Annotated in this window: 102 protein-coding genes and 5 tRNA genes (2 of these 107 running past the window's edge); 44 read left to right on the top strand and 63 right to left on the bottom strand. The window is 54.5% G+C overall.

The features are described from left to right. The 3 genes in view from map to AUQ42_RS13740 are tightly spaced (at most 38 nt apart) and all read left to right on the top strand, a layout consistent with a single transcriptional unit that may run on beyond the window. Positions 1 to 14, top strand: partial view of a type I methionyl aminopeptidase gene (map, locus tag AUQ42_RS13750; RefSeq protein WP_068519639.1) — the final stretch only. 793 nt of this gene lie to the left of the window's left edge; the window shows 14 of its 807 coding nt (coding positions 794-807); its start codon lies beyond the left edge, outside the window; the stop codon is at positions 12 to 14. Between the two features lie 26 nt (positions 15 to 40). After that, on the top strand, positions 41 to 904 hold the full coding sequence (gene radC, locus AUQ42_RS13745) for a DNA repair protein RadC (RefSeq protein WP_082817868.1): 864 nt from the start codon (positions 41 to 43) through the stop codon (positions 902 to 904). Between the two features lie 38 nt (positions 905 to 942). Beyond that, on the top strand, positions 943 to 1,335 hold the full coding sequence (locus AUQ42_RS13740) for a VOC family protein (RefSeq protein ID WP_068519638.1): 393 nt from the start codon (positions 943 to 945) through the stop codon (positions 1,333 to 1,335). A gap of 117 nt (positions 1,336 to 1,452) precedes the next feature. Here the strand turns inward: AUQ42_RS13740 and AUQ42_RS13735 are convergent, their stop codons facing one another. The 5 genes from AUQ42_RS13735 to AUQ42_RS15680 form a co-directional block, all read right to left on the bottom strand. Continuing rightward, positions 1,453 to 2,316, bottom strand: coding sequence for a MipA/OmpV family protein (locus AUQ42_RS13735; RefSeq protein WP_231856770.1), 864 nt, complete (start codon positions 2,314 to 2,316; stop codon positions 1,453 to 1,455). A 321-nt stretch (positions 2,317 to 2,637) separates the two neighbouring features. Beyond that, on the bottom strand, positions 2,638 to 4,095 hold the full coding sequence (locus tag AUQ42_RS13730; RefSeq protein ID WP_068519637.1) for a trypsin-like peptidase domain-containing protein: 1,458 nt from the start codon (positions 4,093 to 4,095) through the stop codon (positions 2,638 to 2,640). Positions 4,096 to 4,234: 139 nt separating this feature from the next. Beyond that, on the bottom strand, positions 4,235 to 7,054 hold the full coding sequence (locus AUQ42_RS13725; RefSeq protein ID WP_068519636.1) for a TonB-dependent receptor: 2,820 nt from the start codon (positions 7,052 to 7,054) through the stop codon (positions 4,235 to 4,237). A gap of 227 nt (positions 7,055 to 7,281) precedes the next feature. Continuing rightward, the gene (locus tag AUQ42_RS13720) at positions 7,282 to 8,448 is read right to left on the bottom strand and encodes a FecR domain-containing protein (protein ID WP_197460853.1); all 1,167 of its coding nucleotides are present in this window, start codon (positions 8,446 to 8,448) and stop codon (positions 7,282 to 7,284) included. A gap of 9 nt (positions 8,449 to 8,457) precedes the next feature. Next, positions 8,458 to 9,378 (bottom strand): RNA polymerase sigma factor, encoded by a 921-nt coding sequence (locus AUQ42_RS15680; RefSeq protein WP_082817866.1) that lies wholly within the window; start codon positions 9,376 to 9,378, stop codon positions 8,458 to 8,460. Positions 9,379 to 9,458: 80 nt separating this feature from the next. Between AUQ42_RS15680 and AUQ42_RS13710 the strand changes: the two genes are divergently transcribed. The 5 genes from AUQ42_RS13710 (at position 9,459) to AUQ42_RS13690 (ending at position 15,018) form a co-directional block, all read left to right on the top strand. Next, positions 9,459 to 11,093, top strand: a complete 1,635-nt coding sequence (locus tag AUQ42_RS13710; RefSeq protein WP_068519633.1) for a peptide ABC transporter substrate-binding protein — start codon at positions 9,459 to 9,461, stop codon at positions 11,091 to 11,093. A gap of 81 nt (positions 11,094 to 11,174) precedes the next feature. Continuing rightward, the gene (gene oppB, locus AUQ42_RS13705; RefSeq protein ID WP_068519632.1) at positions 11,175 to 12,098 is read left to right on the top strand and encodes an oligopeptide ABC transporter permease OppB; all 924 of its coding nucleotides are present in this window, start codon (positions 11,175 to 11,177) and stop codon (positions 12,096 to 12,098) included. Next, positions 12,098 to 13,006 carry an ABC transporter permease subunit gene (locus AUQ42_RS13700; protein ID WP_101245792.1) on the top strand — a complete coding sequence of 303 codons (909 nt, stop codon included), beginning with the start codon at positions 12,098 to 12,100 and terminating at the stop codon, positions 13,004 to 13,006. Before oppB ends, AUQ42_RS13700 begins: the two co-directional genes overlap by 1 nt. Before the next feature lie 21 nt (positions 13,007 to 13,027). Then, entirely contained in the window at positions 13,028 to 14,002 is a 975-nt protein-coding gene (locus tag AUQ42_RS13695) for an ABC transporter ATP-binding protein (protein WP_068519631.1), read from the top strand. Beyond that, positions 13,999 to 15,018 (top strand): ABC transporter ATP-binding protein, encoded by a 1,020-nt coding sequence (locus tag AUQ42_RS13690; RefSeq protein WP_068519630.1) that lies wholly within the window; start codon positions 13,999 to 14,001, stop codon positions 15,016 to 15,018. Before AUQ42_RS13695 ends, AUQ42_RS13690 begins: the two co-directional genes overlap by 4 nt. 82 nt (positions 15,019 to 15,100) lie before the next feature. Here the strand turns inward: AUQ42_RS13690 and AUQ42_RS13685 are convergent, their stop codons facing one another. After that, entirely contained in the window at positions 15,101 to 16,855 is a 1,755-nt protein-coding gene (locus tag AUQ42_RS13685; protein WP_068519629.1) for an HD domain-containing phosphohydrolase, read from the bottom strand. A 291-nt stretch (positions 16,856 to 17,146) separates the two neighbouring features. Between AUQ42_RS13685 and purB the strand changes: the two genes are divergently transcribed. After that, positions 17,147 to 18,457, top strand: a complete 1,311-nt coding sequence (purB, locus tag AUQ42_RS13680; protein ID WP_068519628.1) for an adenylosuccinate lyase — start codon at positions 17,147 to 17,149, stop codon at positions 18,455 to 18,457. A 53-nt stretch (positions 18,458 to 18,510) separates the two neighbouring features. Here the strand turns inward: purB and AUQ42_RS13675 are convergent, their stop codons facing one another. Next, positions 18,511 to 19,419: a LysR substrate-binding domain-containing protein gene (locus tag AUQ42_RS13675; RefSeq protein WP_068519627.1), complete on the bottom strand. Its 909-nt coding sequence runs from the start codon at positions 19,417 to 19,419 to the stop codon at positions 18,511 to 18,513. A 69-nt stretch (positions 19,420 to 19,488) separates the two neighbouring features. On the opposite strand from AUQ42_RS13675, the gene AUQ42_RS13670 reads away from it, so the two are divergent. Next, on the top strand, positions 19,489 to 20,475 hold the full coding sequence (locus tag AUQ42_RS13670) for a DMT family transporter (protein WP_231856769.1): 987 nt from the start codon (positions 19,489 to 19,491) through the stop codon (positions 20,473 to 20,475). A gap of 98 nt (positions 20,476 to 20,573) precedes the next feature. Here the strand turns inward: AUQ42_RS13670 and AUQ42_RS13665 are convergent, their stop codons facing one another. The 3 genes from AUQ42_RS13665 to AUQ42_RS13655 form a co-directional block, all read right to left on the bottom strand. After that, positions 20,574 to 21,281 carry a hypothetical protein gene (locus AUQ42_RS13665; RefSeq protein WP_068519625.1) on the bottom strand — a complete coding sequence of 236 codons (708 nt, stop codon included), beginning with the start codon at positions 21,279 to 21,281 and terminating at the stop codon, positions 20,574 to 20,576. A 123-nt stretch (positions 21,282 to 21,404) separates the two neighbouring features. Beyond that, entirely contained in the window at positions 21,405 to 22,082 is a 678-nt protein-coding gene (locus AUQ42_RS13660) for a response regulator transcription factor (protein ID WP_068519624.1), read from the bottom strand. A 163-nt stretch (positions 22,083 to 22,245) separates the two neighbouring features. Then, entirely contained in the window at positions 22,246 to 22,563 is a 318-nt protein-coding gene (locus AUQ42_RS13655) for a DUF1476 domain-containing protein (protein ID WP_068519623.1), read from the bottom strand. A gap of 156 nt (positions 22,564 to 22,719) precedes the next feature. Here AUQ42_RS13655 and AUQ42_RS13650 point away from each other — a divergent pair, with 156 nt between their 5' ends. From AUQ42_RS13650 to purL, 5 genes are all read left to right on the top strand, one after another. Continuing rightward, entirely contained in the window at positions 22,720 to 23,499 is a 780-nt protein-coding gene (locus AUQ42_RS13650; RefSeq protein ID WP_068519622.1) for an NRDE family protein, read from the top strand. A 222-nt stretch (positions 23,500 to 23,721) separates the two neighbouring features. Continuing rightward, positions 23,722 to 24,486, top strand: a complete 765-nt coding sequence (purC, locus tag AUQ42_RS13645; RefSeq protein ID WP_068519621.1) for a phosphoribosylaminoimidazolesuccinocarboxamide synthase — start codon at positions 23,722 to 23,724, stop codon at positions 24,484 to 24,486. A 122-nt stretch (positions 24,487 to 24,608) separates the two neighbouring features. Beyond that, complete coding sequence (gene purS, locus AUQ42_RS13640; RefSeq protein WP_008891731.1) at positions 24,609 to 24,848, top strand: phosphoribosylformylglycinamidine synthase subunit PurS; 240 nt, start codon at positions 24,609 to 24,611, stop codon at positions 24,846 to 24,848. Positions 24,849 to 24,929: 81 nt separating this feature from the next. Further along, positions 24,930 to 25,619, top strand: coding sequence for a phosphoribosylformylglycinamidine synthase subunit PurQ (gene purQ / locus AUQ42_RS13635; RefSeq protein ID WP_068519620.1), 690 nt, complete (start codon positions 24,930 to 24,932; stop codon positions 25,617 to 25,619). Further along, a complete protein-coding gene (gene purL, locus AUQ42_RS13630) occupies positions 25,613 to 27,826 on the top strand; it encodes a phosphoribosylformylglycinamidine synthase subunit PurL (protein WP_369813530.1) in 2,214 nt (737 codons plus the stop codon). Before purQ ends, purL begins: the two co-directional genes overlap by 7 nt. Positions 27,827 to 27,903: 77 nt before the next feature. Here purL and AUQ42_RS13625 read toward each other — a convergent pair whose 3' ends face one another. Next, complete coding sequence (locus AUQ42_RS13625; protein WP_068519618.1) at positions 27,904 to 29,079, bottom strand: Mrp/NBP35 family ATP-binding protein; 1,176 nt, start codon at positions 29,077 to 29,079, stop codon at positions 27,904 to 27,906. Positions 29,080 to 29,481: 402 nt separating this feature from the next. Between AUQ42_RS13625 and hflK the strand changes: the two genes are divergently transcribed. The 4 genes from hflK (at position 29,482) to AUQ42_RS13605 (ending at position 33,483) form a co-directional block, all read left to right on the top strand. Further along, entirely contained in the window at positions 29,482 to 30,609 is a 1,128-nt protein-coding gene (gene hflK / locus AUQ42_RS13620; RefSeq protein WP_068519617.1) for an FtsH protease activity modulator HflK, read from the top strand. Beyond that, on the top strand, positions 30,609 to 31,481 hold the full coding sequence (gene hflC, locus AUQ42_RS13615) for a protease modulator HflC (RefSeq protein WP_068519616.1): 873 nt from the start codon (positions 30,609 to 30,611) through the stop codon (positions 31,479 to 31,481). The genes hflK and hflC overlap by 1 nt, the downstream gene beginning before the upstream one ends. Positions 31,482 to 31,598: 117 nt before the next feature. Next, complete coding sequence (locus tag AUQ42_RS13610) at positions 31,599 to 31,790, top strand: DUF2065 domain-containing protein (protein WP_068519615.1); 192 nt, start codon at positions 31,599 to 31,601, stop codon at positions 31,788 to 31,790. A 199-nt stretch (positions 31,791 to 31,989) separates the two neighbouring features. Continuing rightward, positions 31,990 to 33,483, top strand: a complete 1,494-nt coding sequence (locus AUQ42_RS13605; RefSeq protein ID WP_068519614.1) for a DegQ family serine endoprotease — start codon at positions 31,990 to 31,992, stop codon at positions 33,481 to 33,483. Between the two features lie 77 nt (positions 33,484 to 33,560). Here the strand turns inward: AUQ42_RS13605 and serB are convergent, their stop codons facing one another. Next, positions 33,561 to 34,451: a phosphoserine phosphatase SerB gene (serB, locus tag AUQ42_RS13600; protein ID WP_068519613.1), complete on the bottom strand. Its 891-nt coding sequence runs from the start codon at positions 34,449 to 34,451 to the stop codon at positions 33,561 to 33,563. A 210-nt stretch (positions 34,452 to 34,661) separates the two neighbouring features. On the opposite strand from serB, the gene miaA reads away from it, so the two are divergent. The 4 genes from miaA to ilvC all read left to right on the top strand — a co-directional run bounded on the left by miaA (position 34,662) and on the right by ilvC (position 39,307). Beyond that, on the top strand, positions 34,662 to 35,630 hold the full coding sequence (gene miaA, locus AUQ42_RS13595) for a tRNA (adenosine(37)-N6)-dimethylallyltransferase MiaA (protein WP_068519612.1): 969 nt from the start codon (positions 34,662 to 34,664) through the stop codon (positions 35,628 to 35,630). Positions 35,631 to 35,782: 152 nt separating this feature from the next. Further along, positions 35,783 to 37,546 (top strand): acetolactate synthase 3 large subunit, encoded by a 1,764-nt coding sequence (locus tag AUQ42_RS13590; RefSeq protein ID WP_068519611.1) that lies wholly within the window; start codon positions 35,783 to 35,785, stop codon positions 37,544 to 37,546. 114 nt (positions 37,547 to 37,660) lie between these two features. Then, positions 37,661 to 38,170: an acetolactate synthase small subunit gene (gene ilvN, locus AUQ42_RS13585; RefSeq protein ID WP_369813528.1), complete on the top strand. Its 510-nt coding sequence runs from the start codon at positions 37,661 to 37,663 to the stop codon at positions 38,168 to 38,170. A 117-nt stretch (positions 38,171 to 38,287) separates the two neighbouring features. After that, a complete protein-coding gene (gene ilvC / locus AUQ42_RS13580) occupies positions 38,288 to 39,307 on the top strand; it encodes a ketol-acid reductoisomerase (RefSeq protein ID WP_068519609.1) in 1,020 nt (339 codons plus the stop codon). An 86-nt stretch (positions 39,308 to 39,393) separates the two neighbouring features. Here the strand turns inward: ilvC and AUQ42_RS13575 are convergent, their stop codons facing one another. Further along, the gene (locus AUQ42_RS13575; protein WP_068519608.1) at positions 39,394 to 40,587 is read right to left on the bottom strand and encodes an MFS transporter; all 1,194 of its coding nucleotides are present in this window, start codon (positions 40,585 to 40,587) and stop codon (positions 39,394 to 39,396) included. A gap of 228 nt (positions 40,588 to 40,815) precedes the next feature. On the opposite strand from AUQ42_RS13575, the gene AUQ42_RS13570 reads away from it, so the two are divergent. Then, the gene (locus tag AUQ42_RS13570) at positions 40,816 to 41,724 is read left to right on the top strand and encodes a pseudouridine-5'-phosphate glycosidase (protein ID WP_068519607.1); all 909 of its coding nucleotides are present in this window, start codon (positions 40,816 to 40,818) and stop codon (positions 41,722 to 41,724) included. Between the two features lie 64 nt (positions 41,725 to 41,788). Here the strand turns inward: AUQ42_RS13570 and AUQ42_RS13565 are convergent, their stop codons facing one another. Next, the gene (locus tag AUQ42_RS13565; RefSeq protein ID WP_082817865.1) at positions 41,789 to 42,454 is read right to left on the bottom strand and encodes a pyridoxamine 5'-phosphate oxidase family protein; all 666 of its coding nucleotides are present in this window, start codon (positions 42,452 to 42,454) and stop codon (positions 41,789 to 41,791) included. A 119-nt stretch (positions 42,455 to 42,573) separates the two neighbouring features. On the opposite strand from AUQ42_RS13565, the gene AUQ42_RS13560 reads away from it, so the two are divergent. After that, positions 42,574 to 44,094 (top strand): PLP-dependent aminotransferase family protein, encoded by a 1,521-nt coding sequence (locus tag AUQ42_RS13560; RefSeq protein ID WP_068519606.1) that lies wholly within the window; start codon positions 42,574 to 42,576, stop codon positions 44,092 to 44,094. Positions 44,095 to 44,210: 116 nt separating this feature from the next. Next, a complete protein-coding gene (locus AUQ42_RS13555) occupies positions 44,211 to 45,695 on the top strand; it encodes a deoxyribodipyrimidine photo-lyase (protein WP_068519605.1) in 1,485 nt (494 codons plus the stop codon). A 37-nt stretch (positions 45,696 to 45,732) separates the two neighbouring features. Here AUQ42_RS13555 and AUQ42_RS13550 read toward each other — a convergent pair whose 3' ends face one another. Beyond that, positions 45,733 to 47,280: a CYTH and CHAD domain-containing protein gene (locus AUQ42_RS13550; protein WP_068519604.1), complete on the bottom strand. Its 1,548-nt coding sequence runs from the start codon at positions 47,278 to 47,280 to the stop codon at positions 45,733 to 45,735. Between the two features lie 468 nt (positions 47,281 to 47,748). Here AUQ42_RS13550 and AUQ42_RS13545 point away from each other — a divergent pair, with 468 nt between their 5' ends. After that, on the top strand, positions 47,749 to 48,765 hold the full coding sequence (locus tag AUQ42_RS13545) for a hypothetical protein (RefSeq protein WP_068519603.1): 1,017 nt from the start codon (positions 47,749 to 47,751) through the stop codon (positions 48,763 to 48,765). A gap of 57 nt (positions 48,766 to 48,822) precedes the next feature. Here AUQ42_RS13545 and AUQ42_RS13540 read toward each other — a convergent pair. From AUQ42_RS13540 to infA, 5 genes are all read right to left on the bottom strand, one after another. Further along, positions 48,823 to 48,898 (bottom strand) — tRNA-Phe (locus AUQ42_RS13540). Between the two features lie 105 nt (positions 48,899 to 49,003). Further along, positions 49,004 to 49,204: a DNA gyrase inhibitor YacG gene (locus tag AUQ42_RS13535; RefSeq protein ID WP_068519602.1), complete on the bottom strand. Its 201-nt coding sequence runs from the start codon at positions 49,202 to 49,204 to the stop codon at positions 49,004 to 49,006. Position 49,205: 1 nt separating this feature from the next. After that, positions 49,206 to 50,606: a ribonuclease E/G gene (locus tag AUQ42_RS13530; protein ID WP_068519601.1), complete on the bottom strand. Its 1,401-nt coding sequence runs from the start codon at positions 50,604 to 50,606 to the stop codon at positions 49,206 to 49,208. Between the two features lie 2 nt (positions 50,607 to 50,608). Further along, positions 50,609 to 51,190 (bottom strand): nucleoside triphosphate pyrophosphatase, encoded by a 582-nt coding sequence (locus AUQ42_RS13525; protein ID WP_068519600.1) that lies wholly within the window; start codon positions 51,188 to 51,190, stop codon positions 50,609 to 50,611. Between the two features lie 146 nt (positions 51,191 to 51,336). Next, positions 51,337 to 51,555, bottom strand: coding sequence for a translation initiation factor IF-1 (gene infA / locus AUQ42_RS13520; protein ID WP_007092059.1), 219 nt, complete (start codon positions 51,553 to 51,555; stop codon positions 51,337 to 51,339). A 274-nt stretch (positions 51,556 to 51,829) separates the two neighbouring features. Here infA and AUQ42_RS13515 point away from each other — a divergent pair, with 274 nt between their 5' ends. Next, complete coding sequence (locus AUQ42_RS13515; protein ID WP_068519599.1) at positions 51,830 to 52,321, top strand: GNAT family N-acetyltransferase; 492 nt, start codon at positions 51,830 to 51,832, stop codon at positions 52,319 to 52,321. A gap of 5 nt (positions 52,322 to 52,326) precedes the next feature. Here AUQ42_RS13515 and AUQ42_RS13510 read toward each other — a convergent pair whose 3' ends face one another. The 7 genes from AUQ42_RS13510 to AUQ42_RS15935 all read right to left on the bottom strand — a co-directional run bounded on the left by AUQ42_RS13510 (position 52,327) and on the right by AUQ42_RS15935 (position 57,577). Beyond that, positions 52,327 to 52,773, bottom strand: coding sequence for an arsenate reductase ArsC (locus AUQ42_RS13510; protein WP_068519598.1), 447 nt, complete (start codon positions 52,771 to 52,773; stop codon positions 52,327 to 52,329). A gap of 6 nt (positions 52,774 to 52,779) precedes the next feature. Next, positions 52,780 to 53,256, bottom strand: a complete 477-nt coding sequence (locus AUQ42_RS13505) for a UPF0262 family protein (protein ID WP_068519597.1) — start codon at positions 53,254 to 53,256, stop codon at positions 52,780 to 52,782. Positions 53,257 to 53,299: 43 nt separating this feature from the next. Continuing rightward, positions 53,300 to 54,595, bottom strand: a complete 1,296-nt coding sequence (hisD, locus tag AUQ42_RS13500; protein ID WP_068519596.1) for a histidinol dehydrogenase — start codon at positions 54,593 to 54,595, stop codon at positions 53,300 to 53,302. Next, complete coding sequence (gene hisG, locus AUQ42_RS13495; protein ID WP_068519595.1) at positions 54,585 to 55,244, bottom strand: ATP phosphoribosyltransferase; 660 nt, start codon at positions 55,242 to 55,244, stop codon at positions 54,585 to 54,587. Before hisG ends, hisD begins: the two co-directional genes overlap by 11 nt. Before the next feature lie 61 nt (positions 55,245 to 55,305). Further along, the gene (murA, locus tag AUQ42_RS13490) at positions 55,306 to 56,598 is read right to left on the bottom strand and encodes a UDP-N-acetylglucosamine 1-carboxyvinyltransferase (RefSeq protein ID WP_068519594.1); all 1,293 of its coding nucleotides are present in this window, start codon (positions 56,596 to 56,598) and stop codon (positions 55,306 to 55,308) included. An 82-nt stretch (positions 56,599 to 56,680) separates the two neighbouring features. Next, complete coding sequence (dcd, locus tag AUQ42_RS13485; RefSeq protein ID WP_062956196.1) at positions 56,681 to 57,235, bottom strand: dCTP deaminase; 555 nt, start codon at positions 57,233 to 57,235, stop codon at positions 56,681 to 56,683. A 180-nt stretch (positions 57,236 to 57,415) separates the two neighbouring features. After that, positions 57,416 to 57,577 carry a hypothetical protein gene (locus tag AUQ42_RS15935; protein WP_197460852.1) on the bottom strand — a complete coding sequence of 54 codons (162 nt, stop codon included), beginning with the start codon at positions 57,575 to 57,577 and terminating at the stop codon, positions 57,416 to 57,418. A gap of 200 nt (positions 57,578 to 57,777) precedes the next feature. Between AUQ42_RS15935 and AUQ42_RS13480 the strand changes: the two genes are divergently transcribed. Both AUQ42_RS13480 and AUQ42_RS13475 read left to right on the top strand, forming a co-directional pair. After that, positions 57,778 to 57,852: transfer RNA gene (locus tag AUQ42_RS13480), tRNA-Thr, on the top strand. 29 nt (positions 57,853 to 57,881) lie between these two features. Next, a tRNA-Thr gene (locus AUQ42_RS13475) sits at positions 57,882 to 57,956 on the top strand. Between the two features lie 130 nt (positions 57,957 to 58,086). Here the strand turns inward: AUQ42_RS13475 and AUQ42_RS13470 are convergent. Both AUQ42_RS13470 and AUQ42_RS13465 read right to left on the bottom strand, forming a co-directional pair. Beyond that, complete coding sequence (locus AUQ42_RS13470; protein ID WP_068519593.1) at positions 58,087 to 59,370, bottom strand: oligosaccharide flippase family protein; 1,284 nt, start codon at positions 59,368 to 59,370, stop codon at positions 58,087 to 58,089. A 6-nt stretch (positions 59,371 to 59,376) separates the two neighbouring features. Then, entirely contained in the window at positions 59,377 to 60,408 is a 1,032-nt protein-coding gene (locus AUQ42_RS13465; protein ID WP_068519592.1) for an NAD-dependent epimerase, read from the bottom strand. Between the two features lie 255 nt (positions 60,409 to 60,663). Here AUQ42_RS13465 and AUQ42_RS13460 point away from each other — a divergent pair, with 255 nt between their 5' ends. Together AUQ42_RS13460 and AUQ42_RS13455 are read left to right on the top strand one after the other, a co-directional pair. Beyond that, the gene (locus AUQ42_RS13460; protein WP_231856768.1) at positions 60,664 to 61,362 is read left to right on the top strand and encodes a putative metalloprotease CJM1_0395 family protein; all 699 of its coding nucleotides are present in this window, start codon (positions 60,664 to 60,666) and stop codon (positions 61,360 to 61,362) included. A gap of 287 nt (positions 61,363 to 61,649) precedes the next feature. Continuing rightward, positions 61,650 to 62,303, top strand: a complete 654-nt coding sequence (locus AUQ42_RS13455; RefSeq protein WP_068519590.1) for a response regulator transcription factor — start codon at positions 61,650 to 61,652, stop codon at positions 62,301 to 62,303. 102 nt (positions 62,304 to 62,405) lie between these two features. Here AUQ42_RS13455 and AUQ42_RS13450 read toward each other — a convergent pair whose 3' ends face one another. The 8 genes from AUQ42_RS13450 to AUQ42_RS13415 all read right to left on the bottom strand — a co-directional run bounded on the left by AUQ42_RS13450 (position 62,406) and on the right by AUQ42_RS13415 (position 71,640). Continuing rightward, positions 62,406 to 64,361 carry a response regulator gene (locus AUQ42_RS13450; RefSeq protein WP_068519589.1) on the bottom strand — a complete coding sequence of 652 codons (1,956 nt, stop codon included), beginning with the start codon at positions 64,359 to 64,361 and terminating at the stop codon, positions 62,406 to 62,408. Positions 64,362 to 64,450: 89 nt separating this feature from the next. Further along, positions 64,451 to 65,449, bottom strand: coding sequence for an MDR family oxidoreductase (locus AUQ42_RS13445; protein WP_068519588.1), 999 nt, complete (start codon positions 65,447 to 65,449; stop codon positions 64,451 to 64,453). A 105-nt stretch (positions 65,450 to 65,554) separates the two neighbouring features. Next, positions 65,555 to 65,941, bottom strand: a complete 387-nt coding sequence (locus AUQ42_RS13440) for a YkvA family protein (protein WP_231856767.1) — start codon at positions 65,939 to 65,941, stop codon at positions 65,555 to 65,557. Positions 65,942 to 65,979: 38 nt separating this feature from the next. Beyond that, the gene (gene asnB, locus AUQ42_RS13435) at positions 65,980 to 67,740 is read right to left on the bottom strand and encodes an asparagine synthase (glutamine-hydrolyzing) (RefSeq protein ID WP_068519587.1); all 1,761 of its coding nucleotides are present in this window, start codon (positions 67,738 to 67,740) and stop codon (positions 65,980 to 65,982) included. Between the two features lie 3 nt (positions 67,741 to 67,743). Further along, entirely contained in the window at positions 67,744 to 68,790 is a 1,047-nt protein-coding gene (locus AUQ42_RS13430) for a glycosyltransferase (protein WP_068519586.1), read from the bottom strand. Between the two features lie 92 nt (positions 68,791 to 68,882). Further along, a complete protein-coding gene (locus tag AUQ42_RS13425) occupies positions 68,883 to 69,644 on the bottom strand; it encodes a glycosyltransferase family 2 protein (protein WP_068519585.1) in 762 nt (253 codons plus the stop codon). Then, positions 69,637 to 70,608 (bottom strand): glycosyltransferase family 9 protein, encoded by a 972-nt coding sequence (locus AUQ42_RS13420; protein ID WP_068519584.1) that lies wholly within the window; start codon positions 70,606 to 70,608, stop codon positions 69,637 to 69,639. The genes AUQ42_RS13425 and AUQ42_RS13420 overlap by 8 nt, the downstream gene beginning before the upstream one ends. Before the next feature lie 3 nt (positions 70,609 to 70,611). Next, the gene (locus tag AUQ42_RS13415) at positions 70,612 to 71,640 is read right to left on the bottom strand and encodes a glycosyltransferase family 1 protein (protein ID WP_231856766.1); all 1,029 of its coding nucleotides are present in this window, start codon (positions 71,638 to 71,640) and stop codon (positions 70,612 to 70,614) included. 161 nt (positions 71,641 to 71,801) lie between these two features. Between AUQ42_RS13415 and AUQ42_RS13410 the strand changes: the two genes are divergently transcribed. Both AUQ42_RS13410 and AUQ42_RS13405 read left to right on the top strand, forming a co-directional pair. Then, complete coding sequence (locus AUQ42_RS13410; RefSeq protein WP_068519582.1) at positions 71,802 to 72,716, top strand: folate-binding protein YgfZ; 915 nt, start codon at positions 71,802 to 71,804, stop codon at positions 72,714 to 72,716. A gap of 126 nt (positions 72,717 to 72,842) precedes the next feature. Further along, complete coding sequence (locus AUQ42_RS13405; RefSeq protein ID WP_156480887.1) at positions 72,843 to 73,520, top strand: hypothetical protein; 678 nt, start codon at positions 72,843 to 72,845, stop codon at positions 73,518 to 73,520. A gap of 47 nt (positions 73,521 to 73,567) precedes the next feature. On the opposite strand, the gene ppdK is transcribed toward AUQ42_RS13405, so the two are convergent. The 5 genes from ppdK to AUQ42_RS13375 form a co-directional block, all read right to left on the bottom strand. Next, entirely contained in the window at positions 73,568 to 76,234 is a 2,667-nt protein-coding gene (gene ppdK / locus AUQ42_RS13400) for a pyruvate, phosphate dikinase (RefSeq protein WP_068519580.1), read from the bottom strand. A gap of 75 nt (positions 76,235 to 76,309) precedes the next feature. Beyond that, on the bottom strand, positions 76,310 to 78,373 hold the full coding sequence (glyS, locus tag AUQ42_RS13395) for a glycine--tRNA ligase subunit beta (protein WP_068519579.1): 2,064 nt from the start codon (positions 78,371 to 78,373) through the stop codon (positions 76,310 to 76,312). Between the two features lie 3 nt (positions 78,374 to 78,376). Beyond that, on the bottom strand, positions 78,377 to 79,267 hold the full coding sequence (locus AUQ42_RS13390; protein ID WP_068519578.1) for a glycine--tRNA ligase subunit alpha: 891 nt from the start codon (positions 79,265 to 79,267) through the stop codon (positions 78,377 to 78,379). Positions 79,268 to 79,816: 549 nt separating this feature from the next. Further along, positions 79,817 to 80,602 (bottom strand): tRNA1(Val) (adenine(37)-N6)-methyltransferase, encoded by a 786-nt coding sequence (locus AUQ42_RS13380; protein ID WP_068519576.1) that lies wholly within the window; start codon positions 80,600 to 80,602, stop codon positions 79,817 to 79,819. Between the two features lie 24 nt (positions 80,603 to 80,626). Next, positions 80,627 to 80,887, bottom strand: coding sequence for a DUF2007 domain-containing protein (locus tag AUQ42_RS13375; RefSeq protein ID WP_068519575.1), 261 nt, complete (start codon positions 80,885 to 80,887; stop codon positions 80,627 to 80,629). A gap of 282 nt (positions 80,888 to 81,169) precedes the next feature. Between AUQ42_RS13375 and AUQ42_RS13370 the strand changes: the two genes are divergently transcribed. From AUQ42_RS13370 to AUQ42_RS13345, 6 genes are all read left to right on the top strand, one after another. Further along, positions 81,170 to 82,180, top strand: coding sequence for a polyprenyl synthetase family protein (locus AUQ42_RS13370; protein ID WP_068519574.1), 1,011 nt, complete (start codon positions 81,170 to 81,172; stop codon positions 82,178 to 82,180). A 99-nt stretch (positions 82,181 to 82,279) separates the two neighbouring features. Continuing rightward, positions 82,280 to 82,356: transfer RNA gene (locus tag AUQ42_RS13365), tRNA-Pro, on the top strand. A gap of 221 nt (positions 82,357 to 82,577) precedes the next feature. After that, a tRNA-Pro gene (locus AUQ42_RS13360) sits at positions 82,578 to 82,654 on the top strand. Between the two features lie 599 nt (positions 82,655 to 83,253). After that, the gene (locus AUQ42_RS13355) at positions 83,254 to 84,315 is read left to right on the top strand and encodes a TRAP transporter substrate-binding protein (protein WP_068519573.1); all 1,062 of its coding nucleotides are present in this window, start codon (positions 83,254 to 83,256) and stop codon (positions 84,313 to 84,315) included. Positions 84,316 to 84,427: 112 nt separating this feature from the next. Then, positions 84,428 to 85,012 (top strand): TRAP transporter small permease subunit, encoded by a 585-nt coding sequence (locus tag AUQ42_RS13350; RefSeq protein WP_068519572.1) that lies wholly within the window; start codon positions 84,428 to 84,430, stop codon positions 85,010 to 85,012. A gap of 22 nt (positions 85,013 to 85,034) precedes the next feature. Beyond that, positions 85,035 to 86,426: a TRAP transporter large permease subunit gene (locus AUQ42_RS13345; RefSeq protein ID WP_068519571.1), complete on the top strand. Its 1,392-nt coding sequence runs from the start codon at positions 85,035 to 85,037 to the stop codon at positions 86,424 to 86,426. Between the two features lie 151 nt (positions 86,427 to 86,577). Here AUQ42_RS13345 and AUQ42_RS13340 read toward each other — a convergent pair whose 3' ends face one another. After that, positions 86,578 to 87,714 carry a DUF2336 domain-containing protein gene (locus AUQ42_RS13340; protein WP_068519570.1) on the bottom strand — a complete coding sequence of 379 codons (1,137 nt, stop codon included), beginning with the start codon at positions 87,712 to 87,714 and terminating at the stop codon, positions 86,578 to 86,580. A gap of 433 nt (positions 87,715 to 88,147) precedes the next feature. Here AUQ42_RS13340 and AUQ42_RS13335 point away from each other — a divergent pair, with 433 nt between their 5' ends. Beyond that, positions 88,148 to 88,546, top strand: coding sequence for a c-type cytochrome (locus tag AUQ42_RS13335; protein ID WP_082817864.1), 399 nt, complete (start codon positions 88,148 to 88,150; stop codon positions 88,544 to 88,546). 101 nt (positions 88,547 to 88,647) lie between these two features. Here the strand turns inward: AUQ42_RS13335 and AUQ42_RS13330 are convergent, their stop codons facing one another. Continuing rightward, entirely contained in the window at positions 88,648 to 89,388 is a 741-nt protein-coding gene (locus AUQ42_RS13330) for a hypothetical protein (protein WP_068519569.1), read from the bottom strand. A 189-nt stretch (positions 89,389 to 89,577) separates the two neighbouring features. After that, positions 89,578 to 90,450: an SUMF1/EgtB/PvdO family nonheme iron enzyme gene (locus tag AUQ42_RS13325; protein ID WP_068519568.1), complete on the bottom strand. Its 873-nt coding sequence runs from the start codon at positions 90,448 to 90,450 to the stop codon at positions 89,578 to 89,580. A 329-nt stretch (positions 90,451 to 90,779) separates the two neighbouring features. Between AUQ42_RS13325 and AUQ42_RS15675 the strand changes: the two genes are divergently transcribed. Next, complete coding sequence (locus AUQ42_RS15675; protein WP_101245747.1) at positions 90,780 to 91,100, top strand: hypothetical protein; 321 nt, start codon at positions 90,780 to 90,782, stop codon at positions 91,098 to 91,100. Positions 91,101 to 91,193: 93 nt separating this feature from the next. Here the strand turns inward: AUQ42_RS15675 and AUQ42_RS13315 are convergent, their stop codons facing one another. The 6 genes from AUQ42_RS13315 to AUQ42_RS13290 all read right to left on the bottom strand — a co-directional run bounded on the left by AUQ42_RS13315 (position 91,194) and on the right by AUQ42_RS13290 (position 98,734). Further along, the gene (locus tag AUQ42_RS13315; RefSeq protein WP_068519566.1) at positions 91,194 to 91,622 is read right to left on the bottom strand and encodes a universal stress protein; all 429 of its coding nucleotides are present in this window, start codon (positions 91,620 to 91,622) and stop codon (positions 91,194 to 91,196) included. 14 nt (positions 91,623 to 91,636) lie between these two features. Then, positions 91,637 to 94,240: a TRAP transporter permease gene (locus AUQ42_RS13310; protein ID WP_068519565.1), complete on the bottom strand. Its 2,604-nt coding sequence runs from the start codon at positions 94,238 to 94,240 to the stop codon at positions 91,637 to 91,639. Between the two features lie 196 nt (positions 94,241 to 94,436). Beyond that, positions 94,437 to 95,414 carry a TAXI family TRAP transporter solute-binding subunit gene (locus AUQ42_RS13305; protein ID WP_068519564.1) on the bottom strand — a complete coding sequence of 326 codons (978 nt, stop codon included), beginning with the start codon at positions 95,412 to 95,414 and terminating at the stop codon, positions 94,437 to 94,439. A gap of 204 nt (positions 95,415 to 95,618) precedes the next feature. Further along, the gene (locus AUQ42_RS13300) at positions 95,619 to 96,452 is read right to left on the bottom strand and encodes a 3-keto-5-aminohexanoate cleavage protein (RefSeq protein ID WP_231856765.1); all 834 of its coding nucleotides are present in this window, start codon (positions 96,450 to 96,452) and stop codon (positions 95,619 to 95,621) included. Next, positions 96,449 to 97,825, bottom strand: coding sequence for an aspartate aminotransferase family protein (locus AUQ42_RS13295; RefSeq protein WP_068519563.1), 1,377 nt, complete (start codon positions 97,823 to 97,825; stop codon positions 96,449 to 96,451). The genes AUQ42_RS13300 and AUQ42_RS13295 overlap by 4 nt, the downstream gene beginning before the upstream one ends. A gap of 33 nt (positions 97,826 to 97,858) precedes the next feature. After that, positions 97,859 to 98,734, bottom strand: a complete 876-nt coding sequence (locus AUQ42_RS13290) for a MurR/RpiR family transcriptional regulator (RefSeq protein WP_068519562.1) — start codon at positions 98,732 to 98,734, stop codon at positions 97,859 to 97,861. 278 nt (positions 98,735 to 99,012) lie between these two features. Here AUQ42_RS13290 and AUQ42_RS13285 point away from each other — a divergent pair, with 278 nt between their 5' ends. Continuing rightward, a complete protein-coding gene (locus AUQ42_RS13285) occupies positions 99,013 to 100,107 on the top strand; it encodes a response regulator (protein WP_068519561.1) in 1,095 nt (364 codons plus the stop codon). A gap of 28 nt (positions 100,108 to 100,135) precedes the next feature. On the opposite strand, the gene AUQ42_RS13280 is transcribed toward AUQ42_RS13285, so the two are convergent. Together AUQ42_RS13280 and AUQ42_RS13275 are read right to left on the bottom strand one after the other, a co-directional pair. Beyond that, positions 100,136 to 101,941, bottom strand: a complete 1,806-nt coding sequence (locus AUQ42_RS13280) for an asparagine synthetase B (RefSeq protein ID WP_255355906.1) — start codon at positions 101,939 to 101,941, stop codon at positions 100,136 to 100,138. 59 nt (positions 101,942 to 102,000) lie between these two features. After that, on the bottom strand, positions 102,001 to 102,312 hold the full coding sequence (locus tag AUQ42_RS13275) for a ribbon-helix-helix domain-containing protein (protein ID WP_082817862.1): 312 nt from the start codon (positions 102,310 to 102,312) through the stop codon (positions 102,001 to 102,003). Between the two features lie 75 nt (positions 102,313 to 102,387). On the opposite strand from AUQ42_RS13275, the gene AUQ42_RS13270 reads away from it, so the two are divergent. Next, complete coding sequence (locus AUQ42_RS13270; RefSeq protein WP_068519559.1) at positions 102,388 to 103,173, top strand: phosphodiesterase; 786 nt, start codon at positions 102,388 to 102,390, stop codon at positions 103,171 to 103,173. Here AUQ42_RS13270 and queG read toward each other — a convergent pair whose 3' ends face one another. The 10 genes from queG to AUQ42_RS13220 all read right to left on the bottom strand — a co-directional run. Continuing rightward, positions 103,174 to 104,328 carry a tRNA epoxyqueuosine(34) reductase QueG gene (gene queG / locus AUQ42_RS13265; protein WP_068519558.1) on the bottom strand — a complete coding sequence of 385 codons (1,155 nt, stop codon included), beginning with the start codon at positions 104,326 to 104,328 and terminating at the stop codon, positions 103,174 to 103,176. It abuts the gene before it with no gap. A 117-nt stretch (positions 104,329 to 104,445) separates the two neighbouring features. Continuing rightward, on the bottom strand, positions 104,446 to 106,959 hold the full coding sequence (locus AUQ42_RS13260) for a TonB-dependent siderophore receptor (protein WP_082817876.1): 2,514 nt from the start codon (positions 106,957 to 106,959) through the stop codon (positions 104,446 to 104,448). 164 nt (positions 106,960 to 107,123) lie between these two features. After that, a complete protein-coding gene (locus tag AUQ42_RS13255; RefSeq protein ID WP_068519557.1) occupies positions 107,124 to 108,182 on the bottom strand; it encodes a FecR domain-containing protein in 1,059 nt (352 codons plus the stop codon). Positions 108,183 to 108,276: 94 nt separating this feature from the next. After that, the gene (locus tag AUQ42_RS13250) at positions 108,277 to 108,801 is read right to left on the bottom strand and encodes an RNA polymerase sigma factor (RefSeq protein WP_068519556.1); all 525 of its coding nucleotides are present in this window, start codon (positions 108,799 to 108,801) and stop codon (positions 108,277 to 108,279) included. A 212-nt stretch (positions 108,802 to 109,013) separates the two neighbouring features. Next, positions 109,014 to 109,481, bottom strand: a complete 468-nt coding sequence (queF, locus tag AUQ42_RS13245; protein ID WP_068519555.1) for a preQ(1) synthase — start codon at positions 109,479 to 109,481, stop codon at positions 109,014 to 109,016. A 10-nt stretch (positions 109,482 to 109,491) separates the two neighbouring features. After that, positions 109,492 to 110,634, bottom strand: a complete 1,143-nt coding sequence (gene tgt, locus AUQ42_RS13240; protein WP_068519554.1) for a tRNA guanosine(34) transglycosylase Tgt — start codon at positions 110,632 to 110,634, stop codon at positions 109,492 to 109,494. Positions 110,635 to 110,640: 6 nt separating this feature from the next. Next, on the bottom strand, positions 110,641 to 111,693 hold the full coding sequence (gene queA / locus AUQ42_RS13235) for a tRNA preQ1(34) S-adenosylmethionine ribosyltransferase-isomerase QueA (RefSeq protein WP_068519553.1): 1,053 nt from the start codon (positions 111,691 to 111,693) through the stop codon (positions 110,641 to 110,643). Positions 111,694 to 111,784: 91 nt separating this feature from the next. Beyond that, positions 111,785 to 112,330, bottom strand: coding sequence for a VUT family protein (locus AUQ42_RS13230; protein WP_068519726.1), 546 nt, complete (start codon positions 112,328 to 112,330; stop codon positions 111,785 to 111,787). A gap of 233 nt (positions 112,331 to 112,563) precedes the next feature. After that, the gene (locus AUQ42_RS13225; protein WP_068519552.1) at positions 112,564 to 114,090 is read right to left on the bottom strand and encodes an inorganic phosphate transporter; all 1,527 of its coding nucleotides are present in this window, start codon (positions 114,088 to 114,090) and stop codon (positions 112,564 to 112,566) included. 171 nt (positions 114,091 to 114,261) lie between these two features. Then, positions 114,262 to 115,343 carry the final stretch of an AsmA family protein gene (locus AUQ42_RS13220; RefSeq protein ID WP_068519551.1) on the bottom strand. Its footprint extends 2,521 nt past the window's final position, so the window shows 1,082 of its 3,603 coding nt (coding positions 2,522-3,603); its start codon lies beyond the right edge, outside the window; it ends in the stop codon at positions 114,262 to 114,264.

The following is a 115,343-nucleotide window of genomic DNA, read 5'->3' as shown; positions in this document are numbered from 1 at the left end:
CTGCGGCAGAATAAACAAGGGCCAAACGGGGGAAGCAGAATTGAGCGAAACCGAAGATCGCAAACCTGCTTCTGCCCCGAATATCCCCACCCCATCTGAAATTGATGACGGCACGCGGGTCTTTTTTGATCAGACCCGCGATCATCTGGCATCGGGTAGCGCCACCCCCCCGGTCGATGCAGGCATCGCACCCAAAGCAGATGATAAAGCATCAAAATCGGCCAAGCCTGCAAAACCCCATTATCACGGGCACCGCCAACGCCTGCGTGAACGTTTTATCAAGGGGGGCGCCGATGCATTGGCCGATTACGAGCTTCTGGAATTGATGCTGTGCATGGCGATGCCGCGCGGGGACGTCAAACCATTGGCAAAGGCACTGATTGCGCAATTCGGAAGCTTTGCCAATGTCCTTGCCGCCCGCCCCGAAGATTTGCAAACCGCCAAGGGACTGGGCGATGCCGGGATCGCGGCCATCAAAATTGCCGAAGCCGGCGCGCGACATCTTTCGCGTGAACGTGCCATGGAATTGCCGGTGATTGCGAGCTGGGAACAGCTGATCGAATATTGCCGGGTCCGGATCGGGCATCTCAAGACCGAAGAACTGCATTTGCTGTTTCTTGATCGCAAGAACCGCCTGATTGCCGATGAATGTCATCAGCGCGGCACGGTCGATCACACCCCGGTCTATCCGCGCGAGGTGATAAAACGCGCACTGGAACTGCATGCATCGGCGATCATTCTGGTCCATAACCACCCAAGCGGCGATGCCACACCGTCAAAGGGGGATATCGATATGACCCGCAAGATCATTGATGCCGCCAAGGCGATGGAAATCATCGTGCATGACCATATCATCATCAGTCATGCCGGATATAATTCCTTCAAGACGCTTGGCCTGATATAGACCGCATCTGGTCACCCATCGCATAACGAGAATTCATCATGCCCCATATCGGTTTGTGCGCGCTTATTGTGCGCGACTATGACGACGCCATTGCCTTTTATACCGACAAGGTCGGGTTTGATCTGATTGAAGATACGGATATGGGGGACGGGAAACGCTGGGTCATCGTTGCCCCGAAGGGTGCGACTGAAACTCGTATATTGCTGGCCCGGGCATCCGGTGCGGATCAGGAAAATGCGATCGGCAACCAGACAGGTGGCCGGGTGGGCTTTTTCCTCAATACCGATGATTTTGCGCGCGACCACGCACGCATGACAAAGGCCGGCGTGCGGTTTCTTGAAGCCCCGCGACACGAGCCATATGGCACAGTCGCGGTGTTTGAGGATCTGTATGGCAACAAATGGGATTTGCTTGAGCTGGCTTTGCAATAATCGAAAAAATTGTGGGCCGGTCAAAAACAGCGGGGAAACCGGCCCACCCCGATCACCATCACTGGCACCGGAAAGTTTTGGGGTAAAGATGGATCAGATCATTTCGAATTGCCGACCCTAGAAGGTATAAACCAGCACCAGTCCGGCACTGATGACATAGTCATCTTCGATGATTGAGCTGTCGGTATATTCATCGGGCAGAAAGCGCACATCACTTGTCCCGATCACGGCAAAGCTTTCGGTCACCGGATAGATCACGCTGAAATCAAGATGGGGGACAAAGGCCGCATCCGGCGCATAGAAGCCCCGGTCACTGCGCGCTTCACTGCGTTTTACGCCAACATTATAATCAACCAGTTCTTCGCTTTGCCATGTGACGCCACCGCCGATATTGAAATTGAACTTGTCCCAATTGGTCGGGATGTAATAGCCGACATCAACTTCATGTCCGCCATAAGCATCATTCACATCGGTCAGGTAGCTTGCCTTCACTTCCCCCCGCCACAGACGCAATGATCCGCCAAGTCCGGCTTCGAATGCCATGTCACGGTCTTCAAGCCCCTTGAGATACGGGGAATCATCGGGATCGAACGGCTCCATACGCAAATTGCCGAGCAAAGACACGCTGCCAAATTTGTTTTCCCAGACCTTTGCATTGATTCCATCAATGCCGACATGCAGGCGTTCGGCATCATAGGCCAGCATAGGCAATCCGGTCAGATCCGTGTTGTCTGCACCGCGATAGGGATTGGAACTGACCCGGCCAAGCACGCCAATTTGCCAGTCGCCGCCCAGCCATGGTTTCAGAGCATCTTCGGTCTGGGGATTTACCTGTTCGCGGATAATTTCCTTTTGCCCCGGCGTTGCCGATTGGGCGTAGGCATCGCTGCTCAGGGCCATGATGATTGCAGTTGTGGAGATCACAAGACCGCCCAGCACCATCATGCATCCCAATCGCCGCGTCCAAAAATACGAGACCATATGTCTAAACATCCCCTTGTGTGGTTGATGTCGCGACTTTGCCCGAATGTGAAAAGCACGGCGTCCGGTTTTATAGCCTTGTACGTACAAACCATCCATCAGAGGTACGAATGCGCATTCATACGCCTCTAACACCTGATCAGATGGCATTTTTCCGCAACAGGCACCTGGCGTTCCACCGGTCATTTTCTTGAAGACCGGATTGACGGATGATTGGCGATTGCGCCCCCACCCGGGATACCGGGAATGGTGCGCCCCGGGTATCTGTCACAAAAAAACGGGACAGCATTTCTGCTGTCCCGCTGTGATGAGGCGGCTTTGTCAGTATGCTTCCAGATCGACCATCTCAAGCACGTCCATCATACGCACGCGATCCTCGCCCTTGCGCAGATAGCGGACTAGAACATATTGCTGATCTTCGTCGAGGGCGCGTTGCATGACGGTTTCGAAATCTTCGGGGGTTTTCATGGCGACGTCATTGACCTGTGTAATGAAGTCCCCCTTGGAAAAGCCTGCACGCGAGGCCTGGCTCATGGTTTCCATGCGGTCTACGACAAGCCCCGTCGTTCCCACCGGAAGTTCAAGTTTTTTCCAAGCTTTTTCATTGGCCGGAACAAGGTCCATGCCCATAACTTCCTTGCGCCCGTCATCTTTGTCCTTGCTGCCAAGCCCCATTTTTTCGCGTTCCTGTGCCCGGCGGCGGGATTTGGCTTCGTCCATGTCATCAGGGATCAGGGTAAAGCTGCGATAACCGTCATTGCGCCAGACAGTGACCGTGGCTTCGCCCTTGACCATTGCGGCCTGCATACGGAAATTCATGCGCGATTGAACGGTTTCACCATTGACCGCGACGATCACGTCACCGGCACGAATACCGGCCTTATAGGCAGGTTCGTCGTCAGGCGCCCGTGATACCAGCATGCCTTCGTCCCGTTCCATTCCAAGCAGCTTTCCCATGCCTTTTTTGACTTCGCTATAGGCGATACCAAACCAGCTGCGTTTGATTTCGCCATCTGCCACCAGCAAGCTGATAATGCCCTGCGCATGCTCGGACTGAATTGAAAATGCCAGCCCCTCATTGCCACCGGACCGGGTATAAAGCGCGGAATTGACGCCGATCACCTTGCCATCCATCGACAAAAGTGGTCCGCCTGAATTGCCCTTGTTAACGGCGGTATCGGTCTGGATATAGGGGTTATATTGCCCCTTGGTGAGTTCGCGCTGCTTGCCCGAAATCACCCCGGTGGTCAGGCTTTGATCAAACCCGTACGGATATCCGACCGCAAAGACCGGGTCCCCGACGGCTGCGGCGTGGGAACTTCCCCATTTCAACGGCTCTATATCATCGGGCATATCAACCCTGAGAACGGCGAGATCGGTCAGGAAATCCTTACCAACCAACGTTGCCGGAAGACGGCGGTCGTCAGTCAGGATCACGATGAACCGCACCCCGTCGCGCACCACATGTTCGTTGGTGACAATCAGGCCGTCATGGGAAATGAAGAAGCCGGTCCCGGTTGCCTTGTTGCGGCGTTTCTTTTCCCAGTCATGTTCGGGTTCGTTCGGGTCTTCCTTTTCTTCGTCGTCATTATCGTCCTTGCGACGTTCATCGGGCGGCAGCCAGAAATCTTCGCCATTTTCCTTTTTCTCGCGTTCTTCGGCGACGATTTCGTTATAGCTTTTCTTGACGACATTGATGCGAACAACCCCCATCGTTATGCCCTTATAGATATCGGAAAGGGCAAGGTCGCCGGTCGAGGCAAAGGATACTGAGGGCATACCAATTCCTGGCAGCGCCAATAAACCTGACACCATACCAATGGCGATCAGACGGGATATCGAAACTCTCATTGCGGGTTTTCCCTTGAAACAAAGAAAGGCACGCCAGCAAAGTGCCGGCGCGCCGATTGTGGAAAATTCAATAGGTGTAAGTCAGGCCAAGCCAGAAAGCCCGGCCCTTGCGATAGGGGGTTGATGCAGAAAGCGTGTGACCACCACCACGATTGAGCACATTGTCAATCGAGGCATTTAGCGTCAGGACGCGGTTGTCTTCGCGGATGACGTCATAATCGAGCGACATATCAAGATCGAAACGGGCCTTGTTATAGCCGTCTTCATAAATGTCATAAGTCTCGCCATTGATGGTGATGTCGGACCCGCTATCGGTGATGGTGTCATATCCCGTGGTGTAGCGGCCAACCAGTCCAGTGCGCAGGGTATCGTCGAGATAGCTGGAATACAGGCTGACATTAACGAAGATCGGCTCATCGAGATTGCCCGTCAGAACACCGAGATCCATGGTCGGAATCACGTTGCCATTGTAATAGGCACCCTCGGTCTCGTCGCTGGTGGCGTAGTAGGTATTGTTGGATGTCTGACGTTCGGAATACTGGCCATTGATGCTAAAGGCGTGCTGACCACCCCACGGGTCGGTTCCGATTTTTTTGCTCCATTCCACCGAGTAGGAAGAATAGGAACTCGATCCTTCGTTCGACAGGGTATAGGTCGAAAGACTGCTGTCTGTGGAATCGCGCGAGAACTGTTCACGTCCTTTGCGTTCGACCCATTTCAGGCGGGTGTTTCCGCCCAGGAACGGCAAAGGGAACGTTACCGCCGCCATACGTTCATCCGTAAACGGGGTTTTAAGGTCAGATCCCTTGAAGTTGTATTTGTTGCCCGATGACAGATACGACCAGTCGTCGGAATAGATGATATCGGCGCCGCTGGTCGTTCCGGTACGGTTTTCCACTGTTGTGCTTGGCGTGGCGTCCCGCAATGCGTAACTTAGCATGTTGGCCGCGTAATACCGGTTCCAGCCCGCTGTGAAACTGACATCCCAGTCGGTGTAATACGTGGCGTTAAAACGCGGTGCCAGATTGGTATTGCCCAGAAACGTTTCACGTTCCAGCCGCAAGCCCGGACGAACTTCGACTTCACCGAACGGAACGTTGTCAAAATTCATGCCATATTCGGCATAAAGGGCCGCCGTGGAAAAACTTGCCGTTCCGGAAAAGGCATCATAATGGACGCGTCGTCTTGATACCTGGTCGCCGTCATCACAGGCGGGATCATCGGCATCGGCACAGACAATCGCGGAATTTACCGAGGTCGAATAATAATAATAGACATCTTCGGGACGACGACGGTTGGCACGGATCGAATGAAGATCCGCCCCCACCAGAATGTCGCCATTTCCAAGATTGCCGGTAAGATCCGCCGTATAGCCAAGATCCTGTTCCGTCTGGGTCAGATCGCCATACCAACCGTCATAACAGTTCGTTGCATCACACAGGTTTTCATAGGCCGATCCGGCAACACCGGACCGGATTTGCCGACGCACATTGCTTTCGGATTCACGGGCATTTTCCGATGTATTGAACGACAGACGGGTATCGAGTTTCAGATTGGACAGGCCATAGCCATCATATTCAATCGGCATTTCCAACCCGACATAGGTGCTAAGCCCGTCGCCGGTAATGTCCATCTTGCTGTTATAGTTTTCAGCCGCTTCCCATTCCTGGCTATAAGGGGCATAGACAAGCTGGGTTGTCAGTTTGATGCCGTCATTGCCTTTGAACTGTAGCTTGCCCAGCACATTGTCAGCAGTACTTTCGGTCGAGACTTCCCGACCATAATAATCATCGCCGGCATATTTTGTGGCTTCTGCGGTTTTGCGTCCGGCCGAAACCACAACACCCCACTGGTCGGCAACCGGGCCGCTGGCCGACGTCCCGTACATAAGCTTGGTGAAACGGGGTTCGCGTGCAGTCGCATCAGGCGTTTCGTCTGATTTCAGGTGGTATTCGGTCCAGTTTGAACCCGTACGGCTGATATTGGCGGAAAATGTCGGCCTGTCGCTTGGATCCATGACTTCGTAATTAATTACGCCGCCCTGGAACCCGCCATATTTTGCCGACACGTTGCTGTCGATAATTTCTGCCTGTTTGAGGATGGAGGCATCGACATAAACACTTTGCGGATGCAACCCGTACAGGTCATCGGCATTGATCGAGTTTTTATCATCATCAGGCAGGTTGCTTTCGCCATTATAGCTTGTATCCGTACCGCCCAGCGAATTGATGCCAACACCGTCAAGCCGGATATTGTTCTGATCAATTGCCCCGCCCGATATGCTTAATGTCTGCGGACGAAGGTCCTGTTCGGCGGTTGCGCTGGCACCGTCTTCGTCGCGCTGCCCCTGAACGACATATTGCACATTCGGATTGGCACGAAACACCATGTTCGGATCGTTATTGCCCTGAACAAATCCCTTGATCAGCTGTTCGCCGTAAACGGTTGATCCGCTGTCTGCTCCGCTGCCAAGTGCGATACCGGGCGATTGACTGCCCTGGACAACGATCGGCGCGGTTGTCGTGCCGCCTGTCGACTGCGCGTCAACGCGTTTGAGGATCACGATCTGCCCATCCGTCAGCGAAAAGGTCAGGTCGGTTCCGTCAAACAATGTCTGAAGGGCTGATTGCAGATCAAAGCGCCCGGAAATGGCATTGCCGTCCTGTGCCAGATTGACATCGGCAACTGCGGAATAGGCCGTACCTGTCAGTTCGGATACCCGTTCAAGGGCCTGCATCAACGGAAGTGACGGAATATCAAACTGGAATGTCGGGGCGGGTTGATCCTGTCGGGCGACCGGGGATGCCTGATCTGTTTGCGGTGTCGGGCCGGTTTGTGCATGGGCCGGAATGCCAAAACAACTGACCAGAAGTGTTGCATATGCCAAGCGTAATTTCAGACTTCGGGCGGTGCTGTGCCCTGCCCCGGAGCAAATTGTTGCCGGGGTTAAAAGCCCGTTCTTCATGATCATCTGACGGCATCCAAAAACGTTATTGCGTATCACTCGCAAATATGGACGCAGGCCAAATGACAAACCGGACAGAATTTATTTCATTTTAAAGTCGGAAAAACAGACGGGTGTCTAAACAGGGCGCAAATGCACCGAACCGGGGATCACCCCCGGTTGGTCAGCAGGACATACCCGAATGGCAAATCATAGCGGTTCAGTCCGAGCGACTGCACCAAAAGCCCGATGGACTGTTCGCCATCCACAAGATTGAACCGCCCACGGACATCAAGACCGGCAATCGACGGATCAATCAGCAAATTGACCCCGCTTTGACGCCGGATGGCCGCAGCAACATCCCCCAGCGATTTGGGTGAAAAGACCCGCCAGCCTTTTGCAACATTGTCAATTTGTGCTTCGGTCACATCACGGCGCACAAATTTACCCGATGGATCAACGACAAGCCCCTGCCCGGCTGTAAGGGTCACTTCGCTATGCTGGCCGGTTTGACGTTCGCGGACTCTGACGATGCCTTCTGCAACGCCGACTTCATTGCTGTCCTGATCGCTGATGACGATGAAGCGGGTTCCGACAACCGTCACATCGCTGATGCCGGTATGAACGACCAAGGGGCGCGCCGTGTCATGTGCGGCCTTGATGGTCACGGCCCCTTCTTCGAGATCAATCCGTCTTTCGGAATTGGTCAGTGACCAGGTCAAAGCCGTGCCGGGTGCGAGGGTAAGTTGGCTGCCATCGGGCAGGGTTTCATCGACAATGTCACGGGTTGCCACCAATTGCTGACCGTTTGGCGCGGGCTCAAAAACTTCCACCCCGACCACAGCCAGCACAACCACACAACACGCAGCGGCAAGCATACCGATCAACCCGCCGGCGCGACGGCGCCCCAACGGGCGCTCAGAGGTTTGTGACAGTGGGCGTGATTTGCGATAGGGATGGCGCAAGCCCCGATGCGGGCCGGAAGCATCCGCCGACCTGTCACCATTCGGGGCAGAGATCAAACCGGACTGATCTGCATCCCCCGCTGTTGCGGAGGCGAATTCCGCCTCCATCCGCGACAAAACATCATTGAAGCCGTCATCGGCCATAAAGGCGCTGACTTTGTCTGCGGCCTTCTGATGCGCCGGGCTTTGGGTGCACCAGTCCTGATAGGCCGCATATACAGGCGACGCCCGATCATCAATGCCGGCCTTGGCGTGCCAGGCGATGGCCTGATCGATCAGTTCATCAGATGGCTGTACCGCCGTGATCTGGTCACGGTCCGGCTGATCACCGATACTGGTGTCCTGATCCTGAAATTGTGGTTTATCGTTCACAACCATCGCCTAGTCGAAGTTTTTCAGGATATCGCGGCACGCGGTCAAAGCCCGGTAAAGGTGCTTTTCGATCGCGGATTGTGACAGGCCTGTCACCGATGCGATTTCATCATGGCTCTTACCATGCAACTTCCGCAAGATGAAGACTTCACGTGATCGCGGACTCAGACTTTTTAGCGCCTGTTCAAAGGCATCAAGACGCTGACGATGATAGATGATCTGTTCTGGCGATGGTGTGTCTGACGCCGCCCATTCGATCGGATTGGTTTCTTGCTGGCTGTCCACAACATGCCCCGCCACCTTGCGCCGGCGCATCCGGTCACGCACCAGATTGATCACGATGGTGCGCAAATATGCCGGTCCGTCTTCAACCGATTGCACCGATGCGCCAGCCACGCGAACAAAGGCATCCTGAACGATGTCGTGTGCTTCCTCGACATCCCCGATTTTTCGGGCAGCAAGGCGCAACAGGCTTTCGCGCTCCTGTTCAAAATCAGCAAGCAGACTGTTTCGGAAACCTGTGGGTGAAAGCATGAATAAGCAATGACTGGGAGGGCTGCATGGGCGAGTAGCCAGCAAATACACCAATCGCGCCCAATTGCAAATAGTTATTAATAACAAATGCAAGATTACCGCATCACGCAATGACACGAATTGCCCGCCAAAGAGCCGATTCGACCATCCCTGATCATGACCAAGCCCTTGAATGTGAAGTATTTCACACCAAAATCCACAACCCTGGGCACAAAAAACAGCCGGGAACACACCAATAAACAGGTTTCCGGCCAATCGAACCAATCTGGAAATTGGACCGCACAAAATTGGGCATAATTTGCTCCTCACGCAAAAAATCACCTGCATTTCCGTAAAAATGCGCAAATTTCGACCAATTGCGTCAATAAAGTGAAATCTGACTTGCAGTTGACGCATGGCAGCCTCAGTATTTTTGCGTACGTACTTTCAGGGAGTACGTACGCAACAAATCATAATTGTTGAGGGAGACATCACACATGTCAGAAAACACGAAGACTGCAAAAGGTCTCGTGAACGGATTGCTGAAATCCTCACGTGCCTTTGTCCTTGGGACAGCCTTGATTGCGGGCTCCATGACCATGCTGTCGAGTACCCATGCCCAGGCCGAAAAAATCCTGCGCATCGGCAATGACGGCGAACCCCAGTCGATGGATCCGCATTTCATTTCCACCGTTCAGACCAGCCGTATCTCCGATGATATGTCGCTTGGCCTTCTGACCTATGGCCCGGATGGACAGCCGGTCGCCGGTGCAGCAGAAAGCTGGACGGTTTCAGAAGACGGCATGACCTATACGTTCAAAATCCGTGACCATAACTGGTCGGATGGAACGCCGGTCACCGCACAGGATTTCATTGCCGGCTGGGAACGCCTTCTTGATCCGGAACTGGGTGCGGAATACGCATCCCTTCTTTACATCATCGAAGGTGCCGAGGCGGTCAATACCGGCAAAGAGGGTGCCAAACTTGGCGTAAAGGCGATTGACGATCACACCCTTGAAGTCAAACTGACGGCACCTGCCCCCTATTTCCTGGCACAGCTTACCCACCAGACCGCATTTGCCATCCCCCGTCATGTCGTTGAAAAATACGGCAAAGACTGGGTGAAGCCCGAACATATCGTGGTCAATGGCCCGTATAAACTGGTCGAGTGGCTGCCGAACGTTCACACCAAACTGGTCAAGAACAAAGAATTCTATGATGCTGCCAATGTTCCGATCGACGAGGTGATCTATTACACCTATGAAGATCGCACCGCGATGCAGAACCGTTTCCGCGCCGATGAACTTGACGTTGCGCGCGACATCGCATCCGAACAGATTTCGTGGCTGCGTGACAATCTGGCAGACAGCCTGCGCATCGCGCCTTATGCCGGTATCTATTATTATGCGATACGCACTGATAAGGACAAATTCAAGGATGTCCGCGTGCGCAAGGCGCTTTCACTGGCGATCAACCGCGAAGCCATCACCGATGCAGTCCTGAAGACCGGTGAACTTCCGGCCTATTCCTTTGTTCCGCCGGGAACCGGCAACTACACGGAACCGGCCTATGTTTCGTGGAAAGACCTGCCCTATGCCGAAAAACTTGCCGAAGCCAAAAAGCTGATGGCAGAGGCCGGTTACGGTCCGGACAACCCACTTAAGTTCACCCTGCGTTACAACACATCGGAAAACCACAAGCGTATCGCGATTGCCGCACAGAACATGTGGAAACAGATCGGTGTCGAAGCCGAACTGTTCAATTCCGAAGGCAAAATCCATTATGCCGATTTGAAAGTTGGTGACTTTGAAGTCGCCCGCGCTGGCTGGATTGCCGATTACAACGATGCACAGAACTTCCTGTTCCTGGCAGAAGAACGCACCGGGCCGCTGAACTATTCCGCATTCGACAACCCGCGTTACAACGAATTGATGCTGGCGGCCGAAAAGGAAGGCGACCTCAAAAAGCGTTCCGATCTGATGCATCAGGCCGAAGCCATCATGATGGAAGCACAACCTTACATCCCCATTTACTACTATGTCTCGAAACAGCTTGTCTCGCCAAAGATCAAGGGCTGGATCGATAACGCCCCGGATCGCCACCTGACCCGCTGGCTCGACATTGCCGAGTAAATCCTGACTTCGTGTCGCAGGCTGCGTGGTGTTCCTCCCGCCCGCAGCCTGTGGCCACCCCGACGGGGATGAGAGAGAATTATGTTATCTTACGCCATTCGGCGCCTGTTGATCGCGATCCCGACATTGTTCATCGTGATCACGGTGGCCTTTTTCATGATGCGTATTGCACCGGGCGGCCCGTTCGATCAGGAACGCGCATTGCCACCCGAAATCGAAAAGAACATCAAGGCGGCCTATGATCTTGATAAGCCGCTCATCGAACAATACGCGATCTATATCGGAAAGCTGTTTCAGGGCGACTTTGGCCCATCGATCAAAATCCGCGACTTCAGCGTTGCCGAACTGATCATGGCCGGTGCGCCGGCATCCATGCAGCTTGGACTGAGTGCAATTGCCATCGCCCTTGTCTTCGGGGTCGGTTTTGGCACCTATGCCGCCCTTCGGCAAAACAGTGCGGTTGATTTTGCGGTGATGGGCGTTGCCATGATCGGCATTGCCATTCCGAACTTTGTGATGGCACCGCTTTTGTCACTGGTGTTCGGGCTGTATCTTTCGATCCTGCCGACGGCGGGATGGGGCGATGGTGAAATCCAGTACAAGATTTTGCCGATCATTGCCCTTGCCCTGCCCCAGATTGCCTATATCGCGCGTCTGACCCGCGGCTCCATGGTCGAGGTTCTGCATTCCAACTATATCCGCACCGCGCGCGCCAAGGGTTTGCGTGAAACCCTTGTCGTCAATCGTCATGCGATCAAAGGCGCACTTTTGCCTGTTGTGTCCTATCTGGGTCCGGCAACCGCGGCTGTGATGACCGGATCGGTGGTGATCGAGAGCATCTTTGGCGTGCCCGGTATCGGCACCTATTTCATCAAGGCGGCACTTAACCGTGACTACCCGCTGGTGATGGGTGTGGTCATTGTCTATGCGGTGATGATCATCATGCTGAATTTCCTGGTCGATATGGTTTACGGCCTTCTTGATCCAAAATTGAAGTCACGCTGATGATGAATAAATCTGAAAAGACAGCAATGCTCGAAGCAGCAGGCGCGCCCGCGGAAATCGAAGGCCGCAGCCTGTGGCGGGATGCGCGTATCCGCCTGTTTCGCAACAAGGCGGCTGTGGGGTCGATGATCATTCTGGGGATCATTACCCTGTTGGCGATTTTTGCCCCGCTTCTTAGTCCCTATGCCTATGACCAGATCGACTGGGGCTATATCCAGGAAGGCCCGAACTGGGAAAACGGCCATATCTTTGGCACCGACGGCAACGGGCGCGATCTGTTTATCCGTGTTCTGTATGGTGCGCGGGTTTCACTGGCGGTCGGCCTGCTTGCGACATCGGTGTCGCTGGCCATTGGGGTGACCTATGGCGCGGTTGCCGGGTATTTCGGTGGCAAGGTCGACAACATCATGATGCGCTTTGTCGATGTGCTTTATTCCCTGCCCTTCATGTTCTTTGTCATCATGTTGATGGTGGTGTTTGGCCGAAACATCTTCCTGATCTTTGTCGCCCTTGGTGCGGTTGAATGGCTGACCATGGCGCGTATTGTCCGCGGTCAGACCTTATCCCTGCGCCGTCGCGAATTTATCGAGGCTGCCCACGCCACGGGTGTTTCGAACTTCAAGATCATTTTCCGGCACATCATCCCCAACGTTCTGGGGCCGGTCATTGTCTATATGACCCTGACCATCCCGCAGGTCATCCTGACCGAAAGCTTCCTGTCCTTCCTTGGACTGGGCGTGCAGGAACCGCTGACCAGCTGGGGGGTTCTGATTTCCGAAGGGGCCAAAGTGATTGAAGCATCGACCTGGATGCTGATCTATCCGGCCCTGTTCCTGGCACTCACCCTTTTCTGTTTCAACTTCATCGGTGACGGTCTGCGCGATGCGCTTGATCCGAAAGACAGATAAGGGACGGCAAGGACACATATCATGACAACAAATCATATTCTGACAGTCGAAAACCTTACCGCCCGTTTCCAGACCCCGGACGGGGAAGTCGCAGCCGTCAATAACGTCAACTTCCATCTTGATCCGGGCGAAACACTTGGCGTAGTTGGGGAATCCGGTTCGGGAAAAACCCAGATTTTCATGTCGATCATGGGGCTTCTGGCCAAGAATGGCACATCGAGCGGGTCGGTTCGCTATAAGGACAGTGAAATCCTGAACCTGCCTGCACGCGAACTTAACAAGATCCGCGGTGTTTCGATGTCGATGATCTTTCAGGATCCGATGACGTCACTGAACCCGTATCTGAAAATCTCCAAACAGATGACCGAAGTACTGGTCGAACATCGCGGCATGTCCGAAGCCGAGGCCCTTAAACGTGCAATCGCGATGCTTGATCGTGTTGGCATCCCAGGTGCGGCCCAGCGTGTTCATATGTATCCGCATGAATTTTCCGGCGGCATGCGCCAGCGCGTGATGATTGCCATGGCGCTTTTGTGCGATCCGGAAGTTCTGATTGCCGATGAACCGACCACCGCCCTTGATGTGACGGTACAGGCACAGATTCTGGATCTGTTGCGCGACCTGCAAAAGGACTTCAACACCGCCACGGTCATGATCACCCATGATCTTGGTGTGGTGGCCGGCCTGTGTGACCGGGTGATGGTGATGTATGGCGGGCGCGTGGTCGAAACCGGATCTGTCCGCGACATCTATTACGACAGTCATCATCCCTATACCGAAGGGCTTCTGAAATCAATGCCGCGCATCGATCACGCCAATGAAGAAAGCCTGTTTGCCATTCCGGGTCAGCCGCCCAACCTGCAAAACCTGCCGACAGGGTGCGCCTATCAGGAACGCTGTGGCTATGTCATGGATCGGTGCTGTGCCGAACGCCCGGTTCTTAAGGTGTTTGATCAGGGCCGTGCCAGTGCCTGCTTCCGGGAGGATGGACAATGACCGCAATCACCGCGCACAAACCCAAAAAAGCAACCAGTCCGATCCTGTCCGTTCGCGATCTCAAGGTGCATTTTTCCGTACCGGGCAAGGGACTTTTTGCCCCAGACCGCAAGCTTCGCGCCGTGGACGGGGTGAATTTCGACCTTTATCCCGGCGAGACACTTGGCGTTGTCGGAGAGTCCGGCTGTGGCAAATCGACCCTTGGCCGGGCGATCCTGCAACTGATCCCGCCATCAAGCGGACAGGTCGCCTGGCTTGGCAAAGATATTGTCGGCGCCCCGCACCGTGAAATGCAGCCGCTGCGCCGTGATCTTCAGATCATTTTCCAAGATCCGCTGGCCAGCCTTAATCCCCGCATGACGATTGGCGAAATCATTGCCGAGCCGCTGGTGACCCACAAACCCGAACTGGGCAAGGATGAAATCAAGGCCCGGGTCAAACGCATGATGGCGCGTGTGGGATTGCTCCCGCAGATGATCAACCGTTATCCGCATGAATTTTCGGGTGGTCAGTGCCAGCGTATCGGGATTGCGCGTGCGATGATCCTTGAACCGAAACTGATTGTCTGTGACGAACCGGTTTCGGCACTCGATGTGTCCATTCAGGCCCAGATCGTCAATCTGTTGCAGGAATTGCAGCGTGAGTTTGACCTGTCGCTGATTTTCATCAGCCATGATCTGTCGATCGTGCGCCATATCTGCCACCGCATTATGGTGCTGTATCTAGGCAATGTCATGGAACTGGCAGATCGTGACAGCATCTATGCCGCGTCAAGGCACCCCTATACCAAGGCGCTGATTTCAGCCGTGCCGATCCCCGATCCGGAGATTGAACGCAACAAGGAACGCATCGTTCTGACCGGTGATCTGCCAAGTCCGCTGTCACCGCCATCGGGCTGTGTTTTCAGAACCCGGTGTCCGTATGCACAGGACAAATGCGCAACCGCATCACCAACACTTGACCGGGTTTCCGAAACCCAGGAAGTCGCCTGTCATTTCCATGACAGCATCTCATAAGAAGCCCCCAATAATTGCACCCTGAACTTGCCGGACCGTCCCTGTGGCGGTCCGTTTTTTTTATCGGTGCAAGGACGGGCTGCTATTTGGAAAGGATGAATTGTTCGATATCGACTTCGTCGCACTGCTCGGACCGCAGATATTTGCGGCCGTAATCCAGATATGTCCCGCTGACCAGAAACAATTCAAACAGATCATTGTCGATCTGGCCCTTGTCACGCATATCGGCAAGGATCGCGATACATTCAGACAGAAGTTTGGGCCGTTTATAGGGACGGTCGACCGCGGTCAGTGCCTCGAAGATATCGGCGATCACCATCACTTTTTCGAGGATCCCCATATCATCACCGGTAAGGCCGCGCGGGTATCCCGAACCGTCCATTTTTTCGTGATGGTTGCCCGCAATCGCCGGAATGCGTTGCAATTCGCGCGGATAGGGCAACTGGGCAAGCATATCCTGTGTGATCACCACATGATCATTGATCACCTGGCGTTCTTCGGATGTCAGCGTCCCGTGCGGGACCGAAAGATTGTAAAGTTCCCCGCGGTTGAAGCCCTGATAGATGTGATCTTCGCGATCCATCAAAAGATTTTCCGGGCCCGGTTCGCGCAAGGTTACAAGTTCGGTATCGCTTAGCCGTTCATTTTCCGCCCATGACAGACCCAATGTCCGGTCGAAGTGGCGGGTCCATTTTTGTTCTGCGATGTCATGCAAGGCATAGATGGCATCCGTATCGATTTCCGCATCACCGATATTGGCATCGGCCACCAGCGCAAACTGTGCTTCCAGTTCGCTGACCCGTGCGTTGAAATCGGCCTCGCATACACCGGCATCCTCACCGGCAAGCTGGCGTTTGAGCATGTCGATTTCCGCATCACGTCTAAGGACTTCGAACCGGGTACGGATTTCGTGAATGCGGTTATGGATGGTTTCAAGCTTGGTGGCCTTTTCAATCACGTGATCGGGCGTAACGATCTTGCCGCAATCATGAAGCCAGGCGGCAAGATCAAGCTCATACCATTCCATATCGGTCAGATAGAAATTGGAAAACGGTCCGCGTTTGTCATCAACAGCGGCCTGTGCCAGCATGCGCGCAATCACCGGCACGCGCGAACAATGATCGGCCGTGTGCGGGGATTTGGCATCGATGGCATGGCCCAGTACGTGGACAAAGCTTTCCATCAGGTCACGCTGGGCGACCAAAAGACGGCTGTTTTCAATGGCCACCGCCGCCTGACTGGCAAGGGCGTTGATGATGGGTTCGATCGCCGGATCAAAGGCAATGACATTGCCCTTATCATCGCGCGCATTGATCAGCTGCAAAACGCCAATGACCGTGCCACGGGTGTTTTTCAACGGCACCGTCAGGAAGGATTTTGACCGATAACCGGTTTTGGCATCAAAGGCACGCGTTCCCGAAAAATCGAAACCCTTGGCGCAATAGGCATCTTCGATATTGATCGCCTTGCCGCTTAGCGCGACATAGGTTGCGATATTGCGGTAATTCGGACGGCCCTCGTCATCATAAAGCGGCAATGGCGGAAACGGCTTTTCAGCTTCGCGGCCGCTGACGAAAAAGGTAGCGAGCGTGTCATTGACCAGAATACGGAAATGCAGTTCGCTTTCTTCGCGGTTTACAAGATACAGCGATCCGCCATCGGCATTGGTAAATTCGCGCGCTGCCATCAGGATTTTCTGATTAAGCTCTTCGCGCCCCTGTTCGGCGGAAAGTGCGATCCCCAGATCCACGAGCCTGGCAAGATGGTTCTCGTCGGTCATCTGGCTGCCGGTCGGTTCTTTCTGGTGACTCTTGGCCCCGTCGGCTTCACGCGCCATTAATTTCCCGCCCACTCAACAATCGGATTGTCAGGCTGAATGCACTGACAGCGTTTCGATCAACACTGCATATATTATCTAAGTTGCTATATTTCTAACAGAAGACAAGTTTTTGGGCGGTAAAAATGCGTTCACATCCCTGCCATACCGTCTGCAGGGTTGCCAATTGCCCCGGAATGGACTATCCGACCCGGTGAAAGCGTGCCGGCCTTATGATCGTGCAACTGATCACGCATTCCGATCATTCACATCATGCCCCGGCGCCCAACCATTATGCCCGGAGGCGACCGCATGATCCCCCGTTATTCCCGTCCGCAGATGACAGCCATCTGGGAACCGGCGAACAAATTCCGTATCTGGTTCGAAATCGAAGCTCACGCTGCTGACAAACTGGCTGAACTGGGTGTTATCCCGGCTGAATCCGCCAAGCTTGTCTGGGAAAAAGGCGACAAGCCCTATACCCAGGACCGCATTGATCGCATCGACACCGTCGAAGCCGAAGTCAAACATGACGTGATCGCGTTCCTGACCGAACTGGCCGAACAGGTTGGTGAAGAAGCCCGTTTTGTCCATCAGGGCATGACCAGCTCGGACGTTCTGGATACCTGCTTTAACGTGCAGCTTGCCCAGGCAACCGACATTCTTCTTGAAGATATGGACAAGCTTCTGGCCGCCCTTAAAAAGCGCGCCTATGAAACCAAGGATGTCCCCTGCATGGGCCGTTCGCACGGCATCCACGCAGAGCCGGTGACCTTTGGTCTCAAGCTTGCGACTTTCTATGCGGAATTCAAACGTAACCGTGATCGTCTGGTCGCGGCACGTGACGAAATCGCCACCTGTGCAATTTCCGGCGCGGTTGGCACATTTGCCAATATCGATCCTAGCGTCGAAGAACATGTCGCAGCCAAACTTGGCCTGAAACCGGAACCGGTTTCGACCCAGGTGATCCCGCGTGACCGTCATGCCGCCTATTTCGCAGCCCTTGGTGTTATCGCATCCTCGATCGAACATCTGGCAACCGAAATTCGCCATCTTCAGCGTACCGAAGTGCGCGAAGCCGAAGAATTCTTCTCCAAGGGGCAGAAAGGCTCCTCGGCGATGCCGCACAAGCGTAATCCGGTCCTGACCGAAAACCTGACCGGTCTTGCCCGTCTGGTGCGTTCGATGGCAATCCCGGCGATGGAAAACGTTGCCCTGTGGCACGAGCGCGACATTTCGCACAGCTCGGTCGAACGTAACATCGGCCCGGATGCGACCGTAACGCTTGATTTCGCACTGATGCGTTTGACCAACGTTGTTGAAAATCTGGTGATCTATCCGGAACGCATGGACGAGATCCTTAATCAGATGGGTGGTCTGGTCTTCTCGCAGCGCGTGCTGCTGACCCTGACCCAGCATGGTGTTTCGCGTGAAGATTCTTACCGCATTGTTCAGCGCAACGCGATGAAGGTCTGGAACCGCGAAGGCGATCTTCTGTCGCTTCTGAAAACCGACGAAGACGTCACCGCACGTATTCCGATGGACAAGCTCGAAGCGCTGTTTGACCTTGGTTACCACACCAAACATGTCGACACGATCTTTGCCCGCGTGTTTGCTGACTAACGGCAACCTGGTTCAGATATCAAAGCCCCGGTCACTGGCCGGGGCTTTTTTCGTTAGAGCCGCTGGCTTGAGACAAGATCGCGGGCTTCTTCAAGCAGCCAGTCGCGAAACAGCCTGACCTGACTGCGCAATTCCCGCTTTTTGGGATGCACCAGGTAATAGCCCAGCGGTACAGTCAGAACATGTTCGGGAAAAAGGTGAACAAGCTTGCCTTCGCTGACGTCTTCTTCGGCCAGAAGCGGATTGCTGATCACCACCCCCTGATTATGAATGGCGGCCTCGATTACCATGGCGGTCTGATCAATATCGATATGCTTCAGTGCCCGGGTCTGATCGGGATCAATTCCGGCAAAGGTCGCAAGCCAGTCTGCCCACCAGTGATGTTTGGTATCATTGATCAGGGTCGCGCGCACAAGATCCCCCGGCGTTTCAAGGCCGAGTTCATCACGATATGACGGCGCGCAATAAACAGCAGCCTGCCCGCGATACAGCAACACCGCCTCAAGACTGTCGTCATTGCCATCAAAGTAGCGAACCGCAATATCAAGGCCATCCTGATCGAAGTTCGGCTTTTCTTCGGTCGATCCGACATGAAGGGCCGTGGTCGGATGCATGATCAGGAACCGGGCCATTCGCGATGAAAACCACTTGGCGGCAAAGCTTGGCGGCATGGCGAAATGCACGGAATGATCCTGCCGTCGGCGCAATTGCGCACTGGCATCGGAAATCTGCTGCAAGGCCGGACCGATACGGGCGGCATAGGCCAACCCGTCTACGGTCGGGTAGACCTGTCGCACCGAACGAGTGAACAGTTCAACGCCAAGCCATTCTTCGAGTTTGCGGATCTGCTGTCCGACCGCACCGGGCGTGACATTAAGTTCATCCGCAGCCAGCGAAAAGCTTTGCAGACGTAATGCAGCCTCGAAAGCCGGAAGCGTTTTCAGGGGCGGATATGGCGACATAATGCATTTTTTCTATATCATAATCCAGATAGCATGATTTGTAAGATACACGGTAAATAAGTAATTGTCGTGGAAACTTCGCAATTCGAGTTTTCCGACATGAAGAAGAATGCCTATATCGTTTTCGGATTTCTCGCCCTTGTCTGGGGGCTGACCTATCTGTTTAACAAAACCGCCAGCCACTATGTCAGCCCGATGCATATTGTGATGGTTCGGGTGACCATGGGCTTTGTGCCGTTATTCCTGATTGCGTTGTTGCGCCGAAAACTTGCCTGGCGGCACCTGCGACATACCCATCATTTCGTTGTGATGTCGCTTCTGGCAGCATCGGTTTATTATTACGCCTTTGCCAAGGGCATCGCGATCCTGCCATCAAGCATCGCCGGAATCCTGGCCGGGGCAATTCCGTTCTTCACCTTTATCGCCGCCCTGCTGTTCCTGAAGGGAGAGCCGATCAATCTGCGTTCTGTCGGGGGATTGTTGCTTGGCTTTGCGGGGATTGCCGCCATTGCGCGCCCGTGGGAAGGCAGTGCCGGGGCAATTGATCCGGCCGGGGTCGGCTATATCGCATTCGGGTCTGCCTGTGTCGGGCTGTCCTTTGTTTATGCGCGCAAATTCATAAGCCCGCTTGGCATTTCCCCGATTGCGCTTTGCACCTATCAGCTTGGCCTGTCGTCGGCCACCCTGCTTGTAGTGGGTGATCTTGACGGGATTGATGCGATCTTTGTCAGTCCGCTGGCAACGGCCGGGCTGTTTATCGGGCTTGGCCTGTTTGGCACCGGCATTGCCTATATGTGCTATTACTATGTTGTCGAAAAACTCGGCGCGATCAAAGCAGCCAGCTCGACCTATATCCCGCCTGTCATCGGTCTTGCGACCGGGACCCTGATCCTTGGTGAAACGGTTACCGCGACCGATCTGGTTGCCACTTCGGTAATTCTGGTCGGGGTCATCATCATGCAATCGGGCAGAACGCCCGCCCCCATCGCGTCCACCACCCCTGCGATACCCCCATCACCAGATGTCCGGGCCCACAACCGGCCCGAACCAGCCTGAGAGCTCCCTGTTCTCAGAAACTGCGCCCGCGTGTCCCCGGGGGCGCTTTTTTTTTGCGGCCATGTGATGCTTGCCCCAAAAAAACGGGCAGACAACAGCTATGCCGCAAGCTTCATTGCCGCATCGACAAAGGCTGAAATCAGCGGATGGGACTCGCCGCGCAATCCGGATCGTTCGGGCTGGAACGCTGTTCCGATAAAGAATGGATGATCAACGATTTCGACAGCACGCGGGTCCCCGTCCCGATCCCAGGCCGAAACGCGCATCGAACGGCCTTCAAGCAACCCGACATGGTCACGGTTAAAACCATAACTGCAACGATAGGTTTCCGTGATCCGGTCTTGGCCATAACGGGACTGGATCAGGCTGTCTTTGAGCAGATCAATTCCGCCGTCCTGATCAATCAATGCACAGACCAGCGGGGCAATAATCGGAAGTTCGGCGTCGGGATCGATTTCGGCATTTGCGGCATTCCCGAAACCAAGCTCGTTACGGACATATTCAAGAACCGCATGTTGATAACCGCCACATGTACCAAGAAACGGCACCTTGTTCCGGCGGGCATACCCGATGGCGGCAAGGGCACCGTCAAAGCTTTGATACGGGCTTGCAGGCACACACCAGATACCCTGATAACGGCCAAGCTGTGATGCAATATTTTCCGGATCAATCGATGCGGTCGCAATCCAGTCATGGTGAACCGATATGCCCGCGCGATTGCCCGCGATTTCAAGCGCCTTCGGGATCGCCTGATGGGCAGTGACATCGGGATTGAAATCGCCGATCAATGCAATTTTGACAGTCATGAATTTTTCCTCGTTTCAGGTGACATTACGAGGGAACGCAAACCGGTTTTCGCAACAAAAAACGGCCCGTGAAATCACGAGCCGGGATTTGCGCCACAAACTGAGCTGCCTTTGACGAAGATACTACAAACTTCCAGTGCGCGCCATATCTTCGAGCGCCATTTTCACCGCCTGTGCCCGGTTGGACACATTGAGTTTGCGATAGATGTTTTTGAGATGGTATTTGACCGTGATCTCGCGCAGGTCGAGATGACGGGCAATATCCTTGTTCGGGCGCCCTTCGGACAGCAGTGCCAGGACTTCGCGTTCACGCGGTGTCAAACGGCCAAAGTCGCCATCACTTCCGAAACCGCCGGCCAGACGACCATCCCCGTCGCCACCACCGATCGTGCCGTCGCTCAGATCATTCAGAATCGACGATGGCAGGTATTTTTCCCCGGCCAGAACAAGCTGAACCGCATTTGCCAGGGCCTGCCCGCGCAGGGTTTTGGGAATGAAACCATGTGCCCCGGCCTCGATGGCGTTGCGCACATCTTCACTGCGATAGGCACCCGACAGCAGAACCACAAAGGTCGATGGCGCGACTTTTTCAAGTGCACGTTTCAACCCTTCCAGACCGTTCATGCCGGGCATACGCAGGTCAAGCAACACAAGATCGAATGAATTGTTTTCGTCAATCAAATCCAGCGCCGGTTCCAAAGCACCGGCCTCAGCGACTTCGCAATCGTCGAAATACTGCTGAAACAGAAGTGATATCGCCTCACGAACCAGATCGTGATCGTCCGCCAAAAGGATACGCAAAGCCTTTGCCCTTCTTCTACCTGATTAGCACCCTTACGCCCCTGGTGCATGATATCACACCAAAAGGTTGCACCCACTCGTCTTTTATTACAAGACGCAGGATACGAGACCGCCTAGTGGTTTGCAAACTAGAAGTTTTTGGCAAAGGCCCGCATCCTGACCGTCAGGTCAGGACTTCTGCGCGCGCAACCGGACGTAGTTCTTCGAGTTTGGCATTGAGTTCAGAGGCCGTGATATCGACATTTTTGCGCCCGAAGTCCGCCAGAAGCATTGCAACAACGCCATTGTCACGCGGGTTGGCAACCACTTCGCCCACGACCTTGACGGCATAATCCTGACTTTCCTGGGCGGACATGCCCATCTGTTCGCCGGCCCAGGCGATCAGCATTTTATAAAGATGTGTCTCGACACGAAAATCCTGTTCCAGATCAAAACTGTACTTTGCTTCGAAACCACGTTCACGATCATTAAAGCTGTTCATATCGAGCCCTCCTTGGATGTTGCACCGGCTTTCACACTGGGTGTGTTGCGCCCGTCCTCTGAATTAATATTTGAGAATAAGCGGGGTATTTTTCACCCCTTTGTTCGACACTTTTGAATTTGACAAATCATCTTTCATCGCGCTTTGATCTGGCTCATGTGCACAGTCATTATTTTACGCCGCCCCGACCATGACTGGCCGGTGATCATCGGCGCCAATCGCGACGAAATGAACAATCGCCCGTGGAAATCCCCGGCACGTCACTGGGATGATCGTCCCGATGTTGTGGCCGGGCTGGATGAAACGGCCGGTGGCACCTGGCTTGGTGTCAATGAAGATGGCGTTGTCGCGGCCGTTCTGAACCGGTTTGGCACCCTTGGCCCGGCCGAGGACAAACGATCCCGCGGGGAATTGCCGCTTGAGGCCCTTGATCATGCCGATGCCATTGATGCGGCACAGGCGCTGGCGGCCCTTGATGGCGATGCCTATCGCCCGTTCAACATGGTTATTGCCGATAACCGGGATGCCTATTGGCTGGCCAATCGCGGGACAGGAAAAATCGAAATTACCGACATTCCCGAAGGATTGTCGATTTTGACGGCCCATGACCTGAACGATACGGCAAACAGTGCGCGCACACGCCGCAATCTGCCACGGTTTCGTGCGGCCCCGGCACCGAACCCGGAAGCCGATGACTGGTTTGCCTGGCAGGCCTTACTGGCCGATACCGGTATCGAGGCCCCCGATCCCGATCATCATGACATCCGGTCCGATGCCATGCTGGTGCGCAGCAATATGGGATTTGAGACGGTTTGTTCGTCCCTGATCGGTTTGCCGGCGATTCCCACAAGCGAACATGAACTGCCACGTCGTCCGGTCTGGTTATTTGCCGACGGGCAGCCTGACACCACACCGTTCCATCCGGTAAACCTTTAGGCCCCTATCAGGCATAAAACCGAACTTTGCCAGATGTTTGCAGTGCAAAACAGACCGTCCCGGGATGGATGCCCGGACGGTTGCAAATTTTGATTATCAAGTTTGCGTAAATAGAGCTTAAGCGACAATTGAGTTTCTCGCCCAGCACTGCTATACGGGGGGCGCGAATTTCAGGGTGCCTGCGCAGTTGCCGTGCGGGCCTAGATGTGAAAGATCCCGCCAATGTCCAGAAAGCAGCCCATCTACGAGGGTAAAGCCAAGGTTCTTTACGAAGGTACTGAGCCCGGTACGATCATTCAGTATTTCAAGGATGACGCCACTGCGTTTAACGCTCAGAAGCGCGGCACGATTGCCGGCAAGGGCGTCCTGAACAACATGATCACCGAATTCGTCATGACCCGTCTGGCGGAAATCGGCATTCCGACCCATTTCATTCGCCGTCTGAACATGCGCGAACAGCTTTGCAAGAAATGCGAAATTGTTCCGATCGAAGTGGTGGTCCGCAACATCGTTGCCGGTTCCATGGCAAAGCGTCTTGGCCTTGAAGAAGGCGAACGTCTGCCCCGCCCGATCGTCGAGTTCTATTACAAGGACGACGCGCTTGGTGATCCGCTGGTTTCTGACGAGCATATCCTTGCTCTGGGCTGGGCAAGCCCCGAAGAGCTTGAGGAAATCGTTGGCATGACCCTGCGTGTGAATGATTACCTTTGTGGTTTGATGCGCGGCATCGGTCTGAAACTGGTCGATTTCAAACTTGAATTCGGTCGTGTTTGGGAAGGCGATTTTGCGCAGCTGGTGCTGGCTGATGAATTCAGCCCCGACAACTGCCGCCTGTGGGACGCCATCACCAACGAAAAGATGGACAAGGACCGCTTCCGTCGCGATCTCGGCGGCGTCGAAGAGGCCTATCAGGAAGTCGCGCGCCGTCTTGGTGTGCTCCCTGAGTCCGCCGAAATAGAGTCGCTGAACAAAGACGCGACCAAATAACACCCCAAGGCCGCGCTCGCGCGGCCTTTTCTTATGGCTGACCGGCGGCGAATGCCGGACAGCGTTCTGTTTGCAAACAAAGTCGCGCGAGCCCCGCGCCTGCGAACTTAAAGGAGCTTCTCGTGAAAGCACGTGTTCATGTCACCCTGAAGAACGGTGTTCTTGACCCGCAGGGCAAAGCCGTTCACCACGCCCTTCAGGGTCTGGGTTTTGATGGCGTCAATGACGTCCGCCAGGGCAAATTCATCGAACTCGAACTGGATGGCACCGATGCCGCCAAGGCCGAAGCCGAGGTCAAGGAAATGTGCGAGAAGCTTCTCGCCAATACCGTGATCGAAGACTACAGCATCGAGCTGGCCTAACCGCCTGGACGGGGCTTTGCCGATGCGGGGCCTTTGTCTTTCGCGATCACGTAACGGACATTAATCGAGAGACGGTATTTCATGAAATCCGCTGTCATCCTCTTCCCCGGTATCAACCGGGAGAATGACGCCATTGCAGCACTTGAGCAGGCCACCGGCACCAAACCGATCGTAGTCTGGCATGGCGAAACCGAACTGCCAAAGACCGACATCATCATGGTTCCGGGTGGTTTTTCCTATGGCGACTATCTGCGTTGCGGCGCCATGGCTGCCAAATCCCCGATCATGCGCGCTGTTGCTGATCGCGCCAAAGCCGGTGTGACCATTCTTGGTGTTTGTAACGGTTTCCAGATCCTGACAGAAGCAGGCCTGCTGCCCGGTGCGCTGATGCGCAATGCCAGCCTGAAATTCATCTGCAAGAACACGCATCTGAAAATCGAAAACGCCGATACCCGCTTTACCAACCAGTACAAGGCTGGCGAGGTTGTCGACTATCCGGTTGCCCATCATGACGGCAATTTCTTTGCCGATAGCGAAACGCTTGACCGCCTTGAAGGCGAAGGTCGCGTGATCCTGCGCTATTGCGATGCGGATGGTGTTGTCGATCCCAAGACCAACCTTAATGGTTCCCAGCGCAACATTGCCGGTATCATCAACGAGGCCGGCAACGTTCTTGGCATGATGCCGCATCCGGAAAATGCGATTGATCCGCTCCATGGTGGCACTGATGGCCGCAATCTGTTCAAAAGCTTGGTGGAGGCAGCATCGTGAGTGCACTTGATTTCAACACCCCGATCACGCCGGAACTGGTCAAGGAACACGGCCTGAACGAGGAAGAATACAAACTCGTTCTCGAAATCATGGGTCGCGAACCCAACATCAACGAACTTGGCATTTTCTCGGTCATGTGGTCGGAGCATTGCTCCTACAAGTCGTCGAAAAAATGGCTAAAAACCCTTCCGACCAAGGCTGACTGGGTCATTCAGGGTCCGGGTGAAAATGCCGGTGTGATTGACATCGGTGATGGTCAGGCTGCTGTCTTCAAGATGGAAAGCCACAACCACCCGTCCTTTATCGAACCCTATCAGGGTGCAGCAACCGGCGTTGGCGGCATCATGCGTGACGTCTTCACCATGGGCGCACGTCCGATTGCAAACCTTAATGCCCTTCGCTTTGGCGAGGCCGACCATCCGAAAACCCGCCATCTTCTGAGCGGCGTTGTCGAAGGGATCGGCGGTTATGGCAACTGCATGGGCGTTCCGACCATCGGTGGGGAAACCAACTTCCACGCATCCTATAACGGCAACATCCTGGTCAATGCCATGACCGTGGGTCTGGCCGATGCGGACAATATTTTCTATTCGGCGGCGGCCGGTATCGGCAACCCGGTTGTCTATGTCGGTTCGAAAACCGGTCGTGACGGCATCCATGGTGCGACCATGGCATCGGCCGAATTCGATGATGACAGCGAAGAAAAGCGTCCTACCGTTCAGGTCGGCGATCCGTTCACCGAGAAGCTTCTGCTTGAAGCCTGCCTTGAACTGATGGCAACCGACATGATCGTCGCCATTCAGGATATGGGTGCGGCCGGTCTGACCTCGTCCTCGTTCGAAATGGCGTCCAAGGGTGGCGTTGGTGTCGAACTGTGGCTTGATAAGGTTCCGATGCGCGAAGAAGGCATGACGCCCTATGAGCTGATGCTGTCAGAGTCGCAGGAACGCATGTTGATGGTTCTGAAACCCGGTTGCGAAGAAGCTGCCAAGGCGATCTTTGACAAATGGGAACTCGACTTTGCCGTCATCGGTGTTCTGACCGATACCAAACGCATGGTTCTGAAATGGCATGGTGACGTTGCCGGTGATCTTCCGATTGATCCGCTGGCCGAAGCATCGCCGGAATATGATCGTCCGTGGGAACCGACCCCGAAACAGGATCGCATTGATCCCGACAGCATTTCAGCAAAAGTCAGCCATATCGACGCGCTCAAGACCCTGATCGCATCGCCCGATCTGGCATCGCGTCGCTGGATCTGGGAACAGTATGACCATCTGGTCATGGGCAACACCATTGTTCGCCCGGGTGGCGATGCCGGTGTGGTGCGCGTTGACGGCACCAACAAGGGCATTGCAGCCACCACCGATTGCACCCCGCGCTATGTCATGGCCGATCCGGTCGAAGGCGGCAAACAGGCCGTTGCCGAAGCATATCGCAACCTGGTTGCGACCGGTGCCAAGCCGCTTGCCATCACGGACAATATGAACTTCGGCAACCCGGAACGCCCGCGCATCATGGGTCAGTTCGTTGGCGCATGCCAGGGTATTGGCGAAGCCTGTATCGCACTGGAATTCCCGGTCGTTTCGGGTAACGTGTCGCTTTACAACGAAACCAACGGCGTTGGCATCATGCCGACCCCGGCAATTGGTGGCGTTGGTGTGATTTCCGATCTGGGTCACCATGCAACGATTGGCATCAAGCGCGATGACAGTGCATTGATCATGATCGGTGCGGCCACCGGTGAACTTGGCCAGTCGCTGTATCTCAAGACCATCGAAGGTCGCGAAGAAGGTGCACCGCCGCCGGTTGATCTGAACGCTGAAAAGCGTGCCGGTACGCTGGTCCGTGAACTGATCGAACTTGGCCTGGTGCGGACCTGCCACGATATCGCCGATGGCGGTTTGCTGGTCACGGTTGCCGAGATGTGCCTTGCCGGCAATATCGGTGCTGAACTGCATCTTCCGGAAGTTGGCAGCGAAGTCGCATGGCTGTTTGGTGAAGACCAGGGCCGTTACGTGATCGCAACCCGCGACCCGGACAAAGTCCTGAATGCGGCAAGCAGCTCGAACGTTGCAGCAGTGATCATTGGTCAGGCAGGCGGCGATTCTGTCACCATCGATGGTGGCGACAAAGTAACGCTGGCCGAACTGCGCGAACTGAACGAAGGCTGGATGCCGTCCTTCATGGCCGAAGCCGTTCAGTAAGCAAACCCGATTTCAAAACAAACCCCCGTCAGAGCAATCTGGCGGGGTTTTGTATTTTCAGGCGTTTAAACAGCTGGTTACTTGAAGCTGATCTTGGGGAACAGGCCCTTTTTCTTGGGTGCCTCAGCCGGGCCGACGCGTTCTTCGATCGCGGTTGCAATCTTTTGGGCGATTGCGCCATAGGCCTTGGCATGTTCGCCATCGGCCTCGGTCTGGACAATCGGTTTGCCTTCATCCGCACCCAGACGGATTTTAAGATCCAGCGGGATTTCACCCAGGAACGGGACACCCAGTTCATTGGCAGCCTTGCGTGCGCCGCCATGATCGAAGACATGATCGACATGGCCGCATTCCGGGCATTTGTAATAGGACATGTTTTCGATCAGGCCGAAGACCGGCACATTGACCTTGCGGAACATGTTCAAGCCCTTTTTGGCGTCCAGAAGGGCAATGTCCTGCGGGGTTGAAACGATGACAGCACCGGTCACCGGCACACGCTGTGCCATGGAAAGCTGAATGTCACCGGTGCCCGGGGGCATGTCGACCACCAGCACATCAATATCGCCCCAGTCGGTATCGCGCAGAAGCTGTTCAAGCGCACCCATTGCCATCGGTCCACGCCAGATTACCGGTTGTTCTTCATCAACCATGAATCCGATCGACATGATCCGGATGCCAAAGGCCGATGGCGGGATCATTTTGCCCTGATGTTCGGATGACGGGGTCGGCTTGGCAGCACGAAGCCCCATCATGCGCGGCAGGCTGGGTCCATAAATATCGGCATCAAGCAGTCCGACCTTGAGCCCCTTGGCCACCAGCGACAGCGCCAGATTGACCGACGTGGTCGATTTGCCAACCCCGCCCTTGCCCGATGCGACGGTGACGATGCTGCGCACGGTTGGCAGTTCAAGCGGCTTCTGACCGGCCCCTTGCGGGCGCTGTCCGGGTTGGGCCGGGCGCGCAGCCGCTGGTTGTTGTGGCGCGGACTGACTTGCAGCCGCCGGTCGTTCCGCCGTCAAGGCGACACGGGCAGTTGTGACCCCGTTCACAGCAGCCACGGCCTTTTCGGCGGCCTGACGCAAATCTTCGAGTGCCGGACCACGCTTTGGATCGACCGCGATCATTACATTGACGACTTCATTATTGATATCAATGCCTTGCACCATATCCTTGGCTGTGATTGATTTGCCGTCGACCGGGTCGATGACGCTGTCGAGTGCGGCGACAATCTGTTCACGGTTGAGCGAAGTCATATTGCGGTCTCCAAATTTTGGCTTAAGTCCGTGATCACACAGAACTTGCAGGCGCGTAACATTGTTTTGCAAGGCAAGCTGTCATATAAGGCCTAAGGGCATGCTCCGTCCAACAAGATTTCGTGAGTTTGCTATGGTCTGCAATCGGTTGCACCACCAAATGGCATATGATCAACATGTTGCCGGACTGGTGGTAACGGACTGATCGCCCGAACTTTGACCGGTTTTACCGGCCATGATCGTGCGAAATGTCAATCGGGCCAAATCACGGCTGTCACGTGGTCTGGATCCACGCCAGAATGGCACACTGGATCTTGTTGGACGGAGCATGCGTTGGGGGTAACGTCCCCAAGCTCGGTAAACAAAGATAAACACCGAACGGCAAGAAGAGGAAAACACTCGATGCCTTGGAATTCACAAGGGGGCGGCGGCCCCTGGGGTGGCGGCGGAAATAACGGCGGCGGCCAGAATCCGTGGGGACAGCGTCCCCAGGGTGGCGGCGGCGGCGGAAATACGCCCCCTGATTTTGATGAAATGATTCGTAAAGGCCAGGAACGCCTGAAACGGCTGTTCCCCGGTGGTGGCGGTTACAAGGGCTTTGTCCTGATCGGTATCGCAGTCATCGGGTTGTGGCTTTTGACCGGCTTCTATCGTGTGCAGCCGGGCGAACAGGGTGTGACACTTCTGTTTGGCAAATGGGTCGGCACCACGGGCCCTGGTCTGAACTACTTCCTGCCCGCCCCGATCGGCGAAGTCATCAAGCCGAATGTCGAACGCACCAACCAGATCGAGGTTGGCTATCGCGGTGCAGGCACGGTGGCATCGAACGGTTCGCGTGACGTTCCGGAAGAAAGCCTGATGCTGACCGGTGATCAGAACATCATCGACATTGATTATGTTGTTCAGTGGCGCATCAGCGACGCGGGCGCATATCTGTTCAATGTTCGCGATCCGGAAAACACCATCAAGCTGGCATCCGAAAGTGCGATGCGTGAAGTGATCGGGAAAACCAATCTGGAAGAGGCCCTGACTGTTGGCCGTGTCCGGGTTGAGGAACAGACCCGTACCCTGCTTCAGAAAATCATGGACGGTTATGATTCCGGTATCTTCATTGCAGAAGTGAAGATGCAGAAAGTGGATCCGCCGCGTGATGTTATCGATGCGTTCAACGACGTGCAGCGTGCCCGTCAGGACCGTGACCGTTCCCAGAACGAGGCACTGGCCTATCGCAATGACATCATCCCGCGTGCAAAGGGTGAAGCTGAACGTCAGGTTCTTCAGGCGCGTGCCTACAAGGACCGCGTGACCAAGGAAGCAGAAGGTGAAGCGGAACGCTTTACCTCGGTCTATAATTCCTATCTGACCGCGCAGGACGTGACCACACGTCGCCTGTATCTTGAAACCATGCAGGACATCCTGAACAAATCCGAAAAGATCATTCTTGATCAGAAAGGCGATGGAAACGGCGTTGTCCCGTATCTGCCGCTGCCGGAAGTTCAGAAACGTGCGAATGCAGGAGGCAACAACTAATGGCAAGTCCTAAACTTATTGCCGCTGGCGTCGTCCTTGTAATTGCCGCTGTGGTTGGTTCGATGTGTGTCTTTACGGTTCGTCAGGACCAGCAGGCACTTGTTCTTCAGTTCGGTAATCCGGTTCATGCGGTTTCCGAGCCGGGCCTGCATTTCAAACTGCCGATCCAGAACGTCGAATATTACGAGCGTCGTATTCTTGAACTCGATCCGCCGGTACAGCAGGTTCTTCTGTCGGACCAGAAGCGTGTCAATGTTGACAGCTTTGCCCGCTGGAGAATTATCGATCCCCTGACCTTCCGTCAGCGTGCTACCAACTCTGCCAACTTTGTGCAGCTGTTTGGTCAGCGTCTGAACTCGGTCATCCGTGGTGAACTTGCGCAGGCCCCGCTTGTTGCAATGCTGTCGGACAACCGTGCACAGATCATGGAAAAGATCCAGGCGACCCTGGTTGATCCGGCCAAGGAATTCGGTGTCGAACTGATTGATGTTCGTATCGGTCGTACCGACCTTCCGCAGGAAACCTCGCAGGCGGTATATAACCGTATGCGTTCTTCGCGTATCGCCGAAGCCGCACAGCTTCGCGCAGAGGGTGAAGAGCTCAAGGCGAAAATCCAGGCAGAAGCCGATCGTGAACGTATTGGCATCATCGCCGAAGCCAACCGCCAGGCAGAAGTCCTGCGGGGTGAAGGTGATGCACAGCGGAACGTTATTTTGGGTAAAGCTTACGGCCAGGATGCGAAATTCTTCGAATTCTACCGTTCGCTGGAAGCCTACAAAACGGCGCTTTCGAATGGCTCGACCATGGTGCTTTCACCAGACAGCGAGTTTTTCCAATACTTTAATCAGTCGGCTCCAAGCACAAGCCGCTAGACAAAACACTAGGGCGACCTGATACTGGCATCAGGTCGCCCTTTTTGTTTTCATAATCAAGTCCTGCTGGCGCATTGCGTAAGGCAGGCTTTAAAAACCGCCGGAACGTCCACGCCCATGAAGGAACTTGCTACTGCCATACTTCTGGCCATCGCGCTGGAGGGCATGTTTTATTCGCTGTTTCCCGGCGGCGCGAAAAGGGTGCTGGAACTGGTTCAGGAAATCCCTGAGTCACAATTGCGCATCGGTGGACTGATTGCAGCGGTCGTTGCCATTGGCGCAATCTGGGCGGTACGTGTTTGGCTCTAGGCCCCGAAAACCGCCAGATATGACAGGAACGTCACGACTTTGTGCCGAGAATTCCTTGATTTTTCCAAGAGCCGCCCAAATTCTGCCAAAGTCGGGGTTAATTTGGTTACTTAAGCGACGGGTAAAATAAACGCCCCATCGCGCGCTGCAAAACAGAATTACAAATACCGTGAACGCGGCAACGAACAGGATCAGACACATGCTAAAAGCATTTTACAACCCGGTGCGGTCGAAGGTTAGCGCTGCACTGGTGATTGTTCTCCTTGGCGTGACCAGTGTTTCGCATATCGCGAATGCCCGCCCCGCTCCTGAGAGTTTCGCAGACTTGGCCGAAAAGCTTCTGCCGAGTGTCGTGAATATATCTACCAGCCAGATGGTCGCTGAACGCCAGGGACCGGATTTCCAGTTCCCTCCCGGTTCGCCGTTCGAAGACCTTTTCCGTGACTTCATGGATCGCAATGGCCAGGGCGGCCAAGGTGGTCAGGCCCCGCAAAAGCGCCGCGCAACGGCACTTGGTTCGGGCTTTATCATCTCGGCTGACGGTTACATTGTGACCAACAATCACGTTATTGATGGTGCCGATGAAATCAGCGTCCGTCTTCATGATGGTGAAACCCTTGATGCCGAACTGATCGGTCGCGATCCGAAAACCGACGTCGCCCTTTTGAAAGTCGAACCGAAGGATGACCTGCCATTTGTAAAATGGGGGGACTCGGACGCGTCGCGTATCGGTGACTGGGCAATGGCGATCGGGAACCCGTTCGGTCTTGGCGGCACGGTAACGGCCGGCATCATCTCCGCCCGTAACCGCGACATCAACCAGGGTCCGTATGATGACTTCATCCAGACCGATGCATCGATCAACCGCGGGAACTCTGGCGGGCCGTTGTTCAACCTTGATGGCGACGTGATCGGTATTAACAGCGCAATCTATTCCCCGTCCGGTGGTTCGGTTGGCATCGGCTTTGCCATTCCGTCGGCCATTGCACAGGGTGTTGTTGATCAGCTTAAGGAATATGGCCGTACCCGTCGTGGCTGGCTTGGTGTTCACATCCAGACCGTGACCGACGATATTGCGGACTCGGTTGGCCTTGATAGCGCAACCGGCGCAATGGTTGCCGGCGTTTCTGACGACAGCCCGGCCAAGAAAGCCGGCATCAAACAGGGTGACGTCATCCTGAAATTTGATGGCAAGGATGTCGAGTCCATGCGTCGCCTGCCGCGTATCGTTGCCGAAACCAAAATCGGCAAGGATGTCGACGTTGTGATCTGGCGCGATGGCAAGAAACAGACCGTTCAGGTCGAGCTTGGCGAACTTGAAGAAGAAGTGATTGCCGCAAGCGCAAGCCCGTCCGAAGGCGATGAAGCCCCGGCAATCGCCGAAGCCAGCATTGCCGAACTGGGCATCAAGGTTGCCAATGTCGATGACGCGCTTCGTCAGCGTTACAACCTTGCCGAAGGTACAGAAGGCGTGATTGTCACCGATGTTTCGGGTGACAGCTATGCCGCCGAAAAAGGCGTTCGTCCCGGTGATATCATCATCGAGGCATCGCACAGCTCGGTCACAACCGTCGAAGACGTCACCAAGGCTGTCAAAGCCGCGGTCGATGATGACAAACGCACCATCCTGATGTTGATCGAAACATCGGCCGGCCCGCGTTACTTCGGTCTCACACTTTCGGTTGCTGAATAAGCATCCCTAACACGATGATACGAAAAAAGGGCGACCTGCTTGGCAGGCCGCCCTTTTTCTTTGGGGTGTGTCCGATATCAGGAAACGAAATCGGACTTGCTGTAGCCTTGCAGATAAAGCAAGGCCGTCAGATCACCATGATTGATGCAAATGCGTGCCTGTTCCTGCACCGACGGTTTGGCGTGGAAGGCAACACCGGTCCCGGCAAGCGAGATCATCTGAAGATCATTGGCGCCATCGCCAACCGCAATTGCATCATCGACTGTAATGCCCTGCTGGGCTGAAAGGGTTTCAAGAGCATCGACCTTGGCCTGGCGATCGAGCACCGGCTTCTTGACCTTGCCGGTCAGTTTGCCATCACTTTCGATCAGGACATTGGCCTGATCATAGTCAAAACCAAGTTCGGCCCGAACCGCACCGGTAAAGAAATCAAATCCGCCCGATACCAGTGCCGCAAACGCCCCGTTGGCCTTCATGGTTGCAACAAGGGTCTTGGCCCCGCCGGTATATTCCACGGTTTTCCATGCTTCTTGCAGCATGTCGGTCGACATGCCTTCAAGCAGGCCGACACGTTCATCAAGGGCGGCTTCGAAATCAAGTTCCCCGTTCATCGCGCGCGCGGTGATCGCGGCAACACGTTCCTTTACACCGGCAAACTCGGCCAATTCGTCAAGGGTTTCCCCGGTGACCATGGTGCTGTCCATATCTGCAATCAGCAGTTTCTTGCGCCGGGTGGCAATTTTCTGGGTGACGGCGTCCACGCCAAGTTCTGCCTCGGCAAGGCTGGTATCGGCCACATCAAGGGGGATGCCATCAAAAATCAGATCGCATGCCTCGCCATCCGCCAGCCAGGTAACATCCCCAACCAGCGCACCGGCACCGGTCAAGGCGATTGCGGCCTGATCAATCACGTTTTTGGTCAGCGCATTTGAATTGGGGGCGGCAATCAGGGTCAGTACCAATTTCATGGTCTGCGGGCTCCTTGGCGGAAAAGGCATAAAACAGATTTGTCGCCTTTATCCGAATTGCACCCGACTGTGGCAAGAGAACTTTGATGATCGACGCCATGCTTACGTGTTTTTTGCAGCCGGTTATTGTCCCAAATCGCTATGCCTTTGGCATCGAAGTCAATAGACTGACCGGCCTTTGACACATGTTTGAATTTGGAAGTGCCTTTTATGTCGGCTGTGAATGCCAATTTGTCTTTTGCCCCGGTCCTGATCGTTGCTGGCCCGACTGCCAGCGGCAAATCCGCCCTTGCGCTTGATATGGCCGAAGCGTTTGACGGGGTGGTGATCAATGCCGACAGCATGCAGGTCTATTCCGAACTCCGTGTCCTGAGTGCCCGCCCCGATGAAAGTGAAACGTCGCGTGCGCCACACCGGCTTTATGGTGTGCTGTCGGGACGCGAAGCCTGTTCGGCCGGCAAGTGGCGCGACATGGCGATGGCCGAAATCAATGACTGCCACGCGCAGGGAAAATTGCCGATCATAACGGGCGGGACGGGCATGTATCTGAATGCCCTGACCGAGGGAATCGCCCCCATTCCCGATGTTCCGAGCCGGATTCGCGACTGTGTGACCGCCGAACTCGAGGATATTGGCCATACCGCCTTCTTTGAAAAGCTTAAAAAGAACGATCCGGAGACCGCGGCAACACTCGATGGCACCAATACGCAACGGATGATTCGCGCTGCCGAAGTTTTTGCCCATACCGGTCGCGGGTTGGCTTCCTGGCACAAGGAACCGATGGTTCCCCCGCCCGCCAATATGAAGTTCAAAAAACTTTGTTACATGCCGCCGCGCGATATTCTTTATGACCGCTGCAATCGCCGTTTCGACCTTATGCTTGAACAGGGTGCAATCGATGAAGTCCGCGATTTGATTGCGCTTGGGCTTCCTGACACGGCGCCGGTCATGAAGGCCGTGGGCGTGCGCGAGCTTGGCGCATACCTTGCCGGCGAGATCGATTTGCCCACCGCCCGGGAAAAATCACAACGCGAAACCCGACGTTACGCAAAGCGCCAATTGACGTGGTTTCGACACCAGATGAGCGACAAGGAAATCATCGACGCGCAATATTCGGAAAGTTTGGCAGCAAAAATGCGTCATGATATTAACCAATTTCTGTTGACCACGCCAAAGTGAGGCGATAGGTTGGCGCTTCCCCCGCCGAAATGGCGGAAAACCGCCGTTTCGGCGGATTTTTCAACTCCAATTTGAGGATAATTGGATCATGTTTCAATCACGCGGTTATCACGCGACACGTTGTTGTCGTTAAGTAAAGAGGCTCGAAAATCATGGCAGAACGTATTTTAAGCGGTTCGGAAGTAGTGTTGCAGGCCCTTGCTGATCAGGGTGTGGAAGTCGTGTTCGGCTATCCTGGCGGCGCTGTCCTACCGCTATATGACGAGATATTTAAACAAAACCGGATTCGTCACGTTCTAGTGCGCCATGAACAGGCTGCTGTCCACGCTGCTGAGGGTTACGCCCGTTCGACCGGCAAGGTCGGCGTTGTGCTGGTGACCTCGGGACCGGGTGCGACAAATGCTGTTACGGGCCTTACCGACGCGTTGATGGATTCTATTCCAGTTGTCTGCCTGACCGGCCAGGTCCCGACCCATCTGATCGGGAATGATGCCTTCCAGGAAGCCGACACCACCGGCATTACCCGCCCGTGCACCAAGCATAACTATCTGGTGAAAAATCCGGATCGTCTGGCGCGCACCATGCACGAAGCCTTCCACGTTGCATCAAGCGGCCGCCCGGGTCCGGTTGTGATCGACCTTCCCAAGGACATCCTTGTTGGCAAGGCCCCCTATATGGAGCCGGCCCAGGTTCAGCATCGCACCTATAACCCGGTCGTCAAAGGCGAACGCAGCCAGATCGAAGAAGCGCTTGAGATGCTGGCATCGGCGAAAAAGCCGATCCTGTATTGCGGCGGCGGTGTGATCAATTCCGGCACCCAGGCTTGCAAGCTTCTGACCGAATTCACCCGCATGACCGGTGCGCCGATCACGCTGACCCTGATGGGGCTTGGCGCCTATCCGGCATCGGACAAGCAGTATCTTGGCATGGTCGGGATGCATGGCACTTATGAATCGAACATGTCGATGCATGATTGCGACGTTATGGTCGCCATTGGCGCGCGTTTCGATGACCGCGTGACCGGCAACCTTGATTTCTTTGCGCCGAATTCGCAGAAAATCCAGATCGATATCGATCAGAGCTCGATCAACAAAAACGTTCCGGTCGATATCGGGATTGTTGGTGATGTCGGTCATGTTCTTGAAGACATGATCAAGATCTGGAAAGCCAAACAGTACAAGATCGATGCGACCGCCCTTGATAGCTGGTGGGATGAAATCGAAGGATGGCGTGGCAAACACTGCCTGTCCTACAAGCAGCCCAAAGATGTTATCAAGCCGCAGCACGTTATCCGTCGTGTTCATGCGCTTACCCGTGATCGCAAGACCTATATCACCACCGATGTTGGCCAGCACCAGATGTGGGCAGCCCAGCATTTCGGGTTCGAACACCCCTATGAATGGATGACGTCCGGTGGTCTTGGCACCATGGGCTATGGCATGCCGGCCGCCCTTGGCGTTCAGGTTGCCCATCCCGATGCGACGGTCGTGTGCTTTACCGGTGACGCGTCCATCATGATGAACATTCAGGAATGCGCGACGATGACGCAGTATCGTCTGCCGATCAAAACCGTGATCCTGAATAACCGTTACATGGGCATGGTTCGTCAGTGGCAGCAGCTTCTGCACGGGTCGCGCTATTCCGAAAGCTATAGCGAGACCCTGCCCGACTTCGTCAAACTGTCCGAGGCATTCGGCTTTACCGGTCTGACCTGTAACAATCCGGCCGATCTTGATGACGCCATCAAGAAGATGCTCGAGATTGATGGTCCGGTGATTCTGGATGTTGCCGTGGATGACAAGGAAAACTGCTATCCGATGATTCCGTCGGGCAAGCCGCACAATGAAATGCTGCTTGGGCAGGAAACCGACGGCAACGAAGCCATTGATTCCGACGAAGGGATGGTTCTGGTCTGATCCTCACAAACCAATGTGCGAGACGAACTCATCAAACCATAATTAAAAGGCCGGCGCGGGCGGCACAAAGATGCCTCAATGTGCCTCCTGGCCGAGTACCTACGGAGCGAAACCGTGAAAGAAACCGAAATCTCGAAACACACCATATCCGTTCTGGTGGACAACGAATCTGGCGTTCTGGCCCGTGTGATCGGCCTGTTTTCCGGCCGTGGCTATAACATTGAAAGCCTGACCGTTGCCGAAGTCGACGCCGATGCCCACCAGTCGCGCATCACTGTGGTTACCTCGGGCACGCCCATGGTAATCGAACAGATCAAGGCACAACTTTCGCGTCTTGTCCCGGTTCACAAGGTCAGTGACCTGACACTTGCCGGGCCGAGTGTCGAACGTGAACTGGCACTGGTCAAAGTGATCGCCACGGGTGAACAGCGTGTTGAATCCCTGCGTATTGCCGACATCTTCAAGGCCCGCGCAGTCGATGCGACCAATAATTCCTTCGTTTATGAAATCATCGGCAGCCCCGAAAAGATTGATGCCTTCATCAAATTGATGGCGCCACTGGGGCTTTCGGAAATTTCGCGTACCGGTGTGGCTGCGATTTCGCGCGGCACACTAACGATGTGAGTTTGCCCTGCCTGGTGATCCGCATCGGGCAAGGCATCGGGATATGTTCCCGAAATCATTATTACCATCCACCACGCACAGACATAAGCGTGGTCCAACGTCCAGAGGTATCGAAAGATGCGTGTTTATTACGACCGCGATGCAGATGTTAATCTGATCAAGACCAAAAAAGTTGCCATCATCGGTTACGGTTCGCAGGGCCATGCCCATGCACTGAACCTGCATGACTCCGGCGTTAAAGAAGTTGTTGTTGGCCTTCGTGAAGGCTCGAGCTCGCGCAAGAAAGCCGAAGCTGCCGGTCTGAAAACCATGACCCCGGCCGAAGCAGCCGCATGGGCAGACGTCGTCATGATCCTGACCCCGGACGAACACCAGGCAGCGATCTATGCAAACGAACTGCGTGACAACCTGAAACAGGGTGCCGCACTTCTGTTCGCACACGGTCTGAACGTTCATTTCGGCCTGATCGAGCCGCGCGCTGACCTTGACGTCATGATGATCGCGCCGAAAGGCCCGGGTCACACCGTTCGTTCCGAATACAAGCGTGGCGGCGGTGTTCCGTGCCTGGTTGCTATCGAACAGAACGCTTCGGGCAACGCGCTTGAAGTTGCACTGTCCTATGCATCGGCAATCGGTGGCGGTCGTTCCGGCGTTATCGAAACCACCTTCCGTGAAGAATGCGAAACCGACCTGTTCGGTGAGCAGGCAGTTCTCTGTGGCGGCCTGACCCAGCTGATCAAATACGGTTTCGAAACCCTGACCGAAGCTGGTTATGCACCGGAAATGGCATATTTCGAGTGCCTGCACGAAGTTAAGCTGATCGTTGACCTGATGTATGAAGGCGGCATGGCCAACATGCGTTACTCGATCTCGAACACCGCAGAATACGGCGACTATGTCACCGGCCCGCGCGTGATCGACGCATCGGTCAAAGAACGCATGAAAGAAGTTCTTGCTGACATTCAGGAAGGCAAATTCGTTCGTGACTTCGTTCAGGAAATGCATTGCGGCCAGCCGATGTTCAAGGCAACCCGCCGTCTGAACGCCGAACATGAAATCGAAGAAGTTGGTACCAAACTGCGTGCGATGATGCCGTGGATTGCTGCAAACCAGCTCGTCGACAAAGAAAAGAACTAAGCATCGCTTAGATCATTCTTACGCAAACGGCCGTCCCGATGGGGCGGCCGTTTTGCTTTGTGTGCCGCAATGTTTCCTGTCCGGGTTCAGGCACCGTGTTTCATCTCTCGCAACGGCAGGCGCAATTCGGTCACAGCCCAGATCACCGCACACAGGATCGAGACAGTTGACCCAAGGGCCACCACAGCGGGCCATCCCCCCATGCCATAAGCAACAGCCGAGCTTGCCGAACCACAGGCACCGCCAAAGAAGTAGCTGGCCATATAGCCTGTCGTCAGGCGGCTGCGGGCTTCGGCACTCAGACGATAAACCTCGCTCTGGTTCGAGATATGCGTGCCCTGAATACCAAGATCGAGCAACACCACCCCGATGGCAAAGGCCACCAGCGACCATTGCCCCCAATAGAGCAACACCCAGCTTGATATGGTGGTCAAAAGGAACCCGCCGGTGCTAAGCCGTGCCCAGCCCTTGTCAGCCAGACGACCAGCAATGCGCGCAGCAAGAATACCGATCGCCCCGATCAGGCCATAAAGCCCGATGACGGCTTCGGACATGTCATACTGGCGTACCAGCATGAAGGCCATCGACGTCCAGAAAATCGCAAAGACCGCATATTGTAACCCGCCAATCAGGCTGCGCCGCCGCAGAACCGCCTCATCCCTGAACAGATGCAGGATTGACAGATAAAGTGCGCGATAGCTGGTATGCGAAGTCGGCGGGATATTAGGAATGATGCGATAGCACGCAACTGCATAGAACGCCATCAGGACAGACGCGACAATAAAGACCGATCGCCATCCGGCGAGCTCCGCCATCACGCCGGAAAAAGTGCGCGCCAGCAATATCCCCAGCAAAAGCCCGCTCATCACTGCCCCCACCGCCGATCCACGCTTGTCATCGGCCGCAAGGTGGGCGGCGAGCGGCACCAGAATTTGTGCCGTCACACAGGTAATGCCGACCGAAATGCTGAATGCCACCAGCATCAGAAACGATGGTGCCAACCCCATGGCGAGCAATCCGAGTGCCGTAAGAGCCGACGTCACCGTCAAAAGTTTACGCCGTTCGTGATGATCCCCCAGCGGGACAACCGCAATCAAGCCGGTCAGATAGCCAAGCTGCGCGACCGTCACCAGAAGTCCGGCGCTGGTTTCACTTAACCCGTATTCGCGGGCCAGCAATTCAAGAAGCGGCTGCACGTAATAAAGGCTGGCGACAGACAGGCCACTTCCGACTGCCATAAAGGTCAGAAGTCCGCGAGTCAGGGTGGGCTTGGCATGCATTTCAGATGGGCTTTCAAAACGTGGTATTGTTTCAGGATATCCATCAAATCAGTTGCTTACAATCGGATCGCTGGCACAAGTCCGTTGCAACAGGGGCAACGATATACCTGCCCGCGCAAGGCAGCCATTCCCAATGCATGATCAGATGACGTGGTTTGGGCTGGATTTATCAGGCCCATCTGTTTAATTCTGGCCTTTAAAACTTTAACTTCAAGACGAGCAGATTGAATGTCTGACTATATCGATATCGCCCCCGAGGTCGCAGCAGCCCTGGCAAGCGGCAAGCCGGTTGTGGCCCTTGAATCCACCATTATCTCGCACGGGATGCCTTATCCGCAGAACCTTGAAACAGCGCAGGCTGTGGAACAGGATGTGCGTGACAACGGTGCGATCCCTGCCACCATCGCCGTGATTGGCGGTCGCTGCAAGATCGGCCTGTCGCCCGAAGAACTCGAATATTTTGCCAAGGGCACCGATATTCTGAAGCTGTCGCGTCGCGATATTCCATATTGCATTGCCAAGAAACGCGATGGTGCGACCACGGTTTCAGCAACCATGATCCTGGCAGAAAAGGCCGGTATTCGTGTCTTTGCGACTGGCGGCATCGGTGGTGTTCATCGTGATCTGGCTGGCAATTTCGATGTATCGGCCGATCTGACCGAACTTGGCAAAACCAGTGTTGCGGTTGTCTGTGCTGGGGCCAAGGCGATCCTTGATATCCCCAAAACGCTTGAGCATCTTGAAACGCTTGGCGTTCCGGTTATTGCCTATGGCACTGATGAATTCCCGGCATTCTATTCGGTCGAAAGCGGTCACAAGGCACCGCTTCGTCTTGATAGCCCGGAAGATTTGGCTGCATTCCTGAAATCGAAATGGGAATTCGGTCTTGAAGGCGGTGCTGTGATTGGCAATCCGCCAGAAGCCGACAAGGCACTGGCACGCGAAGCCATCGAAGGCGCGATTGATGATGCACTGGCCGAAGCCCAGAAAAAAGGCATTCACGGACGTGATGTCACCCCGTTCCTGTTGGCACGTGTCACGCAGCTGACCGAAGGCAAAAGCCTTGAAGCCAACATTGCCCTTGTGCGCAACAATGCGCGCCTGGGCGCAAAGATCGCGGTTGCCATGGCAGGCTGATCAAACAGATCGCTACCGAACAGACGAAGGGCTGGCAAATGATTGCCAGCCCTTTTTCATTTAATCACGAAGATGTCCGAAGATATCCCTGCCCCTCGAACCCGGGTTTGATGCGGGTATCGTCAATCGGGGTGCCCCAGTGGGTCGTACTGGGCAGGATACCGGCCCATACCGGCCAGTCATAATCTTCGTCATCATCGACCGGATCGCCGGCGCGAACCTTTGCCGAAACCTGTTCAAGATCAAATCCAAGGAACATCGTGGCTTTGAGTTCCTGTTTGTTTGGCTGGCGGATTTTATCCCAGCGCCCCGGTTCAAGCTTTTCGACAAACAGGCGGGAATGTTCCATCTTGTCGGCGTCATCGGTTACAACCGCGCCCTTGCCATAAATGATGACTGACCGGTAATTGGCGGAATGATGAAAGGCAGAACGCGCCATCACCAGACCATCAAGATGGGTGATGCACAGGCAGGCTTCTGCGCCATCGGCAATCGCCGCCAGAATGCGGTTTTTTGACGCACCATGGATGTAAATCCGTTCACCCACACGCCAATGCGCGGTCGGGATCATGGCCGGACGACCATTGACCACCGTGCCGACATGACAAATCAGCGCATCATCAATGATGCCATGCACAAGTTCACGGTCATAAGACGCGCGTTTGGGTCCGCGGACAACTTTGGTGTGGGGATGGACTTCATATTGTTCGGACAAGGTCGTATCAGCCATGGCGGTCTCGTTGTTTTATTCGGGTGGCAATCAATGGTGCCATCATCGTTAGAATTGGACTTTTAAAAAGGTCCATTATAGTAAAAATGATAGATCCAATTTAACCCGCAGGACCGCCGATGCCACGCAGTGATTACAGCTGGATTTACCCAAGCCAGATCGACGGGGACAACGAGCCCGGCGCAACCACGGCCTATCGCAGGCTTTATCACGGCATCCGGTCGGCCATTCTCGACGGGCGGCTGCATCCCGGTGAACGGCTTCCGGCAAGTCGTGATCTGGCAAAGTCACTGGGGATATCGCGCAATACGGTGGTGACCAGTTTCGATTTGCTGACATCGGAAGGATATCTTGAAACCCGCATCGGCGCTGGAAGCTTTGTTGCCCGCTCACTCCCCGATCGTGACATGCAGACCGTGTCACAAACCGGAACGGCCCCGTCGCGGGCATCGGACGCGCGTCCCTTGCATCTTAGTCAAAGCGCATCAAGGATGCTGGCATATCAGCGACGGTTTCCGCGTTTTCGCGTTGCCCGCCCGTTCAACCCGGCAACGCCGGATCTGGACGGTTTCCCGTTTGACATGTGGGCGCGCCTTTTGCGCCGCGCCTGGCGTGCGCCGAATATCGACCTGACCATTCCCGATGACCCGATGGGATTGCCGCAATTGCGGGCAGAGATTGCCAAATGGCTGCGCCAGTCGCGCGGGGTCAATTGCCACGCCGATCAGGTCATGGTGGTTTCCGGTGCCCAGCAGGCACTCGATCTGATTGCCCGTGCCCTTGTTGATCCGGGCGATATCATCGCAACCGAGGACCCCGGTTACGAGGGCATTCGCGGGGTTCTGGCATCAAGTGGCGCCATTGTGCATCCGGTGGCGGTCGACGATGAAGGATTATGTGTTGCACGGTTATCACAAACACCGTCCCCGTCCCGGGTGATTGTGACCACCCCGTCGCGCAATTATCCGCTGGGCACCACATTGTCGCTGTCGCGGCGACTGGCACTTTTGCAATGGGCACAGGCCCATGACGCCTGGATTGTTGAAGACGATTACGACAGTGATTATCGCTATGACGGGCCGCCACTTTCATCGCTTCAGGGGCTCGATACCGATCATCGGGTGATTTATGTCGGGACGTTTTCACGGGTCCTGTTTCCGGGTATTCGGCTTGGCTATCTTGTTCTGCCACCGGCTTTGATCCCGGCTTTTCGTGGCATGCGCGGTTTTGCCGACGGTGTTCCGGCACCAACGGCACAGGCGGCACTTGGTACATTCTTTGCCGAAGGACATTTTGGCAGTCATGTCCGCAAAATGCGGATGCGATACGGGGAAAGACGCGCCCATCTCAAGGATCTGATTGCAAACAGCGCGTCAGGGTTGCTCGAGGCAATGCCATCGGACGGCGGATTGCACCTGTGCGCCCGACTGACAGGTGGCCATGACGATATATTCATTCAGGAAAAAATGGTCGAAGCCGGTTTGGATTGCCGGGCTCTTTCATCCTATTACCATGACAAATCACCCGAAAATGCAGAAACCTTGCCCAAGGGGCTGGTTCTTGGATTTGCCGGCTGGGATAAAAACCAACTTTCTGACAGCTTCGGTGAACTGATCGAAATTCTGAAACGTAATGCTTGATGTACCCCGAGCCAGAGAGAGTGGCGTGACATCCCCTCAATACGCTGTCACAGTCACGACACTCTCTCCCCTCCGGCTTTGAAATCCCCGCAGGACCACAAACTTCAGGAATATTAATGACCCAACGCCCGATCGCCATCATGTGGTTTCGCAACGATCTGCGTCTGGCGGACAATCCTGCCTTGCGTGCCGCTATAAAATGGGCGTCCGAGCATGACGGTTTGGTGTTGCCGGTCTTTATTCTCGATCCGGTCATTGACGGTCAGCTTGGCGGGGCAACGCGCTGGTGGCTTGAAAAAAGTCTGTCTGCCCTTGCGCAAGGCATTGATGGCCTGGCCGCAAAGTCATCGACCAAAACCCCATCCTTGCGCCTGTTTCACGGCGATGCGCATGGGGTTCTTGAAACCATTATCGGGTCCTGCAACGTCAAGGCGGTGTTTTGGAACCGTCTGTATGACAAACCATCAACAGAACGCGATACCGACATCAAATCCGCATTGTCTGATCGCGGCCTGACATGTGAAAGCTTCAAGGCCAATCTTCTGTTCGAACCGTGGGAAGTCAAAACCGGTAACGGCACGGATTTCAAGGTCTATAGCCCGTTCTGGCGAGCCTGCCAGAAATTTCCACCGCCCCGTGCGCCAATTGCCGCCCCGGACACGATTGCGCTGTGCGATGCTGAACTTGGTGACGAAGTAAGCCTTTCGGCCCTTGATCTTGGCCCCAAACCGTTTGACTGGGCCGGTGGCCTTGCCGAACGGTTCACCCCGGGTGAACAAGGGGCAAAAGACCAGCTGTTTGATTTTATTGATGATCGTCTGGTTGATTACGCCGATCTGCGCGACCGGCCCGATCGCCGGGTAACGTCCGAGCTTTCCCCGCACTTGCGTTTTGGCGAAATCAGCCCCTACCAAGTATGGCATAGTGCAAGCCATTATGCCGATGCCCATCCGGGACAGGGGAAAACCGCGTCAAAATTCATGTCCGAACTGGGATGGCGCGAATTTGCCCATCACATTCTGTTTCATGCCAAAGACCTGCGATCTGTGCCATTGCAGGGGCAGTTTGCGCATTTTCCATGGTCAGAAGATCAGGACGCCCTTGAACGCTGGCAAAAAGGCCAGACCGGTTTTCCCATTGTCGATGCCGGCATGCGCGAACTTTGGCACACCGGCTATATGCATAACCGGGTCCGGATGATTGTCGGTTCGGTTTTGGTCAAGCATCTGCTGATTCATTGGCGCGCGGGGCTGGCATGGTTTGACGATACGCTTGTTGATGCCTGCCCGGCCAATAATGCCTTTTCCTGGCAATGGATTGGTGGATGCGGGGCGGATGCGGCCCCGTATTTCCGCATTTTCAACCCGGTACTTCAGGGTGAAAAGTTTGATCCGGCCGGTGACTATGTCCGTCAATGGGTGCCAGAACTGCGTGACATGCCCGAACAATACATCCACAAACCGTGGGAAGCATCACCCTTGATCCTCAAGGCCGCTGGCGTCCGTTTGGGCACCGACTACCCCGAACCGGTTATCGGCGTCAAAGAAGGCCGTGAACGCGCCCTTAGCGCCTATCAGGACATGAAGCAGGCGGCATCTTAGGCACCCGGCTTACCCCGCCCCGCAGCAACCGGGTTACCTACTTCCAGAACAGCTTTTGTTCTGTGAAGTTCTTGCAGGCTTCTTCAAGGCCAGGAAGTTCATGTTCGACGCGTGCGCCAAACCAGCCCGACACCAGTCCGACCGCAACATGCCCGTCAGCTGACAGTTCGGGCGTCAGGGCCGAAAGCCTTGCCTCTGCAACGGCGGCGTCCTGAAGCTGTCCCAGAATTTGCTGCATCGATGTTAGTCTGGAGCGGAACTTTTTGACCTTTTTGGCCGGATAGACCGACCCGAAAAACTCAGTCCCATAGCGCATCTGTTTGACATCAAGGCGCAAGGCATGGAGTTGCGGCGTAGTGAGTTCGGCGACATTTTCGCCCCGCTTGGTGACCCGCTTATAGGCCCGATCAAGAAGCGGTGTTGCCAGGTCAGTGACCGGGGATGCCATTGCCTTCATCTGTTCGGCACTGGCCCCTGATGCCCAGCGCGAATAACTTGCCCAGGCCCCCAGGATCAAAAGAAGCTGACCATATTCCGGCGCATCCAGCATCACCCGGGCCGCGTCCAATGCCTTGGCACGCTGTTTTTGGGCTGCGATGCGCAATTCGGCAACGCCTTGGTGGTCGGGGAAACGTTCTTCGATCAGGGGCAGGGTCTCACCCAGGAAAACATCCCAATCGCGCAAACCATCCAACCCCTTGCTGCATGATTTAAGCAAACGGCGCAGCAAGACGGCCTCGCCAGCCGGAAGGTTTCTTTTGAAAAGGTTCAGCGCGACCCGCAATCGACGCATCCCGATACGCATCTGATGGCAGCCTTCAACATCAAGATCCTGGCGAACACAGACCTCGTTGCTGAGAATCATCCGAAGCCCCTGCCCCAGCATGGTGCGAAATGCCGTTTCAGCCGACATGTCATCGGTCAGTTCAACCGGGGCTGCGCGGTACGCGCCGGGGGCCCGATCAAGATAAAGGTCACGCCCGCGCGATGCCTTCGAGCGCATGCTTAACAACAAAGGCACCGTGCGCTGCAGTTCAAGTGCGAGATCAAAAAGTGCAGCCGGATGGCCTTTTTTAAGTTCAAACTCGACCTCGGAAATCGGAACTTCCTTTTCACCTGATCGCACCACACCCTGATCGATCGCCAGTTCCATGACGGCATCGCGATAGGTCAAATCAACGGCACTTCGTTTCAGGTCGCTTTCGAAAATACGGTCGATCTTCTTTTTTCGGGCAAACTTGTTCAGAAGTTTTTTGACGTCCTTGTCGGTAAACAGATCAAGATCAAGCACACCGTCTTCGAGTTCCACCGTCCATTCATGACGCGATGGCAGTGCTTCACGCAGGCCGTTGGACGTCTTGACCGTTTGCTCCCAGCCTTTGGTGCCTTTTTTGCGCACGCGGATCGCAAGCCCCTTGTTGGCAAGGGCAAGCTTGGGCGTGTCATGGTAAATAGAGACAAGATGCGTCGTCATCAGACGCCGACCTTCCTTGACCTCGCGCAGGACCGGCGCGTTCTTAAGGCGCGCAACGTGTTTCGGATCGATCCGAAGTTTCAGTTCGATCTCGATCTGCTTCTCAGTCATGTTTGTCCCCTGGGCATCCAGTTTTCGGTGACGCGGGAGCCACCGGTTCGTTACGCGAACTCCGATAACAATTTGCTGCCGTCTGATTTCAAAGCGTACCGGAATGTAAAATTTCCGCAACAAAAGGCGTAAAGCCGTTCTTAATCAAGCACTAAACGCAGATCTGGCGGCTCGCACAGTTTCGGCTTTTCATTTGAAATCCAGACTTGGGGATTCTGTTCATTTGAGCAGTTTTGTTCCCCTTCTTTGCTGGTTTGCATCAAGGACCATGCGACGTTCCCCCAAAAAATTTGCCGTCACACCAGCCCGATTCCCGACATCCGGCATTTTTGCGCATTCTCAAGATCGGAAATCCAGCAACCATCTGAAAGTACAGGACTAAAATCGCATTCCCACCCCTTTGATCAGGTCTCAGCGATATCAAACATCCCTATGCTGTTTGCGGGACATTAAAAATTGAGGGCAAAAATGCAGACCAAAAAACTTATCGGCTTTGCCGTGATTGGCACCACCCTGTTGTTGGCGGGGTGCCAGACCACCCGGAATTATTCTTTTTCGGAATGGCAGGAACAGCCGATCGGCAAATCGCGGTTCAACGTTCCGACCATTTCAAACATTCCTGTCACAAAGCTTGAACAGAACGACCGCAACAACGGTCAGGTCCAGAACGAAAAGTGGGAACTGGGCTGTGGCAACGGGATTGTGACCAGCTCTTATACGTTTGATGTCTGGTTTACCCAGCAAACCGAACAGAAACTCAAAGACGAAGAAGAATTTCGGGCCGAGTTTGCCAAGAACAATATCGAGATCTTGAAAACCTATCCGGTTACGTCAAACGATAACGGTCGTGCCGTCGGCTATTACGCGGATGCCAATATCGGCAACATTTCCGAGTGCAAGGTTGCCAAATTCGGCTTTCGTGCGACCCGCGGGCAGAAGATCTATGACAATGATCATGGCGGGATCGATGCCGTGGTCAGCGTCTATTACTGCGGCCAGCCCGATCTGAACATGACCAAGCTTATTCAGGGCATCAGCCTGGTCAAGGATCGCGACGCCTATGTCGCGCAGGTTGCCGCACTCCCGAAACCGCAATGCCCTGCCCGCAAATCAGCCGCATCGCAATCCTCATCCTTTGAAGACAGCAACTGGGCGACCGTGAAAAAAGGCGATTACAAACGCACTTTCGCGATGACCTGGGGCGATGGCTTTTCCGACGGTTATCTTGATACCCAGATCAGCCTCAAGGACTATGGTGGATCAATGGAATTTGTCGGCCGCAACAGCGCCAACTGCAAAATGCAGCTGAGTGTCAGCAAATATGACAGCCCGGCCGAAGGCAGCTGGTTTACCAATTGCGACAAGGGCGATTTTGCGTCGGGCACCTTCACGCTGGATCGCAAGCGCAACCTGACGGGAGAAGGAACGGATCAGGACGACAAAGCCGTTGCTTTTACCTTGTGGCTTCCGAATACCGACAGCTGACAGGATGGAGAAACAAAAAACCCGGCCATAAGGCCGGGTTTTTTTGGCTACCGAAAGTGGTGCCCAGGGGCGGACTCGAACCACCGACACGCGGATTTTCAGTCCACTGCTCTACCAACTGAGCTACCTGGGCAAATCCGACTTTCGTCTCCGTCTCCGGAGTGTTCCCTGCGGAACGAGCGGGGTTATACAAACTCCTTTGGGGCTTGTCTAGCCTCAAATCGCATTTTTTTTGCGATTAAAATTCTTCTTCATCTTCAAGGTCTTCCAGATACTCCGGCGGCTCGGTCGCGGGAATTGAATAGCTTTCATTCAACCACTTCCCAAGGTCGCGATCCGCACAGCGTCTGGAACAGAACGGCTTGTATTTGTAGTCTGCCGGCTTGCCACAAACCACGCACTCGGAGCTGACTGTTTTCGTTGTATTTTCTTGTGTCATCCTAATTCTTTTCCAACCGGTAACTATCGTTTTCAAGGGCCGGATCGGCCAGGATTTGCGGGACCGTTCCAAACACCCTGATCAGTATCTGGCGCGCATCGTCACTTTCAGCAAGTCTTTGCGCAATGCCACTGGCAACATACAAACACACCGTTCCCGCCAGTCCCGCGCGACTTTCCCCGACCACATTTCGCAAGACATTGTTCAATGCAGAAACAGCATTAAGCTGTGCCTGATCCTGTTTGACCAGAATCCGTGCTGCCAGCGATTCGCCGGCGCGCTGACGGCTGAATTCATAAAGACCCAACCGGGTAAATCCGCCAATTTGCACGGCACCATCAAGTTCCGGCCCGAACGCGGCCTTGATCGCGGCATCGAATTTGTCACGCCCGGCACGGCTTTTCATCCGCAACGGATCAATCACCACAAGACCGCCAATATTGCGCAGCCTGATCTGGTGGACAATTTCGTCCGCGGCCCGCAGATTGATGTCTATTGCACGGGATTCCGGATCACGTCCGCTATCTGCGCCGGCCCCATTGACATCAATCGCACATAACGCTGTTGCCTGATCAATTGCGATCCACCCGCCCCCGGCAAGGTCGACTTTTGAAATCAGGGCATTGGCAATATCGGCCTCGATGTCCTGATCATCAAACAGCAAACGTGACCCGCCATGGCGCAACAGATGATCTTCGGCTTTGCCGCGTGCCTTTAATATGCCGCGCAATCGAACAAATTCATCGACACCGTCGACCAGGCATTCCTGCCCCGCCATCATATGGCGTTCGATCATCTGATCAAGTTCCGACTGCGCCTTGCAAACCAGCAACGGTTTACGCGGGTTTGCCAGTGCGGCCTCGGCCTTTTGCCACTGGGCGCTTAGCAGCCGGTATTCACCGGCAATCGCGTCTTCGTCCCAATCTGTGGCACCGGAACGCAACATGATGCCATGGTCGTGTGACTGGATGTTTTTCAGGATCGCAAGCAGGTTGGCACGCTGTTGCGCATCTTTGAGTTTTCTGGGCAGCTCAATCAGTCGACCACCAGGACGCAAGATCATCCCGACACCTTCGATCGCGATGCGTCCGGTCAGTTTCACGCCCTTGTCTTCAAAACCAAGGCGGGCGATCTGAACCACAACCCACTGGCCTTCGTGCAACGGCCCGTCATGGCGGTCAAACGGCAACAAGCCGTCTTCCAAACCATCAAGGGCAACCATTGCGGCCGCCATTTCAGGAAGAATTTTGGACACACGTCCAAGATGGATATCAAACCGTGCTGGGCCGCCGCGATCAATCCACAGACGGCAAAGGCGGTCATTCCTGATCAGCGCGACCCTGCGTTCAAGCGCAATCGCATCAATCAGCAGGCGGTCCCGGTTTTGTCCGCCAGCCGACATGATCAGACCTCTTTTGTTTGATAGCCAAGGCCGCGCAGCAGACCATCCACCTCGCACAGTGACAGTCCGACCACATTCGAATAGGACCCGGAAATCGCCTTTACAAAGGTTGCCGCATGTCCCTGGATGGCATAGGCGCCTGCCTTTCCTTTCCATTCATCATGCGACAAATAACGATCCAGATCTTCGTGCCCGAGATTTCTGAATTTGACTTGTGTTTCGATCACACGCGACCGTTCCGTGCCATCCGGTGCAATCAGGCACATGCCACCATAAACACGATGGCGACGCCCCGAAAGCAGTGTCAGGAACTTGCGGGCTTCGGCCTGATCCTCGGCCTTGCCTAAGGCCCGGTTGCCGCATGCGACCACCGTGTCCGCCGCAAGCACAAAAGCCCCGCCATTACCTTTTGCAACAGATCGGGCTTTTTCCTCGGCAAGGCGAAGCGCCAGCCGGCGCGGACTTTCATCGGCCGTGGGTGTTTCGTCGATATCTGCCGGGACCACCTGATCTGGCACAATTCCGATCTGCGCAAGCAGCTCAAGACGGCGCGGCGATGCAGATGCCAGTATCAGTTTCGACAAGACGTGGCTCCCGGATATCGGATCTTAAACCGTGGGATTGACGTGCTGAAAAATGCACATCCCCGTAAACAGCAACAAGTTGCCCTGTGCGCAAAGGGTAAACTGCGCGCCAGACAAGGTCAATTTGCGCTGGAACTGGTTCCAGATTACTTGAAACGGAAGGTGATACGACCTTTGGTCAGGTCATAAGGGGTCATTTCGACGCTGACACGGTCCCCTGCGAGAACACGAATACGGTTCTTGCGCATTTTACCCGAGGTGTGGGCAAGGATTTCGTGGTCATTGTCCAGCTTCACGCGAAACATCGCATTGGGCAGAAGTTCAACGACGGTGCCCTGAAACTCGATAACGTCTTCTTTAGCCATGTGACTCCTAGCTTTCGTATTGCAATATCAAAATACCGGTGGGGCGCAAACTGCTCTGAACCGGGCAAAAGGTCAAGTTCTTTCGCATGTCATGGCGGGCGTCTCAGCACTGCATCTTTGGCATAGCAGCAATATTTGATCGGACCGGCACGAGGTTGCGGGCCTTATCCGGAGTGCCAACATGCCCACATAAATGGTGATTGATCCTTTGCCCCGGCCTTGTGCCCGCGTATTGTTCCAACAACCAATCGCCCCGTTTCAAAGGAAAATACGGATGCCCCGCCACCCGGAAATTCGTTTGGCCCAAAAGCCCGACGCCCCCGCCATCCATGCCATGCTGCTTGAAATCGCCAAAACTACCGGCTGTGAGGACAAATTCAGAAGTACGCCCGATGATTTGGTCCGTGACGGCTTTGGCGACAGCCCGGCATTCGAGGCATTGATCGCAACCGATCACCAGACGCCGGTCGCGGTTTGTGTGTTTTTTCCCAGCTATTCAACATTTCGCGGCAAAGCCGGGCTTTATATCCAGGACCTTTATGTCGCGCCGTCTCATCGCGGGGGCGGTTTCGCCCGGCATCTTGTTGCCAATGTTGTCCGCCGGGCACGTGCATCCGGCAAAAGTTATATCCGGCTGTCAGTTGATGCCGAAAATATGGTGGGCCAACGATTTTACGAAAAGCTTGGGATGCGTCACGCAAGTGATGAACGGATTTTCGTTCTTGATGGACCGGCATTCGACCATCTGGCAACAGAGGCCAGCTGATCTTTCTAGATTTTCGGTGCCGGACCGACCGGGAAACGGTCAAGGATGCGCTTTTTGATCTGATCGCGAACCTGACGATAGGCATCAAGTCTGGTTTCGCGCGATCCTTCGATCATGGTGGCGTCAAAGGTATTCCAGAACTCGACATCACAGGCCATCGTGCGGGTCATCTCCACCGCACGGTGCTGGGCCTCTGGCGACATGGTGATAATCAGGTCAAAGAACCCGTCTTCGAGCTGATCGAATGTCTTGGATTTGTAGGATGAAATATCGAGCCCGATTTCATCCATCACGGCGATGGCAAAACCGTCAACATCGCCTGCACGTACGCCGCAACTTTCAACATAAACGCGTGTTCCGTGATAATGACGCAACAACGCAGCCGCCATCACGGAACGAACGGCATTGTAACTGCAGGCAAAAAGAACCGAGCCGGGAAGTTCTTCTGCCACGTCGCCTTAACCCCGGATGTGAAGAACACAAATCAGCGTAAACAGGCGACGGGCCGTATTTTCATCAATCGTCACCTTGTCGGTCAGAAGTTCGCGCAATTGCTCCGACCCTTCGTTATGCAGGCCGCGCCGTGCCATATCGATTGTCTCGATCTGGGCTGCACTCGCCTTCTTGATTGCGTCATAATAGCTTTCGCAAATCATGAAGTAATCTTTGACGATCCGGCGAAACGGCGACAAAGGCACGGGAATGGTGGTCAGGTTTTCACTGTCATCATCGCCACGCACATCCATATAAATGCGATTGTCTTCGATGCGCATATGAACCGAATACGGGCCTTCGAACCCGCCAGCAGGCTCGAAGTGATTTTCTTCCAGCAGGTCGTAGATTGCCACAGCCTGCTCGTGCTCGACCTCGGGACGGCGACGCACCTTGTATTTTTCATCAAGATAAATACCGGCGATACACTGATTTGAAGCCATGGCTTTCTCCCTGCGGTCCCCTTACGCGCTGCACTGCAACAGCTTACATCTGGTTTGACCGGATCGCTACTGAAAGTCCGTGTGCCTGCAAACCTTCACTTTCTGCCAGTGCAATTGCGGCCGGCCCGATTTTGGCAAGGCTTTCGGGTGTGCACTTGATCAGCGACGAACGCTTGATGAAGTCCAGAACCCCAAGACCGGAAGAAAACCGTGCCGAACGGGCGGTTGGCAGAACGTGGTTCGGCCCGGCGACATAGTCACCAATGGCTTCCGGCGTATAACGACCCAGGAAAATCGCGCCGGCATGATGAATGTCTTCTGCCAGGGCGTCCGGGTCATCGACCGCCAGTTCAAGATGTTCCGGTGCGATCCGATCCACAAGGACCGGAGCCTGCGACAGATTTTCGACCAAGACAATTGCACCAAAGTCGCGCCAGCTTGCGCCCGCGATTTCTGCACGTGGCAACGTTTCAAGATGCACATCAATGGCTTGTTGCACGCGATCGGCAAACCCGGCGTCATCGGTAATCAGAATCGACTGCGCAACCGGATCATGTTCGGCCTGCGACAACAGATCGGCTGCGACCCAGCTTGGATCGTTGCTGCCATCAGCAACCACAAGGATTTCCGACGGACCGGCAATCATATCAATGCCGACCTGACCGAAAACGCGACGCTTGGCCGCGGCAACAAAGGCGTTGCCCGGACCAACGATCTTGTCGACCGGCTTGATGGTTTCAGTGCCATAGGCAAGGGCTGCAACCGCCTGTGCGCCGCCGATACGGTAGATTTCGTCGACACCGGCAATGCGGGCCGCGGCCAGAACCAGCGGGTTCATTTTGTTGTCCGGGGTCGGCACGACCATGACAAGGCGTTCAACACCGGCCACCTTGGCCGGGATCGCATTCATCAGAACAGATGACGGATAGGACGCCAAACCGCCCGGCACATAAAGACCGGCTGCTGAAACCGCGCGCCAGCGCCAGCCAAGCTCAACCCCGGCTTCGTCGGTGTAACGTTCATCTGCCGGCATTTGCTTGGCGTGATAGGCGCCAATACGTTCGGCAGCCAGTTCCAGCGATTTAAGCAAGTCCGCATCAATATCGGCAATTGCGGCATCAACTTCGGCAGCACTGACCGCCATGCCCTTGGCATCGATATTCAGACGGTCAAAGCGGTTGGTATATTCACAAACGGCGTCGTCACCGCGTGCGCGAACGTCGGCGATGATATTGGCAACAGCGGCATCAACATCGGCATCCGATTCGCGCTTCATGCCCAGAAGCTTGACAAAGTCTTCTTCGAAATTTGCGTCCGTAATGGAAAGCTTAAGCGGCATTGACTACCTCTGAGAAACGGTCGATCCAGGGCTGAATGTCAGTCGGGCGTGTCTTAAGAGCAGCCCGGTTCACAATCAGACGCGATGTCACATCGGCGATATGTTCAATCTCGCGCAAGCCATTGGCCTTAAGCGTATTACCGGTCGAAACAAGATCGACAATACGACGACACAAACCAAGCGTCGGGGCCAGTTCCATCGCACCATTAAGCTTGATGCATTCGGCCTGCACACCGCGGGCTGCAAAATGGGTCCGGGTTACGTGCGGATATTTGGTGGCAACACGAACATGCGACCAGCGTGACGGATCATCGCCATCAATCATGTCTTCGGGTTCGGCAACAGCCAGACGGCAATGCCCGATATTCAGATCCAGCGGCGCGTAAATGTCGGGATAGTCGAATTCCATCAGGACATCATTGCCGCATACGCCGATATGGGCGGCACCAAAGGCAACAAAGGTTGCAACATCAAAACTGCGAACACGAATGATATCGATATGCGGATGATTGGTGGCAAACCGAAGTGCCCGGGATTTCGGATCATCAAATGCCGCTTCCGGTTCGATCCCTGCGGACCGGACCAGTGGCATCACCTCGTCAAGAATGCGCCCCTTAGGCAGGGCGAGCACCAACTTTTCGTCACTCATAAATCAGTCGCCTTACGCGTTTGTCTGTTGTCCCGATCGCTGTGCGATCACCACCGGCAAATCAGGCCGGAACGCGGACACGTTCGATTTGCGCCCCACAGGCCGCAAGTTTTTCTTCAAGCCGCTCATAGCCGCGATCAAGATGATAGACACGGTTAATAACCGTCTCGCCCTCGGCTGCCAAGCCCGCAAGCACCATGGATACCGATGCACGCAGATCGGTTGCCATCACTTCGGCACCTGACAGCTTTGCACTACCGCGTACGATTGCGGATCGGCCATGCACATTCACATCCGCCCCCATGCGTCCCAGTTCGGGCACATGCATGAAGCGGTTTTCAAAAATGGTCTCGGTAATCATCGAAGCGCCATTGGCAACCGACATCAGCGCCATGAACTGGGCCTGCATATCGGTCGGGAACCCCGGATAGGGTTCGGTCATGACATCAACACCGCGAAGGGTCGCACGGTTACCCCGTACTTTCATGCCGTCAGCAGTTTCTTCAATCTCGACGCCGGCCTTGCGCATCGCATCAACCAGGCTTTCGATCAGATCCATGCGGGTTCCGGTCAACTCGATCTCACCGCCGGTGATGGCCGCTGCAATCGCATAGGTGCCGGTTTCAATACGGTCCGGTACAACAGAATATTCCGCACCATGCAGGCGCGGTTTGCCTGTAACTTTCAGGGTGTCAGTGCCAATGCCCTCAATCTCCGCCCCCATTGCAACAAGGCAATGGGCAAGATCCGCGACCTCTGGTTCGCGGGCAGCATTGGCAATCGTGACAACTCCATCGGCAAGCGATGCCGCCATCAGCGCATTTTCAGTCGCCCCGACGGAAACCTGCGGGAACAGGACATGCCCGCCTTTCAGGCCTTCGGGTGCGCGGGCTTCGATATAGCCCTCTGTAAGGTGGATTTCAGCCCCCATGGCTTCGAGTGCCTTGAGATGCAAGTCAACCGGCCGGTTCCCGATCGCACAGCCCCCTGGCAGCGATACGCGCGCAATGCCGCAACGTGCAACGATCGGACCCAATACCAGAACCGATGCCCGCATTTTACGGACCAGATCATAAGGTGCCGTGGTCGAGATGATTTCCTTGGCGGTCATTTCCAGAACGCGGCCAGTGTGCCCGCCATTGGGCGCATGCCCGTTCAGATGCAACGCAACACCATGCTGAGCGAGAAGATTCGCCATCGAAGTGATGTCCGCCAGATGCGGCAGGTTGGAAAGGGTCAGCGTTTCATCTGTCAGCAGGGATGCCGCCATCAGGGGAAGTGCCGCGTTTTTGGCGCCGCCAATTGCAATTTTGCCCTGCAACCGGCGACCACCGGAAATCTTGATCTTGTCCATTCAATCCTCTTTGTGCTGCGCTTGCTCGCGCAGCGAACGCGCGTCTTGGCATCTTGATGCCAGATTGGTTGCCATGCCTTTATCACAGACGCGGCAATGTGACACCTTTTTGGCCCATATATTTCCCTGCGCGATCCGCATAGGAGGTATCGCATTCGCTTTCGGCTTTCAGGAAAATGAACTGGCAGGCCCCTTCATTGGCATAGATGCGTGCCGGAAGCGGTGTCGTGTTCGAAAATTCCAGCGTCACATGCCCTTCCCATTCGGGTTCAAGCGGGGTGACATTGACGATGATGCCACAGCGGGCATAGGTCGACTTGCCCAGACAGATCACCAGCGTGTCGCGCGGAATGCGGAAATATTCCACCGTGCGCGCCAGGGCAAAACTGTTGGGCGGGATCACGCAAACATCGGTCTGGCGATTGACAAACCCGTCATCGGAAAATTCCTTGGGATCGACAATGGCCGAGTCGACATTGGTGAAAATCTTGAACTCGTCGGCAACACGGGCGTCATAGCCATAGGAACTGACACCATAGGAAATCACACCATCGCGTTTGAAACCGTCAACAAACGGCTCGATCATGCCTTTTTCCTGCGCCATCTGGCGTATCCAGTGATCCGGTCTTACCGACATAGTGCCACCCCTTTGTTGCGAAACAGTCCCTGTGCTTTTCAGCACCTTCGGTTTTACCCGTGCCTGACCTTCAAGATCAACCAAACGATACGCCGTTACACGCTTTATGGCTGCCTGGTGCGATCGCACCGCTTTGGGGCCGGCGATAACGGGTGGCAGCTTCGCAACCTAGTTACCGTGCTACTCGTTCGAACTGCCTTTGGTATCAGAGTCGCCAGAGCTCTCCTTGCGCGATCGCTGCTGTTGCTTGCGCTTGGCCAGATTGGCACGAAGAGCTTCGGCCTCACGCTTGAGGCGTTCTTCATTCACCGCCGGGCGGATATCGGATTTCTTTGTAGTCATGGTTCGATTTGGGTTCCGGTGTGCGTACGGGTTCAATCCTTGGACCTGTTATAAAACAGCAGGCGAAAAATTACAGCCGATCTTGACGAAAACAGGGCGAAAAGCAGCCTTGGACAATCATTCGGAAAACTTCGCATATTTCGGGCTTGACCAATTGCTGATCCGTGGCCTATAACCCGCCCGCACCGCATGGGGCATACGCTGCTGTAGCTCAGGGGTAGAGCACTCCCTTGGTAAGGGAGAGGCCGGGAGTTCAAATCTCCCCAGCAGCACCATCCCCCACCGGACTGCCTGATGATATCGGGCTGCTGTAGCTCAGGGGTAGAGCACTCCCTTGGTAAGGGAGAGGCCGGGAGTTCAAATCTCCCCAGCAGCACCATTTCCCCCAAATAGATCGCCAATGATGGCAAATGCCTGATGCGCTGCAGTTCGCAGAAATCGCATCATCACTTCTGGTGCGTTCGACAACGCCAGCAGACTTTGCGCTATGGCGAAAGCGAGCTGACAGGTTACCGGGCGACCAAATAGCGCAATGACAGTACCGTCGGATCCACCCCAAGCGTCTTACGACACAGGATTGCAAGGATTAGTGGATAACCGGCAACAGACACCGCGGCGATGACAACGCCACCCAACATGCCGACCTGAAGCATGGCAACAGCCAAACCAATTACGGTCAATCCTGCCCATACAGAAACAATTTTTGTCATTGCCCTGTGGATGCCCGTCATATTGAGCAGCGCAACACTTGGTCCGCACGCGGCCTGAACCGCATAGGCAATCAGCATCATCCGTAAATAAGGGACAGCACCGGTATAATCGTTACCAAACAGCGACAGCAATTCCGGCGCGAAGATAAAGAAAGCACCGCAAACAGGCACTGCCACCAGCAAGGAAAAGCCCGTCGCGCGTGAAACCAGGGACTGCAATTCCCAGGTATCATCTTTGGCCATTGCCCTCGAAAGAAACGGTGCCACGACAGAATTCACGGCCGTCAAGGCAAAGGCCACAAGCATCGCCAAACGAATGACCGCGCCAATTTCGCCGGCATCAAATGCGGATAATAGGACACCTGCCAGCACGACAGGCGACTGGTTCAGCAGTGCGATGGAAAGTTGGGAAAACAGAACATTCAGACCAAGCTGAAGCCAAAGTCGAATGTCTGCCATCCTTGGATGAAAGGTGCTGCGCCATTTGATGTGCCCACCCCTGATTACAAGGCAAAGCGCCGATACCGTCGCAACACTTAGTGCAATGGCATAAGAACTGACGACACTAAGCAGGGTCAGTTCCCCATGCAGCCAAAAATAGAGCGAAAGAAGACAAACGGCAAAGATCAGGGGCCTTACGACGGCCTCCCCCACTACCGCGCGTGAAACATTGGCATCAGCACGAATTGCGCCCTGCAATACCGAAAGAATGACAGCCAACGGCAAGCACACACCAGCCGCAAACCCGATTTCAAGACTATAGTTTCTGAAATGGACCAGAATGGTCGCCAGGGCTATACCGCCAAGGATCGACAACAGAGCTGCGAACGCCAGAACAAAGCGCTGCATGCCACTGACAAGCTGCCGTTTTCCTTCTTCACGATATTTGGGCAAGAACCGGACAATCGCGGTATCCATGCCGAACGTTACGACAGGAGCAGCCGAGATAATCAACCCAAGTATGACCGAGAAGAAGCCAAAAAGATCCTTGCCGCCATAGCGCGAGACAAACACGCTGGCCAGAAACATCATGCCCGCCGAAAACGCATTGGCGAACAGCACGAAGATCGCGGCAAATTTCAAGTTATCTTACCCGTAAAAAGACCGGTACCATTCAACAAAGTTGCCGATCCCGGTTTCAATCGATGTTGCCGGTTTGAAGCCGACGGCATCGGTCAGCGCTTCGACATCGGCATAAGTCGCCGGCACATCGCCATCCTGCATCGGCAGCATATTCTTTTCGGCCGTAACGCCCAATGCCTTTTCGATGGTCTCGATCATATACATCAGTTCGACCGGGCTGTTATTGCCGATATTGAACACACGATACGGCGCGGAACTGGTCGCCGGATCGGGTTTGGCCGAATTCCAGTTCGGATTTGGTTGGGCAACCGTGGAAATACAACGGTAAACACCTTCAACAATGTCATCGATATAGGTGAAATCACGCCGCATTTTGCCTTCGTTAAAGACGTTGATCGGACGCCCTTCAAGAATGGCCTTGGTAAACAGGAACAGGGCCATATCCGGGCGTCCCCACGGACCATACACCGTGAAGAAACGAAGACCCGTCGTCGGCAAGCGATAGAGATGGCTATAGGTATGCGCCATCAGCTCGTTTGCTTTTTTGGATGCTGCGTAAAGGCTTATCGGGTGATCGACATTGTGATGCACGGAGAAAGGCATTTCCGTGTTCATGCCATATACCGAGCTGCTTGAAGCATAGACCAGATGCTTCACATTATTGTGGCGACACCCTTCAAGAATATTGGTGAAACCGACAAGGTTCGCATCGATATAGGCATGCGGATTTTCGATTGAATACCGCACCCCGGCCTGTGCAGCCAGGTTCACAACATATGTCGGTTTTTCCGTTGCAAACAGATCCGCGATACCCTCGCGGTTTTCAAGGTCCATACGCACAAATTTGAAACCGGGCTTACCTTCCAGACGGGCAAGTCGTGCTTCTTTCAGGTTAACATCATAATAGTCATTGACGTTATCCAGTCCGACGACGGTTGATCCCTGCTCCAGCAATTTCAGGCAAAGGTGAGAACCAATAAAACCTGCTGCGCCCGTAACGAGTACTTTTTCGTTGGCGGGTATAACAAAGTCGGACATATGCGTATGAATTCCTGATTGAATTGATTGCAGCGACGATTACCGTACCGCCGAAATTTGGCTTTCCTGATATCAGCAAGCCACACGCTGCGCAAGACATGAGCGCCCCCACACCGGCATTGGAATCCGGTGCAAGACTCCGTGCGCATTTTCTGATAACCTGCGATGTATAGTCTTTTGCGTTCAAACTTGGAAACCACTTCGACATCAATGATTGCAGCGGGCCAAACCATAGCAAATCCGAATAGCGGCGGAATGGGCGTAATCCTGAATGTTCGGGAAATCGCGCAAACGTCTGACGGGCGGGTTCTGGCCGAATATGAAGCAGTCGAAGTCCAGAAAAATTCCCGATCAGGAACTGCTGCCTCCCCCTATTCCATCGGGGGAGAGGATAATAACAGCCTGCGGACGCGCATCGTTGATCCAAGAACATTGACCGAAGCACAGGCCGTCGCCGGTGGCGTAAGCCGGGCCGAGTATCGCGACGCTGTCAAAACCAATGAAGAAAATGGTGACACTTCTTCTGCAACTTCAAACAGCACAGACCTTGATCCCGCAGAAAAAGCCGTTGTGTCACAATTGCAGGCACGGGATTCTGCCGTGCGTCAGGAAGAAGAGGCCCATGCGGCCGCAGCAGGCCCATATGGATCGGCCCCGCAATATACCTATCAAATAGGCCCGGATGGCAATGCCTATGCTATCGGGGGGCATGTTGATGTCAGCGTTTCGATGTCGGGCAGCAAGGCCGACCGTGATCGCGCACTGGCGACATTGCAGAACGCCGCCCTTGCGCCGAATGCGCCTTCTGGTGCTGACATGGCGGCCTTCCGACAGGCCAGCCTGCAGCGGGCCACCAGCAACGACGACAGCCCTGTGTTCTCAGCGGAAGAATCCGCGACAAAAAATGCACGCGCCGATAGCATCGACCAGCCAAGCCTTTCGATTTCCGTCTGATTTCCAACCTCCGGAAATGGCCTTGCGCCTCCCACATACTATGCAATATGGGATAAAACATTGACTCCCGCACAAGCTGACCTATCTGATCGAATAGTTGAGGCTTTCAGAAACTATCCTGCCGTTTGACACGACCCCGGTTTTGTTGAATGCTGCGCACGCGTCCGGGGGGGACGCTTGAATTATAATCTAACTATTGCGCGTAACCGTGTCGTCAGTACGGGGAGCGTTTCCGGGGCCAATCATCAGATGTCAGAGCTTCGGACAAGAACGGGTACTGCATAAAAATGAACATCCTGCTAGCAGACGACCACGATCTCGTCAGAGACGGGATTACTTCCTTCCTTAAAATCGCAGCGCCGGAAGTTGAAGTCGCGCAGGCGAAGGATTTCGCAGAAGCACTTGCCGTCGTTGACGGGGAAACAGACGTTGAGCTGACAATCCTTGATCTCAACATGCCGGGCATGAACGGTTTGTCGGGGTTGACGGTCATGCGCCAGAAGCATCCGGAGATTCCTGTCGTGATCTTGTCAGGCTCGGTAAAGCGCAGCGACGTTCTGAATGCTCTTGAGCATGGTGCATCAGGGTATCTCCCCAAAACATTGTCAGGCAAATCGCTGATCAATGCGTTGCGCCTGATCCTGTCAGGGGAGAAATACATTCCTTCTGCATTGCTTGAAGATGACGGCTCGCAAATCCGTCCTGGCGAAATTGATCTTGAAGGCCTTGCACCCGACAACCCCCTGCGTCAGCTAACCAATCGTGAACGTGAAGTTCTTGGCCTGTTGACCAAAGGGCTTTCCAACAAGGAAATCGCCAAGCAGCTTACGGTTCGTGAAATCACGGTCAAAGTCCATCTGACCGGCATTTTCAAGAAACTTGGCGCGGCCAATCGTACACAGGCTGTCAAAATTGCCATGCAGCTTGGTTGGGAAGCCTAAAAGCAACCAGCCTTTTGCCCGATATCAAATACAAAAAAGCCCGGCTACAACCGGGCTTTTTCTTTGACCGGATCCTGGACTACTTCAGCATCTACTCTGGCATCATTGAATACAGACTTCCGACAATTCATCCAGAATACCCAGAAGCTCCTTGAGGTTGAGTGGCTTGGACATCACCATCACCGGGGCATCGGCACCATCATCGTCTACCGGACGCTCTGCATCGCCGGGATGCCCGGTCATCACGATAACCGGCAATGCCGGGTCGCGGCTGCGCAGTTCCTTGACCAGGGCATTGCCGTCCATTTGTGGCATCCGGATGTCTGTAATCAGAATATTGGGCTGCACCACCGCTGCAAGTGCCAGCGCATCTTCACCATCACTGGCCGCAGAAACGTTATAGCCCTGTGCTTCGAGATATCCCGATATGATTTCCATGGCGTCAACTTCGTCATCCACCACCAGAATTCTGATATTCTGACGCGCTTCCGCATTCAATCCCGTGTCCCCGCCCGGATGTTCTTCCGGCTCATATTCCGTCTGGTCTGCATCGCTTGCATCAAAGCTGACGATGGGAAGTGTCACTTCAAAACAGGCACCATCACCTTCGTTCCTGACATCGATCTTGCCGCCCATTGCTTCCACAATGCCAAAACTGACCGACAGCCCAAGGCCCGTGCCCTTTCCAACATCCTTTGTTGTGAAGAACGGATGGAACAACAGATCAATGGCGGCTTCGGGAACACCACCGCCATTGTCATTCACCGCCAGCTTAAGCACCTGATTGGTCTTATCGACCATGGCGCTGACCCGGATAAGACCGCCGATATTTCCATCATCGCCATTTTCGTTAATCGCGTCGCGGGCATTGGTCAGCATGTTGACAAGAACCTGCTCAAGCTGAACCTGACGACCATTGACCAGACAGGCCTGAGCAGGTGGCACCACTTCGATTTCAATGCCCGAAAGCCGGCAGTCATGTTCAATCATGTCCACCGAACTTGCCACAGCACGCATCGGATCGAACGGCACGAAGTCATCATCATCGGGCCGGCTGTAGATCTGCAGATGCTTGATGATTTCCGACATGCGTTCGGTCTGGCTGCTGATCAGCGCCAGTCTTTCATGCTGAAAGGCTGGCTTGACCGCATCAAGATCATATTGAAGCGCACAGGTATCGGCCGCCATGCGAATAACATTCAGCGGCTGGTTCATTTCATGGGCAACAGAAGCCGCCATTTCACCAAGGGTCGCAAGCTTGGACGTCTGGACCAGTTGGCGTTCGATTTTGCGCTTCTCGGTAACGTCTTCGGCCAGCATCAGCATGGCCGGCGCCCCTTCATGGGTAAATGCAATGGCGGAAACTTCGAGTTCCACATTATCGCCCGCCGGACGCTGACACATGATGGTGAAATCTGCGCGCCCGGTGTATCCATCCCTGTAACGGGCAATATATTCGCCCAGCGTTTCCTTGCTTGCCGGATGAACCATTTCCATAAAGGAACGACCGATAAGGGCTGCACTATCGTCTGCGCCAAGGATCGAAAGCCCCTGCTGGTTGATATAGGCGATTTCTTCCCCGCTCAGGATGGAAATCAATTCGGGGGCAAGTTCAACCAGTTTGCGGTAACGTTCTTCACTTTCCTTAAGGGCACGCTCGGCGCGTGATCGCTCAATCGCATAGCGGATGGACCGGCGAATGGTGCGACCGTCCGGGAATTCCTTGGTCAGATAATCTTCGGCACCATGCTGAAGCGCCTCGAAAGCCAGTTCTTCATCCTTGTGTCCGGTCAACACAACAACCGGTGCTGTGTTGGCACAGTCCCTGATACGGCTGATGGTCGTCACGCCTGAAGAATCCGGTAATGTCAGATCCAGCAAAACCACATCAAAAACCGCATCAGGGCCCTCTCCGTTCAGAACGGCCATGGCGGAAGTCAGATCGCTGCGATGTTCAATATCAAACGGCTCCCCGGTCTCCTCAAGGAGTGTGCGGACAAGAAACGCATCACCGGGGTTATCTTCCACAAGAAGAATGCGAAACCGTTGTTCAAGCATCAGATTGACTTCCAGCTAACAAATTGAGGGGCCCCGTTTACCGGAAGTACCGATCGGGAACCTGCTGATTCTGCATGGTTTTGACCTTACTAGCAATCCTGCACGTCAATCAGAACTCGACCTTTAACCTGACCTTTCAGGATTTTCTCCCCCCAGGGCAGAATTTCGGACAAGGCAACCTTGGTCGTCGCGGCGGACAAATGATCGGGCGGCAATTGTCTGGCAAGGCGTTCCCAAGCCTTCACACGATAGTCATAGGGACACATCACCGAATCAATTCCGATCAGCCGAACCCCGCGCAACAGGAACGGTATGACCGTAGCCGGAAGATCCGGACCACCGGCAAGACCGCATGCAGCCACCACACCGTGATACTTCATTTCTGACAATACATGTGCAAGTGTGCTGCTGCCGACGCTGTCAATCGCCCCAACCCATTTCTCGCTTAGAAGCGGCTTGCTGGTATCGGTCAATTCGTTGCGATCAACGATTGTCGTTGCGCCCAGATCACGAAGATACTGATGTGTTTCGGCACGCCCGGTCGATGCGGCAACCCGGTATCCCAGCGCCGCCAATATCGAAACCGCAACTGACCCGACACCCCCGGCAGCACCGGTTACAAGAACCTCACCATCCTGATCAGGTGAAACACCCTGCTCCTCAAGGGCCATGACCGCCAGCATGGAAGTGAAGCCGGCCGTGCCGATGGCCATGGCCTGATCCGCCCCCAACCCGTTTGGCAGCGGAACCAGCCAATCCGCCTTGACCCGGGCATATTGAGCATAGCCACCCCAGTGGGCCTCACCCACGCGCCAGCCGGTCAGGATGACCTCATCGCCCGGTTTATATCGCCGGTCTGTTGATGAAACGACCTCACCGGAAAAATCGACACCAGGCACATGCGGATAGGATCGAACAAGGCGTCCCAGTCCGTTCAGGATCATGCCATCCTTGTAATTAAGGGTCGACCATTTCACCCGAACCAGAACATCACCTTCTGGCAAATCTTCTGTCGTCAGATTTTTGAAACTGGCCGAAACGGACTTGTCCTGCTGATCAAGAACCAATGCACGGAATGTATCACTCATGACTTTCTTCCCTGTCTGACGGTTTTTATGACCAAAGGTTAGTCTTCGTTCCCTACCCCGTCAAACCTGCTGTCCGGATCATGACAATTGTGTCAGTCGACAGTGTCACTCGGCCAACCCCGGCTGGGTGGGCGAGACCGGGTATTGGGCATCCCCCCAAATGGCAATGACAACTATCGCCACGACAAGAAGCAAAAGGTAAAGCCAGACCCGACGCGTCGATTTCGCAGCACGCTGATCGAAAGAAGCAACATCGTCCTGGATCGCTGGTGGCAAACTTCGATAGGACAACCACCCCAGCAACGGCACAATGACAAGATCATCAAGCCAGCCAATACCAACAAGAATATCAGGCAAAAGATCGACCGGACTGATCAAATAGACCAATCCGCCAAGCAGCAAAGCTTTCGACTTCCAGCTGACATCCCCTCGAAAAAGGGTCCGCAAAAGATTTGGGACAATCATCCAGACTGAAGATCTGATCTTGGGCATAGCCGCCTCCTGTCCTAAATCAGGGTTGGGTGCAGTCTCTAGGGTGCCAGTGTTTCAAACACATCTTTTTCCGGAGCATGGCCCAAAACATTGGCCTGATGCCACAGCGCATAGAAAAGAAGATGCCAGCAAGCCGCACCTTCGCGTTTTCCCGGTGTATTGAACAGCTTTTCGACCTTTGACGGGTCCGCGATTTCAAGTATGCCCGCCTGATTGGCAACCAAAGGTCCCAGATGCTTACCCTGTCCTGAAATCCATTCTGCAACCGGCACAGTAAAGCCACGTTTTTTCGCAAATGGATGGGCCATCGGCAAACAGCGTTCCAGCCAGCTGCGCAGCAGGAACTTGCCAACTCCCTTGCGAACTTTAAGACGATCTGGCAACTGATAGGCAAATTCGGCAACCATCGGATCCAGGAACGGTGTTCGCCCTTCAAGCCCGTGCGCCATCAGCATACGATCAAGCTTGATCAACAAGTCATTTGGCAACCAGTCGGAACAATCAACAGCCTGCGCTACCGCGAGTCTCGAACGCTTTCCGCGGTTTTCGCGACTTTCCGATGCAGCAATCCCGTCGCGCCATCCTTCAAGCACATCGGGACGCAATACATCAATCTTGTCGAACGTCCCCTTGGACCGCATTACGCGCCCGCCCAGAAGAAGCGGTCGCATCACGGAACGGTACCGCCCATACCCGCCAAACAGCTCATCCCCGCCTTCGCCGCACAGCACGACCTTGAAATCGCGTGCGGCTTCGCTGGCCAGTTTGTAGGTTGGAAGAATTGCGTAATCTGCAACGGGATCATCCATCCGCGCAGCAACTTCCGGCAGAAGCGTCCAGAAATCACGTTCCGAGAACATGACCTCGATATGATTGGCGTTACAGGCCTTGGCAACATCACGCGCAATTTCTCGTTCATCATGCACGCTTGATGCTTCAAACGCTGCTGTATAGGCCGTTACCGGACGCTCATTCAGCCGGTGCATCATGCCAAGCAACGATGCACTATCAACGCCGCCTGAAAGGAACATGGCGTAATCGACGTCTGATCGTTGATGCACCCTGACGGATTCTTCGAACACACGGTCCCAGTCGGTCAACGCTGCTTCAAGATGTGTGCCGACCGAAGCACTGTCCCCAAGAACCTGACGACGGCGACGATCAATGATCCGACCATTGCTCAGCACAATGGTCTCGCCTGGCAGAAGCCGCTTGATCCCGTCAAAAATCATATCGCTGCCGGTTGTGAATTGAACCTGCAATAATTCGGAACGGGCATCTGCACGCACATCCCGACCAACCAGACCAGCCGCGATCAATGCCTGTGCTTCGGATGCGAAGGCGAAATATTCCGGCGTTTCGACATAGTAAAGCTGTTTGATGCCAAACGGATCGCGGCACAGAACAACCTGGTTCTCTACAGCATCATGAATGGCAAAGGCATACATACCGCGCAGGGCATCAAAGCCGTCAATATTGTCACGGGCATAGACCCGAAGTGCTGTTTCGCTGTCTGAACGGGTCTTGAAACTGGCTTCACACAGGCTTTTGCGCAGCTCGACATAGTTGTAAATCTCGCCATTGGCGACCAAGGCACTGCCATTTTCATGATAAATCGGCTGATCACCGGTATCGAGATCAATAATCGCAAGACGCGTCTGAATGAAGCCAACGGGCCCCTTTACATATCGCCCCTCGCCATCAGGCCCGCGATGCCCCAACGCCGTGCAAAGACGGTCCATCTTGGACATGGGCACGGCGGAACCGTCACGCACAATAATTCCTGCGATACCTGACATAGACTAGCCCTGACTTCGCATAATTGTCTGAGTTTTCAGCAAAGTTCGATACAAGTCGACGGTTTTTGTGATCATGTGATCAAAGGTAAACTCTTGCGATGCAGTCTCGAATGCGCTTTCGCATTTTGCTTTCCAAGCATCAATATCTGCGATCCATCGAACAATTTGCTCTCTCATGACATTGATATCATGTGATAAAATCAAATCAGGATCCAGCACCTCGTTTGCAACCGGCACGTCAGTCGACAGTACCGGACAGTTGCATAAAAGCGCCTCCGCGACCACGTAGGAAAAGCCTTCACGACGAGAAGAAACAATCACACCGTCAGCGGCCTTCAGATAGTTCGGGACATGTTCGCTCCTGCCAAGAAGCTTAACGCGATCTGCCAGTGCGTGCGTCCTTATCATATCTTCGAGTTCCCCTTCGAGTGGTCCCTCTCCAATAATGTATAAATTCGCATCAATTGAAGCCCATGCCTCAATCAGCCGATCAAATCCTTTAGCCTCAACCAGTCTTCCGATCGCCAGAAAATGCGGGCGTCCCTGACTTGTCAAATCTTCATGCGGGTTAACTTCACGAAAGCTCGGTAGACCGTGATAGATTGTCGTAACACGATCCGATCCGATATCTTTGCTAAGCGCCTTGCTTACACCGATTGCCCAATCAAGCTTGCGAAATGCCCGCACATTTTTTTTTTGATTGTGAAGGGTTCCAACTGTGGCACAAGCATTTGGTAAAAACGGCAGGATCAAAGCCAACATCTGCGCAGCTTTACTGCCTTGCGCATGAATAATATCGAACTTTCCCGCACGTAAAGTACGTATCAATTCAAGAAGAACCAACGGGTTCCTGCGATTTCCATCAAGTGAGAGTGTAACAGGGCGCACCCCTTTTGGAACCCTCGGCGCGACAGCGCTTGTTGTAAGGAAAGAAACCTGGTGGCCCTGCGCAACCAACCCTGAAGCCAAATCGCACGCATGCCGCTCCAGGCCACCGTTGCCCGTGCTCGCAACCACTTGCGCAATATTAAACGTTTTGTCTTCATTCATATCGGGTAACACAACTTGCCAGTTACGAGCTCTGTAAACAGGGTATCTGCAGGTCGGCCGGATTGAAGCCGGCCAAACAGCGATATGCAAAATTATTCGTCATAGCGGGCTTTGAGATAGGAAATCATCGGAAACAAGGCCGCCAGAAGCGCGATTAAAAAGCCCATCCCGCCTTCCTTGTATCCTTTGCGCGATACGAAACAGCGCCAGAAGCGCGAAAAAATCCGCCGGAAATTATGACGGAATGTTCCGATATTCCCGCTTGCCCGCAAATCTGCGGCACGCGCATTGGTGTAGCTATCAAGCCGACGGATCATGTCCGAGATATTGCGATCCACAAAATGCACCAAGGCACCATTCAGTTTCGGTCCCTGCCGCCCGGTCATTTTGATTGCCGGGTGAACCCGTTGGTCACCCCATACCTTGTGCCCCTTGCGGAAAAGGCGCCAAACGGCAGACGTCCCAAATGACGCCCCCCAGCCATATCGCACCAACCGTTTGCCAACATAATTGTCGACCGGGATCAGATAACGGTCATAAGCGCCGCTATTGACCGCCTTGCGGATTGCGATGGCCAGCTCCTCGTTGACATGTTCGTCGGCATCCAGCTCGAAAATCCAGTCGCCGCTTGCTTCTTCGATTGCCTTGTTACGACGATGCCCTTCGATATCCCAACTGCCAATAACAGTTTTGGCACCAAACTCTTTGGCAATTTCCTCGGTTCGGTCATTACATTTGTCGCAGACCACAACAATTTCGTCGGCAAAGCTGACCTTTTCCAGACAGGCTGCAAGACGCTTTTCCTCGTTATGGGCGCACAGAACAACTGAAATACGCGGTGCTGCATCAGTCATTGTTTTTTCCTGCAAGACGATGTTCCGTAACCAGTTGGGTTGCGGCTTTGACAACCTTTTCGACCGGCAATGTTTCCATCAGGTTTTCTTGGGAAAACCGGCTGGTGCGGTTCTCGATAATCTTGTCGTACGACCAGTCAGTCCGAACAGCGCGGCCCCATTCGGCGAATGGACGATAATGTTCATCACGCGATGGACCAAACAATCCCAGTGTCGGACATCCGGACGCCGCAGCCATATGCATAAGGCCCGAATCATTCCCGAGATACAGATCGGCACGCTCCAGACAGGCCATGACAGTCAACAGGCTTTCCGTTCCAAAGATTTCCGAACACCGTCCATCTGGAATGGAACTGATGACTTCCTCTGCCATTTCGCGTTCATTGGGTGCACCAACCACCATAACATGGGCGTCTTCAAGTACAGCCCCCTTCCCGGTCAGGGTCGCAACCGTTTCGATGAAACGTTCCTTGTGCCAGGTCTTGCCAACCCAGTTCGAGGTCGGCCCGACAATCAAGAGCGAACCTTTGATATTGCCAAGCAACGCGTCGGCACGGTCCCGGCTTTCCTGATCGATCCAGATTTTTGGCAAAGGCGGCGGAGTGACATCAATCAGCGCACCAAGTTGCTCAAGCCGATGCAAATTGTCATCATTGCCTTTTTGCACCACCCGCTTCCACCCTGGCAACACATAGGCCGTGGCACTGCCGCGCAAATCGACAATCACATCCCACCAGTTCAGAACAACCGACTTCCAGAGCTTCCACCAGTGCCCGCCGCGTTTTTGCTTGGGCATTTCGATGATGCGTTCAAGGTTCGGAACGGCCTTGAAGATGGGTGCGGCGACCGGGCCACAGGCGACCGTCACGCGAATACCGGGAAAGGTTTCGACATAATGGCGCAGGACAGAAGTCGACAGCACCGCGTCGCCAAGACGGTTGGACGTGATAAACAGAAGACGCACGGCTTAAAGTTTCTCCAGCTCGCCTGCAACATGGATCCATTCGCGGCGATCATTCCGCGCAGCTTCGGACTGGTTGGCAAAGAATGCGCGGTCGGTCAGAAGCTGGGCTGTGATATTTCCGTATGCGGCTTCGTCCGGAACGATATAGCCGGTCTTGCCGTCCTCGATCCGGCTTCGGGCAATCCCGCCATAGGAAACAACCGGCGTTGCCGCACCAAGCGCGTCAACGATCCATTGTCCGACATTGTCGCTGCCGTATTTGCCGTGATGCAGGAACGCACGCGCATTCGCAACCGTTTCGGCCATGTCGGCTTCGGGCTTGGGATGATAGACCCGCACACCCTTGTCAATGGCACCGCCGACCAGATCAAGGATGTCATCGGAAACATCATCATTCTCGCCTGCCATTGCCGTAAACAGGTCATATGCATACACTTCAAGGATCGCATTCGGTGCCTTGGGCGCGACATAGGCATCCCAGATACGAATGATCTGGGCAATACCGGTTTTGGTATTGGCAACCGTCACCGCCAGTTCATCGCGCGATTCAAATGCCCAATGCATGTTCGACGCCATGGTGAAGGCAGCTGTTGCGCCCGGTTTCACCACGATCGGCTTTTTGGCAAGGTCCGCATCAAATGATTTGGCCTGGGCATCATCGGTAAAGATGACCTGTACTTTCTTTTCCTGAAGCACCAATCGCACTTCATCCGCATTCAGTCGCGCCGGATCACCGTCAAACCACAGAACAACCGTGGCATTTGCCGGTACCGAAGGATGGCTGAGCAAAGCAGGATCGCGCCAGACAATAACAGTATTGGCCGCATCGCCACCAAAAGGCGGCAATTGGGCATCAAGTTGTCGCCATGCTACACCGCTTGCATCCTTGTCGATACCGCCGTTGCGGCGCGCTTCGACCTTGTGACCACGGGCAACAAGGGCCTCGGCCAGCGCAATGAAAGCACGTTGGCAGGTTCCCAGCGGGCGGGCTTCGCGATCCTTGGGATCAAAGCCGATTGAATGATCAAGCATCAAGATTTTCATAAGTTTGGTTCTATCTGCTCACAGGCGTTTTATGAAGGGTTTTCTTGCAGATCGTGCGGGCTTTATCCCCGCAGTCTACCCTTGCGAAATTTAGCTGATTGCCCCACATTTCGCCCAAACAAATCCGACAGATCGGAGCCAATACGATTATGAGTGAGTCTTTTTACGCCGTTCTGAGTGATCGCGCCGTCATCCGCGTGAGCGGACCGGACCGCGTCAGCTTTCTGCAAGGGCTGGTGTCAAACAATGTCGAAACCGTTTCTGCCACCAAATCGGGATATGGCGCCCTGCTGACACCGCAGGGGAAATTCCTGTTTGATTTCTTTGTCTATCAACAGGATGAGGACAGCCTTCTTCTGGAATGCGAACGCGGTGAAAATGGCGAACGCGCCGCCGAACTGTTCAAGAAACTGCGCATGTATAAACTGCGCGCAAAGGTCGAACTGACCGATGTCACCGACAGTTACGACGTTATCGCCATTTTCGGCAAAGATGCCCTTGCGAACCTGTTTACCGACACGACACCGGGTACGACCGGACGCATTGCCAATGGCATCAAGGCTGTTGACCCGCGCCTGAGCGCAATGGGGGCCCGCATCTTGCTGCCCAAGAATGAGCTGGCTGAAATGGCAGCAATCGGCGCATCGGAAAGCGATGAAGAATCCTATCATCAGCTTCGCGTTTCACTTGGCCTGCCCAATGGCAGCGAAGAACTTGAGATCGAAAAATCCATCCTGCTTGAAAACGGCTTTGAGGAGCTGGGCGGGGTTGATTTCAAAAAAGGCTGCTATATGGGCCAGGAACTGACAGCGCGCACCAAATATCGCGGCCTTGTGCGCAAGCGCCTGTTGCCGATCTCGGTTGAGGGCCCGGCACCGGAAGCCGGAACCATCATTATGAACGGTGACAAGGAAGCTGGAACCATTCGGTCTGTGCACGGGAATGGCGGTCTTGCCCTGATCCGTCTGGAACGGGTTGGCGATGATGCCGACCTTGTTGCCGGCGATGCAAAAATCACGGTTCATGTTCCGGGCTGGGTCAAACTGCCCGAAACTGCGGCATAATCCACCCATCACGTGATCGCAAAATTTTGCAACCGGGCCCCGAATTCGGGGCCCGTTTTGTTTTCAAACCTGTTCGAAAGGGGTAATAACCCCTATGTTAAGGCCGGAACAAAACAGGTAACCGGAATGAAACTGCGTCACGCAGCCCCGCTTTTGATCGCATTGTTTTCTGCGCTTTACGTCATGGCGACATCGCCAAACATTGCATTGGCACAGCAAACGCCGCCGGGCATCAGCGACAGGCCGGTTCCGGATATGTCAATCGACGAAACCACCGCGGAACTTGCCACCATCACACAGATCTATAACCGTAAGGGCAAAGAGATCAAACAGATGGCCCAAGGCGTTCTGTTGCGATTCTATCCGCAAAAGATCGTGCCGTGTGGTGCAATCGTGACCACGGTTCGCGACTGCATTGATCATGAATGGCCGGATCTGAAAAATTATCCTGGTCACTTTCTCGGACCGCATGAACAGCCACCACTGAAGCCAACCCTGGCACAGGCGCGGATGACAGAGGAAAACTATTTCGATGCGGTTGAGCGCCTGAACATGTTGTTGCGTGCGGTACGCTATGAAAGCACGCTTAAACCCGAAACCCGGTACCGCGCCCATATGAACGAGGTCATCGAACGCATGACCTATTTGCAGGAAGAAGAATTCCACCGCGCGGCCCTGTACGAAAAAATGTTCAAGATCGGTGGTATTGTGCTGCTGCTTCTCGGGCTGTCGGTTGGCGGGATGTTGATCATGAAACACATCGCCCACCGCAACGACCCGGATTCAGAAACCGGTCATAAATAACGGCGGCAAGTTTCCCTGCCGCCGTCTGAACTCAGTCCCGATCGCGCCTATTTGCGACCAAGGGCCGCCTGTGCTGCTGCCAGGCGTGCAATCGGCACGCGGTATGGCGAACAGGATACGTAATCAAGCCCCTGTGCCTCGCAGAACGCGATGGATGACGGATCACCGCCATGCTCCCCGCAGATACCAAGCTTGATGTCCCCTCGGGTCGCACGACCACGTTCTGCTGCAAGCCCGACCAGTTCGCCAACACCTTCCTGATCAAGGGATACGAACGGGTCGCCTGCAAAGATATCCTTGGCGATATAAGTATCGAGGAAACGCGATGCGTCATCACGTGACAGACCAAAGGTCGTCTGGGTCAAATCGTTGGTGCCAAAGCTGAAGAATTCGGCTTCTTCGGCGATTTCACCGGCACGCAGGGCTGCGCGCGGCAGTTCAATCATGGTGCCCACAAGGAAGTTCAGCTTTGCCGATTTTTCGGTTTCGACATCGGCCGCAACCCTGATGATGGCAGCTTTGAGGATTTCGAGTTCCTTTTTGCCGACAATCAGCGGGATCATGATTTCCGGGATCACCGGATCACCGCCATCCCTTGAAACTTCGATCGCGGCTTCAAAGATCGCACGCGCCTGCATTTCATATATTTCCGGATAACTGATGCCAAGACGGCAACCACGATGCCCCAGCATCGGGTTGGCTTCGGCAAGATCAAGCAAGCGACGCTTAACGATGGCCTCGGACACACCGGCCGCATTCGCCACCTCGGCAATTTCGGCATCACCATGCGGCAGGAATTCATGAAGTGGCGGATCGAGCAGACGGATCGTCACCGGAAGCCCTTTCATGATCCGGAACAGATCAATGAAATCCTGCCGCTGATAAGGCAGAAGCTTGTCAAGGGCGGCACGACGACCCTGTTCTGTTTCAGCCAGGATCATCTCACGCATGGAAATGATACGTGCCGGATCAAAGAACATATGTTCGGTACGGCAAAGACCGATGCCTTCTGCGCCAAAACCACGTGCGGTTTCGGCATCATCCGGGGTTTCAGCGTTGGTGCGGACCTTAAGACGACGCACGCCATCGGCCCATTCCATCAACTGCGAAAAATCACCAGACAGATCGGGCTTAAGGGTCGCGACTTCGCCCAGCATGACTTCGCCGGTGCTGCCATCAAGGGTGATGACATCCCCTTCTTTCAGGGTAACACCGCCGGAAACCATAGTCTTGTTGGCATAGTCGATCTTGATCGTTCCGGCACCGCAAACGCACGGCGTTCCCATCCCGCGTGCCACAACGGCGGCGTGACTGGTCATGCCACCGCGTGATGTCAGGATGCCCTCGGCGGCATGCATGCCCGCGATATCTTCCGGGCTGGTTTCAATACGCACCAGAATGACCTTGCGGCCTTTGTTCGAAACCCATTCTTCGGCTGCCTCGGCAGAAAACACGATCTGACCGGATGCCGCCCCCGGCGATGCCGGAAGTCCCATGCCGACAACCTTGCGTTCCGCATCCGGATCAAGGGTCGGATGCAGCAACTGATCAAGCTGGGCAGGATCGACACGGCGCAATGCGTCTTCCTGGGAAATCACGCCATCGCGGCACATTTCAACGGCAATGCGAAGGGCAGCCTTGGCGGTGCGCTTACCCGCCCGGGTCTGAAGCATGTAAAGCTTGCCCGATTCAACAGTGAATTCCATGTCCTGCATGTCGCGGTAATGGGATTCAAGCTTATCACGGATATCACAAAGTTCGGCGAACACACGCGGCAGGGCTTCTTCCATCGATGTCAGATCAGAACCGGATTCTTCGCGTTCGATCTTGGTCAGCGGTGCGGGGGTGCGGATACCCGCAACCACATCTTCGCCCTGCGCATTGATCAGATATTCACCATAGAACCGGTTTTCCCCGGTCGACGGGTTGCGCGAGAAGCAAACACCGGTCGCGCAATCATCGCCCATATTGCCAAAGACCATGGCCTGAACGTTGACAGCGGTCCCCCAGCTTGCCGGGATGTTGTGCAAACGGCGATAGGTGTTGGCACGTGCATTCATCCAGCTGCCAAATACGGCGCCAATCGCGCCCCAAAGCTGTTCGCGCGGGTCCTGCGGGAATGGGGCGTCGAGTTCGCTTTGGACTTTCTTTTTGAATTGTTCAACGACTTCGGCCCAGTCATCGGCACCCATTTCGGTATCAAGGGAATAGCCCTTGTCTTCCTTGTGAATTTCAAGGATTTCTTCAAAATGGTAATGGTCAACGCCGAGAACGACGTCACCATACATCTGAATGAACCGGCGGTAGCTGTCATAGGCAAAGCGACGGTCGCCGGAAACGGTTGCAAGGCCTTCAACGGTTTCGTCATTCAGACCAAGGTTAAGAACCGTGTCCATCATGCCCGGCATCGAAGCACGGGCACCGGAACGCACGGAAACAAGAAGCGGGTCCTTGGCATCGCCAAATTTACGCCCGACCAGCTTTTCAACAGCGGCCAGCGCATTTTCCACTTCGGCATCAAGACCATCCGGGTAGGCACGGTCATTGTCATAAAACGCCGTGCAAACTTCGGTTGTAATGGTAAAGCCGGGCGGAACAGGAAGTCCGAGATTGCTCATCTCGGCAAGGTTCGCGCCCTTGCCGCCCAGAAGTTCACGCATATCCGAACGGCCTTCGGCGCTACCGCCACCGAAACCGTACACCCATTTGGTCATCTTGCCTTTTCCTCATCTGGTCAAGGCCCCTTTTGGGCCTCCCCGGATGGGGAAAGCCCCGCAACCTTGACCTATTTACGATTCGATCTTCGAGAAGTCGGCAATGTCATGCAACGCAGTGCGAATTTGCGCCAACAGCTTAAGACGGTTGGCACGTTCGTCTGCATTGTCACTATTTACCGTGACCTTTTCGAAGAATGCATCGACCGGTTCACGCAACCGCGCAAATTCGGCCATAGCCGCGGCATAATCCTCGTCACGCAGAAGTGGCAGGGCCTTATGCCGGACATCAATGAGCGCCTCATACAGCTTGCGTTCTTCTTCCTCGCGCAGAAGAGATGCAGAAACGTCCGCGTCATAGGACGTATTGTCCTTTTTCTCTTCAATGCGCAGGATGTTGGACGCGCGCTTGTAGCCGGCCATAAGGTTGACGCCGCTTTCACCAGAAACAAAATCGGAAAGCGCTTCAACACGGGCCAGCAGGCGGACAAGATCGTCCTCGCCATCCAGTGCAAACACGGCTGAGACCAGATCATGGCGCACACCCTGTTCACGCAGATGGACTTTCAGGCGGTCTGCAAAGAAGGCCAGAAGGTCTTCGACCGCCGCGTCACGACGAATGGCTGCCGGATACTGGGAAACGGCAAATGCAAATGCGCGACGCAGCGGCAAACGCAAGCCGTTTTCCAGAACCAGACGGATGACACCCAGTGCCGCACGACGAAGCGCAAACGGGTCTTTTGAACCGGTTGGCTTTTCATCGATGGTAAAGAACCCGGCAAGGGTATCGAGCTTCTCTGCCAGTGCCACCGCGACCGAAACCGGGGCCGTCGGGCAAGTATCCGACGGGCCGGCAGGTGCATAATGTTCGGCAATGGCATTGGCGACTTCCGGGGCTTCGCCGTCATTTTCGGCGTAGTATTTACCCATCAGTCCCTGAAGTTCGGTGAATTCGAACACCATCTGCGACACCAGATCGGCCTTGCCGATTTCTGCCGCACGGTCTGCCAGTTTGACATCGCAATTCGGAATGTCGGCAGACAGTTCACGCGCGAGGCCCCGCAAACGCAATACGCGATCGGCAAGTGATCCAAGTTTGGCGTGGAAGACGATGTTATCAAGTTTCGGCAGACGCGATTGCAGCGTCACTTTCCGATCCTGATCCCAGAAGAATTTGGCATCATGGAGACGCGCACGCAGAACACGCTCGTTACCGGCGATGATTTTGGCGTTGTTGTCCGCAGTCACCATGTTGGAAATCGTGATAAAGCGCGCGGCAAGTTTGCCGTCCTTGTCTTCAACAACGAAATATTTCTGATGTTCACGCATCGAGGTTTCCAGAACCTCGCGCGGGATGTCCATGAACTGGTCGTCAACCTTGCCCATGACCGGAACCGGCCATTCAACCAGACCACAAACCTCTTCAAGAAGACCATTGTCTTCAAGAAGCTCATATCCTTCGGCAGCGGCCAGTTTTTTGGCACCTTCAAGGATAACCTGCTTGCGCTCTTCACGGTCAATCATGACCTTGGCCGCGCGCAGTTTTTCCTTATATTCCACAGCATTGGCAACGCTGAATTCCGCCGGCGCCAGGAAGCGATGACCACGTGTGCTGTCACCAGCCGTTACCGGACCATAGGTTACCGGGATCACCTTGCCGTCAAACAGGCACAGGATACGGTCAAGCTGACGAACCCAGCGGACTTTCTGATCAGCCCAGCGCATGGATTTCGGCCATGGCAGTTTGTTCATCGCGTCTTCGATGATGTCCTTGATCACCTCGGATGCCGGGCGGCCTTTCTGCTCGACAATTGCAAACAGGAAGACACCCTTGGGCGTTTCGCGCTTTTCGCACTGTTCAAGGGTCACGCCGTTGCCGGCAAGGAACCCGCTGATGGCCTTTTCCGGCGCATCGGCACGCGGACCGCGGCGTTCTTCGCGCAGGTCAGGCTGCTTTTCCGGCAAACCGTCAATGATCAGCGCCAGACGACGCGGGGTCACAAGTGCCTCGACATTATCAAATGCAAGGTCGGCGGCTTTCAGGCCATCCGTCACCAGTTTCGACAGGTCTTCGCTTGCACGGGCCTGCATACGGGCCGGGATTTCTTCGGAAAACAGTTCAAGCAGCAACTCGGCCATAACTTATGCCTCCTCTTTCAGATGGCCGCGCGACCGCAGCCACGCCTCGCAGCAGGATTTCGACATGTCACGAACACGACCGATATAGGCCGCACGTTCGGTAACCGAAATTACGCCGCGCGCATCAAGAAGGTTAAAGAGATGGCTTGCTTTCATGGCCTGTTCATAGGCCGGAAGCGCCAGACCGCGTTCGATATTCACCGCACACTCGGCCTGTGCATCCTTGAAGTGCTGGAACAACATATCGGTGTTCGCGACTTCAAAGTTATAGGTCGATTGTTCAACTTCGTTCTGAAGGAACACTTCGCCATAGGTCACGCCCTGACCATTATAATCAAGGTCATAAACGTTTTCGACGCCCTGGATATACATCGCCAGACGTTCCAGACCATAGGTCAGCTCGACCGGAACCGGATTACATTCAAAACCGCCAACCTGCTGGAAATAGGTGAACTGGGTGACTTCCATACCGTCAAGCCAGACTTCCCAGCCAAGGCCCCACGCCCCAAGGGTCGGGCTTTCCCAGTCATCCTCGACAAAACGGATATCATGGGCCATCGGATCAATGCCCAGATGTTTCAGCGATCCAAGATACAGATCCTGCGAATTGCTGGGCGACGGTTTCAGCAGAACCTGGAACTGGTAGTAATGCTGCAAACGGTTGGGGTTCTCGCCATAACGACCATCGGTCGGGCGACGACATGGCTGCACATAAGCCACATTCCAGCTTTCCGGACCAAGCGCGCGCAGGGTTGTCGCGGTATGGAAGGTACCGGCACCGACTTCCAAGTCATATGGCTGAAGGATGACACATCCCTGATCAGCCCAATAGCTTTGCAGTCGAAGAATGATTTCCTGGAATGAAGGGGGACGTTGCGACCCGTCGAGCGCCATGGCGCGAACTCTCTATTACTGTTGCCTATAAATTAGAGCGGCAAGCTACCGCCCTGCCCCCTCGCGGTCAAGAACGCAAAAGCCCTGAGACACGCTGAATTTGCAACCCTTGCATCCGGGCTGGCCTTCTTATGCCGCATTGCAGCAACATAGATCAACGATCCGATCCGGATTTCCAAGCAAAATTCACGCAATTTCACCCAAAGTCGTAGCCCGGAATGCTTTTATTTACGGACAAGAATATCAGACTCAGGCATCGCAGCGATGGGATGAACCCTCGGCATGGTAAACGCCACAATCAGGGCATTTTTCCATCTCCTGCGCGGCGGGCGCGGACTGTTGGTTTTTCTGGGCGCGGGTTTGTTTGGGCTGATCCTTGGTCGGGACCTGCTTGGCACGGTTAAACAGCTTGAAACCTTGCCAGACGACAACAATGACCAAGGCAGTGAAGATTATTTTCGAAAAGCTCAGCATATCCGGTCCCAAAGCATCCAAATTTCCGTGACGCAGGCCACAGCCATGTCGCACTTATAGGGAACTCTGCGCGATTTAGAAACCGGGCAATGGCAACGGATTGCGCAAAAGTATATCGGTTTCGGGCAAATATGCCCCCGCGGCATCATGCAGAACAATCCCGCGCCGCATGCAAAGCGGGGATGCCACACCCTTTCTGGCCGATACAATGACCCGTAATGGTGCATCTGAATCGGCCTTGGACCAGATCGGGTAAACTGTCATGTCACCGGCACGACCATGCAAAAGCCCGATGATACGGTCCAGATGATCCGCACGATGCACAAGGGTGATGCGGCCCTTTTGCCGAACCATCTTAAGGCAAAAGCCGATCCAGTCTTTCAGATCGGCACTGCCTTCCTGATGGGCGGTCGCGCGGCTTTCATTGGCCGGTCGTGTGCCCCCGGCATAATAGGGCGGATTTGAAATAACCTGATCGAAGCTTTCCGCGACAAGCGGCAAGCTGGCATCATTGATATCACCGTGAACCGGGTTGACCCGGCCCGCCAGTTCATTTTCCACGACGTTGCGGCAAAACAGGGCGTAAAGGTCATCCTGAAGTTCGACCCCGGTAACCTTTGCATCCTCAAGCCGCTTGGCAACACATAGCCCGGCCGACCCCACAGCCGCCCCGACATCCAGAATTTTTTCATCCCGTCTGGAATTGATCGAAACAGAAGCCGCCAGCAACACCGCATCGACTGCCGCGCGATAGCCGTCCACCGGCTGTTTCAACGTCACCGCCCCACCCAGAAGATAATCATGACTGATGCGTGCTTCCGGAAAATCAGGGACGTCTATTGCTGCCACTGCGCTTGCCATCAGATCAAGGTCCTGCCTGCTGTGTTATTCCGATGCCAGGGCGTCGGAGGATGAATTGGTCGCAGCGTTATGCGCATCCAGATCGCGTCTGGCAATATCGAGAATGTATTTCGCCCGGCTTTCGGCTTCGCCATCCACCATCAAACGGCGGGGAAGTGCACCAATCGATCCTTCGATGATGCTGGCATGATAGTCAAAGATATGGCTTGTGATTCCTTCGTCCGCCAAGACCGATTGCGCCCAGCTCAGTTCGATCGGATCATTGCTGCGAAAGAGTTCAATCATCTGGCATTTCCCCTGAAACTTTGGTGTTGCCTGCGTCCTGCACCTTTGGATCGGAACGACAGGAACAGACTATATGTAATATAATGTAGGGGCTTGCAGACAGAGATTTCAAAATTCTGTCGGCAAAACCGCAATTTATCGGGAGAAATCCAGATCACCCGATACGATTTGTCCACTTGACCATGGTGCCTTGGCCTATCTATGTTGAGGCCGCCTGGTGTTATTTGCGATCTTCGCCCAAAGCAGGCAGCGAAGATGCCATTGAGATAGTCGGAATACAGCGTGACCAATACCGCACCGCAGCCTAAGACTCAGCCGAGCCTTGATTCACTGATCAACCTTGTCGACGCCGATATGAAGCGTGTCAATCAGGTGATCATCGACAACATGCACAGCGAAGTCGCCCTGATTCCGCAATTGGCAACCCATCTGGTTGCAGCCGGCGGCAAGCGTATGCGTCCGATGCTGACATTGGCCGCAGCCCGGTTGTGCGGATATGGCGACGGCCCGCATGCGGTTGATCTTGCCGCATGTGTCGAATTCATCCATACCGCAACGCTTCTGCATGATGATGTGGTCGATGAAAGCCAGCTGCGTCGGGGTCAGGCATCGGCAAATGCCCTGTTTGGCAACGAGGCAAGCGTTCTGGTCGGGGATTTCCTGTTTGCGCGCGCCTTTGTGGTCATGGTCAAAACCGGATCGCTGCGCGTTCTTGATATTCTGGCACAGGCATCGGCTGTCATTGCCGAGGGCGAAGTCCTTCAGCTGTCCACGGCAAACGACATGGGCACGACCGAGGAAGCCTATCTTGAAGTCATCACGGCCAAGACTGCGGCCCTGTTTGGCGCGGCGTCACAAATTGGCGCGGTGATTGCCAACCGGTCCGCCGAAGACGAAGAAGCCCTGCGCCTTTATGGTATTTATCTCGGCACGGCATTCCAGTTGATTGACGATGTTCTGGATTATTCGGCCCATCAGGCAACACTTGGCAAAACCGTCGGCGATGATTTCCGCGATGGCAAGGTGACGCTGCCGGTCATTATTTCCTATGCCAAGGGCGATGATGAAGAAAAAGCATTCTGGCGCCGCTGCATGGAAGATCAGGATTTCAAAGACGGCGACCTTGACCGGGCGCAGACCCTTATTCGCAAATATGATGCCCTTGATGCGTCCATGGACCGGGCCCGTGAATACGGCCAGATGGCGATTGAAACACTTGCCCGTTTTGAAGATGGCGCGATCAAGGATGCGATGATCGAAGCGGTAGAGTTCTGTATTTCCCGCCCTTATTAACGGCCATACCCCAAACGCATGCCGGGGTCGTTGAAGTTTGTCGTAAAAATATCTTGCGTCATGCTTCATAAACCAGTATCACCCGGCTTCGCAGAATGACGGAGCGTAGCTCAGCCTGGTAGAGCACTGTCTTCGGGAGGCAGGGGTCGGAGGTTCGAATCCTCTCGCTCCGACCATCATTCAAAGGCCCTGAAACGTTTCGGCGTTTCGGGGCCTTTTGCGTTTTACCCGCCGCGATCGGCAACTTTCAGCCCGGTTCGCCCCAGCCCAGAGGTGATCTTTATCGCTTTCGGGCAACCGGGTGCTGAAACATCAGATTTCGACGAATTTTTTCACCCGAAACAGCCGGATTATGCTTGATCCGCGCCGAAAGACGGGCTAAACCTCCGCCCACTGACGGAGCGTAGCTCAGCCTGGTAGAGCACTGTCTTCGGGAGGCAGGGGTCGGAGGTTCGAATCCTCTCGCTCCGACCATCAGTCGGGCGGTCTTTCATTGAAAGATCGCCCGTTTTTATTTCCGGTGTTTTCATCCCTGAAACTTCATGATGATCGGTCCCTTCCCATCCGGCCTGATCGATGATGTGTGCCATCCCCCTTTGACGGTTTGACAGATGCTATGGCCCGAGCGGTTTCATGATGCGGGCACCCCATGCCCACTATCCATTCCGGTAGCTGTGCCCACCCCGCGACAAGTTATCCCCTACCTTTCAAAAATCGGCATCCCCGATTCCATCTGGCAAAAAGCCGACTCCGCCCTATTAAATTCGGCGGAATGGCAAAAACTATGTAGTTTATAAGGATTCTAACCGCACCATCACCAAAAGCCGGATGAAATCAGCATTTCAGTGCGCAATTCCTACTTTTGAATAGTAATGCAAGTTCTTTTTTGCCCGAACGGAAAGATATTTTCTTGCGCAACGGGCTAAACAAACTTGCCCATACTTGCGAAATACGCTTATGCTTCGCCCTGCAACATAAAGATCGGGGAGAAAACCGCCCAATAATAAAAGCAAAAGGCGGTAGTCGACCTCACGTGGTATTACCAATTTCGGACTTCTTAGGGAGGAAGACGAATGACTTTTTCTAAATTGCTCAAGTCGGCAACCTGTGCCGCTGTTCTTGCTGCAGCTGCATTTTCTGTGGCGCCGTCTGATGCAAATGCTCAGGAGCGTGTTCGCTGGAAAATGGGTTCGACCTATCCGGGCAGCCTGACCCAGCTTGGTACGCTCGGTAAGCGCGTCGACGACAAGATCGACGAAGTTTCCGGTGGCAACATCAAAATCAAATTCTATGAGCCGGGCGCACTTGTGCCGGCACTTGAAGTTTTCGATGCCGTTTCGACCGGCTCGATTGATGCCGCATTCTCCACACCGGGCTACTGGGCAGGTAAAGTTCCGGCGCTGCAGCTGTTTGGATCGGTTCCGTTCGGTCCGCAGGCTGGTGAATATCTGGCCTGGGTCAAGTTTGGCGGCGGTCAGGAAATCTTTGACAAGCTGTATGCCGAACATGGCATCAAGTCGCTGTTCTGTGGCCTGATCGCACCGGAAGCATCCGGTTGGTTCTCCAAGGAAATCAACACGGTTGAAGACCTTAAAGGTCTGAAAATGCGCTTCTTCGGCCTTGGCGCAAAGGTCATGGAAAAGCTTGGTGTTTCCACCCAGCTTTTGTCAGCAGGTGACATTTACCCGGCCCTTGAACTTGGCACCATTGATGCCACCGAATTCTCGATGCCGGCAATTGACCTTAAGCTCGGCTTCCACCAGGTCGCGAAATATTACTACTTCCCGGGCTGGCATCAGCAGTCGACCTTCTTTGATCTGATGATGAACAAGGAAAAGTGGGACGCACTGGACAAAACCCAGCAGGCACAGATCGAAGCCGTTTGTAACGACAACCTGGCTTACGGCTTTGCCGAAGGTGAAGCCATTCAGTTCGCTGCTTTGAAAGAGCTGCAGGAAAAAGGCGTCAACATCAAGAAATGGTCCCCTGAAATGCTGGGCGCGATGCGCGGAGCATGGGAAGAAGTTGCGGCCGAACTTTCGGCTGATGATGCTGACTTCAAAATGGCCTATGAGAGCCTCCAGGAGTTCCGTGCGAACTACAAAATCTGGAAAGACATCGGTTATCTCGACTAATCCGACAGGTCTGACTGACTGCTAATGCAGTCAATAAGAACAAGTCTCGGCAAGGCCGGGTGCCAGGTGCCCCCGGCCTTGACCGCGAATAAAAAAGACCCGGGAGACTTCTATGGAAGCGCTACTAAAAATCAGTGACAGCATGGACAATGTTGTTACCCGCGCGGGAAAGCTCGCTTCCCTGCTTGCCATTCCACTGATGTTCGTCATCATATATGACGTGATCCAGCGCAAATTCGGCGGTCAGGGCTCCATCAAGCTGCAAGAACTTGAATGGCACCTGCATACCGGCCTGTTCATGCTGTGCTTTGGATATGGTTATGTTCGTGATTCCCACGTTCGCATCGAACTTATTCGTGACAATCTGCGCCCGCGCACACGCGCCATCATTGAAATGATCGGCGGCATTTTGTGTGTCTTGCCTTTTTGTGCACTGGTTATCTATTTCGGTTTTGATTTTGTTGCCCGGTCCTATGACAGCCACGAGGTTTCGGCGGCGGCGACCGGATTGACCCATCGCTGGATTATCAAGTCCACCATTCCGATCGGCTTTGGCCTTCTTGCCATGGCGGGCATTTCCATCTTCCTGAAGTGCTTCGTTTTTGTCTTTGGTCCGACCGACCTGCACAAGCGTGCCGGCTATTATGTCGGTACTCATCACGCAGACCTTGGCGATATCGCCAAAGTCGAAGACTAAGCGGAACAGGGATACATCCAAAATGGGTAACTTCTATATCGAAGACTGGTTTCCGCTGTTCATGTTTGCCTCTTTGGGCATTCTTGTTTTCACGGGACTTCCGGTCGCATTTGTCATTTCGGGCATCGGGATTGCCTTTGGCTTTCTTGGCATGGCCTATGACATTTTCTCGTTTATTGAATTTTTCAATATCGTTTCACGCATCTGGGGCGGCATCTCCGAAAACATGGTGATGGTTGCGGTGCCGATGTTCATCTATATGGGCACGATGCTGGAAAAAAGTGGCGTTGCAGAAGACCTTCTGGAATGCCTCAACATGCTGCTGCGGAAAGTTCCGGGCGGGCTTGCACTGTCTGTCACCCTGATGGGCACCATCATGGCTGCCACCACCGGCATTATCGGTGCATCGGTTGTCATGATGACGCTTCTGGCCCTGCCGGTCATGATGCGACGCAATTATGACCCGTCGCTGGCCACCGGTACGATTGCCGCATCCGGCACACTGGGCATTCTGATCCCGCCATCGATCATGCTGGTTCTGATGTCTGATCTGTTGTCGGTATCGGTCGGCAACCTGTTCCTGGCCGCGATCATTCCGGGTCTGCTTCTGGCAAGTCTTTATACGCTGTATATCTTTGTTCGCTGCCAGATCAATCCGTCCCTTGCACCGCCCCTGCCCGAAGGCGAAGCGGTTCACGGCATGGATCTGGTCAAGATGATGCTGCGCAGCTTCCTGCCGCCGGTCTTCCTGATTGTTCTGGTTTTGGGATCGATCTTTGCCGGGTTTGCCACCCCGACCGAGGCCGCCGGTGTTGGCGCGGTTGGTGCGACCTTCCTGGCCCTGGTCAAGGGACGTCTGAAATGGCCGGTCCTTAAGGATGTGTGCGAACGCTCTGCCCTGACCGGTGCGATGCTGTTCTTCCTGTTTGCCGGTGCAACGGTCTTTTCCTATGTCTTCCGCTCGCTTGGCGGGGATGATCTGGTGATTGACCTTGTCGAAGGTGCGGGACTTGGGCCGTGGGGCATTCTGCTTTTGCTGATGCTGATTGTCTTCATTCTTGGCTTCTTCTTTGACTGGGTCGAAATCACCCTGATCGTTCTGCCGATTTTTGCCCCGGTAATTGCCCAGCTTGATTTCGGTCATCATCTTGATATCGGTGGTGTTGATGCCACCCATGCGCAGGTGCTGACCTGGTTCGCGGTTCTGGTCGCAGTCAACCTGCAAACAAGCTTCCTGACGCCACCCTTCGGGTTTGCCCTGTTCTATCTTAAAGGTGTGGCGCCGAAATCGATCTCGATCCAGCAGATCTACAAAGGCATCATTCCCTTTGTTCTGCTTCAGGTTCTTGGATTGCTTCTGGTTATGTATTTCCCGGAACTGGCATTGTGGATGCCAAACACGTTCCTTGAATAACCGGTAACATACGATCACATCAAAAAGGCGCTGTGCATCACACAGCGCCTTTTTTGCTGCCTGCCCCTAACCTCGATCACGCAAAACAAAACCGCCCGGATCATGGATCGGGCGGTTTTGTAAATTTCCGGCAATTTCAGCAGCAGAACAATCAGGTATGCATTGCCCGTTCACTTGGCAATTGCAACATCCGGCCCATCAGATAATCGACGTCATCTGAATCGAATTCGACACCAAGATCGCCATACTGGGTCAGAACCCGTTCGATCATCCGGCGCGAATAGCGTTCCTTGTCCTGTTCTCCGCCATCAAAGGTGGTTTCGCGCGCGACCTCAATCGCGGCCCGGACACCCGGGAAGAAATGTTCCGGCAGCTTGGCCTTGTTATAGATCGCCTCAAGACCAAACGGCCCGCTATCATGAATAAGAATGCGCGTATTGATCAGCGACACCCCGGCGCGCTTGGCCAGCGCCGCTTCGAAGAAGGACACATCGCCCATGCAAAGAGCGCGCAGGATCAACCCGCTGGTCAAACGGTTGTTGGTATAAAGATGTTCGACAAGCAATTCGACGTCGCGATCTTCGACACCATCGCCCAGAAGCCCGATTGTCGCGCTTTCCTGTGACTGGGTCATGACCGCGTTAACGATCCCTTCGGGGATGTGCCCGCGCGAAATCAGTTGCGAACGCATCCGCTCGGACACCAGCGTCACCAGCCGTTCGGCAATGGTGATGGGCAAGTGATTGCGTTCGATCATCGGTTTCTGGATGCGTTCATTGTCGCCAAAATCATTGACGACTTTTTGCAGGGAAACTTCGCTGATTTCAGCACCCTGGTTTGACATCAGGTCGACCATTACGTCTTCATGACCGATATCGACAAGGGTCGCAGATACAATTTCCGAAACATAGGCACGCGACGCAATGGCGCGCTGCTTTTCGACACTGTCGGCATTGTCACCAATGATATCGACCAGGTCTTCGTCGTTCAGAACTTCGGAAAATTCAAGAACCGGAAGCGCAACCTCATCCACATCACGGGCAAGCGTTGCGGCCACATCATGGGGAACAAGCGGGGTCTGGGCCAAGTTCTTCGCAAGCGCCTTGCGCACGCGGATCTCGGCATCGCGGATCATCAGTCGAAAGATATCTTCAGCCAGAACACGTTCACTCTCCGAGAGTGTATCCGTGGAAAATTCACGGCTAATCTTATCGGCTGTCTCAGCGCGGTTATCCCCCGAAGGGTCCTGAACCAGCTTGTTCAGATCGTCTTTTGTGATACGTGGCAATAGACATCTCCTGGCACGCTTCTCAACTGGCTGCCAATTCGCACAAGCAGATTATACTTTTGGCACTAAATCGACAAACATATTTTCCCCGTGCGGACGACAAGTTGCTGATTTTCAAACATCCTGCAGTTTTCATTGTTCAACTGAAACCTTCACAACCGCGTTCTGCCGTACAATTTGGCCTGTGAAAAACAAACCATATGCGCCAACCCGACGTATCAGGAAATACCGTAAATTCATCCTGATTAATTGATGAAACTCAAATCCCTGACTTATCAGATATGGTAAGTCTCAGTAAGATTTTCCAATACCGGATGACATGGCAATTTTTTCCAGTGATGTTCTGCCGTGTTGACCTTGCGTTTACCCTGCGAAATGGTAGTCCGAAAACAGATTGTACCGATCGTCAAAAGAACCAAGAGAGAGATCCACAATGACCTATTTGCGCAAACTGTCTTTTGTCGCCAGTTCTCTGGTCATCCTCGCAACCGCGCCAGCAATGGCCGGGGATGCCGCAAATGGCGAGAAACTGTTCAAACGCTGCGCTGCCTGCCACAGCATTGAAGCCGGCGTGAACAAGGTTGGGCCAAGTCTTGCCGGGGCAGTCGGACGCGAATGCGGCACTGTTGAGGGCTACAAATACGGGCGCGGTTATCTGGCCGCCTGCGAGAAGGGCTTTGTCGCCGACGAAGCATTCCTGACCGACTACCTCAAAGACCCGTCTGCGAAACTCAGCGAGATCGCCGGTTCCAAGGAACGTTCGAAAATGGCGTTCAAACTCAAAAAAGATGAAGACGTCGCTGATATCATCGAATTCCTGAAAACCAAGTAACACCGGTTCAGTACCATCCCGCGACTTCATATGAACATGGCCGGCGCAAATACATGCAGCCGGCCATTTTGTTTTCTCGATCCGAAATTGGAACGCAGCAATTATGCGGCCTTGCGCCGTCTTCCCAACTCGTCACCGATCTCACGGATCTGATCAACAACGGTGACATTTTCCGTCGATGTGACTTCAAGTTCACGGTCTTCGTAAACATCGCGATCAGGGTGGGCTTCCTGCCAGCTGGCAACTGCAATGTCGCGTTTGCGGATCAATTCTTCGATTTGCGGGCGGAACAGCACCATCATCCCCGATACCCACCGGTTCACCGGCCAGGACGGCTGGGCATGATCGATCAGAAACCCGTCGAGCATATTAATCACGTCATCTGCATCATACCAGACTTCACCGGTTACCCAGCGATTGGTGGTAAACAGCCGCTGACAAAAGCCGAATTCATCCATCGAAAAAGCGATCAGATGTGACAATGCGTCATTCGGGCCTTCGGGATATTCAAACCCGTCAATCTGTTTTGGCTTGCAATGGTCGGGCATGCCGCGTGGACGCATGAATGTATGGAAATGACCATGTTCATCCCATTCACGACGTTCTTCTTTGGGATGGGCATGATAATAGAATTGCGCATGTGACTGGCGATCATAGACATCGCCTTCGGGGTAATGGGACCATTCATAAAAGGCCCCCGCCCCTTTGATCAGTTCACCAACAATGTTGTCGCCGGTTGCCGTCAAGACACGATGGCATTCCATAACATCTCGACCGGCAGCCAACATCCGTTCCAGTTGGCCCGTCGGCAGTGAAGTCCAGTCAATTTCAATATCGGTCATACAAACACCAGCATCTTTGCGATCCGCTCAGAATTTCCGCAAAGGCAGAATTATCGGCATTCATGCCCGCAGGCGAATGAACACCGATCAAGAGTTAGTGATTTCACGCTGGTTTGCAACAATGTTCCATCAAAACGGCCTGATTTAACAATGGAAACATCGCACACGGGATACGGACCGGACAGTCTGTCAGTCCAGATACATCACCCGGAACCCGATCAGGATATGTTTGAGATGTTCCGGACGCCCATGCCGCGCCGCCGGTCGACAGACACCGCATCCCCGGTCATCCCATGACCCGCCCTTGACCAGCCGATAGCCAGCCTGGGCCGATGTTGATGTCCATTCAAACACCTGACCGGCACCGTCATACAACCCGTACGGACCGGGTTCGAACTGCCCGACCGGCATTGTATCAAACGGCCCGCGATCACCGCTATTGAGCCGATCGGGATCAAAAATATTGCCCCACGGATAAAATGCGCCTTCCGGTCCCCGCACCGCCTTTTCCCAATGAAGCTCACTGGGCAAGGCCCACTTTTTGCCGGTCTTTTCGCCAAGCCACTGCACATAGGCTTCTGCATCCTGCCAGGATACAAGAACGACCGGATGGTTGCCGCGCCCTCTGGGCGGTTTGCCCTTTGACCACAGGAATGGCTGTATGGTGTCAAAATTATAGATCAGCCCCTGCCGGTTCCATTCATCGCGCGTCATTTCCGGTGCCGGGTGCCCGGTATCTTCGATGAAAGCGGCGTACTGATCGTTTGTCACCGGCGTTTTGGCAATATGATAACTCAGAAGATGCACATGCCATTTGTCGCCTTCGATATCGTACCAGCGATTGCGCCGGCTCAGATCATGACCATAGACCTGTTCGTCAATCTGATAGGCATACTGGCGTTCAACCGAATCCGATCCTTGCCAGAACCAGCCTGACGGGATTTCGACAACAGACGGTATATCACCGTCATCTGCCTGTGCCGGTGTGGCGGCAATCATCCCCAACAGAAATGCCGCTGCGCACATTTTATGAATAGATGCGATACTGTCCCCAACTCTCATATGCGAATTCCGTCCTGATCGAACTTGGTTCTCACGGTTTCTTTAGCCCGCCCGACGACTTTGATCTGTCGTCTTTATTATCATCAAGATGAGTAAAAGTGACCGTTCTTTCAATCAGTTTGAGGATTTAAATCCGGTTTTCCCCGACCAAATCATTGTGAAATCGCGATAACCGGGGCAATTGCCGGGCGCTGAGCATACACAAAGCTCTCACACAACAGTGAAACCATGTGACGCCGCCCGCCTGCCATTTTGGCCCATAGTGCCTGCACCGATCGGCAGCATCGCCGTCGGGCTTTGATCGAACAGGACCTTTCAGAGAGGCAAGAATGACCAAGAAATCACAGAGCTTCGCCAAAAAAGCATTGCTTCCGGCACTGGCCATGGGCACCGGCATTGCAATGGCAACCCCGATGGCAATGGCAGCGCCGCTTCCGTCGCCGACCGCCGAAGTGGCAAGTTGCACGGCCAATCCCTGTGCGGCGAACCCGTGCGCAGCAAATCCGTGTGCGGCCAATCCGTGTGCTGCGAAAAAAATCGTCAATCCTTGCAGCCCGTGCGCAGCCAATCCCTGTGCCGCAAATCCGTGCGCGGCGAAAAATCCGTGCGCTGCAAATCCCTGTGCCGCCAACCCGTGTGCGGCCAAATAAGACCTTTCGCGTTCCGGCGATGTTCCAAAGACAAAGGGGCGATGCATTGCATCGCCCCTTTGCTCATACCGGCTTTGATCGGAAAAGCCGAAATCAGTCGCGTACCACCATCACCGAACAATCGGCATGGCGGACAACGCGGGCCGCGTTCGGCCCAAGCAGATAGTCTTTCAGTTCCGGACGATGGGCACCAATCACGATCAGATCGCAATTGGTTTTCTTGGCCATCTTCAGGATCACCTCGTAAACGGTGCCCTGCCCCACGATATGCTGAACCTTGATATCGGAGGGGATATGTTCGGACACAAACTCATGCAGCCGCTGATTATAGGCTTCAAGAACCTTGCCTTCATATCCCTTGGGGAAGAACTGCCCGACCATTGACATGCCGACAGACGGCACCACGGTCAGAACGTGCAAACGCGCGCCAAAGCTTTGCGCCTGCTTGATCGCGACCGGCACGGCCTTCTTCCAGGAAGACTCATGATCAAGGTCTACTGTAACCAGAATATCCTTATACATGTTCATTCTCCCTGTCAGGCTGTGCCAAGCGCTTCTTCACTGCGCTTGCGACGGCGTTGCAGAACAATGATCCCACCCAGCAACAAGAATGCCGGGATAAAGAACACTTCCTTGGGCATGCGATCAGCTTCGACCTTTACTGCGGTGATTTCGAAATCGAAATCCAGGCCTGCTTTTTCGGCCGGTCCGGCAAAGACCAGATCGTCAATGAAGATGCGACCATCTTCGTTGCGAACGGCAATACCCGCATTGTAAAGGCGATCCTCACCCGAACCTGCCGGACCAAGCGGCAGCATCACGGATTTGGAAACTTCTTCGCCTTCGATATTGATGCCTTCAACATCCAGAAGAATGCTGGAATTTTCCGGCATGCCTTCGGCATCTTCGATGATCGATGCTGCCGGAAGGTTGTCATAAGGCGGCTCGATCAGATCAAGCCAGAAACCAGGACGGAACAGGGTAAAGGCAATCAGCAGCAATGCCGCACTTTCCCACAGCTTGGACCGGGCAAAGAAGTAGCCCTGCGTTGCTGCGGCAAAGACCAGCATGGCTATTGTCGAAACAATGATCACCATCACCACATCCACCGGATGATCCAGACCGATCATCAGAAGCTGGGTGTTGAACAGGAACAGGAACGGCAGAACCGCGGTACGCATCGAATAGAAGAATGCCACCACACCTGTTTTCATCGGGTCAGATCCCGATACCGCGGCCGCGGCAAAGGACGCCAGACCAACCGGCGGGGTCACATCGGCCATGATCCCGAAATAGAACACAAACAGGTGAACTGCGATCAACGGTACGATCAGGCCGTTTTCCGCACCAAGTTCGACAATCACCGGCGCCATCAGGCTGGAAACCACGATATAGTTTGCCGTGGTCGGAAGCCCCATGCCAAGGATCAGGCTGATCACCGCCGTAAAGATCAGGATCAGCATCAGATTGCCGCCCGAAATCAGTTCGACGAATTCAACCATCACCTGTCCGATACCGGTCAGCGATACGGTACCGACGATGATACCGGCCGCCGCCGTCGCGACACCGATGCCGATCATGTTACGGGCACCGGTCGCAAAACCGTCGATGACATCGGCAAAGCCCTGTTTGAACCCGGCTGCATAATCCGCGGTTTTGCGGAAATATGCCTTGGCCGCATGCTGGGTCAGCATGATGAAGATCATCAGAACCGTCGCCCAGAAGGCCGAAAGTCCCGGTGATTTCAGCTCGATCATCAGGAACCAGACCAGAACCACCACCGGCAGCAGATAATGCAGACCGGCCTTTGCCGTTTCGCCAAGTTGCGGCAATTCGACAACCGGCTGGTTCGGATCATCCATTTCCAGATCGGGATATTTCGCCGCGTAATACAGACCCGCCAGATAGATCACCGCACATTCAATGGCGACAACCCAGCCAACCGCGGCCCCAAACAGCTGTTTCTGGAAGACGATGGCATAATAAACCAGCCCCGCCAGAACAATCAGCGACAGCACAAACATCAGCGACCGGATCAGGGTCTGCGACAGCGTCGAGGTCACCCGTTTCGGCAGGCCCTTCATGTTCGCCTTGAGCGCTTCAAGGTGAACGATATAGATCAGCGCGATATAGGAAATCGTTGCCGGCAGGAAGGCATGCTTGATCACTTCCGGATATGGAATGCCGACATATTCGACCATCAGGAAGGCAGCAGCCCCCATGACCGGCGGCATGATCTGACCATTGACCGAGGATGCAACTTCGACCGCACCGGCCTTCTCGCCCGAGAAACCGACACGTTTCATCAACGGAATGGTGAATGTCCCGGTGGTCACAACGTTGGCAATCGACGACCCGGAAATAAGACCGGTCATTGCCGATGACAGAACAGCGGCCTTTGCAGGACCACCGCGCATGTGACCAAGAGCGGCAAACGCCACCTTGATGAAATAGTTGCCTGCACCGGCTTTATCGAGAAGCGATCCAAACAGCACGAACAGGAAGACGAAGCTTGTCGAAACGCCAAGCGCGATCCCGAATACGCCTTCGGTCGTGATCCACTGGTGCGACATCGCCTTGGAGAAGCTGGCCCCGGCCCATTGCAGAACTTCCGGCACCCAGGCAGCATTCCCGAAGAAGACATACACCAGGAACAGGACCGCAACACACATCAAGGGCGGGCCAAGTGCACGGCGGGTTGCTTCAAGCAACAGCACCAGACCGGCACCGGCAACAATCAGGTCCTGGGTAATCGGAAGTCCCGGACGCCCGGCAAGGTCGCGGTAAAAGATGTAAATATAGGCAGCACAAAACGCCGCAGCCGCCGCCAGAACCCAGTCAAGGATCGGAATATAGCTGCGCGGCGATGTCTTGAAGGCCGGATAGGCCAGAAATGCAAGAAAGACGGCAAAAGCCAAATGGATCGACCGTGCCTCGGTCGAGTTGAACACGCCAAAGCTGACAAGATAGGGCAATGGTGATGCCAGCCACAGCTGGAACAACGACCACGCCACGGCAACATACAGCAAGACCTTTGCTGTCATGCCGCTCGGCTGGCGCGCACCTGTATCATTTTCTGCAATAAGATCCTGCAGGTCCTGATCAGACGCACCCTGGTTCGCGTTTTTCACGTCGGTCATTACAAACTCCCGGTCTGAACAAAGATTTTTGTTCTGGTCTCCAGAATCAAAAAATCTCCGTCGACACACACCCGGTCGCCCACGGAGTACCCTGGTATCGATCAACGATACCGTTTAATTCAATTTTTTGGTCGTACCCAGCGGGCGAAAGAAAGAAAAACGGAGGGCAGAAACCAGCCCTCCGTTCCTGCCTGAATTACATCAGGCCTGCTTCTTTGTAGTATTTGACAGCGCCGTCATGCAGCGGTGCCGACAGGCCGTCTTTGACCATTTCTTCTTTGACGAGGTTCGCGAAAGCCGGATGCAGCTTTTTGAAATCGTCGAAGTTGTCAAAGACTGCTTTAACAACGTGGTAAACAACGTCCGCATCGGTTGCGGTCGAGGATACGAAGGTTGCGCCAACACCAAAGGTTTTGACGTCATCCGGGTTACCGCGATACATGCCGCCCGGGATGGTGGCAACACGGTAATACGGGTTTTCGGCAACCAGTTTGTCGATGGCATCGCCAGCAACTTCAACCAGAACCGAATCACAGGCAGTGGTTGCTTCCTGGATCGAACCGGACGGGTGACCAACGGTGTAGATCATCGCGTCGATCTTGTTGTCGCAAAGCGCCTGGGACTGCTCAGCCGGCTTCAGCTCGGATGCCAGTGCGAAATCGTCAAGGGTCCAGCCTTTGGCTGCCATAACGATGTCCATGGTGTCGCGCTGACCCGAACCCGGGTTACCGATGTTCACGCGCTTGCCTTTGAGGTCGTCAAAGGTTTTGATGCCGGCATCTGCACGGGCAACAACGGTGAACGGCTCCGGATGGACGGAGAAGACAGCACGAAGATCTTCGAACGGACCGACTTCGGAGAATGCTTTCTCACCATGCAGGGCATAGTACTGAATGTCGGACTGGGCAACACCAAGGTCCAGTTCGCCCGAACGGATGGTGTTGATGTTGTAGGACGAACCACCGGTGGATTCGACCGAGCAACGAATGCCGTGCTCTTTACGATCCTTGTTCACCAGACGGCAGATCGCGCCACCGGTCGGGTAGTAAACGCCGGTTACGCCACCGGTACCGATGGTGATGAAACGGTTTTCCTGTGCTGATGCCTGACCAGCAAAAAGCGATGCGCCAGCAATCGCTGCCACGGCAGTCGCTACTGCAATTAGTTTTTTCATTAGGATTAGCTCCCTTGTACACCCTGTTATAAGGCATCCAACCATTCTGGACGGAACAGTCGAATTATAGGGAAACACCAGTTAAATCAGGTGTTTCGACTTCCAGATTATAGGGTTGGGCGCTTTGAATTTAAAGCCCATAACCCCAAAACCTCCTGATAAAATTCAAACTTTCAGCATTTCAAGTGCTTGCGATGAGGCCTCCTACCATAATGGTTGCATGATCTGATTTGCTTGTTCGCCTGTCGCGATCTTGCGGCCCATCAAACGCGCACCGTCTCGTGCCTGCGCGATAAGGTCAGCATTACCCTGTGCCAATGATCCGTCAACCTTAAGATGATTATTCTCAAATCCGATACGCCCGTGACCACCCAGTCCGGCCCCGGTCAGGATGCATGCATTTTCAAACGCACCAAACGCACACAGCATCCATTCCGACACATACGGGCTGGACCCGATGAATGGCAGCAACTCGACAGGATTGGACATCTGACCAACCGTGTAGCGCCCCAGCACGAAAAGAACCGGGAACTTTTCGCCGGGCAGAATTCCCGCTTCGACCAGCTGGTTGAAACGCGCGACATCTTCGGGGGCATAAAGGATGAATTGCGGCAAGATACCCGCTTCACGCATGAATTCGCAAAATGCCCGGACCTGATCAAGGTCGGCATTTGGCGGGGCGATTTCGCGAATGGCGATCGACACCGCATCAGGCACAAGCGCACGCACCATGGCCATCTGCGCATCGGCATCATAGATGCCAACCGCCTCGGTCGTGACCTGCAACAGCATGTCCGGGCCGACGGCATTGCGCACTTCGGTCAGCAACTCGCGATAGCGCCCGGCATCCAGACTGTGTTTCTGATCATCATCACGCACATGCAGATGCATCATTGCCGCCCCGGCCTTCTGGCAGGCAACCGCCTCGCAGGCGACCTCGGCCGGGGTAATCGGAATGTTGGGAAGATCGGTTTTGGTCTTGCGCGCACCATTGGGGGCCGCGGCAATCAGAAACGGGGTTTCACCATATGCCATCATGCCAGCCCCTCGGCGGCAAAGACGTCATCCAGTGCAGCTGCAAACAGATCAACAATCTTTGCCACATCGTCTTCGGTGACGATGAACGGGGGCGCAAACAGCACATGATCCCCGCGCACGCCATCAATTGTGCCCCCCATCGGATAGGCCATAAGACCGCGGGCGAACGCCGCCTTTTTGATTTTCGCATTGATCTTGAGCGCCGGGTCAAACGGGTCCTTGGTTTCGCGGTTTGCGACCAGTTCGACCCCGCGGAAAAGTCCGCGCCCGCGAATATCGCCAACAAACGGGTGCTGCCCAAGCTTTGCCTGAAGCCCGTTCACAAGGTTTTCCCCCTGTTTGACCACATTGCCGAGCAAATCACGATCGCGGATTGCCCGCTGGGTTGCCAGTGCCGCCGCACAGGCCGTGGCATGCCCCTGATAAGTATGGCCGTGCTGGAAAAAGCCCGATCCGGTTGCAATGGCGTCATTGATATTTTTGGAAACCAGAACCGCACCAATCGGCTGATATCCGGCGCCAAGTCCCTTGGCAATTGTTTGCAGATCGCCGGAAATACCTTCCTGTTCGATCGCATGAAGGGTTCCGGTACGCCCCATGCCGCACATCACTTCATCAAGGATCAGCAACACACCGTACTGATCGCAAATCTCGCGAATGCGTTTGAAATAGCCCGGCACCGGCGCCAGGGCACCAGCCGTCGCACCGACAACCGGCTCGGCCACAAAGGCCGCAACACTATCGGCGCCAAGTTCAAGGATTGCGGTTTCAAGCTCATTGGCCACACGAAGACCATAGGCCTCCGGCGTTTCATCCGGGCGCTGATCCCGATACTGATACACTGGTGCAATGTGACTTGCGGTGATCAAAAGTGGCTCGAACTGTTTGCGCCGCCACATATTGCCGCCCACCGACAAGGCACCAAGCGTATTGCCATGATAGGACTGGCGACGTGCAATCACGTATTTGCGGTCCGGCTGTCCGATTTCCAGGAAATACTGACGCGCCATCTTAAGAGCGGCTTCGGTTGCCTCCGACCCGCCAGAAACAAAGTAGACCTTGTCCATACCGGCCGGTGCATTGGCCACCAGTTCATCAGCCAGTTCTTCCATCGCATCCGATGAAAAGAACCCGGAATGGGCATAGGCAATCTGATCGATCTGGGCATGCATTGCCGCACGAACATCCGGGTCGGAATGACCAAGGCATGACACGGCCGCACCGCCACAGGCATCAAGATAGTTTTTGCCATTCTGATCAAAGATATAAATGCCTTCGCCGCGAACAGCACACGGCGGTGTCGCTGTACTGGAACGATGCAGAACACGGGTGGTGGCATTGGGAACGGGATTGGTATTTGACACAGTCGTCATGTTCGGAAATCCGTATGGGGCTGCAGTTTTGCCCTAGTCTTCAAAATAGGTATCGAAAGCAGCAAGTTGTTCTTCTGCTGCGGAAATCCGCTGCAGGGCCTTTTGACCGCCACGCGCGACAAGCAGGGCAACAAGCGCCTGCATGACCGACAACGCGGCGGTAAAACTTTGGAAAAATGATTGCGACGTATCGCGCACAACCAGTTTGGTCATGGCATCAAGTGCAATCGGGGACACGTCTGAATCACTGATTGCGATTACCGGGCAATGCTGGCTGCGCGCGAAATCAACGGCGCGGACCGTATCGCGAATATAGGGCTTGGCCGCCACTGCAATCATCAGATCGCGACGCCCGATACCGCGCAATTCATCCCCGAATGCGCCGGCATGACCATCAACCAGCACCCCGTTATCGCGAAACAGCCGATAGGCATAGGCAAACTGATAAGCCGCCGGATACGCAGCCCCGCGCCCGACAATATAGACATGGCGCGCATTTTCGATTGCGGCACATGCCCTGATCATTCCTGCCATTAGATCGGGATTGAACGCAGCGCCGATATTGTCGATTTCGGTACGCGCAATGCTTTCAAGCAAATGTTCGTCACGATTGGCGTCATGTTCGGTACTTTGCGTTTCACGGGCCCGTTGGGCATAGCTTGCGGGCTGATCAAGCAACCGGTTCTGATAGTGATCGCGAAATTCCTGCCATGTGCCAACCCCGATCGCCCCCATCAGACGGGTGATCGTGCTGGGCGGAACATCGGCAGCCGCGGCAAGCGCGCGCATCGACCGCAAGGCGACCTCGTTGGGATGATCCAGAATATAGCGCGCCGCTTTCTGCATCTGCGGACTTAGCTTGCCATAGTCGGAAATCAGTTTTTCGCGCAGATCGGAATACAAACCCATCTATCAGGCACCTTTGTGCAACAGGACACCTGAAATTACGCCACATGACCTTGCATTTCGCAACATATGTTTCACTTGCTGCAATCATTGAAACACATGTTTCAAACAAGTGTTTCACGCGTTTTGAGTGACTTAGATCCGCGACTGTTAAAAATCATGGACTTATTAGAAAAAACTGTAACAATATTAAGAGTCATACAAGAAACGTGAACGTTTCACCCAAAAAGAATCTTTGTGCCTTTTGGTAAGGGACTGGGCACCGAATCGGTAGGTGGCCAATGGAACATCGGATCATTGATGCACTTGCGCAGACGCAAGCAGGCATTGCTCTTTTTGACGCGGACGAACGGATTGTCTATGCCAATCCGGCGTGGGAGCAATTGATCACCGGTGTTGCCGAAGAAGATCTGATTTTCAACGAAACCGAACTTGCCGATGGCGGCATGATTTCCGTTTGCTTCGTCAAGCCACAGCTTCTGCCGCTTGATAAAATCAATCTCGAAAATTCGGCCAATGATTCCAAAATCGGGACCGTCATCATCGCCGATGACAGCGAAAGCAACCGCATGGTCGCCCGTCGTATCCTTCAGGCCGAAGGATACAGCATCGTTGAAGCAAGCAACGGACAAACGGTTCTGAACATGCTGCGCCGCGGGGTCAATGCCGACCTGATCCTGATGGATGTTGAAATGCCCGATATGGACGGCTTGCACACCACCCGCCGTATCCGCCACATGGCAGGACCGGTTTCACAAACCCCCATCATTGCGCTGTCGGCACATCAGTCGCGTGACTGGAATGTCATTGCCCGCCAATCCGGGGTCGATGAATTTATCAACAAACCGATCCAGCGCGAAAAGCTGATCGAAACCATGCATGACCTGATTTCGCGTGCACCGGGAACGGTCAGCAACGCCCAGTCCAAAAACTCGCCCCCGCCGCATCTGCGCAGCAAAAGCGCGCGCATTGGTCGCCCGCCACGTCCGGAATCCCCGACAAGCCCGGTGCTTGATATCCGTGTTCTTGAACAACTTTACAATGATGCCGGGGATGAAGGCGCAAAATGCGGCATCGACATATTCATCAATGAAACGGAATCACGGCTGGTCAAAATCGACAAGGCCCTGTCAGAAGATGACCTGAAAACCGTGCGCAACGAAGTCCATGCCCTTAAAAGCACGTCGGGGACCTTTGGATTACGTCAGTTGTCGGAATTGTGCGAAACGACCCAGTCGGTGTTTGAAGACAGCAACCTTGACGAAGAACGCGTGCTTTCATTGTCGCGCCAGGTCGTTCAGCTGGCGCCAACCGCCCTGACCGCCCTTAACCTGTATCGCCGGTCGCGCAATATTGCCGGTGACAGCACGGCATAAGGCAAAACCACGCTGTTCCTGCCACTGGCTATTTCCCGTTGCGAACCATTGGCCAGACCGCCCAAACCAGAAGCGCCCAAACACTAAGCGACATGTCCATATCTCGCCCCGATATGGCACGCTTCCAGCATTTGCGTTGTTCGGTTGATGTCATTCCCCCATGCGCAAACAGGTTTTGCAAAATCCGGGTCTCGTCCCCCCAGATATATGGCCCCAGCATCGCCAGCCAGTTTGCAACAGGCGGATTAAATCCGATCTTGCGATTGCGCAGATGCCAGTCCGGAAGAAACGGCGCAACGACTTCACGCCAAACCGCTTTACCGTCCCCGCGAAGATGGGATATCGCCGGCACCTGGGATGCTTTGCGTACGATATCATGGCCCAACAATGGCGGCCGATATTCAAGCCCGAACGCCATCCCGCAAATATCAGCCATGACAAGCTGATTACCGGGCAAGGTCACATCACGATCAAACGTCATCATCTGATCGGCCAGCGGCCTTTTAACGTTAAAACCGCCATCATCGGGATGCAACGCCGCCGTCAGTTCCCCAATCGCACAACGGTTATTCCAGACTGCAAATGCCGTCTTTGCATCCCCTTGGCCGCCAATCAGGAACCGCGACAATGCGCGATTGCCAATCCCCTGTCCGGCATGTGCCGATAATCGCCGCAGGCTTGCTGGCAGATATTGCCAGGCACTGTCAAACAACCGTGCGGCACGATATCGCGGGTAACCGCCAAACAGCTCATCACCGCCATCGCCACTTAGACAGACCCGCACATCCTGCGCCACCCGCTCTGACAGTTTCCAGTTCAAAACAATCGCAGGATTGGCAAAGGGTACTCCGACGGCTCCGAGTGCTGCTGTCAGAATATCTAAAATCTCGTCCGCCTTTTGCGGGGCCGACACAATGTTCAACTCAAGCCCGAGATGCGCACACAATTTACGTGCTGCATCGGTTTCATCACGCGCCGGGTCAGCAAACCCCATCGTGAATGCAGGTGGCGGATTATGATCATGCGCGCGCGCAATGTCGCATGCGATTGCCGCTACACCGGCACTATCAAGCCCGCCTGAAACCAGACAACCAAGGGTGCAATCAACATCCATCGCGTCGGCAACCGATTGACGAACATGTTGGCGCAAATCCGCGATTACATCCGGTATTGCCTGCCCCGCGCGCTCGGCTGTCGCCGGATGGGCGATGATGCTGCGCGATGTTTTGCCATCCTGCCAACACAGGACCGTTCCCGGCTTCAGACGTTCTGTCTGGCGAATACCGCTTGCCGGGGCTGGCACGAACAGATGGGCAAAGTAATCTGATGCAACGGTGTCATCGAATTGCCCTGCCCGTATTTCATCAAGTGCCGCCAGTTCCGACGCAAAGGCAATGTCACCATTGGTGCGATGCGCAACATAAAGCGACTTGATCCCCAACGGATCGCAAGCCAGCCAAAGCCGCCTTTGCGGCCGGTCCCAAAGTGCCAGCGCAAACTGTCCGGAAAGACCGGCCAGAATATCGGCAACATCGCAGTCATCCGCAACGGCACGCGCCAGCACTTGCAAGACAAGTTCGGCGTCACTGGAACTGCGTGGCAAAGCACCATCATTTGACAGGCGGGCAATCTTGCGGCGGTGACCGGCAATATAGCCATTAAATACCAGAACGAATTTCCCGTCTGATGTCATCAATGGCTGATCCGCAGATGGATCGGGATCCGTGGTCATGAGCCGCGCACAGGCAAGTGCGACCGTTCCACCCATTGCACCATCGGGCTCTGTCCATATTGCTTGATGGTCAGGGCCACGATGGGACAGTTTTTGCAACATGCGCGACATTGCCGGCTGATCAGTTGGTGCTGTTAGCCCGGCAATACCACACATCGACCTTATGCCTGTTTGTCCGGACCGGGCGCATCATCGGGTGCGCCTGCTGCACCGGGGCCAGTTTGAGCTTGGCCGGTCGTCTGATTTGACGTTTGGCTGGCAAGGCGGTTTTGAAGGTCACGCAACACATAAAGGCGAAGCGCACTTGAAAGATTACCGTCGCGATCGGAATCAATTTCGACAACAAGCTCCGCCAGGGTCACGTTGCGGCGTTCGGCAATACCGACCAGTTCCTGCCAGAACGCATCTTCAAGCGAAAAGCTGGTTCTGTGCCCGGCAATTGTCACTGATCTTTTACGAACGCTGTCATCCATCGGCGTTTATATCTTTTCATGTCTGGGAAAAACGAACATGATTTCAAATGCTTTTGATCATGATAGGGCATCGTCATGAAATTCATACATCTTTCCGATCTTCATATTCTGTCGCGCAATGACATGTCGCGTAAGCCCGATGCTGCGGCGACGCTGCGCAAGGTTATTGGCGAAGTCAATGCACTGCACCGTGATGCGGAAATTTGTGTAATTACCGGGGATATCACCCATCGCGGCACACCCGAACAGTATGAACATGCTGTTGATATCCTGTCGGAACTTGCCATTCCCTATCTGGTCATTCCGGGCAATCATGATATCCGCGAAGCATTCCGCGATGCATTCCCGACCACCGATATTGATGCCAACGGCTTTGTCAATTTCGGTCAAACGATTGGCGGGGTTCGCTTTGTGATGATGGACAGCATCGTTCCCGATCATCATCACGGCACGTTATGTGATCGTCGTCTTGCATGGCTGCGTGACGAACTTGCCGCCCATCGCGATACCCCGACTTTCCTGTTCATGCATCATCCGCCCTTTGAAATGGGTCTGCCTTTCATGGATACGATCCGGCTTGATGTTGAACATGAACTTGGCGAAATCGTTCAGGCAAACCGACAGATCAAACATCTGTTCTTTGGCCATCTTCACCGACCGGCAACCGGAACCTGGCTTGGTGTGCCATTTGTTCTGGCCAACAGCACCCAATGCGGGGAGCCGCTTGATTTCCGCCATGAAAAGGAAGAAGAACTCGAAGATCGCAACCCGCTTGGCCCGGGCTATGGCATCGGCTTTACCGATCCCAAGGGCGGACTTCGCTATCACTTTGATTTTGTGAAATTCGATATGGATTTGTAATCAGGCCGCGACCGGCACCAAATCCCATTCGTCGCGCACAATCGGGCTTTGTTCGGTGTCATAATGTTCAGCCTTCAGGGCATCAAATGCCGTGTTGCTCATCAAACGCGAAAGCGCCCAAACGGCACTGGCACGGATCAGAGCACTTTCATCGGCAAGCAAGGCGGTGATTTTCGGGATCAGCCGTTCTGAGCAGCTGTTGCCTGCGGCGATCAGAACGTTGCGCAAAAACTTTGCCCGTCCGATGCGCTTGATCGGCGACCCGGTAAAGAATGCCCGAAATGATGCATCATCAAGATCAAGAAAATCCGCCAGTCGCGGTGCGGTCAATTCGGCACGCGGGATAAAGGCAAGTTCTTCGGTGCGGCTGGCAAATTTGTTCCAGGGACAGGCCGCCAGACAATCATCACAGCCATAGATACGATTGCCCATTGCCGTTCGGAATTCACCCGGGATCGGTCCGTCATGTTCGATCGTCAAATAGGAAATGCATTTGCGCGCATCAAGCTTGTAAGGCGCCGGAAAGGCATTAGTCGGACAGGCTGAAAGACATTTCGAACATGACCCGCAATGATCGATTTCCGGTTCTGCCTGTGCAAATTCGATGGTGGTAAAGACCTCGCCCAGAAACAGCCAGCTGCCAAATTCCCGCGATACCAGATTGGTATGCTTGCCCTGCCAGCCAATCCCCGATGACTGGCCAAGCGGCTTTTCAAGAACAGGGGCGGTATCAACAAACACTTTTACCTGTTCTGTTCCACCGGATTGCTCAACCAGCCAGCGGGCCAGCTGTTTCAGGCGTTTTTTGATCAGGTCGTGGTAATCCTTGTTGCGGGCATAAACCGAAATCATCGCCCGGTCCGGGTGATCAAGCAGCGCCATCGGATTTTCGGCCGGGCCATAATTGCTGCCCAGAACAATCACCGATTTGACATCCGGCCACAGCATTTCCGGATCGCGCCGGCGCGGCAGACGTTCGGGATCATTCATCCAGGCCATCGACCCGTATTCACCCGCGGCAACAAATTCATCCAGACGCTGCTGATTGCGCGGATCAATTTCCGGGCGCGCCACCCCACAGACATCAAAGCCGATTTCACGGGCTTTGGCCTCAAGCATGTCAAAGGTGATGGTCTTGCGCGTCTTGGTGGTCATGGCATCAGTCGGGCTTGTCTTGTTTGGGCCTCTCTCTGCTGCCTTATATAATCATCTGCCTGAAACGCAAAAGGCCGCAGCACGATGCTGCGGCCCTTGATTGGAAAGTAGTGCTGATCAGAACCGATATCGCACGGTCGCAAGGATCGAACGTTCCTCGCCATAGTAACAGTTGTCCGATGACGACGTGATCAAACAGGACGCGACATATTCTTCGTCGAGCAGGTTGTTCACATTGACCCGAAGATCGGTGTTTTCAAGACCGACATTGGCCATGTCATAGTTCAGCGACAGGTCAAAGATGGTGTAATCCGGAACCGTTATGGTGTTGGTTTCATTGGCTGCCATTTCACCGACAAACCGCGCACCGGCACCAATGGACAGACCATTCAACACCCCGGAATAGAACGAATAGTTGCCCCAAAGTGATGCCATATGTTCTGGCACCTGCATCGGCTGTTTGCCGTCCTTGGTATCGCCCGGCGCGTCATAGGCCGCGTCGGTATAGGTATATGACGCCATCACACTCAGGTTTTCGTTCAGGTTCGCACGTGCTTCAAGCTCAAGCCCCTGACTGACGATCTTGCCGACCGGATCATAGGCATAGGTCGATGAGTCGTAAATCGCGACATTATCCTGTTCGAGATAGAAGGCCGCCGCACTCAAAAGAAGGTTGCCGTTCTCGGGCTGGTATTTTACACCCGCCTCATACTGCGTGCCTTCTGACGGTTCGATCGGATTGCCCGCGACATCGGAATAAAGGCTTGGGTTAAAAGATTCGGAATAGCTGACATACGGCGCGACACCATTATCAAACAGATAAAGCACCCCTGCCCGCTTGGTGAGCTTCTGACGGTCTTCACCGGTGTTCTTCTGTGTCAGGCGGTCATGCTTGGTGGTTTCGACCCAATCCTGGCGCAAACCAAGGGAAAAGCGCCATTTTTCGTATTCCAACTGGTCTTCAAGATAAAGACCGGCTTGTTCAAGCGTCTGCACTTTGCTGTTTGTCGGCGCGCCAATCGTCACACCGGTGTTGCCATATACCGGGTTAAAGGCATTGATGCTGGATGCACTTGGGAACTGCCAGGCATTTTCAACGCGGCGATGCTGATAATCAAAGCCACCCAGAACGGTATGGTCGATATCCGCTGTCGCAAATTCGGCCTGAAGCTGGTTGTCAACGGCATAAGCGCGCATGTCTTCGTCACCACCGCCATAGCGCCGGTTCAGGTTATCAGACGATCCATCCCAGCCAGTCTGATAGATCTGATCGATATGGACCGATGCATCAAGAAAACGGAAGTTCTGGCGCGCTGTCAGATTGTCATCAAAATCATGTTCGAACTGATATCCGACCATGTTCTGGGTTCTTTCGAACGCTTCGAGCGACGGGTCACCATCAAAAAATCCGGTCGAGATGTATTTGCCATTGCGCGGGAACAAGGTGCCCTCTGAGGGCAGACCGTTATGGGTTCCGCCTTCCGGATCCTTTTGCAGATATGCCATCAGGGTAACACGGGTATCATCCGTGAAGTTCGCTGTCAGCGAAGGTGCAATCGCGTAACGTTCTTCTTCGGTACCGGTATATTGGGTGTCGGCCGCGTCCGCCTTGCCCGTCACGCGAAAGGCAAGCTTTCCGGCGTCATCAAGCGGACCGGTAAGATCAAAACCGATACCGCGTTGATTGCGGTTGCCATAGGAAACCTCAATCTCGCCCTGCTGTTCGAACTGCGGCTTTTTGCTTGAAAGCGCAACGATCCCCCCCGGTGAACTGCGTCCGTACAGGACAGAAGCCGGGCCTCTGACAACGTCTGCGCGTTCAACAAAATACGGATCGATCTGCATCGAGCTATAAGTCGAGTCATCGCCCATGGTTTTCAGGCCATCAAGATAAATATTATCAATCGACCGGTCGACCAGCCCGCGCAGGATCACATAATCATAGCGGTTTGACGCCCCGACCTGTCCGGTAAAGGCACCGGGGGTATAGCGCATGGCCTGCATGATGGTTTGCGAACCCTGATCTTCCATCTGATCCTGCGTCACAACCGTGATGCTTTGTGATGTTTCAAGGATCGGTGTCCCGGTCTTGGTTGCGGCCAGTGATTTCGTGGCGATATATCCGTCAACAGGGCCATCCGCCTTTTCGCCGACACTGTTTGCCTCAATCCGGATGGCGTCGGTGACGTTCTCGCCAGTTTCGGAAAGCGGCTCAATTGTAATCGTGCCGCCATCGGTGTAGCGCCAAAAATGACCCGTTCCGCTCAGAAGACGATCAAGAGCCGCATCAACAGTCATCTCACCCTTAAGTTCCGGTGCTTGCAGCCCGTTCAGTCCCTGGGACGGGAAAAGCAGCTTCAGGTTGGCTTGATCTGCAAAACTGGTCAGCGCACGGTCAAGTTCCTGTGCCGGGATATCAAGGCGTACGACAGTCGACTGCGCGACTTCCGCATCAATCGATACCGGTGTTTGCTGTTCGGTTGCGTGTGCGACGATCGGGCACGTTGCCGTGATCCCCGAGATCACCGTGGTAGCAGCCAGACGGCGCACCCATCCATTACGTAAAGTCCCACTCCGCTGGGCAGCTTTTTGACTGACTGCGGCCTGTGCCATCATCTTCGTTGAATTCATCATAAGTCTTCCGGTCATTCCCCTGTTTGCGAATGATTATAAGAACCGAAATCATTCGCTTTTGACCTTAAGACGATCTGACCCAACGCGATTTGCACCGGATTTTTCAATTTTTTTCGATTTTATTGGAAAAGGCCCGAAAACCGGCCAGCCGGGAACAGGATTTAGTAGATCACCGTCAAAAGCGGCAACCTGACAACCCGGGCATTCATTGCCTGTTCCAGCGTATCAAGCAATGCATCAAGATCGGCAATGTCAAATACACCGGTAACTTTCAAGTTATGGACTGCATCACGGGCAATGACGATACGTTCGGCCTTATAGCGCTGAACTTCATCAATCACATCGCCCAAGGGACGGTTGTTAAAGATCAGCTTGCCGCGTTGCCAGCTTCCATACGCTGCCAGGTCAACGGTTCCATCTGCCTGCGGGCCGCGACCATTCTGATAAACGGCGCGATCCCCGGCCAAAAGGCGTATGCTGCTTCCGACACCGGTACTGACTTCAACGATACCTTCGCGCACCGTAACATTCACATGATCATCTTTGATGCGAACGCCATAAACGGTGCCAACAGCCATGGCTTCGCCACCCTGGGCGGAAACGATAAAGGGATGTTGCGCATCCTTGGCCACATCAAAGATCACCTCGCCCGCGGCCAGATCAACCCGCCGCACCCCGTCAGAGAAATCAATGGAAAAGGCCGACGCCGTATTCATGTGGGCCACCGTACCGTCCGGCAGGTTGACGGTTTTAGCCCCCCCGATATCAGTGCTGTATTGTGCATTCCAGCGTGCCCAGATGTCGCTTTGCATGCCAGCCCCGGTCACAATCATCAAAACAAATGCACAAAGCGATGCAGCCGTCAGGGCAAACCGGCGTGTGCCAAACCTTGCAACAGGACGGGCTGCCGGACTCTGTTTTGTTCGTGCTGGGCTATTTGGCTTTGCTGCATTTGGTGACAATGGCGCAACCTGCCCCGTCCAGTCCTGCGCGGTTTGCGTTTGATCGACCGCCCCAAACAGCGCCTCTGCATCGCGGCCTGCGCGCATATGCGCATCACTTTGGGCCGACCATTTGGCAAATGCCTGACGATCATGATCCGTCGCATCATCGGATTGCAGACGCACAAGCCAGTCAATGGCCTGATCGCTTAATGCGACCATGTCATTGTCATAGCCTTGCAGAACTGGCTGCTGATGTGCGGATGCACCCGAATTCAAAGTAACCGTCCCCGATCCTGTGCCGTCTTTGATAAACGGCTATTCCTGTTATTAAGACGAGTGAGCAGAACAAATGATGCCATTTTTTTTGACATTATTTTTCGCCCCCTGCCAAAAGCGCATCACGGCAATGCTTTAAGGCGCGACCAATATATTTCGCGACCATGCTGTTGGAAACACCAAGTTTCTCGGCAATCTCGGTATGGGACAATCCTTCTACCCGAAACATCAGCAATGCTGCACGGGCATTTTCCGGCAACTGGTTCAATGCCTGATCAAGCAGTTTGACCTGTTCACGCGACAGATAAATTCTTTCCGGGCCGGGTTCGGGATCACTGATCTCCGACGCACCATCTGCGCCATCATGATGGGCGGATTGGCGGCGGTCACTTCTGATCTGATCAATCGCAAGGTTCCCGGCCACGCGATAGATATAGGCCCGGGGATTGTCGATTTCGTCGTCAGTATCTGGCGTTCTGGCAAGGCGCACAAAGGTGTCCTGGGCAACATCGGCGGCACGTTCGGAATCACCATTCAGCTTTCGGGTCAGAAACCGCAAAAGCTGTTCATAGTTTTCCTGAAAACTCGCAATAAGGACTGATGCGCTTTGGCGCGCCATCGCCGTTTTCCAACCAAACCAGTAACACAAACCCGGCAGGTTCCCCTGCCCGGCTTCTGACTTAGCAGGATCAATTGAAAATGACAATGCGAATAATTATCAACAACTGATTATACCCTTGCCAAAATCGCACGAAAAAGGCCGCCTTGCGAAACAAGGCAGCCCTTTGAATTCTTTGCCATCAGTCCGCCAATCCTGACCGATGCGCCAGACTATCCGCGCCCGCGATACGGGGCAACGCCCTGTTCCGGGATCCACACACCTTCGGGTGCGGCACCGGTTTGATAAAACACATCAATCGGAATACCGCCGCGCGGATACCAGTATCCGCCAATGCGCAGCCATTTCGGATCAAGCGTTTCGACAATGCGCTTGCCGACCTTGATCGTGCAGTCTTCATGGAATGAACCATGATTGCGGAACGACGTCAGAAACAGCTTCAGCGATTTGCTTTCGACAAGCCAGTCACCCGGTACATAGTCGATCACCAAATGGGCAAAATCGGGCTGCCCGGTGATCGGACACAGGGATGTAAATTCCGGTGCGACAAAGCGCACACAGTAATCTGTTCCGGCCTGCGGGTTCTGAACACGTTCAAGAACGGCTTCGTCCGGGGATGCCGGTTGTACCGTGTCACCGCCCAGCATGGTCAGATTGTCGTAAATGGTCTGATCGGCCATGACAGCCTCCTTAATCTTCGATGATCGGCACGGGATCGATATCCCCGCCTTCCTGTCCGGCATGGAAATCGCGCGCAAAGGCCTCCATCCGGCCTTCGGCAATGGCTTCGCGCATGCCGCGCATCAAATCCTGATAATAGGCAAGGTTATGCCAGGTCAGCAGAACCGCGCCCAGAATTTCACCCGCCTTGATCAGATGATGCAGATAGGCCCGCGAATATTTCGTACAAGCCGGGCAATTGCACTGATCATCAAGCGGGCGGTCATCATCGCGATGACGACCGTTCTTAAGGTTCAGTGTCCCGCGATGAGTAAAGGCCTGCGCATTGCGGCCCGAACGGGTCGGAAGAACGCAATCGAACTGATCAATCCCGCGCATCACCGCACCAACAAGGTCAGACGGCTTGCCAACCCCCATCAGGTAACGTGGCTTGTTGGTCGGCAGCATATCGACGCAGAAATCAAGCGTATCAAACATGATCTGCTGGCCTTCGCCAACTGCAAGACCACCAACCGAATGGCCCGGAAGATCAAGCTCGGCCAGCTTTTCAGAACTTTCACGACGCAGGTTTTCAAAAACGCTGCCCTGCTGAATGCCATAAAGCGCATAGCCTTCGCGTTCGACAAAGGCGTCCTTGGACCGCTTGGCCCAGCGCATCGACATCTGCATGCTTTCGCGGGCCTGCTGCTCGGTTGCCGGGAACGGCGTGCATTCATCAAAGGCCATGGTGATGGTCGAGCCCAACAAATGCTGGATTTCCATCGAGCGTTCCGGCGTCAGGTTAAACTTACGCCCGTCAATGTGGCTTTTGAAGGTGACACCTTCTTCGGTGATCTTGCGCAATTTTGCCAGCGACATGACCTGATACCCGCCACTGTCAGTCAGGATCGGCTTGTCCCAGTTCATGAATTTATGCAGGCCACCAAGACGCGCAATGCGTTCCGCACCCGGACGCAGCATCAAATGGTACGTATTGCCAAGAAGGATTTGCGCACCGGTATCGGCGACGTTTTCCGGCAACATGCCCTTAACCGTGGCGGCAGTCCCCACCGGCATGAAAGTCGGCGTATCGATCACGCCGTGCGCGGTGTGGATGCGCCCCAAGCGGGCCTTGCCATCCTGGGCAAGCAATTCATAGCGAAATTCGGTCATGACAATTTATGTCCGTGCATCAATTTTACTGGCGCATTCAAGCAGACTGCAATCGCCATAAGAATAAAAACGGTATTCGTTTTCGATCGCGTGGTTATAGGCGGCCTTCATGCGCTCAAACCCGGCAAAGGCCGAAACCAGCATGAACAGGGTCGAACGCGGCAGATGGAAGTTGGTCAAAAGCATGTCGACCGCTCGGAACTTATACCCCGGCGTGATAAAGATGTCGGTTTCCGCCTCGAACGGTTCAACCACACCATCTTCGCGCGCTGCACTTTCAAGCAGGCGCAGCGACGTCGTACCCACCGCAACAACGCGTCCGCCATTGGCGCGCGTTTCGTTGATCAGATCAGCGATTTCCTTGCTGATCGATCCCCATTCCGCATGCATTTTATGGTCATCGGTATCATCAACCTTGACCGGAAGGAACGTGCCCGCCCCGACATGCAGGGTAATGGTGCGGCGATTGATCCCGCGTGCATCCAGATTGGCCAAAAGTTCCGGGGTAAAATGCAAGCCCGCTGTCGGGGCGGCCACAGCACCATCTTTTTGCGCAAAGATGGTCTGATAATCGGATTTATCCTGATCATTTCCGCCAGCTTCACGACGGATATAGGGCGGCAACGGCATGACACCGTATTTTTCAAGTGCCGCGATCAGATCGGCACCCGAACGGTTGAATTTCAGCGTGACCTCGCCGCCGTCTTTTTTATCAAGAACCTCGGCCTCAAACTCGTCATTGACCTTGAAGGTTTCTCCGATCCGAAGCTTTTTGGCCGGCTTTGCAAACGCCACCCATTCTGCCAGTCCTTCCTGTTTATGCAGGGTGACTTCGACCTTGGCGTCTCCGCGCTTGCCAAACAGGCGCGCCGGGATCACGCGGGTATCATTTGAAATAAGCAAATCACCCGGGCGCAAAATATCGGGCAGTTCGCGCACGATACGGTCGGTCATTCCGCCAGCAGACAGATCAAGCATGCGTGCAGCATCACGCGGATTTGCCGGATGTTCGGCAATGCGTTCGCGCGGCAATTCGAAATCGAACAGATCGACTTTCATGGATCGGGATTATTCCGGTTGATTGGACAAACAATTGAAGGGGCGTTTTATGCGCCCCTTCGTTCAAAACCACAAGGCTTGGCGCGTCATATCAGCCCTGTGCCGGTTCCGCATTCAGGCGCGGCGTTACCACCGCCATCAACAGACGGAACGGCGCAAGACAGGTCAGCGCCATGATCACCTTGGCGGTGAAATCACCCAGTGCCCAGGTATCCCACGGAAGACCGGTACCGGCAAAGGCGATCGAAAAGAACAATGCCGTATCAACTGCCGAACCGATGCCAGATGAAACGAGCGGTGCTTTCCACCAAGTTGCCTGACGCAATTTGTCAAAGATGGTGACATCAAGCATCTGGGCAATGAGGAAAGCAGTACCGGACGCGATGGCGATCCGCGTGTCAGCAAGGATCAGCGACAACACAACAGCCAGGGCAAAGCCCGCCAGCACAACAATACGTGCGGCCCCTGCACCGCGAGCACGATTGGTCAGATCGGTTACCAGAAACGCCACCGGATAGGTAAAGGCGCCATAGGTCAGCCAATCTGCCAACACACCCGGAAGCGGGTATTCGACCAGAATGTTCGACGCAACAACAGTCGCCGCCATTGCCAGAATGCCGAAAATGATCGCTTTCATCTTTTCGTCCTTCAAAAAGGTGAACCCACGCATAACAAATCTCGCGGCCCACCTTACTGGGCGACGATCAAGACCGGGTTCGGATAACTTTGGTTGGGGCGCTGTTTACGCCCCGCCCCCCGTATGGTCAAGGAAAAACGGCGGCCAGGTTACCCTGACCGCCGCTGCAGATCGCTGCAAGTCGCCCCGGGGAAAGTGGGACGCCGTGCCGCGAAACTTTATTCTTATTGCAATTACAGCATGATACCGCGAATGGTGAAGAACAGCAGCGCCCCAAGGAAGGCACCGGCCGGAACCGTCACCACCCAGGCCGTTGCAATCGTCACCGCATAGCGACGGCGCACCAGAAGACGCTTGCGCAGTTTCTTCTCGGCCCGTTCGGCTTCGTTCGGATCAATCTGACGCAATGCTTCGAGATGTTCGTCGGACTGTTCGCCTTCCGGGGCGTCCACCAGCATCGGCGGTGCTACCTGACGACGACGATGCGACAGGCTTTCACGCAGGAAACCGACACCAAACACCGCGCCGACCGCAATGTGGGTCGAACTGACAGGAAGACCGAGTGCCGAGGCCACAATCACGGTCAATGCCGCCGAAAGCGCAACCGTATAGGCACGGATCGGATCAAGTTTGGTGATTTTGGAGCCAACGGTTTTGATCAGTTTCGGACCAAACAGGATCAGACCAGCCGAAATACCAAGCGCACCAATCACCATAACCCAGATCGGGATCGGGGCCTTGGTCACGATTTCACCGCTATCCACACCTGATACGATGGCTGCAAGCGGGCCAATCGCGTTGGCAACGTCGTTAGAACCGTGGGCAAAGGACAAAAGAGCTGCCGACACAACAAGCGGAATACGGAACAGCGATGCAATTTCCTTGCGCCGTCCGGTCATCGATGCCGATGCACGGATCACGGCCTTGCGGACCGGAATGACCGTAATAAAGAATGCGGCGATACCAATGGCAATCACAACCGGGGTATCGGCCTTCCAGACTTTCTTCACACCCTTCATCATCAGATACATCGAGAATGCCGAAACCATCACGCCAACAAGGATCGGAACCCATTTGCGTGCGGCCGCAACGCGGTCTTCGGTATAGATGATGCGGAATTTGATAAAGGCCAAGAAGCCTGCGGCAATCAGACCACCCAGGACCGGGGAAATCACCCAGCTGGCAGCAATGGTGCCCATGGTCGGCCAGTTGACAGCACCAAGCCCGACGGCAGCCATGCCAGCCCCCATCACACCGCCAACGATCGAATGCGTGGTTGATACCGGCGCCCCAAGCCAGGTCGCCAGGTTCAGCCAAAGGGCAGCAGCCAAAAGCGCCGCCATCATCGCCCAGACAAAGGTCTGTGCATCAGGCATCTGGTTTGGATCGATAATGCCGTTCTTGATGGTCCCGACAACGTCGCCACCGGCAATGATCGCACCTGCGGCTTCGAACACGGCGGCAATCAAAAGCGCACCAACCATGGTCAGTGCTTTTGAGCCGACCGCAGGACCGACATTGTTGGCAACATCATTGGCACCGATATTGAGCGCCATGTAACCGCCGATCACAGCAGCGGCGATCAGGAAGCCACTTTGCGGCAGTCCGCCCATGTGAAAGGCGACAAACGCACTACAGGCAAGCAGGAAAACAATGGCAAGACCAAGTTTTGCACTGATCGACGCAGTTGCGCCCATCCCGGCATCCATGCGCTTTTGCCACTTGAGGTCCTTATCCAGAGCAGTTTTTTTAACCGACATAATCAACCGTTACCACAAAAGGGAATCGACGCGCGGATCATGTCGAAGCCGAGCCCGTTTGTTAAGGTTTTTTTGCCGTTATATTACAACATACGAACAACCGTCTGAGGACAAACGAAAAACGGCCCCGCTATGCAGGGCCATTTTCTGTGTAATCACAATGCCGGACGCCTAGCGACCAAACTGATTCAAAAGCCCTTTCAAAAGGCCCTTTGCCGCATCTTCGGGTGAATTGCCACCTGATCCGCTATCACTGTTACCAGAGCTGCTGCCGCCAAGTGCCTTATCAAGGATGTTATCAAGAACCTTGACCGCAACCTTGTCCATGCGTCCGGTAATGACCGGATCATCGATCTTGCCTTTGGCATAAACGCTAAACGGCGGCAGTTCTTCGATCTTCTTGGAAAAATCGAAATCTGCGGTCGTATCCATCACCCATTTCGGAAGATCAAGCGTCGCATCGGCATCCGCCGTCCCGACACGCGAAAGCGCTTCGACGCGGGTGGTCTTGGCAATGCCCTTGGTGATGGTGATGTCACCTTCAAGCGATTGCAACAGATCGTTGTTACCAACCCCTTCGACGACCATTGCCTGTGGCCCCTGACGCAGCAGGGCTTCGATATTCAGCTTCGGATCACTCGACCGTTTTGACGCATTGCTGAACCGGACTTCGGTCAAAACCAGATTGGCCGTGCCGTTCAGGGCCGAAACCAGACGGCGTGACGTATTACCCGATGCCGTAACATCGAATTTAAGGTTCGCACCGCCAATAATCGTATCATTGGCCACCTTGATCGGCGTCAGCCGTTCGATCCGCGCACCATCAAGATCCCCCTTCAGCGCAAGTTGCGGCACATCCGTGTTACGTGCATCAAACGTCCCGTTGATACCAAGATCACCATCCCCCAACAGTCCCTTGAAGTTCGAGATCGTCAGAAGTCCCTGAACCAGGGATGCCTTCAGATCCGGGTTCACAAGGCTATAGGTATCGAAATCAAGCTGATCAAGCGCAATGGCGATATCGGCATCAATCGATCGCAATGCCGATACGTCAATGACGGTATCATCCCAAGGCGTACCATCACGCGCATCAACACGTGTTGCGGTCATGCTTGCCGGCAGATTGAACGCGGCCTTGCGCGGACCACTGCCAATACCGGGCATAAGACCCGCGCGCTTTTGTGCGGGCACGAACGGATCGACGACCAGTTTGCCACCAGAAAGTGCGACCGTCAGTTTCGGCTGTGCCTGGC

It is taken from the genome of Thalassospira sp. MCCC 1A02491 (assembly GCF_001613785.1).
Lineage (GTDB): Bacteria > Pseudomonadota > Alphaproteobacteria > Rhodospirillales > Thalassospiraceae > Thalassospira > Thalassospira povalilytica.
Note: the sequence above shows the minus strand (reverse complement) of the source record. Positions and strands in the feature narration are given on the sequence as shown.

What these genes read in the sequence shown, in the direction of transcription:
- purC (WP_068519621.1), top strand. Translation starts at nt 23,722, where the DNA reads ATGTCCAGAAAGCAGCCCATCTACGAGGGTAAAGCCAAGGTTCTTTAC.
- purB (WP_068519628.1), top strand. Translation starts at nt 17,147, where the DNA reads ATGATCCCCCGTTATTCCCGTCCGCAGATGACAGCCATCTGGGAACCG.
- AUQ42_RS13695 (WP_068519631.1), top strand. Translation starts at nt 13,028, where the DNA reads ATGACAACAAATCATATTCTGACAGTCGAAAACCTTACCGCCCGTTTC.
- AUQ42_RS13250 (WP_068519556.1), bottom strand. Translation starts at nt 108,801, where the DNA reads ATGGCGCGCCAAAGCGCATCAGTCCTTATTGCGAGTTTTCAGGAAAAC.
- AUQ42_RS13440 (WP_231856767.1), bottom strand. Translation starts at nt 65,941, where the DNA reads ATGCCCAAGATCAGATCTTCAGTCTGGATGATTGTCCCAAATCTTTTG.
- queG (WP_068519558.1), bottom strand. Translation starts at nt 104,328, where the DNA reads ATGACCACCAAGACGCGCAAGACCATCACCTTTGACATGCTTGAGGCC.
- AUQ42_RS13625 (WP_068519618.1), bottom strand. Translation starts at nt 29,079, where the DNA reads ATGACTTCGCTCAACCGTGAACAGATTGTCGCCGCACTCGACAGCGTC.
- AUQ42_RS13345 (WP_068519571.1), top strand. Translation starts at nt 85,035, where the DNA reads ATGGGTAACTTCTATATCGAAGACTGGTTTCCGCTGTTCATGTTTGCC.
- AUQ42_RS13605 (WP_068519614.1), top strand. Translation starts at nt 31,990, where the DNA reads ATGCTAAAAGCATTTTACAACCCGGTGCGGTCGAAGGTTAGCGCTGCA.
- hisD (WP_068519596.1), bottom strand. Translation starts at nt 54,595, where the DNA reads ATGCCGCTTAAGCTTTCCATTACGGACGCAAATTTCGAAGAAGACTTT.
- AUQ42_RS13450 (WP_068519589.1), bottom strand. Translation starts at nt 64,361, where the DNA reads ATGCTTGAACAACGGTTTCGCATTCTTCTTGTGGAAGATAACCCCGGT.
- AUQ42_RS13460 (WP_231856768.1), top strand. Translation starts at nt 60,664, where the DNA reads ATGGGCGTAATCCTGAATGTTCGGGAAATCGCGCAAACGTCTGACGGG.
- AUQ42_RS13690 (WP_068519630.1), top strand. Translation starts at nt 13,999, where the DNA reads ATGACCGCAATCACCGCGCACAAACCCAAAAAAGCAACCAGTCCGATC.
- AUQ42_RS13535 (WP_068519602.1), bottom strand. Translation starts at nt 49,204, where the DNA reads ATGACACAAGAAAATACAACGAAAACAGTCAGCTCCGAGTGCGTGGTT.
- AUQ42_RS13290 (WP_068519562.1), bottom strand. Translation starts at nt 98,734, where the DNA reads ATGGGTTTGTATTCCGATCTGCGCGAAAAACTGATTTCCGACTATGGC.
- AUQ42_RS13330 (WP_068519569.1), bottom strand. Translation starts at nt 89,388, where the DNA reads ATGACCGATATTGAAATTGACTGGACTTCACTGCCGACGGGCCAACTG.
- AUQ42_RS13515 (WP_068519599.1), top strand. Translation starts at nt 51,830, where the DNA reads ATGCCCCGCCACCCGGAAATTCGTTTGGCCCAAAAGCCCGACGCCCCC.
- AUQ42_RS13425 (WP_068519585.1), bottom strand. Translation starts at nt 69,644, where the DNA reads ATGACTGATGCAGCACCGCGTATTTCAGTTGTTCTGTGCGCCCATAAC.
- AUQ42_RS13665 (WP_068519625.1), bottom strand. Translation starts at nt 21,281, where the DNA reads ATGACTGTCAAAATTGCATTGATCGGCGATTTCAATCCCGATGTCACT.
- AUQ42_RS13275 (WP_082817862.1), bottom strand. Translation starts at nt 102,312, where the DNA reads ATGGATGACAGCGTTCGTAAAAGATCAGTGACAATTGCCGGGCACAGA.
- queA (WP_068519553.1), bottom strand. Translation starts at nt 111,693, where the DNA reads ATGAAAGTCGATCTGTTCGATTTCGAATTGCCGCGCGAACGCATTGCC.
- AUQ42_RS13335 (WP_082817864.1), top strand. Translation starts at nt 88,148, where the DNA reads ATGACCTATTTGCGCAAACTGTCTTTTGTCGCCAGTTCTCTGGTCATC.
- hisG (WP_068519595.1), bottom strand. Translation starts at nt 55,244, where the DNA reads ATGAGTGACGAAAAGTTGGTGCTCGCCCTGCCTAAGGGGCGCATTCTT.
- AUQ42_RS13575 (WP_068519608.1), bottom strand. Translation starts at nt 40,587, where the DNA reads ATGCATGCCAAGCCCACCCTGACTCGCGGACTTCTGACCTTTATGGCA.
- AUQ42_RS13280 (WP_255355906.1), bottom strand. Translation starts at nt 101,941, where the DNA reads ATGTTGCAAAAACTGTCCCATCGTGGCCCTGACCATCAAGCAATATGG.
- AUQ42_RS13390 (WP_068519578.1), bottom strand. Translation starts at nt 79,267, where the DNA reads ATGGCGCTCGACGGGTCGCAACGTCCCCCTTCATTCCAGGAAATCATT.
- AUQ42_RS13650 (WP_068519622.1), top strand. Translation starts at nt 22,720, where the DNA reads ATGTGCACAGTCATTATTTTACGCCGCCCCGACCATGACTGGCCGGTG.
- AUQ42_RS13415 (WP_231856766.1), bottom strand. Translation starts at nt 71,640, where the DNA reads ATGCTTGATCATTCAATCGGCTTTGATCCCAAGGATCGCGAAGCCCGC.
- AUQ42_RS13560 (WP_068519606.1), top strand. Translation starts at nt 42,574, where the DNA reads ATGCCACGCAGTGATTACAGCTGGATTTACCCAAGCCAGATCGACGGG.
- murA (WP_068519594.1), bottom strand. Translation starts at nt 56,598, where the DNA reads ATGGACAAGATCAAGATTTCCGGTGGTCGCCGGTTGCAGGGCAAAATT.
- AUQ42_RS13610 (WP_068519615.1), top strand. Translation starts at nt 31,599, where the DNA reads ATGAAGGAACTTGCTACTGCCATACTTCTGGCCATCGCGCTGGAGGGC.
- AUQ42_RS13530 (WP_068519601.1), bottom strand. Translation starts at nt 50,606, where the DNA reads ATGTCGGCTGGCGGACAAAACCGGGACCGCCTGCTGATTGATGCGATT.
- AUQ42_RS13350 (WP_068519572.1), top strand. Translation starts at nt 84,428, where the DNA reads ATGGAAGCGCTACTAAAAATCAGTGACAGCATGGACAATGTTGTTACC.
- AUQ42_RS15935 (WP_197460852.1), bottom strand. Translation starts at nt 57,577, where the DNA reads ATGACTACAAAGAAATCCGATATCCGCCCGGCGGTGAATGAAGAACGC.
- hflC (WP_068519616.1), top strand. Translation starts at nt 30,609, where the DNA reads ATGGCAAGTCCTAAACTTATTGCCGCTGGCGTCGTCCTTGTAATTGCC.
- AUQ42_RS13410 (WP_068519582.1), top strand. Translation starts at nt 71,802, where the DNA reads ATGAGTGAGTCTTTTTACGCCGTTCTGAGTGATCGCGCCGTCATCCGC.
- asnB (WP_068519587.1), bottom strand. Translation starts at nt 67,740, where the DNA reads ATGTCAGGTATCGCAGGAATTATTGTGCGTGACGGTTCCGCCGTGCCC.
- AUQ42_RS15680 (WP_082817866.1), bottom strand. Translation starts at nt 9,378, where the DNA reads ATGCGTCAACTGCAAGTCAGATTTCACTTTATTGACGCAATTGGTCGA.
- AUQ42_RS13405 (WP_156480887.1), top strand. Translation starts at nt 72,843, where the DNA reads ATGAAACTGCGTCACGCAGCCCCGCTTTTGATCGCATTGTTTTCTGCG.
- AUQ42_RS15675 (WP_101245747.1), top strand. Translation starts at nt 90,780, where the DNA reads ATGACCAAGAAATCACAGAGCTTCGCCAAAAAAGCATTGCTTCCGGCA.
- serB (WP_068519613.1), bottom strand. Translation starts at nt 34,451, where the DNA reads ATGAAATTGGTACTGACCCTGATTGCCGCCCCCAATTCAAATGCGCTG.
- AUQ42_RS13375 (WP_068519575.1), bottom strand. Translation starts at nt 80,887, where the DNA reads ATGATTGAACTCTTTCGCAGCAATGATCCGATCGAACTGAGCTGGGCG.
- infA (WP_007092059.1), bottom strand. Translation starts at nt 51,555, where the DNA reads ATGGCTAAAGAAGACGTTATCGAGTTTCAGGGCACCGTCGTTGAACTT.
- tgt (WP_068519554.1), bottom strand. Translation starts at nt 110,634, where the DNA reads ATGACCGAATTTCGCTATGAATTGCTTGCCCAGGATGGCAAGGCCCGC.
- AUQ42_RS13355 (WP_068519573.1), top strand. Translation starts at nt 83,254, where the DNA reads ATGACTTTTTCTAAATTGCTCAAGTCGGCAACCTGTGCCGCTGTTCTT.
- AUQ42_RS13570 (WP_068519607.1), top strand. Translation starts at nt 40,816, where the DNA reads ATGTCTGACTATATCGATATCGCCCCCGAGGTCGCAGCAGCCCTGGCA.
- AUQ42_RS13505 (WP_068519597.1), bottom strand. Translation starts at nt 53,256, where the DNA reads ATGGCTTCAAATCAGTGTATCGCCGGTATTTATCTTGATGAAAAATAC.
- AUQ42_RS13565 (WP_082817865.1), bottom strand. Translation starts at nt 42,454, where the DNA reads ATGGCTGATACGACCTTGTCCGAACAATATGAAGTCCATCCCCACACC.
- AUQ42_RS13310 (WP_068519565.1), bottom strand. Translation starts at nt 94,240, where the DNA reads ATGACCGACGTGAAAAACGCGAACCAGGGTGCGTCTGATCAGGACCTG.
- AUQ42_RS13555 (WP_068519605.1), top strand. Translation starts at nt 44,211, where the DNA reads ATGACCCAACGCCCGATCGCCATCATGTGGTTTCGCAACGATCTGCGT.
- AUQ42_RS13545 (WP_068519603.1), top strand. Translation starts at nt 47,749, where the DNA reads ATGCAGACCAAAAAACTTATCGGCTTTGCCGTGATTGGCACCACCCTG.
- AUQ42_RS13550 (WP_068519604.1), bottom strand. Translation starts at nt 47,280, where the DNA reads ATGACTGAGAAGCAGATCGAGATCGAACTGAAACTTCGGATCGATCCG.
- AUQ42_RS13465 (WP_068519592.1), bottom strand. Translation starts at nt 60,408, where the DNA reads ATGTCCGACTTTGTTATACCCGCCAACGAAAAAGTACTCGTTACGGGC.
- purQ (WP_068519620.1), top strand. Translation starts at nt 24,930, where the DNA reads ATGAAATCCGCTGTCATCCTCTTCCCCGGTATCAACCGGGAGAATGAC.
- hflK (WP_068519617.1), top strand. Translation starts at nt 29,482, where the DNA reads ATGCCTTGGAATTCACAAGGGGGCGGCGGCCCCTGGGGTGGCGGCGGA.
- AUQ42_RS13735 (WP_231856770.1), bottom strand. Translation starts at nt 2,316, where the DNA reads ATGGTCTCGTATTTTTGGACGCGGCGATTGGGATGCATGATGGTGCTG.
- AUQ42_RS13675 (WP_068519627.1), bottom strand. Translation starts at nt 19,419, where the DNA reads ATGTCGCCATATCCGCCCCTGAAAACGCTTCCGGCTTTCGAGGCTGCA.
- AUQ42_RS13590 (WP_068519611.1), top strand. Translation starts at nt 35,783, where the DNA reads ATGGCAGAACGTATTTTAAGCGGTTCGGAAGTAGTGTTGCAGGCCCTT.
- queF (WP_068519555.1), bottom strand. Translation starts at nt 109,481, where the DNA reads ATGGCCGATCAGACCATTTACGACAATCTGACCATGCTGGGCGGTGAC.
- AUQ42_RS13445 (WP_068519588.1), bottom strand. Translation starts at nt 65,449, where the DNA reads ATGAGTGATACATTCCGTGCATTGGTTCTTGATCAGCAGGACAAGTCC.
- AUQ42_RS13285 (WP_068519561.1), top strand. Translation starts at nt 99,013, where the DNA reads ATGGAACATCGGATCATTGATGCACTTGCGCAGACGCAAGCAGGCATT.
- AUQ42_RS13295 (WP_068519563.1), bottom strand. Translation starts at nt 97,825, where the DNA reads ATGACGACTGTGTCAAATACCAATCCCGTTCCCAATGCCACCACCCGT.
- AUQ42_RS13730 (WP_068519637.1), bottom strand. Translation starts at nt 4,095, where the DNA reads ATGCCCTCAGTATCCTTTGCCTCGACCGGCGACCTTGCCCTTTCCGAT.
- AUQ42_RS13260 (WP_082817876.1), bottom strand. Translation starts at nt 106,959, where the DNA reads ATGAATTCAACGAAGATGATGGCACAGGCCGCAGTCAGTCAAAAAGCT.
- oppB (WP_068519632.1), top strand. Translation starts at nt 11,175, where the DNA reads ATGTTATCTTACGCCATTCGGCGCCTGTTGATCGCGATCCCGACATTG.
- AUQ42_RS13305 (WP_068519564.1), bottom strand. Translation starts at nt 95,414, where the DNA reads ATGAAAAAACTAATTGCAGTAGCGACTGCCGTGGCAGCGATTGCTGGC.
- miaA (WP_068519612.1), top strand. Translation starts at nt 34,662, where the DNA reads ATGTCGGCTGTGAATGCCAATTTGTCTTTTGCCCCGGTCCTGATCGTT.
- AUQ42_RS13710 (WP_068519633.1), top strand. Translation starts at nt 9,459, where the DNA reads ATGTCAGAAAACACGAAGACTGCAAAAGGTCTCGTGAACGGATTGCTG.
- AUQ42_RS13685 (WP_068519629.1), bottom strand. Translation starts at nt 16,855, where the DNA reads ATGGCGCGTGAAGCCGACGGGGCCAAGAGTCACCAGAAAGAACCGACC.
- AUQ42_RS13655 (WP_068519623.1), bottom strand. Translation starts at nt 22,563, where the DNA reads ATGAACAGCTTTAATGATCGTGAACGTGGTTTCGAAGCAAAGTACAGT.
- AUQ42_RS13700 (WP_101245792.1), top strand. Translation starts at nt 12,098, where the DNA reads ATGATGAATAAATCTGAAAAGACAGCAATGCTCGAAGCAGCAGGCGCG.
- AUQ42_RS13740 (WP_068519638.1), top strand. Translation starts at nt 943, where the DNA reads ATGCCCCATATCGGTTTGTGCGCGCTTATTGTGCGCGACTATGACGAC.
- AUQ42_RS13455 (WP_068519590.1), top strand. Translation starts at nt 61,650, where the DNA reads ATGAACATCCTGCTAGCAGACGACCACGATCTCGTCAGAGACGGGATT.
- dcd (WP_062956196.1), bottom strand. Translation starts at nt 57,235, where the DNA reads ATGTCGGTAAGACCGGATCACTGGATACGCCAGATGGCGCAGGAAAAA.
- ppdK (WP_068519580.1), bottom strand. Translation starts at nt 76,234, where the DNA reads ATGACCAAATGGGTGTACGGTTTCGGTGGCGGTAGCGCCGAAGGCCGT.
- AUQ42_RS13430 (WP_068519586.1), bottom strand. Translation starts at nt 68,790, where the DNA reads ATGAATGAAGACAAAACGTTTAATATTGCGCAAGTGGTTGCGAGCACG.
- AUQ42_RS13300 (WP_231856765.1), bottom strand. Translation starts at nt 96,452, where the DNA reads ATGATGGCATATGGTGAAACCCCGTTTCTGATTGCCGCGGCCCCCAAT.
- AUQ42_RS13225 (WP_068519552.1), bottom strand. Translation starts at nt 114,090, where the DNA reads ATGTCGGTTAAAAAAACTGCTCTGGATAAGGACCTCAAGTGGCAAAAG.
- AUQ42_RS13380 (WP_068519576.1), bottom strand. Translation starts at nt 80,602, where the DNA reads ATGGCAAGCGCAGTGGCAGCAATAGACGTCCCTGATTTTCCGGAAGCA.
- AUQ42_RS13230 (WP_068519726.1), bottom strand. Translation starts at nt 112,330, where the DNA reads ATGAAAGCGATCATTTTCGGCATTCTGGCAATGGCGGCGACTGTTGTT.
- AUQ42_RS13270 (WP_068519559.1), top strand. Translation starts at nt 102,388, where the DNA reads ATGAAATTCATACATCTTTCCGATCTTCATATTCTGTCGCGCAATGAC.
- glyS (WP_068519579.1), bottom strand. Translation starts at nt 78,373, where the DNA reads ATGGCCGAGTTGCTGCTTGAACTGTTTTCCGAAGAAATCCCGGCCCGT.
- ilvC (WP_068519609.1), top strand. Translation starts at nt 38,288, where the DNA reads ATGCGTGTTTATTACGACCGCGATGCAGATGTTAATCTGATCAAGACC.
- AUQ42_RS13315 (WP_068519566.1), bottom strand. Translation starts at nt 91,622, where the DNA reads ATGTATAAGGATATTCTGGTTACAGTAGACCTTGATCATGAGTCTTCC.
- AUQ42_RS13325 (WP_068519568.1), bottom strand. Translation starts at nt 90,450, where the DNA reads ATGAGAGTTGGGGACAGTATCGCATCTATTCATAAAATGTGCGCAGCG.